This window comes from Mariprofundus sp. NF (genome assembly GCF_013387455.1).
Classification (GTDB): Bacteria; Pseudomonadota; Zetaproteobacteria; order Mariprofundales; family Mariprofundaceae; genus Mariprofundus.
The window spans coordinates 1-115343 of record NZ_VWNC01000002.1; the positions used below are offsets into that span (position 1 = coordinate 1).

The 115343-nt window shown below is 50.9% G+C and carries 116 protein-coding genes, 6 tRNA genes and 1 pseudogene (1 of these 123 running past the window's edge); 53 read left to right on the forward strand and 70 right to left on the reverse strand.

The genetic code is table 11. From position 1 onward, the window contains the following. Positions 1-91 (forward strand): annotated as a pseudogene (locus F3F96_RS12675) (integrase); the annotation flags it as partial. A 46-nt stretch (positions 92-137) separates the two neighbouring features. Here F3F96_RS12675 and F3F96_RS02800 read toward each other — a convergent pair. Both F3F96_RS02800 and F3F96_RS02805 read right to left on the reverse strand, forming a co-directional pair. Further along, positions 138-785, reverse strand: coding sequence for a peroxiredoxin (locus F3F96_RS02800; protein ID WP_176961755.1), 648 nt, complete (start codon positions 783-785; stop codon positions 138-140). A 197-nt stretch (positions 786-982) separates the two neighbouring features. Continuing rightward, positions 983-1957 (reverse strand): cation diffusion facilitator family transporter, encoded by a 975-nt coding sequence (locus F3F96_RS02805; protein ID WP_176961756.1) that lies wholly within the window; start codon positions 1955-1957, stop codon positions 983-985. A 196-nt stretch (positions 1958-2153) separates the two neighbouring features. Here F3F96_RS02805 and gloB point away from each other — a divergent pair, with 196 nt between their 5' ends. Then, complete coding sequence (gene gloB / locus F3F96_RS02810; RefSeq protein ID WP_176961757.1) at positions 2154-2942, forward strand: hydroxyacylglutathione hydrolase; 789 nt, start codon at positions 2154-2156, stop codon at positions 2940-2942. An 11-nt stretch (positions 2943-2953) separates the two neighbouring features. Here the strand turns inward: gloB and F3F96_RS02815 are convergent, their stop codons facing one another. From F3F96_RS02815 to F3F96_RS02840, 6 genes are all read right to left on the reverse strand, one after another. Continuing rightward, a complete protein-coding gene (locus F3F96_RS02815) occupies positions 2954-3376 on the reverse strand; it encodes a PilZ domain-containing protein (RefSeq protein WP_176961758.1) in 423 nt (140 codons plus the stop codon). 26 nt (positions 3377-3402) lie between these two features. Beyond that, positions 3403-3813: a PilZ domain-containing protein gene (locus F3F96_RS02820; protein WP_176961759.1), complete on the reverse strand. Its 411-nt coding sequence runs from the start codon at positions 3811-3813 to the stop codon at positions 3403-3405. A 69-nt stretch (positions 3814-3882) separates the two neighbouring features. After that, a tRNA-Lys gene (locus F3F96_RS02825) sits at positions 3883-3958 on the reverse strand. Between the two features lie 19 nt (positions 3959-3977). After that, a tRNA-His gene (locus F3F96_RS02830) sits at positions 3978-4053 on the reverse strand. Between the two features lie 15 nt (positions 4054-4068). After that, a tRNA-Arg gene (locus tag F3F96_RS02835) sits at positions 4069-4145 on the reverse strand. 45 nt (positions 4146-4190) lie between these two features. Next, positions 4191-4267, reverse strand: a tRNA-Pro gene (locus tag F3F96_RS02840). Between the two features lie 133 nt (positions 4268-4400). Between F3F96_RS02840 and hslV the strand changes: the two genes are divergently transcribed. Continuing rightward, positions 4401-4958 (forward strand): ATP-dependent protease subunit HslV, encoded by a 558-nt coding sequence (gene hslV / locus F3F96_RS02845; protein ID WP_176961760.1) that lies wholly within the window; start codon positions 4401-4403, stop codon positions 4956-4958. Continuing rightward, the gene (gene hslU, locus F3F96_RS02850; RefSeq protein WP_176961761.1) at positions 4955-6298 is read left to right on the forward strand and encodes an ATP-dependent protease ATPase subunit HslU; all 1344 of its coding nucleotides are present in this window, start codon (positions 4955-4957) and stop codon (positions 6296-6298) included. The genes hslV and hslU overlap by 4 nt, the downstream gene beginning before the upstream one ends. A 55-nt stretch (positions 6299-6353) precedes the next feature. On the opposite strand, the gene rnhB is transcribed toward hslU, so the two are convergent. The 9 genes from rnhB to F3F96_RS02895 all read right to left on the reverse strand — a co-directional run bounded on the left by rnhB (position 6354) and on the right by F3F96_RS02895 (position 14994). After that, positions 6354-6929, reverse strand: coding sequence for a ribonuclease HII (gene rnhB, locus F3F96_RS02855; RefSeq protein ID WP_176961762.1), 576 nt, complete (start codon positions 6927-6929; stop codon positions 6354-6356). Positions 6930-7075: 146 nt separating this feature from the next. Continuing rightward, on the reverse strand, positions 7076-9433 hold the full coding sequence (gene pheT, locus F3F96_RS02860) for a phenylalanine--tRNA ligase subunit beta (protein WP_176961763.1): 2358 nt from the start codon (positions 9431-9433) through the stop codon (positions 7076-7078). Continuing rightward, positions 9430-10509 (reverse strand): phenylalanine--tRNA ligase subunit alpha, encoded by a 1080-nt coding sequence (pheS, locus tag F3F96_RS02865; RefSeq protein WP_176961764.1) that lies wholly within the window; start codon positions 10507-10509, stop codon positions 9430-9432. The genes pheT and pheS overlap by 4 nt, the downstream gene beginning before the upstream one ends. A gap of 135 nt (positions 10510-10644) precedes the next feature. Beyond that, complete coding sequence (rplT, locus tag F3F96_RS02870) at positions 10645-11001, reverse strand: 50S ribosomal protein L20 (protein ID WP_176958042.1); 357 nt, start codon at positions 10999-11001, stop codon at positions 10645-10647. Between the two features lie 26 nt (positions 11002-11027). Next, the gene (gene rpmI, locus F3F96_RS02875) at positions 11028-11228 is read right to left on the reverse strand and encodes a 50S ribosomal protein L35 (protein ID WP_176961765.1); all 201 of its coding nucleotides are present in this window, start codon (positions 11226-11228) and stop codon (positions 11028-11030) included. Positions 11229-11294: 66 nt separating this feature from the next. Next, positions 11295-11813, reverse strand: a complete 519-nt coding sequence (gene infC / locus F3F96_RS02880; protein ID WP_370465503.1) for a translation initiation factor IF-3 — start codon at positions 11811-11813, stop codon at positions 11295-11297. Positions 11814-11847: 34 nt separating this feature from the next. Then, positions 11848-13752, reverse strand: a complete 1905-nt coding sequence (gene thrS / locus F3F96_RS02885; RefSeq protein ID WP_176961767.1) for a threonine--tRNA ligase — start codon at positions 13750-13752, stop codon at positions 11848-11850. Positions 13753-13868: 116 nt separating this feature from the next. Further along, positions 13869-13943: transfer RNA gene (locus tag F3F96_RS02890), tRNA-Val, on the reverse strand. A gap of 172 nt (positions 13944-14115) precedes the next feature. Continuing rightward, positions 14116-14994 carry a PHB depolymerase family esterase gene (locus F3F96_RS02895; protein WP_176961768.1) on the reverse strand — a complete coding sequence of 293 codons (879 nt, stop codon included), beginning with the start codon at positions 14992-14994 and terminating at the stop codon, positions 14116-14118. Between the two features lie 255 nt (positions 14995-15249). Between F3F96_RS02895 and F3F96_RS02900 the strand changes: the two genes are divergently transcribed. From F3F96_RS02900 to F3F96_RS12680, 3 genes are all read left to right on the forward strand, one after another. Then, positions 15250-16251 carry an SH3 domain-containing protein gene (locus F3F96_RS02900; protein WP_176961769.1) on the forward strand — a complete coding sequence of 334 codons (1002 nt, stop codon included), beginning with the start codon at positions 15250-15252 and terminating at the stop codon, positions 16249-16251. Between the two features lie 178 nt (positions 16252-16429). After that, positions 16430-16915 (forward strand): hypothetical protein, encoded by a 486-nt coding sequence (locus F3F96_RS02905; RefSeq protein ID WP_176961770.1) that lies wholly within the window; start codon positions 16430-16432, stop codon positions 16913-16915. A 189-nt stretch (positions 16916-17104) separates the two neighbouring features. Continuing rightward, entirely contained in the window at positions 17105-18139 is a 1035-nt protein-coding gene (locus F3F96_RS12680; protein ID WP_176961771.1) for an SH3 domain-containing protein, read from the forward strand. On the opposite strand, the gene F3F96_RS02915 is transcribed toward F3F96_RS12680, so the two are convergent. The 6 genes from F3F96_RS02915 to F3F96_RS02940 all read right to left on the reverse strand — a co-directional run bounded on the left by F3F96_RS02915 (position 18136) and on the right by F3F96_RS02940 (position 23248). Next, positions 18136-18618 (reverse strand): GreA/GreB family elongation factor, encoded by a 483-nt coding sequence (locus F3F96_RS02915; protein ID WP_186338886.1) that lies wholly within the window; start codon positions 18616-18618, stop codon positions 18136-18138. The genes F3F96_RS12680 and F3F96_RS02915 overlap by 4 nt on opposite strands. Before the next feature lie 42 nt (positions 18619-18660). Next, positions 18661-18963, reverse strand: a complete 303-nt coding sequence (locus tag F3F96_RS02920; RefSeq protein WP_176961773.1) for a PilZ domain-containing protein — start codon at positions 18961-18963, stop codon at positions 18661-18663. Between the two features lie 135 nt (positions 18964-19098). Beyond that, positions 19099-21711 carry an aminopeptidase N gene (gene pepN / locus F3F96_RS02925; RefSeq protein WP_206675263.1) on the reverse strand — a complete coding sequence of 871 codons (2613 nt, stop codon included), beginning with the start codon at positions 21709-21711 and terminating at the stop codon, positions 19099-19101. Positions 21712-21825: 114 nt separating this feature from the next. After that, positions 21826-22122, reverse strand: coding sequence for a PilZ domain-containing protein (locus F3F96_RS02930; protein WP_176961775.1), 297 nt, complete (start codon positions 22120-22122; stop codon positions 21826-21828). Positions 22123-22224: 102 nt separating this feature from the next. Next, positions 22225-22572: a PilZ domain-containing protein gene (locus tag F3F96_RS02935; RefSeq protein WP_176961776.1), complete on the reverse strand. Its 348-nt coding sequence runs from the start codon at positions 22570-22572 to the stop codon at positions 22225-22227. 112 nt (positions 22573-22684) lie between these two features. Next, the gene (locus tag F3F96_RS02940) at positions 22685-23248 is read right to left on the reverse strand and encodes a YqiA/YcfP family alpha/beta fold hydrolase (protein ID WP_176961777.1); all 564 of its coding nucleotides are present in this window, start codon (positions 23246-23248) and stop codon (positions 22685-22687) included. Positions 23249-23487: 239 nt separating this feature from the next. Here F3F96_RS02940 and hrpA point away from each other — a divergent pair, with 239 nt between their 5' ends. From hrpA to F3F96_RS02970, 6 genes are all read left to right on the forward strand, one after another. Next, positions 23488-27375 carry an ATP-dependent RNA helicase HrpA gene (hrpA, locus tag F3F96_RS02945; protein ID WP_206675264.1) on the forward strand — a complete coding sequence of 1296 codons (3888 nt, stop codon included), beginning with the start codon at positions 23488-23490 and terminating at the stop codon, positions 27373-27375. 142 nt (positions 27376-27517) lie between these two features. Beyond that, the gene (locus tag F3F96_RS02950) at positions 27518-29242 is read left to right on the forward strand and encodes an NADH-ubiquinone oxidoreductase-F iron-sulfur binding region domain-containing protein (protein ID WP_241697628.1); all 1725 of its coding nucleotides are present in this window, start codon (positions 27518-27520) and stop codon (positions 29240-29242) included. Positions 29243-29354: 112 nt separating this feature from the next. Then, positions 29355-30125, forward strand: coding sequence for a 2Fe-2S iron-sulfur cluster-binding protein (locus tag F3F96_RS02955; protein WP_176961778.1), 771 nt, complete (start codon positions 29355-29357; stop codon positions 30123-30125). Then, positions 30118-30666 carry an NADP oxidoreductase gene (locus tag F3F96_RS02960; RefSeq protein WP_370465488.1) on the forward strand — a complete coding sequence of 183 codons (549 nt, stop codon included), beginning with the start codon at positions 30118-30120 and terminating at the stop codon, positions 30664-30666. The genes F3F96_RS02955 and F3F96_RS02960 overlap by 8 nt, the downstream gene beginning before the upstream one ends. A gap of 138 nt (positions 30667-30804) precedes the next feature. After that, positions 30805-32271 carry a Ni/Fe hydrogenase subunit alpha gene (locus tag F3F96_RS02965; protein WP_176961779.1) on the forward strand — a complete coding sequence of 489 codons (1467 nt, stop codon included), beginning with the start codon at positions 30805-30807 and terminating at the stop codon, positions 32269-32271. Between the two features lie 2 nt (positions 32272-32273). Continuing rightward, positions 32274-32738, forward strand: coding sequence for a hydrogenase maturation protease (locus F3F96_RS02970; RefSeq protein WP_176961780.1), 465 nt, complete (start codon positions 32274-32276; stop codon positions 32736-32738). A 46-nt stretch (positions 32739-32784) separates the two neighbouring features. Here the strand turns inward: F3F96_RS02970 and F3F96_RS02975 are convergent, their stop codons facing one another. Then, positions 32785-34866 (reverse strand): diguanylate cyclase domain-containing protein, encoded by a 2082-nt coding sequence (locus F3F96_RS02975; protein ID WP_176961781.1) that lies wholly within the window; start codon positions 34864-34866, stop codon positions 32785-32787. A gap of 119 nt (positions 34867-34985) precedes the next feature. After that, a complete protein-coding gene (locus F3F96_RS02980) occupies positions 34986-35834 on the reverse strand; it encodes an ion transporter (RefSeq protein WP_176961782.1) in 849 nt (282 codons plus the stop codon). A gap of 245 nt (positions 35835-36079) precedes the next feature. On the opposite strand from F3F96_RS02980, the gene F3F96_RS02985 reads away from it, so the two are divergent. Next, complete coding sequence (locus F3F96_RS02985; protein WP_176961783.1) at positions 36080-36802, forward strand: YebC/PmpR family DNA-binding transcriptional regulator; 723 nt, start codon at positions 36080-36082, stop codon at positions 36800-36802. Between the two features lie 190 nt (positions 36803-36992). Next, positions 36993-37355: a cytochrome c family protein gene (locus F3F96_RS02990; protein ID WP_176961784.1), complete on the forward strand. Its 363-nt coding sequence runs from the start codon at positions 36993-36995 to the stop codon at positions 37353-37355. 78 nt (positions 37356-37433) lie between these two features. Here F3F96_RS02990 and F3F96_RS02995 read toward each other — a convergent pair whose 3' ends face one another. Then, positions 37434-38381, reverse strand: coding sequence for a LysR family transcriptional regulator (locus F3F96_RS02995; RefSeq protein ID WP_176961785.1), 948 nt, complete (start codon positions 38379-38381; stop codon positions 37434-37436). A gap of 42 nt (positions 38382-38423) precedes the next feature. On the opposite strand from F3F96_RS02995, the gene F3F96_RS03000 reads away from it, so the two are divergent. The 4 genes from F3F96_RS03000 to F3F96_RS03015 all read left to right on the forward strand — a co-directional run bounded on the left by F3F96_RS03000 (position 38424) and on the right by F3F96_RS03015 (position 43117). Next, entirely contained in the window at positions 38424-38597 is a 174-nt protein-coding gene (locus F3F96_RS03000) for a hypothetical protein (RefSeq protein ID WP_176961786.1), read from the forward strand. A 39-nt stretch (positions 38598-38636) separates the two neighbouring features. Further along, the gene (locus tag F3F96_RS03005) at positions 38637-38855 is read left to right on the forward strand and encodes a hypothetical protein (RefSeq protein WP_176961787.1); all 219 of its coding nucleotides are present in this window, start codon (positions 38637-38639) and stop codon (positions 38853-38855) included. Positions 38856-38965: 110 nt separating this feature from the next. Further along, on the forward strand, positions 38966-40255 hold the full coding sequence (locus F3F96_RS03010; protein ID WP_206675265.1) for a citrate synthase: 1290 nt from the start codon (positions 38966-38968) through the stop codon (positions 40253-40255). Between the two features lie 150 nt (positions 40256-40405). Beyond that, complete coding sequence (locus F3F96_RS03015; RefSeq protein ID WP_176961789.1) at positions 40406-43117, forward strand: cation-transporting P-type ATPase; 2712 nt, start codon at positions 40406-40408, stop codon at positions 43115-43117. Positions 43118-43158: 41 nt separating this feature from the next. Here the strand turns inward: F3F96_RS03015 and F3F96_RS03020 are convergent, their stop codons facing one another. The 11 genes from F3F96_RS03020 to rsxA all read right to left on the reverse strand — a co-directional run bounded on the left by F3F96_RS03020 (position 43159) and on the right by rsxA (position 51243). Further along, a complete protein-coding gene (locus tag F3F96_RS03020) occupies positions 43159-43998 on the reverse strand; it encodes an alpha/beta hydrolase (protein WP_176961790.1) in 840 nt (279 codons plus the stop codon). Between the two features lie 50 nt (positions 43999-44048). Then, positions 44049-44981 (reverse strand): methionyl-tRNA formyltransferase, encoded by a 933-nt coding sequence (gene fmt / locus F3F96_RS03025; RefSeq protein ID WP_176961791.1) that lies wholly within the window; start codon positions 44979-44981, stop codon positions 44049-44051. Between the two features lie 155 nt (positions 44982-45136). Beyond that, positions 45137-45676, reverse strand: a complete 540-nt coding sequence (gene def / locus F3F96_RS03030) for a peptide deformylase (RefSeq protein ID WP_176961792.1) — start codon at positions 45674-45676, stop codon at positions 45137-45139. Beyond that, positions 45673-46011, reverse strand: a complete 339-nt coding sequence (locus F3F96_RS03035) for a phenylpyruvate tautomerase MIF-related protein (protein WP_176961793.1) — start codon at positions 46009-46011, stop codon at positions 45673-45675. Before F3F96_RS03035 ends, def begins: the two co-directional genes overlap by 4 nt. Beyond that, positions 46011-46196, reverse strand: a complete 186-nt coding sequence (locus F3F96_RS03040; protein WP_176961794.1) for a hypothetical protein — start codon at positions 46194-46196, stop codon at positions 46011-46013. Before F3F96_RS03040 ends, F3F96_RS03035 begins: the two co-directional genes overlap by 1 nt. Beyond that, positions 46193-46837: an electron transport complex subunit RsxE gene (gene rsxE, locus F3F96_RS03045; protein WP_176961795.1), complete on the reverse strand. Its 645-nt coding sequence runs from the start codon at positions 46835-46837 to the stop codon at positions 46193-46195. The genes F3F96_RS03040 and rsxE overlap by 4 nt, the downstream gene beginning before the upstream one ends. Next, a complete protein-coding gene (locus F3F96_RS03050; RefSeq protein WP_176961796.1) occupies positions 46830-47471 on the reverse strand; it encodes an RnfABCDGE type electron transport complex subunit G in 642 nt (213 codons plus the stop codon). The genes rsxE and F3F96_RS03050 overlap by 8 nt, the downstream gene beginning before the upstream one ends. Next, positions 47468-48535 (reverse strand): RnfABCDGE type electron transport complex subunit D, encoded by a 1068-nt coding sequence (locus tag F3F96_RS03055; RefSeq protein WP_176961797.1) that lies wholly within the window; start codon positions 48533-48535, stop codon positions 47468-47470. Before F3F96_RS03055 ends, F3F96_RS03050 begins: the two co-directional genes overlap by 4 nt. After that, the gene (gene rsxC, locus F3F96_RS03060) at positions 48535-50082 is read right to left on the reverse strand and encodes an electron transport complex subunit RsxC (protein ID WP_176961798.1); all 1548 of its coding nucleotides are present in this window, start codon (positions 50080-50082) and stop codon (positions 48535-48537) included. Before rsxC ends, F3F96_RS03055 begins: the two co-directional genes overlap by 1 nt. Further along, positions 50066-50650, reverse strand: a complete 585-nt coding sequence (gene rsxB / locus F3F96_RS03065; protein WP_176961799.1) for an electron transport complex subunit RsxB — start codon at positions 50648-50650, stop codon at positions 50066-50068. The genes rsxC and rsxB overlap by 17 nt, the downstream gene beginning before the upstream one ends. Before the next feature lie 11 nt (positions 50651-50661). Continuing rightward, the gene (gene rsxA, locus F3F96_RS03070) at positions 50662-51243 is read right to left on the reverse strand and encodes an electron transport complex subunit RsxA (RefSeq protein WP_176958002.1); all 582 of its coding nucleotides are present in this window, start codon (positions 51241-51243) and stop codon (positions 50662-50664) included. Positions 51244-51462: 219 nt separating this feature from the next. On the opposite strand from rsxA, the gene F3F96_RS03075 reads away from it, so the two are divergent. From F3F96_RS03075 to F3F96_RS03085, 3 genes are all read left to right on the forward strand, one after another. Further along, positions 51463-51954: an EF-hand domain-containing protein gene (locus F3F96_RS03075; RefSeq protein WP_176961800.1), complete on the forward strand. Its 492-nt coding sequence runs from the start codon at positions 51463-51465 to the stop codon at positions 51952-51954. Positions 51955-52041: 87 nt separating this feature from the next. After that, a complete protein-coding gene (locus F3F96_RS03080) occupies positions 52042-53055 on the forward strand; it encodes a DUF3616 domain-containing protein (protein WP_176961801.1) in 1014 nt (337 codons plus the stop codon). 16 nt (positions 53056-53071) lie between these two features. Continuing rightward, positions 53072-53335 (forward strand): YbeD family protein, encoded by a 264-nt coding sequence (locus tag F3F96_RS03085; protein WP_176961802.1) that lies wholly within the window; start codon positions 53072-53074, stop codon positions 53333-53335. Here the strand turns inward: F3F96_RS03085 and F3F96_RS03090 are convergent. Further along, positions 53319-53927 (reverse strand): shikimate kinase, encoded by a 609-nt coding sequence (locus F3F96_RS03090; protein WP_176961803.1) that lies wholly within the window; start codon positions 53925-53927, stop codon positions 53319-53321. The genes F3F96_RS03085 and F3F96_RS03090 overlap by 17 nt on opposite strands. A gap of 165 nt (positions 53928-54092) precedes the next feature. Between F3F96_RS03090 and F3F96_RS03095 the strand changes: the two genes are divergently transcribed. After that, positions 54093-55256, forward strand: a complete 1164-nt coding sequence (locus F3F96_RS03095) for a PilT/PilU family type 4a pilus ATPase (RefSeq protein WP_176961804.1) — start codon at positions 54093-54095, stop codon at positions 55254-55256. Positions 55257-55636: 380 nt separating this feature from the next. Here F3F96_RS03095 and F3F96_RS03100 read toward each other — a convergent pair whose 3' ends face one another. From F3F96_RS03100 to thiC, 6 genes are all read right to left on the reverse strand, one after another. Beyond that, positions 55637-57490: a diguanylate cyclase gene (locus F3F96_RS03100; protein ID WP_176961805.1), complete on the reverse strand. Its 1854-nt coding sequence runs from the start codon at positions 57488-57490 to the stop codon at positions 55637-55639. 132 nt (positions 57491-57622) lie between these two features. Further along, positions 57623-58165, reverse strand: a complete 543-nt coding sequence (locus F3F96_RS03105) for an ATP/GTP-binding protein (RefSeq protein ID WP_176961806.1) — start codon at positions 58163-58165, stop codon at positions 57623-57625. Between the two features lie 60 nt (positions 58166-58225). After that, a complete protein-coding gene (locus F3F96_RS03110; RefSeq protein ID WP_176961807.1) occupies positions 58226-60817 on the reverse strand; it encodes a DUF748 domain-containing protein in 2592 nt (863 codons plus the stop codon). A gap of 15 nt (positions 60818-60832) precedes the next feature. Beyond that, a complete protein-coding gene (gene tsaE / locus F3F96_RS03115; protein ID WP_176962181.1) occupies positions 60833-61306 on the reverse strand; it encodes a tRNA (adenosine(37)-N6)-threonylcarbamoyltransferase complex ATPase subunit type 1 TsaE in 474 nt (157 codons plus the stop codon). Then, positions 61275-61739 (reverse strand): CBS domain-containing protein, encoded by a 465-nt coding sequence (locus F3F96_RS03120; RefSeq protein WP_176961808.1) that lies wholly within the window; start codon positions 61737-61739, stop codon positions 61275-61277. Before F3F96_RS03120 ends, tsaE begins: the two co-directional genes overlap by 32 nt. Positions 61740-62114: 375 nt before the next feature. Then, complete coding sequence (gene thiC / locus F3F96_RS03125) at positions 62115-63980, reverse strand: phosphomethylpyrimidine synthase ThiC (protein WP_176961809.1); 1866 nt, start codon at positions 63978-63980, stop codon at positions 62115-62117. 135 nt (positions 63981-64115) lie between these two features. Here thiC and F3F96_RS03130 point away from each other — a divergent pair, with 135 nt between their 5' ends. Together F3F96_RS03130 and F3F96_RS03135 are read left to right on the forward strand one after the other, a co-directional pair. Further along, positions 64116-65072, forward strand: coding sequence for a folate-binding protein YgfZ (locus F3F96_RS03130; RefSeq protein ID WP_176961810.1), 957 nt, complete (start codon positions 64116-64118; stop codon positions 65070-65072). Next, entirely contained in the window at positions 65065-65337 is a 273-nt protein-coding gene (locus tag F3F96_RS03135) for a DUF4936 family protein (RefSeq protein WP_176961811.1), read from the forward strand. The genes F3F96_RS03130 and F3F96_RS03135 overlap by 8 nt, the downstream gene beginning before the upstream one ends. A gap of 53 nt (positions 65338-65390) precedes the next feature. Here F3F96_RS03135 and F3F96_RS03140 read toward each other — a convergent pair whose 3' ends face one another. Next, positions 65391-67886 carry a diguanylate cyclase gene (locus F3F96_RS03140; protein ID WP_176961812.1) on the reverse strand — a complete coding sequence of 832 codons (2496 nt, stop codon included), beginning with the start codon at positions 67884-67886 and terminating at the stop codon, positions 65391-65393. Positions 67887-68290: 404 nt separating this feature from the next. Between F3F96_RS03140 and dapE the strand changes: the two genes are divergently transcribed. The 4 genes from dapE to F3F96_RS03160 all read left to right on the forward strand — a co-directional run bounded on the left by dapE (position 68291) and on the right by F3F96_RS03160 (position 70653). After that, on the forward strand, positions 68291-69415 hold the full coding sequence (gene dapE, locus F3F96_RS03145; RefSeq protein WP_176961813.1) for a succinyl-diaminopimelate desuccinylase: 1125 nt from the start codon (positions 68291-68293) through the stop codon (positions 69413-69415). A 3-nt stretch (positions 69416-69418) separates the two neighbouring features. Continuing rightward, entirely contained in the window at positions 69419-69793 is a 375-nt protein-coding gene (gene queF / locus F3F96_RS03150) for a preQ(1) synthase (protein ID WP_176961814.1), read from the forward strand. After that, positions 69790-70506 (forward strand): diaminopimelate epimerase, encoded by a 717-nt coding sequence (locus F3F96_RS03155; RefSeq protein WP_176961815.1) that lies wholly within the window; start codon positions 69790-69792, stop codon positions 70504-70506. The genes queF and F3F96_RS03155 overlap by 4 nt, the downstream gene beginning before the upstream one ends. Positions 70507-70577: 71 nt before the next feature. Next, positions 70578-70653, forward strand: a tRNA-Phe gene (locus F3F96_RS03160). A gap of 43 nt (positions 70654-70696) precedes the next feature. Here the strand turns inward: F3F96_RS03160 and F3F96_RS03165 are convergent. After that, on the reverse strand, positions 70697-73336 hold the full coding sequence (locus tag F3F96_RS03165; RefSeq protein ID WP_176961816.1) for a CHASE domain-containing protein: 2640 nt from the start codon (positions 73334-73336) through the stop codon (positions 70697-70699). A gap of 256 nt (positions 73337-73592) precedes the next feature. After that, positions 73593-74180, reverse strand: coding sequence for an outer membrane beta-barrel protein (locus tag F3F96_RS03170; RefSeq protein ID WP_370465504.1), 588 nt, complete (start codon positions 74178-74180; stop codon positions 73593-73595). 180 nt (positions 74181-74360) lie between these two features. On the opposite strand from F3F96_RS03170, the gene F3F96_RS03175 reads away from it, so the two are divergent. After that, on the forward strand, positions 74361-75365 hold the full coding sequence (locus tag F3F96_RS03175) for a methyltransferase (protein ID WP_176961818.1): 1005 nt from the start codon (positions 74361-74363) through the stop codon (positions 75363-75365). Then, a complete protein-coding gene (locus tag F3F96_RS03180; RefSeq protein WP_176961819.1) occupies positions 75362-76111 on the forward strand; it encodes a pseudouridine synthase in 750 nt (249 codons plus the stop codon). The genes F3F96_RS03175 and F3F96_RS03180 overlap by 4 nt, the downstream gene beginning before the upstream one ends. Here F3F96_RS03180 and F3F96_RS03185 read toward each other — a convergent pair whose 3' ends face one another. The 3 genes from F3F96_RS03185 to F3F96_RS03195 all read right to left on the reverse strand — a co-directional run bounded on the left by F3F96_RS03185 (position 76112) and on the right by F3F96_RS03195 (position 78489). Beyond that, positions 76112-76360, reverse strand: coding sequence for a hypothetical protein (locus F3F96_RS03185; RefSeq protein WP_176961820.1), 249 nt, complete (start codon positions 76358-76360; stop codon positions 76112-76114). A 163-nt stretch (positions 76361-76523) separates the two neighbouring features. After that, entirely contained in the window at positions 76524-77387 is an 864-nt protein-coding gene (locus F3F96_RS03190) for an adenylate/guanylate cyclase domain-containing protein (protein WP_176961821.1), read from the reverse strand. Positions 77388-77556: 169 nt separating this feature from the next. Further along, positions 77557-78489, reverse strand: coding sequence for a polyprenyl synthetase family protein (locus tag F3F96_RS03195; RefSeq protein WP_241697631.1), 933 nt, complete (start codon positions 78487-78489; stop codon positions 77557-77559). A 62-nt stretch (positions 78490-78551) separates the two neighbouring features. Between F3F96_RS03195 and F3F96_RS03200 the strand changes: the two genes are divergently transcribed. The 5 genes from F3F96_RS03200 to F3F96_RS12610 all read left to right on the forward strand — a co-directional run bounded on the left by F3F96_RS03200 (position 78552) and on the right by F3F96_RS12610 (position 83526). Next, positions 78552-79169, forward strand: a complete 618-nt coding sequence (locus F3F96_RS03200) for a nucleoside triphosphate pyrophosphatase (protein WP_370465489.1) — start codon at positions 78552-78554, stop codon at positions 79167-79169. After that, the gene (gene rng / locus F3F96_RS03205) at positions 79166-80692 is read left to right on the forward strand and encodes a ribonuclease G (protein ID WP_176961822.1); all 1527 of its coding nucleotides are present in this window, start codon (positions 79166-79168) and stop codon (positions 80690-80692) included. The genes F3F96_RS03200 and rng overlap by 4 nt, the downstream gene beginning before the upstream one ends. A gap of 19 nt (positions 80693-80711) precedes the next feature. Further along, positions 80712-81893: a radical SAM family heme chaperone HemW gene (gene hemW, locus F3F96_RS03210; RefSeq protein WP_176961823.1), complete on the forward strand. Its 1182-nt coding sequence runs from the start codon at positions 80712-80714 to the stop codon at positions 81891-81893. A 411-nt stretch (positions 81894-82304) separates the two neighbouring features. Next, positions 82305-82820, forward strand: a complete 516-nt coding sequence (locus tag F3F96_RS03215; protein WP_176961824.1) for a B-box zinc finger protein — start codon at positions 82305-82307, stop codon at positions 82818-82820. Next, positions 82813-83526, forward strand: a complete 714-nt coding sequence (locus F3F96_RS12610) for a prepilin-type N-terminal cleavage/methylation domain-containing protein (RefSeq protein WP_176961825.1) — start codon at positions 82813-82815, stop codon at positions 83524-83526. The genes F3F96_RS03215 and F3F96_RS12610 overlap by 8 nt, the downstream gene beginning before the upstream one ends. Before the next feature lie 307 nt (positions 83527-83833). Here the strand turns inward: F3F96_RS12610 and pilQ are convergent, their stop codons facing one another. The 12 genes from pilQ to F3F96_RS03280 all read right to left on the reverse strand — a co-directional run bounded on the left by pilQ (position 83834) and on the right by F3F96_RS03280 (position 94154). Next, on the reverse strand, positions 83834-86281 hold the full coding sequence (gene pilQ, locus F3F96_RS03225; RefSeq protein WP_241697632.1) for a type IV pilus secretin family protein: 2448 nt from the start codon (positions 86279-86281) through the stop codon (positions 83834-83836). 26 nt (positions 86282-86307) lie between these two features. Continuing rightward, a complete protein-coding gene (locus F3F96_RS03230) occupies positions 86308-86922 on the reverse strand; it encodes a type 4a pilus biogenesis protein PilO (RefSeq protein WP_176961826.1) in 615 nt (204 codons plus the stop codon). Beyond that, entirely contained in the window at positions 86922-87515 is a 594-nt protein-coding gene (locus tag F3F96_RS03235; RefSeq protein ID WP_176961827.1) for a PilN domain-containing protein, read from the reverse strand. The genes F3F96_RS03230 and F3F96_RS03235 overlap by 1 nt, the downstream gene beginning before the upstream one ends. Then, on the reverse strand, positions 87512-88594 hold the full coding sequence (gene pilM, locus F3F96_RS03240; protein WP_176961828.1) for a type IV pilus assembly protein PilM: 1083 nt from the start codon (positions 88592-88594) through the stop codon (positions 87512-87514). The genes F3F96_RS03235 and pilM overlap by 4 nt, the downstream gene beginning before the upstream one ends. Before the next feature lie 191 nt (positions 88595-88785). Continuing rightward, positions 88786-89604 carry a hypothetical protein gene (locus tag F3F96_RS03245; protein ID WP_176961829.1) on the reverse strand — a complete coding sequence of 273 codons (819 nt, stop codon included), beginning with the start codon at positions 89602-89604 and terminating at the stop codon, positions 88786-88788. A 99-nt stretch (positions 89605-89703) separates the two neighbouring features. After that, on the reverse strand, positions 89704-90078 hold the full coding sequence (locus F3F96_RS03250) for a hypothetical protein (RefSeq protein WP_176961830.1): 375 nt from the start codon (positions 90076-90078) through the stop codon (positions 89704-89706). A 76-nt stretch (positions 90079-90154) separates the two neighbouring features. Continuing rightward, on the reverse strand, positions 90155-90775 hold the full coding sequence (locus F3F96_RS03255; RefSeq protein ID WP_176961831.1) for a hypothetical protein: 621 nt from the start codon (positions 90773-90775) through the stop codon (positions 90155-90157). Positions 90776-91006: 231 nt separating this feature from the next. After that, entirely contained in the window at positions 91007-91474 is a 468-nt protein-coding gene (locus F3F96_RS03260) for a hypothetical protein (protein WP_176961832.1), read from the reverse strand. 113 nt (positions 91475-91587) lie between these two features. Further along, positions 91588-92496 carry a hypothetical protein gene (locus F3F96_RS03265; RefSeq protein WP_206675266.1) on the reverse strand — a complete coding sequence of 303 codons (909 nt, stop codon included), beginning with the start codon at positions 92494-92496 and terminating at the stop codon, positions 91588-91590. A gap of 76 nt (positions 92497-92572) precedes the next feature. Next, a complete protein-coding gene (locus F3F96_RS03270) occupies positions 92573-93130 on the reverse strand; it encodes a PilW family protein (RefSeq protein WP_176961834.1) in 558 nt (185 codons plus the stop codon). Next, positions 93127-93636 carry a prepilin-type N-terminal cleavage/methylation domain-containing protein gene (locus F3F96_RS03275; RefSeq protein WP_176961835.1) on the reverse strand — a complete coding sequence of 170 codons (510 nt, stop codon included), beginning with the start codon at positions 93634-93636 and terminating at the stop codon, positions 93127-93129. The genes F3F96_RS03270 and F3F96_RS03275 overlap by 4 nt, the downstream gene beginning before the upstream one ends. An 11-nt stretch (positions 93637-93647) precedes the next feature. Continuing rightward, positions 93648-94154 carry a GspH/FimT family pseudopilin gene (locus tag F3F96_RS03280; protein WP_241697633.1) on the reverse strand — a complete coding sequence of 169 codons (507 nt, stop codon included), beginning with the start codon at positions 94152-94154 and terminating at the stop codon, positions 93648-93650. Positions 94155-94194: 40 nt separating this feature from the next. On the opposite strand from F3F96_RS03280, the gene F3F96_RS03285 reads away from it, so the two are divergent. Next, positions 94195-96546 carry a penicillin-binding protein 1A gene (locus F3F96_RS03285; protein ID WP_241697634.1) on the forward strand — a complete coding sequence of 784 codons (2352 nt, stop codon included), beginning with the start codon at positions 94195-94197 and terminating at the stop codon, positions 96544-96546. 71 nt (positions 96547-96617) lie between these two features. On the opposite strand, the gene F3F96_RS03290 is transcribed toward F3F96_RS03285, so the two are convergent. Both F3F96_RS03290 and cimA read right to left on the reverse strand, forming a co-directional pair. Continuing rightward, the gene (locus tag F3F96_RS03290) at positions 96618-96950 is read right to left on the reverse strand and encodes a 4a-hydroxytetrahydrobiopterin dehydratase (RefSeq protein ID WP_370465490.1); all 333 of its coding nucleotides are present in this window, start codon (positions 96948-96950) and stop codon (positions 96618-96620) included. Further along, positions 96941-98554, reverse strand: coding sequence for a citramalate synthase (gene cimA / locus F3F96_RS03295; RefSeq protein ID WP_176961837.1), 1614 nt, complete (start codon positions 98552-98554; stop codon positions 96941-96943). The genes F3F96_RS03290 and cimA overlap by 10 nt, the downstream gene beginning before the upstream one ends. Before the next feature lie 135 nt (positions 98555-98689). On the opposite strand from cimA, the gene F3F96_RS03300 reads away from it, so the two are divergent. Beyond that, positions 98690-99709 carry a zinc-dependent alcohol dehydrogenase family protein gene (locus F3F96_RS03300; RefSeq protein ID WP_176961838.1) on the forward strand — a complete coding sequence of 340 codons (1020 nt, stop codon included), beginning with the start codon at positions 98690-98692 and terminating at the stop codon, positions 99707-99709. After that, complete coding sequence (locus F3F96_RS03305; RefSeq protein ID WP_176961839.1) at positions 99702-100061, forward strand: hypothetical protein; 360 nt, start codon at positions 99702-99704, stop codon at positions 100059-100061. The genes F3F96_RS03300 and F3F96_RS03305 overlap by 8 nt, the downstream gene beginning before the upstream one ends. Here the strand turns inward: F3F96_RS03305 and F3F96_RS03310 are convergent. From F3F96_RS03310 to F3F96_RS03325, 4 genes are all read right to left on the reverse strand, one after another. Continuing rightward, complete coding sequence (locus tag F3F96_RS03310) at positions 100058-100573, reverse strand: ATP synthase F0 subunit B (protein WP_176961840.1); 516 nt, start codon at positions 100571-100573, stop codon at positions 100058-100060. The genes F3F96_RS03305 and F3F96_RS03310 overlap by 4 nt on opposite strands. 85 nt (positions 100574-100658) lie before the next feature. Further along, positions 100659-100886 carry an ATP synthase F0 subunit C gene (gene atpE, locus F3F96_RS03315; RefSeq protein ID WP_176961841.1) on the reverse strand — a complete coding sequence of 76 codons (228 nt, stop codon included), beginning with the start codon at positions 100884-100886 and terminating at the stop codon, positions 100659-100661. A 48-nt stretch (positions 100887-100934) separates the two neighbouring features. Next, on the reverse strand, positions 100935-101660 hold the full coding sequence (locus F3F96_RS03320) for a F0F1 ATP synthase subunit A (RefSeq protein ID WP_206675267.1): 726 nt from the start codon (positions 101658-101660) through the stop codon (positions 100935-100937). A gap of 7 nt (positions 101661-101667) precedes the next feature. Beyond that, positions 101668-101910: an AtpZ/AtpI family protein gene (locus tag F3F96_RS03325; protein WP_176961843.1), complete on the reverse strand. Its 243-nt coding sequence runs from the start codon at positions 101908-101910 to the stop codon at positions 101668-101670. 191 nt (positions 101911-102101) lie between these two features. Between F3F96_RS03325 and F3F96_RS03330 the strand changes: the two genes are divergently transcribed. Next, positions 102102-103718: a glutamate synthase-related protein gene (locus F3F96_RS03330; protein ID WP_176961844.1), complete on the forward strand. Its 1617-nt coding sequence runs from the start codon at positions 102102-102104 to the stop codon at positions 103716-103718. Between the two features lie 22 nt (positions 103719-103740). After that, positions 103741-104244 carry a peptide-methionine (S)-S-oxide reductase MsrA gene (gene msrA, locus F3F96_RS03335; RefSeq protein WP_176961845.1) on the forward strand — a complete coding sequence of 168 codons (504 nt, stop codon included), beginning with the start codon at positions 103741-103743 and terminating at the stop codon, positions 104242-104244. A gap of 29 nt (positions 104245-104273) precedes the next feature. Here msrA and F3F96_RS03340 read toward each other — a convergent pair whose 3' ends face one another. Further along, the gene (locus tag F3F96_RS03340; protein ID WP_176961846.1) at positions 104274-105152 is read right to left on the reverse strand and encodes a LysR family transcriptional regulator; all 879 of its coding nucleotides are present in this window, start codon (positions 105150-105152) and stop codon (positions 104274-104276) included. 118 nt (positions 105153-105270) lie between these two features. Here F3F96_RS03340 and F3F96_RS03345 point away from each other — a divergent pair, with 118 nt between their 5' ends. The 7 genes from F3F96_RS03345 (at position 105271) to F3F96_RS03375 (ending at position 110653) form a co-directional block, all read left to right on the forward strand. Beyond that, a complete protein-coding gene (locus F3F96_RS03345; protein ID WP_370465491.1) occupies positions 105271-105819 on the forward strand; it encodes a cytochrome b in 549 nt (182 codons plus the stop codon). Between the two features lie 15 nt (positions 105820-105834). Next, the gene (locus F3F96_RS03350; RefSeq protein ID WP_176961848.1) at positions 105835-106419 is read left to right on the forward strand and encodes a YceI family protein; all 585 of its coding nucleotides are present in this window, start codon (positions 105835-105837) and stop codon (positions 106417-106419) included. Positions 106420-106620: 201 nt separating this feature from the next. Next, positions 106621-107235, forward strand: a complete 615-nt coding sequence (locus F3F96_RS03355; protein WP_176961849.1) for a nitroreductase family protein — start codon at positions 106621-106623, stop codon at positions 107233-107235. Further along, positions 107232-108305 carry an alkene reductase gene (locus tag F3F96_RS03360; RefSeq protein ID WP_176961850.1) on the forward strand — a complete coding sequence of 358 codons (1074 nt, stop codon included), beginning with the start codon at positions 107232-107234 and terminating at the stop codon, positions 108303-108305. The genes F3F96_RS03355 and F3F96_RS03360 overlap by 4 nt, the downstream gene beginning before the upstream one ends. Next, positions 108305-109261 (forward strand): glutathione S-transferase family protein, encoded by a 957-nt coding sequence (locus F3F96_RS03365; protein ID WP_176961851.1) that lies wholly within the window; start codon positions 108305-108307, stop codon positions 109259-109261. Before F3F96_RS03360 ends, F3F96_RS03365 begins: the two co-directional genes overlap by 1 nt. Beyond that, positions 109258-109977, forward strand: a complete 720-nt coding sequence (locus F3F96_RS03370) for a pirin family protein (protein WP_176961852.1) — start codon at positions 109258-109260, stop codon at positions 109975-109977. The genes F3F96_RS03365 and F3F96_RS03370 overlap by 4 nt, the downstream gene beginning before the upstream one ends. Before the next feature lie 37 nt (positions 109978-110014). Then, entirely contained in the window at positions 110015-110653 is a 639-nt protein-coding gene (locus F3F96_RS03375) for a CDGSH iron-sulfur domain-containing protein (RefSeq protein WP_176961853.1), read from the forward strand. A 6-nt stretch (positions 110654-110659) separates the two neighbouring features. Here F3F96_RS03375 and F3F96_RS03380 read toward each other — a convergent pair whose 3' ends face one another. Next, the gene (locus F3F96_RS03380) at positions 110660-112774 is read right to left on the reverse strand and encodes a PAS domain-containing sensor histidine kinase (RefSeq protein ID WP_241697636.1); all 2115 of its coding nucleotides are present in this window, start codon (positions 112772-112774) and stop codon (positions 110660-110662) included. 118 nt (positions 112775-112892) lie between these two features. Here F3F96_RS03380 and F3F96_RS03385 point away from each other — a divergent pair, with 118 nt between their 5' ends. The 5 genes from F3F96_RS03385 to F3F96_RS03405 form a co-directional block, all read left to right on the forward strand. After that, positions 112893-113120, forward strand: coding sequence for a zinc ribbon domain-containing protein (locus tag F3F96_RS03385; protein WP_176961854.1), 228 nt, complete (start codon positions 112893-112895; stop codon positions 113118-113120). A gap of 37 nt (positions 113121-113157) precedes the next feature. Continuing rightward, positions 113158-113634, forward strand: a complete 477-nt coding sequence (locus F3F96_RS03390) for an FKBP-type peptidyl-prolyl cis-trans isomerase (RefSeq protein ID WP_176961855.1) — start codon at positions 113158-113160, stop codon at positions 113632-113634. A 104-nt stretch (positions 113635-113738) separates the two neighbouring features. Then, positions 113739-114314, forward strand: a complete 576-nt coding sequence (locus F3F96_RS03395; protein ID WP_241697637.1) for a nucleoside deaminase — start codon at positions 113739-113741, stop codon at positions 114312-114314. Continuing rightward, positions 114298-115059, forward strand: coding sequence for an outer membrane protein OmpK (locus F3F96_RS03400; protein ID WP_176961857.1), 762 nt, complete (start codon positions 114298-114300; stop codon positions 115057-115059). Before F3F96_RS03395 ends, F3F96_RS03400 begins: the two co-directional genes overlap by 17 nt. After that, a protein-coding gene (locus tag F3F96_RS03405) for an ABC transporter substrate-binding protein (RefSeq protein ID WP_176961858.1) crosses the window boundary here: on the forward strand, positions 115047-115343 show its 5' portion. 3198 nt of this gene lie beyond the right edge of the window; 297 of the gene's 3495 nt are visible here — the first part of the coding sequence; its start codon is at positions 115047-115049; its stop codon lies beyond the right edge, outside the window. The genes F3F96_RS03400 and F3F96_RS03405 overlap by 13 nt, the downstream gene beginning before the upstream one ends.

Below are 115343 nucleotides of genomic sequence, written 5' to 3' on the forward strand. Positions count from 1 at the left end.
ATATAATCGACTCAGGCCGCACCTCAGCCTGGGAATGAAAACACCCGAAGAGGTGCATAAAAAAGCCGACTGCCATTGGCAGCCGGCTTGAATAAAAAAACGTCAACGTATTTTAGGACGAGACAATCATAGCTGAATCAGAGCTTATCAGACTCGGAAGCCAGGTAAGATGCGACACCATCCGCATCAGGAACCATGCCTTTATCACCTTTGTTCCAACCGGCAGGACAAACTTCGCCATGCTCTTCAGTGAACTGCAGTGCATCAATCATACGCAGCATCTCATCAACGTTGCGACCCAGTGGCAGGTTGTTCACAACCTGATGCTGAACAACACCGGACTTATCGATCAGGAATGAACCGCGCAGAGCGATGTTACCGCCCAGCAGATGAACCAGATCACCATCTTCATCAACAACGCTGTCGTTATCGATCAAAACATCGAAATCAGCAGCGATAGTCTTGGTCAGATCAGCAACCAGCGGATATGCCACAGGGCCAATACCACCCTCGTTGACCGGGGTGTTACGCCATGCAGCGTGAGAGAAGTGAGAATCAACAGAGCAGCCGATGACCTGTACGCCACGCGCTTCAAATTCAGCAATGCGGTGATCAAATGCGATCAGCTCGGATGGACATACAAAGGTGAAGTCCAGTGGGTAAAAGAAGAGAACCACATATTTTCCTTCATAATCAGACAGGGAAAAGTTTTCGTTGATCGAACCGTCTGCCATTACAGCAGCGGCGGTAAATTCAGGGGCCTGCTGGCCAACCAGTACACTCATGTTGCATTCCTCCGGGAATTGTTGGGATTAAAGTCTAGAGATGCAATGTTAGTCAATTTGACGACACAGCACCACCCTACTCATTTTCTGGGATAATTGGCTTCACTCTCGTTCACACTATCGCGCCGATTGAAGCAGCACCCGTTGCTTGCATTGTTTCTCACTATCGCGCCGATTAAAAACAACGCCCGTTGCTTTTAATCGGCTTGCTCGGCTTGCTTTTTAGGGATTGTGAACTCAATAAAGATATGGCGAGTCTCAGGGGCGATGCGGCTGACATCCTCCTCCAGTGACCGGCGGATCTCGTCAAGCTTGCGCATAAAGCGAATGGCCTGCTTAATCTCATCTTCGCTCATGCTGGAGAAGATCGCCTCTTCACGCAGTTCGATCTCGGCCATCAACAAGGTATCATCCGGAGAGAGCACAATACTGTTAACCCGCTGAATATCCTGCACCTTGTCATCTGCCTGCCAGAGTTTGGTGGCGACATCGTTGACCTCATCATCGGAGCGATTAAGCAGGAATTTACGATTGGTAGCAGCCAGAAACCAGGCCAGACCACCCATCAACAGGCCGATGCAGATCGCTGCGATGCCATCAAAGATGGCGGAACCGGTATATGCCGCCAGCCCCATGCCGATAGCAGCCACTGCCAGTCCAAATACAGCCACTGCATCTTCAATCAGTACCGCCAGCGTAGTCGGATCACGCGTCTCAACAAAATAGGTACGAAACGATTTTCCAGCCTCTGCTGCCTGACGCCGGAACTCAACAAGTGCGACAAAAAAGGAGTAGCCCTCAACCACAAAGGCGAAACCGATAATCAGAAAGGGAATCCAGGAGAGCTCCGGGGTGTGCTCATCACGCAGCTGCTCAACCGCATGCATGACGGTGTAAACGCAACCGAGAAAGAAGATGGTAACTGCAGAGACCAGATTCCAGAAATAGCGCTCCTGCCCGTAACCGAAATGGTGATTAGTGTCTGCTTCACGCTGGGATCGGCGAAGTCCGAGATAGAGCATGCACTGATTGGCTGTATCAGCCAGTGAATGCACCGCTTCGGCCAGTAGTGCACTGGAGCCGGAAAAGGCAAAACCGATAAACTTGGCAACAGTTACCATACTGTTGCCGGCTATCGCTGTTACCACTGCTTTTGTTGAACCACTCGACATGGAATCTCCCTATAGGACATGCTGATTCATTCAGTACGTCCGTGCAGCCTATGGATGGGCTGCCAAATCAACCAGGCAAATGGTTGATTTGTGAACAAAAGAAAAACGACGCTTTTTCTTTTGTGAGCTGATTTTTGGCAGGAGCCAATAAATCAGCATCTCCCAAACTCAACTGAATCGCGCTAAGCTACTGCACATGTGGTCATACAGGCACCAGAACTTTACCGTACATCAACTTCCTGCGCTCAAGGATAACTATATCTATCTGATTGATCTGCACAATTCAGAGATCCTGATTGCTGTTGATCCGGCTGAAGCGGTGAGTATCTCCAATTTTTGCACCGAGCGTGATGTCAGACTCACCCATATTATCAACACCCATCACCACTGGGACCATACCGATGGCAACAAAGCACTGAAAGAGAAGTTCAATGCCCAGGTGATCGGAGCAGCGGATGATGCTCATCGCATTCCAGCCATCGATATAACCGTTTCAGAACATACGCCACCGGCTATAGACGGATTAAATATCAGCGTATTGGAGCTACCAGGCCATACCAGCGGCCACGTCGCTTATCTGATTGATGATGCTCTGTTCTGCGGTGATGTTCTGTTCGGGGCGGGTTGCGGCAGACTCTTTGAAGGCACTCCATCGCAGATGTGGGATAGCCTGAACAAACTGGCCAAGCTTGATGGTAAAACAAAAGTCTACTGCGCCCATGAGTACACACTGCCAAATCTGCGTTTTGCCCGCACGGTTGATCCTGACAATGACGCGTTGGATCAGCGCATCCATCGCGACACTCAAACCCGCATGGATAAAAAACCGACCATCCCATCAACCATCGCCATGGAGATGGCCACCAATCCGTTTCTCAGGCCTTTGGATGAAAAGTTCCGCAACCACTATACCGGGCAAGCTAAGGTCGAAAATGATGGCTTAACTATTTTCACTGATTTGAGACAAAGAAAAGACAGGCACTAAAACAGGGGGATTTATTTACCCCGAATCACCTTGTCCTGTCTCATTATAACGCTATTAAGAAGATTGGAGTTGGCGATATTGTGGTCAAAATTCACGCCTATACCCTCATGGGTGTGACGCGATATCTGGCCATACAGACTCACTGCATCAGGTACGGACATAAAAGAGATCAGCAGATGCAGATGTTCGCCCAGCTCAAACGGCTCAGTGGTCTCAATAAATATGCCGGTAGAGCTGATATTCTTTGCCCTGCCCTGATGCGTTCCATGCTCTGAGGTGAAACCGAGCAGCTCAACAAAATGCCAGCGCCTCGCGTTCCTCACCTCTTTTTTCCATGACCCGACAAGGATCAATAGCTCCTCCTGCAGTTCAGGCGGAAGATCTTCAGCAATCTGAGTGATCAGTTTAACGGTATTGGGATCTGCATAACTCAATGGAGATGACCGATGCCAGTCGCTGCTTATCTGGAGCGCAGAATCAGCGCGTGGTTGGCAATGATAGAATCCATCTCACTCACCTGTGACTGACTTCGTTCGTCAAACCGAACCCCGATACCGTTCGGTGTCTTGCGCACCACTGAACCACATAGACGCAACGGATTGGGAGCCGAGATGAAGGTCAACATCATTTTAACCTTGTCACCTATCTCAAAATCATCTGTTGTCTCGATAAACAGGCCTGTCGAACTAACATCAATAGCATGGCCTAAATAGCTGCCACTACCCGATGAAATACTAAGCGTCTCGGAATAGGGCTCACGCGTTGCCTGCCTACCATCGCCAGACCAACTGGCGATCAGTTCGAGTATCTGTTTGCGTTGCAATGCAGGCAACTCTTCGGCTATTTCGGAAATTTTCTCAATGGCATCCATATCGGGACAGTGTAGACAGGGCTAAGCAATAAAAAAAGCACCTGTGTTGCCACAGGTGCTTCCTTGATATGGTGGGCCGTGCTGGGCTCGAACCAGCGGCCCGCTGATTAAGAGTCAGCTGCTCTACCAACTGAGCTAACGGCCCATATCAATATCAAGCAAAATGGGGTGGACGACGGGATTCGAACCCGCGACCACCGGCATCACAAGCCGGGGCTCTACCAACTGAGCTACATCCACCATAATGTTTGCAGGTGGCGCGCCTGGCAGGGCTCGAACCTGCAGCCTACAGCTTAGAAGGCTGTTGCTCTATCCAATTGAGCTACAGGCGCTCGCCAGATCGCGTCCAATCACTTGATTATACATCGAGGAAGGAATGGTCGGGATAGAGTGATTCGAACACTCGACCCTCTGCTCCCAAAGCAGATGCGCTACCAGGCTGCGCTATATCCCGATTTATTCCTCATCTCGAAGGCGGCGGACGATAGTAATCTAATTTGCATTCGTCAACACTTGAATCACAGCTGACTACACTTCTGATCACCGCTAGGGTTGCCTATCTGTTTTTATTACATGTGAGGTACGCTATGGGCAAGATTGATATGCGTGGAACAACGATCTGCTGTATCCGGAAAAATGGTGAAGTTGCTATTGGTGGTGATGGTCAGGTCACCCTTGGTGATACCGTCGTAAAACATGGTGGCCGCAAAGTGCGCACCATTCGTGATGGTGCGATTCTTACCGGCTTTGCCGGCTCAACTGCCGATGCAATGAATCTCTTTGAACGCTTTGAAGCCAAGCTTGATGAACATGGCGGCTCACTGATGCGTGCGGCTGTATCACTGGCCAAGGAGTGGCGCACCGACAAATACCTGCGCCAGCTGGAGGCGATGATGATTGTTGCTGACCGTGACAATACCCTGCTGATCTCGGGCAATGGCGATGTGCTGGAGCCGGATGATGGTGTTGCCGCTATCGGTTCGGGTGGCGCTTATGCCAAGGCTGCTGCTACTGCACTGGTCAATCACAGCGATCTCTCGGCCCGTGATGCCATACGCGAGGCGATGAATATCGCTGCCAACATCTGTATCTACACCAATAACAACATCACTATCGAATCCATCGACAAAGAGGCTGAAGCATGAGCTACTCCATGACACCGCGTGAGATTATTTCTGAGCTTGATCGCTATATTGTTGGCCAGGATGATGCCAAACGTGCCGTTGCCATTGCCCTGCGCAATCGCTGGCGCCGCCAGCAGGTGGCCTCGCCGATGCGTGAAGAGATCACGCCAAAGAATATTCTCATGATTGGCCCCACAGGTGTCGGTAAAACCGAGATTGCGCGCCGGCTGGCAAGATTGGCCAATGCCCCCTTTATTAAAGTGGAAGCGACCAAATTTACCGAGGTGGGTTATGTCGGTCGTGATGTTGAAACCATCATCCGTGACCTGGTAGACACAGCCATCAAAATCGTACGTGAAGAGCATCTGAAACGGGTGCAGACCAAAGCGGAGAAGATGGCCGAAGATCGCCTGCTCGATATTCTTATCCCCCACCCTGTTGCTCCCCATGGCCCGCACAGCAGCGAGCCCAACAATGCCAGTAGCGAATCGCGCGAGAAGATGCGCCATAAACTGCGTTTGGGAGAACTGGACAAACGACAGGTTGAGATCGATGTTGAGTCGCAGCAGGAAGCACCGATGATGCAACTCTTCTCAGGTCAGGGCACCGAAGCGATGGATCTCAAAGAGATGCTTGGCGGCATGATGGGTGGCCAGAAAAAGAGTAAACGCATGAGTGTCGCCGATGCCATGAAGGTGATTCAGCAGCAGGAGGCTGATCGTCTGCTGGATATGGAGAGCATCAAAGAGGAGGCGATCCTGCGCGCTGAGAATGATGGCATCGTCTTTCTCGATGAGATGGATAAGATCACCCAGCGCAGTGGTGCCGCATCAGGCGGTGAGGTCTCCCGCGAAGGGGTACAGCGCGATCTGCTGCCACTGGTGGAGGGCACCACGGTCAACACCCGTTATGGCCACCTGAAAACCGATCATATTCTGTTTATTGCATCCGGTGCCTTCCATCTGGCCAAACCTTCCGATCTGATTCCCGAGCTGCAGGGTCGCTTCCCGATCCGCGTTAATCTCACTGCGCTTGGTGAAGAGGAGTTCCGCCGTATTCTGGTTGAACCTGAAGCCTCGCTGACACGCCAATATGCCGCCCTGCTCAATGCCGAGAATGTCGACATCCATTTCACCGATGATGGTATCGCTGAGATTGCCCGCATCGCCGTGCAGGTGAATGAGAAGACTGAGAATATCGGGGCCCGCCGCCTGCATACACTGCTGGAGAGGGTGCTGGAGAACATCAGTTTTGAAGCGTCTGATCGCAGCGGTGACAGTATCGAAGTGGATGCACCGTTCGTAGTGGAAGAGCTCGGCGAAATCAGCGCTGACGAAGATCTATCACGTTATATATTGTAAGACGTGAAGGGTGAATTGTTAGGTGTGAGGGGTCTTTTGCCTTACACCTCTCCCCTTACCCCTCTCGCCTGACCTCTAACAACCTGGCTACTGGCGCGAAGGATTTGCGGTGCACCGGCGATGGCCCGAGCTCTCTGAGTGCATCCATATGCACTTTGGTTCCATACCCTTTATGTTTAGAGAAGCCGTAACCCGGATAGAGATAATCCAGCTGCTGCATCAGACGATCCCGAACCACCTTGGCGATAATCGAGGCTGCTGCAATCTCCTGCACCAGATCATCGCCACCGATAATCGCTTCGGCAGGCACCCTCAAATCAGGCACACGATTACCATCTACCAGAACTTTTGAGGGAACAACGCTTAAACCATCCACCGAACGGCGCATGGAGAGCATGGTGGCATGTAGAATATTGAGCTGATCAATCTCATCGATGGAGGCCATGGTCACCGAATAGGCCACAGCATGCTTTCTGATATGGTGGTAAAGACGCAGACGCTTCTTCTCGGCCACCCGCTTGGAGTCGCGGTACTGACCCAGATAGGGATCATCAGGCGAAAGTATCACCGCCGCCGTCACCACGGGACCGGCCAGTGGCCCACGACCTACTTCATCAACCCCTGCCAGCATTATTATTTAGACACAGATCAACGCAGATGAACACTGATAATTAGAGACTGTCAAACCATCATAATGATGAGCCGGACTAAAGCCACTGAGAATGTCGAAAGCGCTAATATATCTGTGTAAATCTGCGTTGATCTGCGTCAAAAAATTCAACCCCTGAGAGAAGCGCCGAACTTCTTATCCATCGCCGCAATAATCGCCTTGGAAGCAGCATCGGAATCCTGCTGTGTCAGCGTGCGTTTGGGATCCTGCAGTGCAAAACGAATACCAAGACTCACCTTACCCTCCGGCACCCCTTTGCCTGCATAGAGATCAAAGATACCTGCCTCAGTCAGCAGCTTGCCGCCAGCACTGCGTACTGCATTGAGAATGGCATCAGATGATGAGTTTTTATCAAACAGGAACACCAGATCACGCTCTACACCGGGGAATTCCGGCAGTGGCTGGAATTTCGCTTTTTTACCTTCAGGCAACAGATCCAGATTGATATCAGCCACAAAGACCGGCGTATCAATATCAAACGAATCGGCAATATCACCATCAATTTTTCCGATACGTCCAGCTTGTGCACGACCCACCATAATCTTCGCACTCTGACCAGACTGCAGCCCGGCAATCGAATCATCAGCGATGAAGCGACCTGTCAGACCACGCTTTGCCAGCCACGATTCAACTGCAGCTTTAAGATCAAAGAAATCAGCCTTGCGTGTCTGCGCATGCCACTGATCCTGACCAACATCACCGCTCATCAACCAGGCCAATACATTATTTTCATCATGACCGCTCTCTGTTTTGGCATACAAACGCCCCTGCTCTGCCAGAGCCACACCCGACTGCTGGCGGTTCAGGTTGTGCTTTGCCACATTGAGAAGGCCCGGCCAGGCGCTTCGACGCATCACACTCATGGCATCGGAGATCGGATTTTGCAGTGCGATATCCAGTCCATCATCTTCAACAAACAGACGCTGCTCACCATCAGAGATAAAGGCGTAGGTCACCACCTGTAAAAAACCATCGGCGACCGCATCATGAACAGAGCGATCCACTTTGGCAGGAGCCGTGGTCGCCAGTGCAGGCAGGATCTCAGGAATCGCATCAAAACCGATCACTCGCGCATACTCTTCAGAGATATCCTCAGGAATCGTCACATCATGACGGAACGGTGGCACATCTACATCCAGCCTGTCTCCGTCTCTGCGAACCCCGAACGCCATACGCTCCAGCACAGCATCCACCGATTCAGGGATATCAATACCAAGACGCGATGATATACGCGCCACCGAACAGCTGACTGAACGATTGGCATTAATCGCTGCGGCATCACCACAAACAGTCATCTCACCAACGGCACCACCGAAGAGCTCGGTAATCAGCGCGGTAGCCTTCTGCATAGCAGTCTCAACCATCAGAGGATCCACACCACGCTCAAAACGCATCGACGCCTCACTAACCATCGCATAGGTACGACGTGTTTCACTCACCCGTGCAGGACGGAAAAACGCTGATTCCAGCACAATATTGGTTGTGGATTCCGTTACACCGGACGGTTCAGAGCCCATAATACCAGCCAGAGCAATCACATCAGTTTCATCACACACCACCAGATCACCGGCGTGCAGTTTGAGTTCACGCCCATCCAGTGCGGCGAAATCCTCACCAGCCTCAGCCGAACGGATACAGATATCACCATTGAGCCTGTCGGCATCAAAGGCGTGCATCGGCTGCCCGAAATCGAGCATCACATAATTAAGTACATCGACAATGCCATTAACCGGACGCATACCAGCCAGAATCAAGCCGCTCTGCATCCAGGCCGGAGAATCGGCCAGCTTCACACCTTCAATACGGCGAGCCATATATACAGGGCAATCACCCTCTGCAGTAACAGTTACTTTTGCAGCAGGAATTGCAGTTTCCACTTCAGCAACATGGCTGATCACATCCGCCAGAGGAAGCCCTGCATCGGCAGCCAGATCACGGGCGATACCGCGAACATTCATGCAGTCGCCACGATTAGGGGTGATCGAGAGGTCAAACACAGCCTCTTCAAGCCCCAGATACTCCCCCACTTCAGCCCCTACTGGTGCATCAGCAGGTAGAATCAAGAGACCTGCAGATTCGTCCGCCAGACCGAGTTCGGTTTCAGAGCAGCACATACCACAACTGGTTTCACCGCGGATTTTACCTTTTTTGATGGTCAGTCCGTTAGGCAGGGTTGTGCCGAGTGTGGCAACCGGGATCTTATCCCCTTCACCCATATTGGAGGCACCACAGACGATATCCACCATCTCTGCCTCGCCAATATCCACTTTCAAAAGGCTCAGTTTGTCGGCATCCGGATGTGGCTGCTTGGATGTTATCTGACCAACACGCACGCCCTGCACTGCAGCTCGCGGCTCTTCAACACCCTCAACCTCATGACCCAGACGTACCAGATCATCGGCAATCTCTGCCGGAGTCTTGCTCAGAGCCACCTGCTCTTTTAACCAGGAAAAAGGAATTTTCATGAGCCCATCCTCCGCAAGAAACGCACATCGTTTTCAAAGAACAGCCTCAGATCAGGGATGCCTTTCTTCAACATCACCAGTCGCTCTACGCCCAGCCCGAAAGCAAAACCGGAGAACGCTTCGGCATCGATACCGACCGAACGCAACACATTGGGATGGATCATGCCGCTACCCAGCACCTCAATCCAGCCGCTGCCTTTACATATGCGGCAACCTTTGCCGGCGCAGAACACACAACCGATATCCACTTCTGCTGATGGCTCGGTGAACGGGAAGTAGTGCGGACGCAGACGAATGGAGACCTCTTTCTCGAAATAGGTGGAGAGGAAATGTTTCAATACGCCTTTGAGATGTGCCATGGAGACATCACGATCCACCTTAAACACCTCAACCTGATGAAACATAGGAGAGTGGGTCACATCATAATCGCAGCGGTAAACACGACCCGGAGCCACTACAGCCAATGGTGGCTCATGCCCCTCTTCAAGAAAACGTTTCATAGCACGGATCTGCACCGGTGATGTATGCGTACGCAGCAGCATCGGCTCTGATTGTTCACCCTCGGCAAACTCCTTTACGAAAAAGGTGTCATGCATAGCACGAGCCGGATGTTCCGGTGGAATATTCAACGCATCGAAGTTGTGGAACTCATTCTCAATTTCAGGCCCTTCAGCAACAGCAAAACCCATCTGTGAGAAGATTGCGGTCATCTCATCCAGCCCCTGCTGAACCGGATGCAGCGCGCCGGAGGTTGAACTACGGCCGGGCAGTGTCACATCAATGCGTTCAGCTTCAATACGCTCAGCTTTGGCTTTAACTGCAAGGCTAGCTTCACACCCATCCAGTGCCGCCGCCAGTGCTGTTTTGGTGGCATTCACATGCTGACCGATCACTGGACGCTCTTGAGGTGGCAACTTGCCAACACCCTTAAGCACTTCAGTCAACGCACCCTTTTTACCGAGATAATTTACACGCAGCTGCTGCAACTCGCTCAAACTTGCAGCCAGGGCAAACGACTCCAGCGCCTCAGATTGCAATGACTCCAGCTGAGCTTTCAACGAATCGATTTCGCTCATTCAATTCCCCTTATTCATCAAACATGAGTCCCATACTTCGAGACCATATCAAAAAAACCATCAAAAAAAATGGCAGAGCCTCTACAGCTCTGCCATTCCATCATTCACATTCCGGACGTATCCGGAAAATAATTTTTACTGGATCTGCGCGCGAGCTGTTTCTGCCAGCTTCGCAAAACCATCAGCATCGCGAACTGCGATGTCAGCCAGAACCTTACGATCCAGCTCAATGCCAGCCTTAGAAAGGCCGTGCATGAAACCTGAATAGTTCAGACCATTCTGTTTGGCCGCGGCATTGATACGCACGATCCACAGGCTGCGGAACTCACGTTTCTTAACCTTACGGTCGCGGTACGCATACTGGCGCGCCTTATCAACCGCCTGGGTTGCAACGCGGAAGCAGCTCTTGCGACGACCACGGTAGCCCTTGGCTGCCTTAATTACACTTTTGTGGCGCGCGTGCGCCTGTACACCGGATTTAACGCGAGGCATATATCTCTCCTAACCTAAAACTTTCTTTAACCGCGGCCTGGAACTAAACGTTCCAGTGCCTTCGAATCAGCAGCTGAAACCAGCTCTGTACCACGCATATTGCGCTTACGCTTTGGCGACTTCTTAGTCAGAATATGACTTGAGAAAGCCTTGTTACGCTTCCATTTGCCGCTACCAGTTTTGGTAAAACGTTTGGCTGCGCCGCTGTTTGATTTCATCTTAGGCATTATATTCTTCCTTTTCTTAAACTAAAAAAGCCCCTCCAGGGCTTATATGACCACGGAGAGAAACTCTTATTTTGTTTTGTTCGGTGCGATGATCATGATCATCTGTCGCCCTTCCATGTTTGGCATCTTTTCAGGTTTGCCAAACTCTTCCAGCTGAGCAGCTACGAACTTCATCTGCTCAAGTCCGCGTCCGGTATGTGCCATTTCACGGCCCCTGAATCGCAAACTCACCTTAACCTTGTTACCTTGCGACAAAAACTTCGTCGCATTCTTCATTTTCACTTCCATGTCATGCGCGTCGGTGTTGGCGCCAACCTTCACCTCTTTAATCTGCATTACATGCTGACGTTTCTTGGCAAGATTGGCTTTCTTGCTCTGCTCGTATTTGTATTTACCATAATCCATGATCTTGCAAACTGGCGGATTGCTCTTGGCTGCCATCAGCACAAGGTCCAGCCCTTTCACTTCTGCTCTGCCTACTGCCTCTGCAAGAGAAAGTACGCCCAGCTGCTCACCTGTTGTATCGTCAACGACTCGAACCTCGCGGGCGTCGATGTCCATGTTGATTGGTAAATCCTTTTTAATACAAAGCTCCTAACGTCAAAACTGTTTCTACACTCTAGTCGTGATTAAGCTGCATCTTCTGCATCTCGGAAATCCAGTCATCCAGACTAAACGTTCCCAGATTCTGACCGCTGCGATCACGTACACTCACGGTTTTTTCATCACGTTCCCGATCTCCGGCAACTAGAATGAAGGGTACCCGCTCCAAAGTGTGGGCGCGCACTTTATAGCCGACCTTTTCGTTACGCAAGTCCATATCTACACGAAATCCCGCTTTGACCATATTTTGTGTCACTTCAGCCACATATTCTGCCTGTGAATCGGTGATATTACAGACCACGGCCTGCACCGGTGCCAGCCAGAACGGAAATTTACCTTCATGGTGTTCGATCAGAATTCCGATGAATCGCTCCATCGAACCGAGAATGGCGCGATGCAGCATCACCGGCGTCTGACGTGATGAGTCTTCAGCTACATATTCAGCATCAAGCCTGCCCGGCATGGAGAAATCGACCTGAATCGTACCGCACTGCCAGACACGACCCAGACAGTCCTTTAGAGAAAACTCAATCTTCGGCCCGTAGAACGCGCCCTCACCCTTGTTCTCGCCATACTCGATATTTTTCGACTGTAGCGCCTGATGCAGCGATGCCTCAGCTTTATCCCACTGCTCATCGGTGCCCACACGTTTATCAGGACGATCCGAAAGGAAGATAATCACATCTTCAAAGCCGAAACGTTTGTACACCTCATATGTCAGATCGATAAAGTTGCACACCTCATCCTGAATCTGTGCTTCAGTACAGAAGATATGGGCATCATCCTGAACAAAGTTACGCAGACGCATCAGGCCATGCAGTGTGCCCGATGGCTCATTGCGGTGGCAGGAACCGAACTCAGCCAAACGTAGTGGCAGATCGCGGTAGGAGTGCAGATTCTGATTGAACACCTGAATGTGGCACGGGCAGTTCATCGGTTTGATCGCATATTCACGGTTATCGGTACTGGTGGTGAACATATCATCACGGAACTTGTCCCAATGCCCTGACTTCTCCCACAGCTTGCGATCCACCACTGACGGGGTTTTGATCTCCTGATAACCGTTGTCGCGCATCACACCGCGAATCTCATTCTCCACCTGCTGCCAGATGGTCCAGCCTTTGGGGTGCCAGAAGATCATACCCGGCGCCTCCTCCTGCAGATGGAACAGATCAAGAGCCTTGGCAATCTTACGATGGTCACGCTTCTCCGCCTCTTCCAGACGAACCAGATAATCTTTCAGGTCACCCTTGGATGCCCAGGCTGTGCCATAGATGCGGTGCAACTGCTCATTGTCGGAGTTACCCTCCCAGTATGCGCCGGAGACCTTCATCAGTTTAAAATGTTTGAGGATGCTGGTGTTGGGCACATGCGGGCCACGACAGAGATCCATCCAGTCGCCCTGTTTATACATGCTGACCGTCTCACCAGCCGGAATACGGCCGATCAGTTTAGCCTTATAGATTTCACCTATGCGCTCGAAGTGCTCAATCGCACCATCGCGATCCCACTCTTCGCGGCTGATCGGCAGCTTCTGATTAGAGAGCTGGCGCATCTTCTCTTCGATCTTCTTCAGATCCTCAGGTGTAAAAGCGCGTTCATAGGCAAAGTCGTAGTAGAAACCATCTTCAATCACCGGACCAATGGTCACCTGCGCACCGGGGAACACCTCCTGCACAGCCATCGCCATCAGATGCGAGGTTGAGTGACGGATAATCTCCAGCCCCTCGTCAGACTTCTCGGTAATCAGGGAAACCGTATCGCCATCGTTCAACAGGTGAGAAACATCTACCATATTACCGTTCACGGTTGCCGCAATCGTTGCCCGCGCCAGACCCGGACCGATATCGGCAGCAAGGTCATAAGCGGTTGCGCCCTCTTCCAGGGTACGTGATGAACCGTCAGGTAGTTGAATATTCATGGCGATGGTGTTCCTCCAGCTTGAAAGGCCTGCATCCTAGCGAAGCAGCGCGCATATAAAAGAAAAAGAGGCCAGACTTAAAAGTCCGGCCTCTGAATTACCATTAATCATCAAAATGGTAGGCTCGGGCGGTTTCGAACCGCCGACCCCCACCATGTCAAGGTGGTGCTCTACCCCTGAGCTACGAGCCTATACTGGGTATCCCTCTCACGAGGGCGGCGAATCGTATTGATCCCCCCTCATCCGGTCAAGACGCAACAAGCCTTACCCCAGCATTCCCGATCAGTTTCAGACTTTCACGATGCAACTCCCACGCAAACACCCAAAAGGGGTGTGCCTCTTTTTTCAAAGAAGATTTTTCGATTATTGTTTTTCTAAAAAGAAGTTCCACATTAGATCATTGGCGCTGATATCGCGGGTAGATTTCCCGAGACGCTTCATCTTCACCTGCTTGCCAGGCCAGGTGTGACCGCCACCAGTGATTTTATAGACTGCTACTTTGGTCTTTCTATCGCTACTTTTATAAACATAGCGTGTGACTCGCGTACCATCCCGTTTCAAATTTGGCATATAAGTAATCTCGGATCCGGATGAAATGCCATGCGCTTTTACCCATGCTTGAATGGCCTGTTCAACTGGCATGTAATCCATACCGCTGACCGTGTGTTTACCGGTTCCACCCTGATACGGCACATGCGTATCTTTAGTGCCATGAAAATGAATGACTGGCACAGGCGCTTTGATGCTGCCGGAGAGAATCACCATGGTGCCCGCAACCGTTGCAATCGCGGCAATCTTCTCCGGCATTTCTGCTGCAAACCGGAACGCCATCATCGCACCGTTGGAAATGCCAGTCAGATAAACACGTTTTGGATCAGCGTGAAAAGTTGTAACAGCATAATCGATGATATCCCTGATAAAACCGACATCATCCATATTCTGCTTCACAGCATACCCACAACACAGGCCCGCATTCCACGAGGAAAAACGATTGATACGACCTGTGCCATTGGGATAAATAACCATAAAGTCATTCCGATCTTCTGTTTCATTCAGGCCGGTTAATCGAGCCATGGAGCGACCATTACCGGCCCCGCCATGCAGAGCAATCAACAGCGGTCGAGATTCAACTGTTCCATTTACCGGATGATGGACTAGAAATGTTCGATCTGAATTCAGCGTCACACTGTCCAATGCCCCGCACATCACCATTCCGGGTAGAACACCCAGCATCAGAAACATCGCTAACAACTGCAACCTATTCGCCACCCTCATCTCCTGAACGAGATTACGATTCAGTGAATAGCAACCACCATTATGACTATTCAGTAACCCAAAGCCAAATACAGCATAAATGTGATGCAAATCGCATATTGGCATACAAAACCTTCATACAGTTGGGCTTCCTCGGAAGGGAAGGGAGAACACAGTTATGCCAGATCAATACCACCATATGTTTTGCGCCAAAGGAATCTTCATTCTGGGGGCACAACCAAAATGAAACTCATTTCTATTAAACGACTATCTTTGTGTCTGGTCATTCTCGCTCTCTGTTCATGCGGCGTAACAAAAAAACCTCTGCAACCGGTGCTTGAAAAAAGAGTACAAAACATTGAAATCGCCAAGATTGAGACTGGCAACGTTCTGATGATTCAACAGGTTAACCCTGTCATCCTGGCTATGGGCTCTACAGGCCAACTGCTTGATACTGCGATTGTCGCTCAACGCGCTCATGAGTACAAACAGGCTGCAGGACCGGTAAATCAAATGTGTACCGAGATGTTTGAGAAATCACTACTCAAGGCTTTGGCACGAAAAGGAATTGCAGCAAATTCTTCGGGAAAACGCTACTGGGACTATTATAAAGGAAAACAAAAAGAGCAAAATGGGAACATTGGTGCAATTCTAAGGATTGAGCTGAAGAACGTTGGCTTCTGGTCTAGGAGCATGGTTGATGCTTACAGGCCGTCGATTTTAGTCATGGCAGAGCTGATAGAGCCGGGCAGCCGAAAAGTATTATATAGCGATAGCTTTACACTCGGCATTGATATGACCTCTACGAAGGTAATGATGGCCCTCTATGGCGAGATCAACATGCTTCCAGCTCCACGCAATAGCAAATCCTATAAAAGTTTTGCAAAACTGGTAAAAAACCCTGAACAAAGTCGAAATGCACTGCTAAAAACCGTGTCAGCAGCAGCTCGCCATATGGCAAAGGGACTCAATGGCGAGGGGCGGTTTATCGCCAAAACCTATGCGAAAACCGCAGCTCAAGTGCAAATTGCCACATCAAATGATCTGATTGTGAATGTATATAACGCCAGAACCAGAAAAGCTCCCAGCATCAGAAGTCAAATTCTATATAAAGTGAATAAAGGTCACGTTATGACCCAAATGCAAAAAAAGGGAGAGTGGCTTTATGTTCGCCTGGAAAACGGCAAAAAAGCATGGGCTCATCAATCCATCTTCCTGAAACAAGACGAGACCATTATCAACTAACTTCATCAACAACCCAATGGCACGGAAGGAACCAACAGCAAAAGGAGGCGCTACCCTTTTCTAATTCCCCATCCCGTTTGCCAATTGATTACAACAGGGAATCAGGGATATGTAGCTCCTACCACAATGAATTCCAACGACACTTGCTAAGCAATGCCCGCTTAGAGAGGGTTAGAGCATGAAGAGAGTCGCGGCCATATTCACGCTGATCCTTACTTTTGCTCATACTGCAGAGGCAGAAGCGCTCTATAAGTGCAAAGGCCTCGGCATGTTTGATACCCCCATATGGACAAACACCCCCTGTAAAAGCAAGTCAGATATTCTCGAAACAAGAAATCTTCGGGTCTACCCTCCCGTGCAGAAACCAGAAGAAAAACCTGCAGCAAAAGAGCATGGCAATTTAACTGCCGAGAAGGCTGAGAAGCTGATTCAATCCAAGAAACTCGCTGTCGGCATGAGCAGAAAAGATGTCATCCGCTCATGGGGTAAGCCCGATGAGACAGATACTTTGCTAACTGAAAAAGGAAAAAGTGACATCCTGATTTACCACAGAGGCTCGACAAAATCGCAATATGTTTTGATCGATGAACAGGGGCTGCTGACCAACGTAAAATCGGTAAACCCCAATGCCGCCAAGACAGAAAAGAAGCAGGAAAACAAATAAATTCTGATCTTGCTTTACGCGCCCCATTGAACACCCCCTTACTATTAACCATATCTTAGCTTGTTATCGTCGAGTGCTCCCGTATGGTTCGCGCCGAAAAAATATCCAGAAAACAGGGATCCGGTGCAGTTGATGAGAGTTAAACAGATATCTTTATGCTTGGCCCTGATTGTGCTCTGCTCATGCGGCGTGACAAAAAAACCACTGCAGCCGGTTCTGGAAAAAAGAGTCGTAAGTATTGAGATCGCCAAAGTAGAAACTAATAAATCCCTGATGATTCAACAGGTAAATCCAGTTATTCTTGCCATGGGCTCAACCGGCCTGCTACTTGATACAGGCATGCTTATTTTTCGTGCCAGCAAATACAGAGACTCTGCCGGTCCGGTAAATCAAATGTGTAATGAAACATTTGAAAAATCACTACTTAAAGCTCTGTCACAAAAAGGCATACAGACTAAGAGCTCAAAAAGAGCTTACTGGGATTACTACAGAGGCAAACAGAAACAGCTGACCAAAACTATTGATACTATTCTCAAAGTTGAACTGAGAAATGTGGGCTTCTGGTCCAAGGGGCCTTTAGATCCATATAGACCATCTATTTTTGTGTTGGCTGAATTGATCGAGCCATCAACGAGAAAGGTTTTATACAGTGACCGCTTCACCATGGGTATCGACATCACATCACTGCAGGTGATGAAATACCTCTTCGGCGACATCAATATCCTGCCTGAGTTTCGCGAAGCTAAATCCTACAAAACCTTTTCAAAGCTGATCAACAGCCCAGAACAGAGTCGCGAGGCGCTACTCAAGGTTGTGGAGGCCGCAGCATCTCATCTGGCAAAAGGGCTGAACGGAGAAAAAGAATTCATCACCAACACCTATGCAAAATCTTCTGCCCAGATACTGATGGCAACAACAGATAACATGGTCATTGATGTAGAGCATGCCGCTATGCGAAAATCCCCCAACAGCAAGAGCAGAATCTTGCAAAAGCTTAACAAGGGTAACGTTGTGACCAGAATGCAAAAACAGGGCGAATGGGTTTTTGTTCGCCTGCAAGATCGCAGCACAGCTTGGGCACATCAGTCGATGTTCGTGGATGAGCACGGAATAATCTCAGCTGAAACCAATATCAGCAAAACGACCTCTGAGACTAAAACCTCTCAACCCTCCCCTGCTATGGTACAGGCACACTCTGATGTTCAGGTCTTCGAATCACTCTAATAGATAGCAACAACGTCGTAGCTGCGACTGTTGCCTGCGATGGCGACCTCAAATTCATCACCCACGCATTTACCTGTTAATCTCTGTCCTAGTGGAGATCTGGGTGTAATCACTGTGATGGTCAAATCATCATAGATAACTTTCAGACCACCCGCCTCCGAAGCGAGCCACAACAGCTGTCGATTTCCCTGATCATCATCCAGAGTCACCAGTGATGAGAGAGCTACAGTGGATGAAAACTCAACAGGCGTCAGGCGCTTAAAATATTCGAGCGAACGCTCGATCTCCAGTAGACGGGCCCCTTGCCCCTGCGCTAGGTATGAAGCCTCTAAACCCATTGTCTCATATTTACTTGCCCCCAAGCAATCAGCATGGGTCGCTGTGTCACGGGCAATGGCTACCGCCTGCTCAAGCGAGGTGAGATCAAGGCGAAGCTGACCGATAATCAGGGCGAGTATTTCAGATTTGTCTATGTTCATCACGGCTAAAGCTGCATGCATTCTGAGCTTAGTCCAGCAAAGCTACATACTGATCCCCATCATAAATGCGCCGCTGGACTGATCGCCAGCAGCCTCTTCTGAGACAGGAGAGCACCAGACCACGCGACCATAGATTTGAAAGCCGGCCCTGCCAAAATATTTAAAGCCCAACTGAATCTCCTCACCTTCATCCAGAGGAGAACATACTCGCAAGCCAATACCTGTAAATGAGACATCACGTACACTTTCCACATGCAGGTATTGGCCTGAACCGGGATGGAACAGCTCGCCTTTCGACAGCTCAGGGGCAGAGCTGCGCTCTTCTTTACGTTGTTCAACGCCCATAACTGTCCCCCTATAATCAAAGATGCTTCTAATTGATTATAGGAGAAAAAAAACGATCTGGAGGAGATCCCGACCCTTTTTAAACTATGGGATTAGGTTCCTCTTTAAGTGTAACAGGATAATCCATTGAACAGATCAGCATAGACTTTTACTGACAATCTCATAGACATCCCCGGAGATGCCATCGGCATCAGCAATGCGCTGCAACTGGCTGCGCATCAATTCACTGCGCTTTGGCTCCAAACGTTTCCAGTTCATCAATGCACGTACCATACGTGAGGCAATCTGCGGATTGAGTCGATCCAGTGCCAAAACCTGATCGGCCACAAAGCTATAACCACTGCCATCCAGCGCATGAAAGTTCACAGGATTACGCATGGCAAAACTACCAATCACGGCCCGCACCTTGTTCGGATTGCGCAGATCAAATTTAGGATGAGTCATCAGCAATTTTACAGCTGCAAGACTGTCAGGCAACGATGAAGATGCCTGCAGAGCAAACCATTTGTCCATGACATTAGCATCCTCAGACCACTGTTTCTCAAATGAGGCAAGCGCCTGCAGGCGTTCATCACAATCGCAATGGGCCAGTAGCGCCAGTGCGGCATACTGATCCGTCATATTCTCTGCCTGACAAAACTGCTCATAGGCCATTGCAATCGAAGGTTTATCCTTAAGTGAAACCAGATAACTCAGACAGACATTTTTTAGCTGTCGCTGCTGCATAGCGTGATCGTCCAATCCTGAAGCAGGAGACAAGCGGTGGTAATATATTTCAAAATCCTCACGAAGAGATGATGCGATAAAAGAGAGCAACTGCTCACGCACAGCATGAATACGCCCCGGATCTGCCGGAGCACTCGCCTCAGCAATATCGGACTCTGAAGGCAGCATCAGCGCCTCCGCTTTCAGTGCTGCATCAAGCCCTGCATCTCTAAGCAGATGGCCAAAGGCTGTTGCAACAGACGCCTCTGGTTCGTGACCGGCGAGCATGGCCAACAGTGACTGCATCGCCAGCCTTTGCGCTGCAGCCCAGCGGTTAAAGGCATCGCTGTCATGGGCCATCAAAAAGGCATCATCCTCAGCCGAATAGGGGTAATCGAGTTCAACCGGTGCTGAAAAACCACGCAACAGTGACGGCAGTGGCCTCTTTGCCACATGAATGAAGGTGAAGGATTGGCTTTGTTCAGTTATCAAAAGCGCGCGGCTCTCCCCTTGCGGCTCGCTCTCACCCTCCAGTTGTAACGGTTGCGGCGATCCATCCGGCAGCAGCAGACCAAGTGTGAGTGGAATAAGCAACGGTTTTTTCTCTATCGCTTCCGGTGTTGCAGGAGAGGACTGAGCGCAGTGCATGGTGCAGCACTGCTCCTGTTCATTATATTCCATGCGTACTGAAAGCCGTGGCGTTCCGGCCTGATCATACCAGGTCTGCATTTGGGAAAGATCTCTGCCGTTGGCATCGCCCATAGCCGCAAGGAAATCCTCGGTGCTGACAGCCTGCCCGTCATGGCGTTTAAAATAGAGATCCATACCACGCCGGAACCCATCCACACCCAACAGACTCTGGTAGAGGCGCACCACCTCCGCCCCCTTCTCATAGACCGTCACCGTATAGAAATTATTAATTTCCATATAGGAAGCCGGACGAATCGGATGCGCCATCGGACTGGCATCCTCGGCAAACTGGTGGCTGCGCAGCAGGCGCACATCCTCGATGCGTTTCACCGCATGCGAGTGGTGATCGGCAGTGAACTCCTGATCACGGAATACCGTCAGCCCCTCTTTCAGACTGAGCTGAAACCAATCACGGCAGGTCACTCTGTTACCTGTCCAGTTATGAAAATATTCATGGCCGATCACCGCTTCAATGGCGATATAATCATCATCAGTTGCAGTTTCAGGCGTGGCAAAGACCAGTCGCGAATTGAAGATGTTTAACCCCTTGTTCTCCATCGCCCCCATATTGAAATCATCCACGGCAACGATCATGAACAGATCAAGATCGTACTCCAGACCAAAGCGCTGCTCATCCCATGTCATCGCCCGTTTCAGGGATGCCATAGCGTGGTCACAGTGGTCAACATGGTGAGCCTCTGTATAGATGCGTAAAGCCACATCACGCCCTGAAGCCGTCTGATAACAGTCCTGCACACAGGCCAGATCTCCCGCCACCAGAGCAAACAGGTAACAGGGTTTGGCAAATGGATCAGACCATTCAGCCCAGTGCAGACCACCCGCCAGTTCCCCTGCAGCTGTCGGATTACCATTGGAGAGCAGCACTGGATTTGTCTGCTTATCAGCCACAATGCGAACATCAAAGGGTGCCATTACATCGGGTCGATCCTGATAGAAGGTGATACGGCGAAAACCCTCTGCCTCACACTGGGTGCAGTAGTTGCCACCGGAGCGGTAGAGCCCTTCAAGAGCGCTGTTGGCCTCGGGATTTATGCGGGTGGTAATCTCCAGTTCAAAGATGTCGGGAAGATCACTCAACCGCAAACCCTGCTCACTGAGAAGATAAACCTCTGGCTCCAGTAGCAACCCATCCAGTCGAATCGTGATCAATTGCATGCCAAAACCATCGAGATCCAATGGCAAACAGGTGGCGGCTAAATTATTACGACGATATTTCACCCTGCTCACCACTTCAGTAGCAGAGGGATGCAGCGTAAAATCGAGCGCCACATGATCAACCAGAAATGGGGGTGCTTGATAATCTTTCAGATATACGGTTTGTGGCTGAGTCATGAATACCATCCCTGAATAAGTTCGGGGCAGACTAGAGGCTGTTCAGGCAAAACCCAAACGACATACGCTACTGTTTCAGTGGATTAACAAAAACGGGTGCCAAGAAGGCTTTAACTACAGTCTGACACCCAACATGAATAAAGATGCCTCGTCTTCAGAGAGTTCACTGGCTGCTGGAGCACACCAGATCACCCGGCCATACATCTGAATATGACTTCTACCATATTTAAAACCGAGACGAATTTTTTCGCCCTGCTCCAGAAATGTATCCACCATCAAACCTATACCATCGATGGAAACATCACGCACGCTTTTGACTCTCAGGTACTGACCGGAATTGGGATGGTAGAGCTCTCCCTTAGACAGTTCTCTGGCTGCAAAGCGCTCATCCTTTCGCTGTTCGGCTGACACAATCATCCTCCTGATTCATGAAACGACCTAATGTTGTATCTATTATAGAACAAAAAATGGAAAAATGTGCAAATTCATAAATCAGAATATCGAAAAACTTACTTATCCGGCAGTGATGGCATTGAACAGCGTCACATTCAGCGCTGATTGATCTTCCTGAAGATAGATGCCCACCCGAAAAGCAGCAGACTCATTATCACTCCCGGCTGCCGTGACCGAACTCCAGACCACCGTTCCATGAACCTCAATGGCCGTTGTTCCACGTTGATAACTCAAGCTAATTCGACAGCCATTATCGAGCCTTCTGTCGAGTTGCAGCCCAATACCAAAGGGCGAGATATCCTGCACCTTTAGAATATTTACGGGATGACCATTGCTATAGATGGATAGTTTAGACCCACTCGGAAACTCCAAGGCACGTCTACCATTACTTCGGCGTTCACTGCTCAATTCAAGCCTCCTTCACTTCACCAGCATTCATGCATGCCTTTGTGGAATAGATTCAATCCTATTTTTTGATTATAACAGATATTCTCAATTCTGCTCGCAATTGCAGTAGTTCTTAAGTTAATAGTGACAGAATTTCCGGCATAGCGTCCGGCAGATGATCAAAGCGGTGCGAGCCGCCTGCAAAGAGAGATACCCGAGATTCACTGCCGTAACGGGTGATAGCTTTTCTGTAATCGAGCAGCTCATCACCCTTATCAAGAAGCAGTAGTGATGGCGCCTCGGGTTTACACATCGATTCACTCAAGCCAATGAGTGCTTCGGCATCATCGCGATCCATAACAAAGCTTTCACCCGTCGCATAATTCACATTCTCACCCATAGCTGAATCGATCAGATCACGCACATCAGCCAGTGGATTAATCAGCACAGCAGGCCAACAGTGTTTGCCACCATAACAGGCAGCAAAGAATCCACCCAGCGAGGTGCCAATCAGGCAGACCTTTTGATCCGCAAGCTTGCCGAGGTAGTTATCCAGAAAGGTGATCGCCTGACTTGGATTATTCGGCAGATCGGGAGAGATGAACTCAAACTCACTGCTGGAAAACTGTTCACGCAGCCAGTGGCTTTTACTACTGTTTCCTGAACTGGCAAAACCGTGCAGATAGATCACCTTCATATCGTCTCCCCCTTCATCTTCTTGGCTGAACACTCTGGTGAGCATATCAAAAGAGGCAACAGAGATCTCGGAAAGTGACGGATGCAGAAGGTATAAGAAAGATAAAAGGAAGCCGCCTGCCTGCCCATTGAACTTTTCAGACAGGCGACTGAGATCAGTATAGCAAAGATTCAGCCAAAATGTGAAATTCCAACATCAAGGTGCGCCAAAGCAGCAATCCGATATACTGCCCCGCTCTTATGACTGGTGATTCTCAAACGATAAATGAGCTGTTCGGCAAGCTTGAGCATTGCATGCTTGTGGATCGTCGCGGCCTCTCAAAAAAACTGCATGGACTCTCTCACCGACTGAAACAGAGAAAACCGATTGACCTGTCACTAGCCAAACTAACCAAAGAGATTGAGCGCTCCACGCACTGTTATCAACAACGCCAAAGCAACCAGCCACAACCCACTTATCCGGAAGAGCTGCCTGTCTCAGGCAAACGTCATGAGATTGCTGAACTCATCAGGGCGCATCAGGTAGTGATCATCGCCGGTGAAACCGGTTCGGGAAAAACCACCCAGATCCCGAAAATCTGCCTGGAGTTGGGACGCGGTATCGCAGGCCAGATCGGCCATACCCAGCCACGTCGTATCGCCGCCCGCTCGGTGGCCACCCGAATTGCCCAGGAGCTAGGTGGCAAGGTCGGTGAATGTGTCGGTTATAAGGTGCGCTTCTCTGATCAAACCAAGAAGAGCAGTTACATTAAATTGATGACTGACGGAATCCTGCTGGCCGAGATTCAAGGGGATCCGCTGCTTCTGGCCTATGACACCATCATCATCGATGAGGCGCATGAGCGCAGCCTGAATATCGACTTCCTGCTCGGCTTTCTACAGCAACTATTACCCAAACGGCGCGATCTGAAGGTAATCATCACCTCGGCTACGATCAATACAGAACGCTTCTCCGAATTCTTTCACAAAGCACCGATCATTGAGGTTTCCGGACGCAGTTATCCTGTTGATATTCACTATCGACCCATTGAAGGGGACGAGGATGACCGGGATCGTGACCTGCCACAGGCCATTGTTGATGCGGTGGATGAAGCGGCAATAGTAGATCCGCTGGGTGATATCCTCGTCTTTCTGCCGGGTGAGCGAGAGATACGTGAGGCCACTGAGGCGCTGCATCAGCACGCCATGACCAACACCGAGGTGATTCCCCTGCTCTCCCGCCTCTCACCTGCCGAACAGGACAAGGTTTTTCAAAGCCACAGAGGGCGCCGCATCGTGCTGGCAACCAATGTGGCAGAAACCTCACTGACCGTGCCCGGCATCCGCTTTGTGATCGATTCCGGTCTTGCCCGCATCAGCCGGTACTCTGCGCGCACCAAGGTGCAGAGACTGCCGATTGAGCCTATTTCACAGGCCTCGGCCAACCAGCGCTCTGGTCGCTGTGGCCGTATTGCTGCAGGCATCTGCATCCGCCTCTACTCCGAGGAGAGTTTTAACAATCGTCCCGCCCAGACCGACCCGGAGATTCGTCGCACCAATCTGGCCAGTGTGATCTTGCAGATGAGCAATCTTAACCTGGGTGAACTGAGCAGTTATCCATTTATGGATGCGCCGGAGAAGAAGGCAATTGCTGATGGATATCTGCTACTGGAGGAGTTGCAGGCGGTTGATAACCAGAAGAAACTGACCCCGATTGGCAGAAAGCTTGTACGACTACCGGTCGATCCGCGCATTGGCCGCATGCTTCTGCAGGCTGATAACGAACGCTCACTGCATGAGCTGCTGATTATCGCTTCAGCCCTCTCGGTGCAGGATCCGCGCACCAGACCCATGGACAAACAGCAGCAGGCCGATGAGAAGCACAGGCTGTTTGCCGACCCGACATCCGATCTTCTGAGCTGGTTAAAACTGTGGAACTGGTATCATGAGCAGGCGCGTCACCTCTCCCGTTCAAAACTGCGCAAGCTCTGTCATGATCGTTTTCTCTCATATATCAGACTGCGTGAATGGCACGACCTCCACGGACAGCTGCTGGCCATCGTGCGCGAGATGAAGATGACGCCAAACCGCGAAGCGGCCAAACCCGATGAGATTCATCGTGCCCTGCTGGCCGGACTGTTAAGTCATGTCGGCCTCTATGATCAGGAGAAGCGCAACTATATGGGTTCGCGCAATCTCCGTTTCTCTATCTTCCCAGGCTCATCGCTGTTTAAAAAACCACCGAAATGGGTGCTCTGCGGCGAGCTTGTTGAAACCACCCGCCTTTATGGTCGCTCAGCTGCAGCCATCAATCCGGCATGGCTGGAGGAGCTTGCCCCCCACCTGATCAAAAAGAGTTACAGCGAACCGCACTGGTCGAGCAAGCGAGCCCAGGTTGCCGCCTATGAGAAGGTAAGCCTCTATGGCCTACCCATCATCGGCAGGCGCCTTATCCACTATGGGCCAATTGATCCTGAGATTTCCCGTGAGATGTTTATTCGCCATGCTCTGGTGCAGTTCGAGTATCGCAGCCATGGCAAGTTTTTCAGCCATAATCAGCGTCTTATCAATGAACTCGAGAAACTTGAGGCTAAATCACGACGCCGCGATCTGCTGGCCGAGGAGCAGGTAGCATTCGACTTCTTCGATGCCATCATTCCCGAGAGCGTTTATAGCGGCAAACTGTTCGAGCAGTGGCGTAAACAGGTAGAGCAGAAGAACCCGAAGATTCTCTACCTTGATAAAAAGGATCTACTGCACAGTGATGCCAAAGCCATCAACAGCAATCTTTTCCCCGATTTTTACCGGGATGGGAAACTGAAACTCAAGTATAGCTATCACTTTGATCCGACTCACAAAGCCGATGGTGTGACACTGGTCGTGCCGTTGCCGGTGCTCGGCCAGCTTGATGCTACCCGATTCGAGTGGCTGGTACCGGGTATGCTGGAAGAGAAGCTGACCTTGCTGATCAAAAGCCTGCCCAAAGCAACACGGCGCAACTTCGTACCTGCGCCGCAGTTTGCTCAAGCCGCGATGGAGAGCATGGCCTTCGCTAAGGAAGAGCTTCTGGAATCATTTTCGCAACAGCTTGAACGCATGACCGGCATTAAACCGCATCGGGGTGAGTGGAATATCGAAGCCATGCCATCGCACCTGCGTATGAAATTCAAAGTCACCGGTGAAAGTGGCAAAACTATCGAGATTGGCAGCGACCTCAGAGTGCTGCAAACCAAACATGCAGAAAATAGCCGCCAGAGCCTGCAGGCCATCGATACGGTGCAGAAGCTGGAGCGAGATGGCATTACCCGCTGGGATTTCGGCGATCTGCCGGAGTCGCTGACCACGACACGCCAGCGGCTGCAGCTACAGCTCTTTCCAGCCCTGCAAGATAACGGACAGAGTGTTGCCATCCGGATCTTTGAGAGTCGCCACGAAGCTGCACAGGTGATGCGTAAGGGTTTGAGAAAACTATTGATGTTACATCTGCACCAACAGGTGGAGATGCTCAAAAAGAACACGCCGCAACTGCAAAAGCTGGCACTGCGTTATGCCCTGATCGGTGATCCGGTCACACTCAAAGATGAACTGATTCAGACCGCCTTTGATGAAATCTTCATGGCCGATCCTCTGCCGCGCACAACATCCGAATTTCAGGAGCGGCTGGACAGGGGGCGTCCTCGCATCGTGGCAGAGGCGACCAAACTAGCTGATGCTGTCAGTGCGGCACTTACCAGCCACACTGATCTGCTCACTGCGCTTGATGCGGTACGCTCGCCACAACTGCAGCTCGTTGCCAGTGATATCAGATGCCAGATGGAGAGGCTCGTCTATCCGGGTTTTATCGCTGCGACACCTGGCCACTGGCTTACCCAGCTTCCCCGCTTCATTGAAGCTGCATCTATTCGCCTTGGCAAAGCTGGCCGCAATCTTAAACAGGACAGCCAGAACAATGCGGCCGTCGAACAGCTCTGGGTGCAATATGCTGCCCGTCGTGAGGTGTTACTAAAGCTGCAGGAGAACAAGGAAGCCATCGATGAATTTCGCTGGTTACTTGAAGAGTTGCGTGTATCGTTTTTTGCACAGGAGCTAAAGACATCGACCCCTGTTTCACTCAAAAAAATGGAGTCACTCTGGCAGGCTCTGCGCTAGAAAAAACCACGCATTTCAGTTGGTCACCACCATCTGACTCAAAGTGATACGGCAGGTCAGCTTCTGCTTCCCAGCTGCATTGAAAGGTCGTAGAATGCCTTCACTCCGTACCTGTTACTTCATATCCAATGCGATGACTTATATGACCCCATACCCCCCCGAACATCTGCTGCACGTCCTGCACGAGCATCAGCAACAGTTCCTCTATATCTCTGATCAGGCCATCTGTGAGATTGCGTCCCGCCTGAAACTGCCACGTGCTCAAGTGGAGGCTGTCACCGAATTCTACGCCTTCTTTCACCGTGCACCGCGCGGGCGCTTTGATATTCTATTCAGTAACTGCACCAGCTGTGGTGATCAGAAACTGATGCAACAGCTATGCGACAGACTTGAGGTTAGCGTTGACCAGACACGTAGTGATGGCCTGATCTCCATCGGCCAAACCTCCTGCATCGGCATGTGTGATCATGGCGCTTCCGCACTGGTCAATGGTCTTACCATTACATCGCTCTCTGAACAGATTATTGAAGAGATGGCCAGCCTGATCGAATCAGAGACTCCTGTTTCAGCATGGCCAACCAGCTGGTTCCAGATCGGCAACAACATCCGCAAAGAGGGGCTACTGTTAACCGAATCGCTTGAAGCCGGCGCGGCCCTGAAAGCTATAGCCGGGCGCAGCAGTGATGAGATCCTCAATGAAATCACCGCTTCAGGTCTGAAAGGACGTGGCGGAGCAGGCTTCTCCACCGGCCTGAAATGGAAACTCTGCCGTGATGCAGATAGTGATCTCCGTTATGTTGTCTGCAATGCCGATGAGGGCGAACCGGGCACATTTAAAGATCGCATCCTGCTCAACAGCCATGCCGACACCCTTTTTGAAGGCATGACCATCTGTGGACAGGTCATCGGAGCAACACAGGGTTATCTCTATCTGCGCGGCGAATACCGTTATATGCTGGATGCGCTGCAGGCCACACTGCAGAGCAGGCATGAAGCTGGCCTGTTGGGCAGCAATATTCTTGGCTCCGGTTTTGATTTCGACATCTCCATTGTGGTGGGTGCAGGTGCCTATATCTGCGGTGAAGAGTCTGCGCTGATCGAATCAATTGAAGAGAAACCGGGCATTCCACGCATTCGGCCACCATTCCCGGTCACAAGCGGCCTGTGGGGTAAACCGACCGTCGTCAATAACGTAGAGACCTTGGTTGCAGCTGCCAGAATCGCACTGCATGGGCACCAGTGGTTTGAAACCAGTGGCACCTGGCAATCCAAGGGCAGTAAACTGCTCTCGGTTTCAGGTGACTGCGCGCGCCCCGGCATCTACGAATATCCATTCGGCACTACCGTTCAGCAGATTCTCGATGATGCAGGCGCAGAAAATGTACAGGCCGTGCAGGTCGGTGGCCCGGCTGGCCGTCTGATCGGAGAAGATCACTTCTCGAATCACATCGCCTTTGAGGATATCGCTACCGGTGGCTCGTTTATGATCTTTGATAAGTCACACGACCTGTTAGAGGTGATTAGTAATTTCACCCATTTCTTTGCCCATGAAAGCTGTGGTTTCTGTACCCCGTGCCGGGTTGGCACAAGACTGCTGAAAAATGGTCTGGATAAAATTTGCAGTGGACATGGTACTGCCCATGATCTCGATGAGTTGCAGCGCACTGCCGCACTTGTATCCCGCCGCTCACACTGCGGCCTCGGCATGACTGCACCCAATCCGGTTCGTGACGGCATAAAATCATTCCCTCAGCTATTTGAAGCGAAACTACTACACAAAGAGATGGAACCGGAATTCAACCTTGACGCTTCGCTGGAAGAGGCCAGATCCCTCACAAACCGTGACGATGCGGAGGCTCACTTATGAACAGAACCTTGAACCACGAAGTACACGAAGCTCACGAAGAATGGAATAATCATTCATTCCCTGAACTTCTTCGTGCTCTTCGTGTCCTCTGTGGTAAATCGGGTAAAACAAAATGACTACAATCAAAATCGATGGCATCGAAGTTCCCTTTAAAGAGGGACAGACGATTATGGATGCAGCCCTTGCCGCTGATATCTATATCCCCCACCTCTGCCACAAACCCGGCCTCTCTCCGCATGGTAGCTGCAAACTATGCACAGTGGATGTGAATGGCCGTGCCGTCTCCTCATGTACCATGCCTGCAGAAGAAGGACAGGAGATTGAAAACAATACAGCAGCTCTCAATGAGACGCGGAAAACCATCACCCAGATGCTGTTTATTGAAGGCAATCACCTCTGCCCGTCATGTGAGAAAACCGGCGACTGCACACTGCAGGCGATCGGTTATCACCTGGGCATGCTTGATGGTCACTTTCCACAGTTTTACCCCCGTCGCGAGGTGGATGCCTCACATGGCTCACTGGTGCTTGATCGTGATCGCTGCATCGTCTGTGAACTCTGCGTGCGCGCCAGCCGCGAGTGTGATGGCAAGGATGTTTTTGCCATCTCAGGCCGTGGCAGCAATCGCCATCTGATCGTTAATTCACCAACCGGAAGGCTGGCCGATTCCGATATTGAACTTGATGATATGGCTGCCCATATCTGCCCGGTCGGCGCCATTCTGATCAAAGATCACGGTTATGAGGTGCCGATTGGTCGGCGCACCTTCGATCTGCATTCGGTCGCCGAAACTGATCTGGACGAGCTCATTCTGAAAAAGACGACCCATCACGATGAAGCAGATGAATCTGCTGAAAAAGAGGGAGGTGTTTACGGTGTCTGATTCATCACCAAAGGTACGCGTTGCCACCACCTCGCTGGCCGGCTGCTTCGGCTGCCATATGTCTTTCCTCGATATGGATGAACGCATTGTCGGATTGCTGGAACATGTTGAATTCAGCCGCTCTCCCATCAACGATATCAAACATTGCGAACCGTGTGATATCGGTCTGATTGAGGGGGCACTCTGTAATGCCGATAATGTGCATGTGCTTAAAGAGTTTCGTGACAACTGCAAGATCATCATCGCCGTAGGCGCCTGTGCCATCAATGGCGGTGTACCTGCCATGCGCAACCACTTCACCCTCAAAGAGTGCCTTGAAGAGGCATTCCTTGATGAGATCGGCGTGGATAATCCGCATATTCCCAACGATGTTGAGATCCCCCTGCTTCTGAACAAGGTGCACCCGATCCACGAGGTGGTGAAGGTGGACTACTATCTTCCGGGCTGTCCGCCCTCGGCTGATGCCTTTTTAAAGATTCTGACCGATCTGCTGGAAGGCAGAGAACCAAGCCTGCCCAAAGAGATGCTACATTATGATTAATATATTGAACCACGAAGCACGCGAAGATCACGAAGGATTAAAGAGTAACTACACGATCACTCACGGTTGCGGTCAGAATTCCTTTCGAGTTCTTCGTGACCTTCGTGGTAGATCGGTTTTGACTTTCAGGGAGTTCAGATGAGCGAGAACGAAAATCTCAGACGTGTCGCAGTTGATCCGGTTACCCGCGTTGAAGGGCACGGAAAAATAACCCTGCTGCTGGATGATGCGAATCATGTGCGCGAAGCGCGTTTTCATATCGTTGAGTTCCGTGGCTTTGAAAAGTTCATTCAAGGGCGTCCCTACTGGGAAGTTCCCTACTTTGTGCAGCGCCTGTGCGGCATCTGCCCGGTATCCCACCATCTGGCAGCAGCCAAAGCGGTTGACCAACTGGTTGGTGTGGATGAGCTGACGCCAACGGCAACCAAGCTGCGCAAACTGCTGCATTTCGGTCAGACACTGCAGAGCCATGCCTTGCACTTCTTCCACCTCTCCTCGCCTGATCTGCTATTTGGTTTCGGCAGCAATCTTGAGCATCGCAATATCGTTGGTGTCATTGAAGACTTTCCTGATCTGGCGCTGAAAGGGGTAAGACTGCGTAAATATGGTCAGCAGGTGATTGAGGTTATCTCCGGCAAACGTGTACATGGCGCAGCCACTGTTCCCGGCGGCGTTAACAAAGGACTCACTATTGATGAACGCGACCGCCTGCTTGCTGATATCAATGATGTTCTGATCTGGGCACAGGATGCGGTAGCGCTGAATGAGAAGATTCATACTGAACATCCCGAGAACCACGCTTTTGGTCGTTTGAACAGCAACTACCTGAGTATGGTTGGCGGCAAAGGCGAACTGGAGCTCTATCATGGCGGCCTGCGTGCCAGCCGACCAGATGGCTCGCCAATCTTTGATCAGTTCGACTATCGTGGTTACTACAACATTATCCGCGAAGAGGTACGTTCATGGAGTTACATGAAGTTCCCCTACCTCACCGAACTGGGTCGCGATGACGGCTGGTACCGTGTTGGCCCGCTGGCACGCGTAAACAATTGTGATTTCATCTCTACACCACTGGCTGAAGCAGCACGCAAAAGCTTTGTTGCATTTGGCGGCGGTGGTTACGTGCATGATACACTCGCCTATCACTGGGCCCGTATGATTGAGGTGCTGCACTCGGCTGAATCGATTCATGAGCTGCTGCTTGATCCCGAAATCCTCGGCAGTGATCTGGTGGTGAAAGGTGAGAAACGCGAGGAAGGTATTGGCGTTATTGAAGCACCACGCGGCACCCTTTTCCACCACTACAAGGTCAATGAGGATGGTACGATCAAAAAAGCCAACCTCATCGTCTCCACCACCAGCAATAATCAGGCGATGAACGAATCGGTGCGTTCAGTAGCCAACGAGTATCTGGATGGTAACGAGATTACCGAAGGGCTACTGAATCATCTGGAAGTCGCCATTCGCGCTTATGACCCATGCCTCTCCTGCGCGACACATGCGCTGGGCAAGATGCCACTGGAGATCGAGCTTCAGGACAGTGATGGCAAGGCAGTAGACCGCATCGAAAAAGGTTCAAACGGCAGTATCACCCGTACGCTTTGACCATGCCAAAGATTCTCATATTAGGTTACGGCAACCCCGGCCGAGGCGATGATGCGCTGGGCCCGGAGCTTGTTGAATCTATACAAGCGCTAGGATTAGCTGATATCGAATGCCAGCATGATATGCAGCTACAGGTTGAGTATGTCACCGACCTGCAGGGGCGCGAGCTGATCCTGTTCGCTGATGCCGATGCCTCCTGTCCTGGGCCATTCCACTTCTCTGAGATTTCTGCAGAGAAGGATGACAGCTACACCTCTCACGCCATGACCCCGCATTCCGTTCTGTATGCTTATAATAAGGTATTTGGCACAGATGCACCGCCAGCCTTCCTGCTGCGCATTCGCGGCTACCGGTTTGAACTTGGTGAATCCCTGAGTGAAGAGGCATCAGCCAACCTCGATGCCGCGACATCATTCGCACGAATACTATGCAGCAACCCAATTCTTACAAATTGGCGAAAAGGCTGAACTACGCTAAGGGGCTCACTCTCCTGTATTAACAATCCAGACAGTTTCATGAATCTGGTTTCTGTTTACCATTGAAGAAGCAGTAGCTATTTCGCTCTCTTTTGGCGTGATACATCGCACTGTCTGCATGTTTGAGAAGCGTCTCTCTATCTTCCCCATCCTCAGGATAAATGGCGATCCCTATGCTACATCCTATTTTGCAGTGCTCCCCGCTTAATTCAAACGGCTCCAGCAGGGATTTAAGAATATTATTTGCTACGAGCTCTACGCATCCGGGAGGACGCTTTGTTTCAGTAAGGATGACAGTGAATTCATCGCCTCCCAGACGTGCCACCGTATCGGATTTTCGTACACAGCCCAGCAACCGGTTTGCGGTTTGTCGTAGTAGAAGATCGCCCATATCGTGGCCTAGTGTATCGTTGATCTCCTTAAAATGATCCAGATCGAGAAAGAAAAGAGCAAAACCACTTCGTTGCCGATTTGCCATCGCCAAAATCTGATCCAGCCGATCATAAAACAGTGAGCGATTAGGAAGGCCCGTGAGCATATCGATATGGGCCAGTTGATCGAGTTCCTGCTCAGCCAACTTGCGTTCAATGACGATCGCCAGCGTGTCAGCGACGTTTTTCAGGTATCCTTCTTCCTCCTCATCCCTCTCATGACCCACTTCAACATAGGCATTAAGCACACCGAGCAGCTTGTGTTCTGAGATAATCGGAATGCAGTAGTGTCCATGCGGCTGAATTCCGTCGTACCTTATCTCATGCTGCTCATTGAGGTGATTGAAAAACACGATTTCACGTGTAGCGGCTGCTTTGCCACAGAGGCATTTACCAAACGGCAGCAGGGCACAGGATTGCATCAATGAATCAGGAAGGTTGCGTTGCGCCACCATCTCCAGATTCTCCTCGCCTTGAATAGTTAGAAAAATGGCCCCCTTGTTCTGCATCGAAAACACTGACATCGACAGCACTGCATCTAGCGACTTGAGCAGCACCTCTTTCATGGTCAATGGTGGCAGAGAGATATTCAGCATCTCATCAAGCACTCGCTGAATATTCAGCGCCAACTCGACCCGTTTTACCCGCAATTCATTGGCCTCCTGTAGCTCTCGTCGGGCACTAGTCAACTCCTGCTCAAACCTGCCCAGAACCACCCAAAAAAGGGCAAACAGAGACCAGCTGATCACTGCAGAAAGTGCAAAGAACCAATACATTTCTGCTTTTGAACTCTCCATAATGGCTGTCATATCATGCAGCATCACCAGAGAGGCCACGCCACGACCACCGGCATCATCGATCAGAATAGTCGCAGACCAGTAGTTCTGCCCGTCCATGCCAATATCATCCCTGACTTGATCAGCCCCACCTGATCGACCCCGATCTACACGATTGAGCAACGTAGTGGGAAGCTGATCTAGGCTCTGGGAAACAATCACCGATGAAGAGAGCATCTGCCAGTCAAATGACCGGCCCAACATGCGCATGCCCTCTTCCCAATTACGCTGCACCAGATACTGTTTGTCGATCAGCAGTAGCAACTCAACATTGAACATGTGGTGGGTCTGCTCAATGATGCGATCAATCTCCTGCCCCAGTTCGATATAACCGATCAGTTGCCCTTTCTCGAAAACCGGAAGTACGGAACGCAACGTAAAGGTACCCAGCGGCCCAAGCTCTAGTCCAGAGAAGAGAGAGCCACTTTTCTCAGCGCCCAGTGCTGTAAAGCGGTTAATCACATCGCCATATTTCTCGGGTTTATGCACGCGCAGAATATTTCTTCGCGCTGCATCATGAAAATAGAAGTGGGTGATATTGTCCTGCTTATTCAGGCGCTCATAGAGGGGGGAAGCAAGCACCAGCAACTGTTGACGATCCGCTGATTTCAGGGCTGCAACCAGCTGACTATCGCGCGCAATAAAATCGAGGCTGGTGGCCATCGCATCGCTTTTGCTCTTGAGTGCTGATTGCAGATGACTCTGTAACGATTCGGCCTGTTGCTGCACAGCTTCATGACGTTGACGGGTCTCAACAGTGTTGAGGAAATAGCCAGCAATGGCGAATATGACCCAACCCACAATAAAAAGGGGCAGTAGAATGCGTCTTTTCAGGCTAACCGAACGTGTCACCTATTAAGACCCTCCATAAGAGGCAGGAAAACACCTCATGACTCAATCAGCATAGTGGAATCCTCCATGCATCACAATATTTCCACACAAACTGCGCAACAAGCTTATAGAAGGAGAACCTACTCTGCTCTTGAAGGTTTATGCTGATTGATGCTCTCATCCGGTTTCTCAATACCGCAGAATGAGCAGTAATTACTCTCCCGCTCAATGGAAGCGTGGCAGCTACGGCAGTGAACACGCTCATAAATCCGCGTTGCTTCAAAGATTCGCGATGAGATCAGGCCGGTAACGATGGCAAATAGTACAATGCCGACAATCATGGCCGCTCCGGCAACCATCCGTCCGGCCAGTGTGTGTGTCACATAATCGCCATAACCCACCGTCGACATGGTCACCAGTGACCACCAGACGCCATCAAAGGCGGAATCAAAATTCTCAGGCTCAACCAGATAGATGACGTTACCACCGATCAGGGTCAGCAGAATAATCCCCGAAATGAGCATCACGATAATCATCATGCTTTTACTCAGCGAGCTGAGAAGCACCTGCACATCTCTGGTGTAGCGGATCAGTTTTAGCATACGGAACAGTGATATCGTTCTCACTAAGCGAAGTGCAAAGGTTTCATTTGAGCCGAACAGGAACATTGGAAGGATTGCAGCCAGATCGATAAGTCCGTAAAAACTGAACATATATTTCAGCCGGTTTGGCGCGGAGAATATTCGTATCAGATACTCAACCAGAAATATTGAAGCAAACATATACTCAGCTACTTTGATGGCATCACGGTACTCATCAGGCAGCGCTTTGACTGTAATCAGCATCGAGCAGATCACAGAAACAATAATCAGCGATACCAGCGTCAGATTTACATATTTTGCAACCCTTGAATCTACGTCGTTGAGGTAACCTTCAAGTTTTAGCCGCAGACTTCCAGGATTTGATTGAGAATCACTATGCTTACCCATGCCTAAACCACCCTCCATTGTAGTGAATCTCTTCACTTTCGATAAAGTACCATGAAAAGTCAAAAGATTGAATGGCGTTTACCATGAAAGAAGCAGAAAACTCTCATATGAAAGAATTTTTTTATTTGGAAATCCTTCAGTACCATCTCAAGCCATTCCCGATTAACATATCGCCCGTCATTCGTTGATTCGGTTATCCGAATCCCTCCGAGACTAAAGTAATTAGTGATAAAGAGAGAGTTAATATGGGAAGAGCGTATCAGAACCGTAAGGAATCCATGGCCAAGACTGCGGGCGCCAAAACCAAGGTCTACTCCAAATATGGCAGGGAGATCTATGTCTGCGCCAAAAATGGTGGCGATGATCCCAATGGCAACCTCTCACTGCGTCGTTTGATGGATAATGCCAAGAAAGATCAGGTGCCAAGCCATGTGATTGAACGCGCCCTGGAAAAAGCACGTGGTAGTGGCGGCGAAGATTATGCCACTGCCCGTTATGAGGGATTTGGCCCTGCCGGCTGCATGGTGATTGTCGATTGTCTGACAGACAATGGCACCCGCACATACAATGATGTCCGTGTCTGCTTTAATAAAAATGGTTCCAAGCTTGGCGGCCCGGGCACAGTGGCTCACATGTTTGATCATCAGGCTGTGTTCGTCTTTAAAGGTGATGATGAAGATGAAGTGCTGGAGACACTGATGATGGCAGATATTGATGTCACCGATATCGAAAGCGAAGATGGCATGATCACGGTGCTGGCTCCCCACACCGAATTTTTCAAGATCAAAACAGCCTTGAGCGAAGCGATGCCCGGCATTGAGTTTGAAGTGGATGATATCTCTTATGAGCCGCAAACCACCGTTAGTCTCACTGGTGACGATGTTGAAATATTTGAGCAGCTACTTGATGCGCTGAATGATAATGATGATGTACAGAAGGTTTATCACAACGCCGAATTGGAAGCGTAACCACCTCTGGTTAATATCTACCAGGAAAGGCCTCGGAGATATCCGGGGCCTTTTTTTATACAGTCTGGGACACACTGCCGACCCCATCTAAAATAGGTGTATTTTTTCCGCCTTCCTGACCGATATTGGCAGGGAGTATCCTGACGCGTCGGCGGGGAGGCCCTCCGTCATATTATCTAAGGAGATCAACATGAAAAAAGCACTGTTTGTTGCAGCCGCGGCTGCATTCGTAATGGGTGGTGTAATGACTGCCGAAGCCAGCGCGCTGGGTAAATGTAAGGCATGTCATAACTTCGATACCTCCAAGAAAGTCGGTCCTGGCCTGAAAGGCGTAGCAGGCGGCCCACAAGGTAGCGTTGATGGTTTCAGCTATGGTTCATATCTGGAGTCTCAGAAAGCTGCCGGCGCAGTATGGGATGATGCATCTCTGGAAGCATGGCTTTGCGAATCTAAAAATGTTGCCAAAGCTGCTGGTGGCAAGTCTAAAATGCCTAACCAGAAAGTATGTGGTGATAAAGCTAAAGCAGCAGTTGCAGAGCTGAAAGCACTGTAATCAACATAATAACGAGTAAGAGACGGCCTGTGTAATTACATGGGCCGTTTTTTTTATATTAAGACACTCTAAACAGAGTTATAGCCGACTCTCCAGGCAACCTTTCATCAGTGCAATCATACTGCTCAGCAAAGCATCCCCCTCCCTGCCTGCAAGCACTACTGCATAGGCAGGCCTGACAATAACGGGTGTACCTACTACCGGGAAAAGATTCCTGTTGGCCATGTGGCTGGCCACCATCGGCTCAGGAAGATAGGCAGCACCACCTGATTTCAGGATCATCTCAAGCGCTACCTTACCAACACTGGTATGCAGAAATGCCGGGATTGCCGTGCCAAAATGCTGCTGCATGGCGACAGCGAACGACTCTCCCCAATCCACATCGATAAATCGCGTCGATAGTGCCTCTTCCGCACTGATATCTTGCCTGTTGGAGACCATAATCAATGGAACTGGCCCCAGCTCCTCGACATACAGTCGTGGCAGCGCAGGCGCATCAAACATCACCGCAACATCAAGAGAACCATCCAGCAGCGAAGGCATCAGCGAGTTAGCAGTGTGCAGTTCAGCGCGAATCGTCATGGCCGGATCTGCCTGACTGGCTCCGATCATCCAATCGGTCAGGAAAATATTCCAGAGGGTATCGGTCGCGCCAGTCACGATGGATGCACTTGTACGCTCCGGCAGTCTTACCTCCTGACAGGCAACCACCCATGATGCCATAAGGTTTTCGGCATGGGAGAGAAAGCGTACACCGGCCGTGGTCAGAGAGACCTGATGTTTACTGCGTTCAAAGAGCTTTGCACCAAGCCTCTCCTCAAGAAGTTTAATGCGGGCACTCACCGCCGATTGGGTAAGGAAAAGCTGCTCGGCCGCTTTTCGGAAATGGCGGGTTTTTGCTACCTGCAGAAATGTTCGAATCAGATCGACATCCATAAGCACCTGTCCTTGATCACCGTGATCAAGATTATTTGATTTACTACCACCCCTGCAACTGAAGATCATCACCCCCGCAACAAACCTCATATGATGAGAGATATCCTGGGTAACACGAACAGAGGAGGTCACATGAGAACTAAAAAAGGCCGTATAGACAACAGAAAAGATATGCATAACCAGCCCAAAGAGAACAAACAGAGAAGAACAAGCAGCGAGAGTGATGATTTCGATAGCTGGGAGAGCTGGGATAGTGATGACTTCAGTGACATTACAGAGCACTTCTCACAGTCGATCGACAGATAAGAATCACTTTCATAGCTATCAATAGCACAAGGAGACCCAATGAAAAGAATAGCGCTCACCACATTGATGATTGCAGTAATGGCACTGGCACTTCAGCCGCTGATGGCCAATGCCGAAGAGGCCTACGAGTATGCTGAAGAGACATATATCGAAGAGCCTGCTACTGATACCGGTGAGAGTGAAGAGGCCGTTGAAGATAGTGGTGAAGAGGAGTCTTCTGCCGACCAGGAGAGTTACGAAGAGAATCAGCCTCATTAAGGTGAAAACCTTCGTTGATGGAAGCTGCCGGATATTGAAAGAGACAACGCCTCTCGAAATTTGGAAAATCCGGCAGCTTCCATCTTTTTCTCAACATGTTACGATCAAGCATGCCTGAACACGACGTCACATTCAGTATCGATGGTAACCCCGTCTCTGGCCAACTTCCGCTCCTGCAGGGAAGCGAAGGGCCCGCGGCTATTGATATTCGCCCCCTCTATCAGCAGCACGGCCTGCTAACATTCGATCCCGGCTTTAAATCCACTGCATCGTGTAAAAGCGCAATCACCTACATCGATGGTGATCAGGGCATCTTGCGCTATCGCGGCTACCCTATTGAAGAGATTGCTCACACCTGCAGCTTTACCGAGGTCACCCACCTGTTGATGCATGGTGAACTTCCCGATAGTTCTCAGCTGGCTGCCTTCAACGATACCATCCATGATCACAACCTGCTGCATGAACAGGTGATCAGTTTTTATCGCGGTTTTCGCCGTGATGCACACCCTATGGCGGTGATGGTCGGCGTGGTTGGTGCGCTCTCAGCCTTTTATCAGGATCTGCAGGACTACAGTAAACCTGAACAGCAGATGAAGGCGGCTATCCGCCTGTTTGCCAAGATGCCTGCCATAGCAGCCGCCTCCTACACCTACAGCATCGGTCGCCCGGCCCGTTATCCGGATAACCGTCTCGATTATGCGGGCAACCTGCTGCAGATGATGTTCGGCAAACCCAATGAACCCTATGAAGTAGATCCTGTGATTGCCAAAGCGCTTGATCTTATTCTTATCCTGCACGCTGACCACGAGCAGAACGCTTCGACATCCACCGTGCGCATGGCCGCCTCATCCGGTGCCAACCCCTTTGCTTGCGTTGCATCAGGCATTGCCACCCTTTGGGGCCCTGCACATGGTGGCGCCAATGAAGCAGTGCTGAATATGCTTGAGGAGATCGGCTCAATAGAGAATATCCCTAACGCCATCAGACGCGCCAAGGATCGCAATGATCCCTTCCGCCTGATGGGTTTTGGTCATCGGGTCTATAAAAACTATGACCCCCGCTCCGCCATTATCCGCGATATGACCAGATCGGTTCTCAAACACCTGAATATGGAAGATGAGCCGCTACTGGCCATCGCACTGGAGCTGGAACGTGTTGCCCTGAGTGATGAGTACTTTATTGAGAAGAGGCTCTACCCCAATGTCGACTTCTATTCCGGCATCATGCTCAGTGCCATGGGCTTTCCGCGCCGCATGTTCACTGCCCTGTTTGCCGTAGCCCGTACCTCCGGCTGGGTCAGTCACTGGCTGGAGTTGAAGAACGATACAACCCACGGCATTGACCGTCCGCGCCAACTCTACACCGGCCATATCCTGCGCCATATCAACAACACAAAATAGTGATTTCAGGCTTTTCAGCCGCTCTGTTTATCTCATCACTCTGCTTTTCTGGCAGCGCTGCTGATAGACAAGCTCCACTTCTAATGCGAAACTAAAAATATGCCTCTGCATCTTTTTTATTGATGGTAAATGCATGAAAGGAGAATCCGGATGCCTGAAGAGAACCTCGATACAAGCCCACTCTGGCACCATCATGAGAGTGATGCCGTCTTTAAACAGCTGGAGAGCAGTGCAGAGGGCTTAAGCAGTGCGCAGGTAGAGCAGCGCCTTGAACAGCATGGCCCCAACCGTCTCAAACCACAGGAGAAGCAGAGCCCGCTCACTCGCTTTCTTCTACAGTTTCATAATGTGCTGATCTATGTACTGATCGGTGCAGGCATCATCACCTCACTGCTTGGCCACTGGGTGGATAGCGGTGTGATCTTCGGCGTGGTGATTATCAATGCTATCATCGGTTACATTCAGGAGGGCAAGGCGGAGAAGGCACTGGATGCGATTCGCAATATGCTCTCTCAAAAAGCGATGGTAAAACGTGATGGCCGTTTTATCAGCCTCAGTGCTGAGGAGCTGGTTCCCGGCGATATCGTATCCCTGCAGTCCGGTGACAAGGTGCCTGCTGACCTGCGCCTGTTTAAATTGCGTGATCTGCGTATTGAAGAGGCGATGCTCACCGGTGAATCACTGCCAGCTGAGAAGAGCACACCAGCAGTTGCTGACAACGCCAGTATTGGTGATCGTAAAAACCTCGCCTACTCCGGCACGCTGGTCACCTATGGGCAGGGACAGGGCATTGTTGTGGCAACCGGTGATGCCACCGAGATTGGCCGCATCAGCGGTATGCTTCGCCATGTACAGACCCTGACCACGCCACTGCTCAAACAGATGGGCGTGTTCGGTCAGTGGTTAACCATCGGTATCACTGTCATTGCAGCCCTCACCTTCGGCTATGGGGTACTGTTTCAAGGCTTCACGGCTGCCGAGATGTTTCTTGCTGCTGTTGGACTTGCCGTAGCAGGCATACCGGAAGGACTGCCAGCGATCATGACCATCACGCTGGCCATTGGCGTGCAGCGCATGGCGCGAAAAAACGCCATTATTCGCCGTCTTCCGGCAGTCGAGACACTCGGCTCAGTCACAGTAATCTGCTCAGATAAGACCGGTACGCTGACCCGCAATGAGATGACGGTCACCAGCGTCACCACCGCCACTGGCATCGTCGAGGTGACTGGTAGCGGATACGACCCGCACGGCGTGTTCATTAAGGATGGTGAGCAGATTACGCTTGAGCATCATCCGCAACTGCGCGAAATGGCTCAGGCAGCCCTGCTCTGCAATGATGCCAGCATCAGTGAAAGCGCAGGCGTATGGAAGATGCAGGGGGATCCCACCGAAGGTGCGCTGGTCACCCTGGCCATGAAAGCAGGCCTGCCACAGCAGCAGCTGCAGGCAGAGTTTCCACGCATCGACACCATTCCGTTTGAATCAGAACACCGCTTCATGGCTACCCTGCATCATGATCACAGTGGCCATGGCTTTATCTATATCAAGGGAGCCCCGGAACGGGTACTGGATATGTGCCACCTGCAACGGCAGGACGGCGAAGATCGACCGCTAAACCGGGCACACTGGGAAGCCTGCATGAACTCTGTTGCCGGTCGCGGCCAGCGCTTGCTGGCTATCGCCTTTCGCACCACGTCGGCTGAACAGGGGAGTCTCTCCTTCAGTGATGTGAATGCCGAGCTTACCCTGCTCGGCATGGTCGGCATCATCGATCCGCCTCGTGATGAGGCCACAGCGGCAGTCAAAACCTGTCAGGATGCCGGTATCCGGGTTAAAATGATTACCGGCGACCATGCCATCACCGCCCGTGCTATCGCCGCGCAGATGGGTATTGGCGACGGTTCTTCGGTGGTTACCGGTGCTGATATAAGTCGCTACAGCAGTGATGAACTGCAGCAGGTTGCCCAGAGCACCAGCGTCTTTGCCCGCGTCTCTCCCGAACAGAAACTACAACTGGTTACAGCCCTGCAGGCCAATGGTGAAGTAGTCGCCATGACCGGCGATGGTGTTAACGATGCACCGGCACTTAAACGCGCTGATGTGGGTGTTGCCATGGGCATCAACGGTACCGAGGTGGCCAAGGAGGCTGCCGAGATGGTGCTCACCGACGATAATTTCGCCTCCATCGCCCGCGCTGTTGAAGAGGGGCGCACGGTTTACGACAACTTGAGAAAATCGATCATGTTTATCCTGCCTACCAATGGTGGCGAGGCGTTCATTATTATTGCCGCCATTGCCATGGGCACTGTACTGCCGATTACTGCAGCCCAGATCCTCTGGGTGAACATGATTACCGCCGTCACGCTGGCACTTACACTGGCTTTTGAACCATCAGAGCAGAATGTGATGCAACGCCCACCTCGTGATCCATCCGAACCGATCCTCTCTGGCTTTCTCATCTGGCGTATCACCTTTGTCTCGCTGATTATTGTCACTGGCACTTTTGGCCTGTTTCTCTGGGAGCAGGCACAAGGAAGCAGCCTTGAGGTGGCACGCAGTGTGGCGGTAAACACGCTGGTGATGTTTGAGATCTTCTATCTGTTCAGCGCCCGTTATCTGCTGGCTGCATCACTGACACGCGAGGGCATTTTCGGTAATCGCTATGTGCTATACGCCATCGGCCTTCTGATCATTTTTCAACTGCTGCTCACCTATGCGCCGCCGATGCAACTGATGTTCGGCACCGCCGATATGAGTGCTGCTGCATGGCTAAGGGTCGTGGCTGTTGCCAGCTCAGTACTGTTTCTGGTGGAGATCGAGAAGTGGCTGCTGCGCAGATGGCGCAAAAGTGACAACGCATAGAGAGTGAGCTATCAAACAGGCTGCTGAGGTTCAGGAGCAGATTAGAACGTCACACGATCATCCTGACTTCTCTCCAGCATCCGGATCCAGTCACGCCAGGCAGCGCTATAAGCCATGAATGAGTAGTGATCGAAGTCGTTATGGCCACCAGCAAGAAGAGTATTGGATTTGGGTTCATTTGCTGCATTAAATATCTGTTCACCCATCCACGATGGCGCAATCGTGTCATCGCGAGCAGCAATCACCAGTAGCGGCAGATGAACATCTTTGACCATGAGCTCGGTATCAAACTGACTTCTTGCCAGCCAGCGCAGTGGCATCCACGGATAGTGGTAAGCCGCCATATCAGCCATAGAGGTGAACGGGGTCTCCAGCACAAGTCCGGCCGCATTCACCTCACTGGCAAGTTTTGCTGCCACCGCCGCGCCAAGGCTGCGGCCAACAATAATCACCTCTTCCGGCCTCTTGCCCAGACGAATTGTGAGATCAGACCAGGCAGCACGAGCATCTTCATACAAGCCCTCTTCGCCGGGCTCGCCTTCACTCTTGCCATAACCGCGATAATCGAAGGCATAGACGGAAAAACCCATCGACTGCCACTGCCGATAGAGCGCCAGCCGGTGACTGATATTGCCCGCATTACCGTGAAAGTGGAGCAGCGTGAAACGTGACAGAAGAACAGGCATATACCAGCCATGCAGGGTGATACCATCGGAGGTGGAGATGAGCAGTTCCTCAAACGGCATGGCGGAATTAGCTGGTGTTGTGTTTATCTCCCGGTTCGGGAAATAGATAAACTGATCTTCAAACAGCACCATATAGCCCGAGACAACGGCGAAACTCAAGGCGATGATCAGCAGCAGTCGTTTGATGATAAACATATATACAGCATAGCCTAAAAGAGCCGTTCTGGCATCAGATGCCACCCTGTTTATGGGAGAGCGTCACCTGCTTGCAATTGCGCACCACGCAGAAAATCAGCTGCAGCCATAACCTTTTTACCCTCAGGCTGTAGCTCAGTAACACGGTAGATTGAACCATCGCCACAGGCGATATCGAGCCCTTCTGATATAGCAACAATCTGACCTGTTGAGATGTGATGTGAATCTGTCATCACCTGACCGGCAATCAGCTTCAGCCATTTGCCCGAGACCAGCGTGCGCACACCCGGACGCGGTGAAAAACAGCGCACCAGCCGGTCAATCTCGGCGGCCGGTTTTGACCACTCGATAATGCGCTCTTCATTGGTGATCTTCTTTGCGTAGGTGATCCCCTCTTCAGGCTGCGGTTCAGGCTGCAATCCGGCTGCAATTTTTGGCAATGTTTCAACAAGCAACTCAGCACCCATTGGCGAGAGTGTAAACCAGAGCTCTGAGCCGGTTGTTACACTGGTAATCGGCAGTATCTTGCAGGCATAGATACCACCTGTATCCAGCCCCTCCTCCATCTGCATGATGCAGACACCGGTCTCGGCATCACCGGCCAGAAGCGAGCGCTCAATCGGTGCAGCACCACGCCAGCGCGGCAGTAGAGAGGCATGCACATTAACCGGAGCAATGGCCGGCGCATCCAGCCACGCTTTGGGCAGGATCATGCCGAAGGCAACCACCACCAGAACATCACACTGCTTGCGCTTCAGCCACGCCAGCGCCTCTTCATTGTCGCGCAGCTTTTCAGGGGTAATGAGATCAATACCGGCATCGATAGCCGCCTGTTTAACCGCTGAAGGGGTCAACTTCATGCCACGTCCGGACTTTCGATCGGGCTGGGAAACCACGCCGACCACCTCGATACCGTCGGTATCGATTAACGCCTGTAGACAGGGAACGGAAAAACCGGGGGTTCCGGCAAATACTACGCGCATCTCAACTCCAGTTTATTCAATTCACCACAGAGGTCACAGAGGGCCGCTCTTACGCGTCCATGCGTTCGCGTCATAGGGGCTTCCTGCCCGGCAACGCAAAGGAATAACAGCAATCAGTATATTCTCTCTCTTCGTGCCCTTCGTGCCCTTCGTGGTTAAGATTTGTATAACTTCTTCATCTTCTTGGTGATCATCGCACGTTTGAGCGGGCTCAGGTAATCGATGAAAAGTTTGCCAATCAGATGATCGAACTCATGCTGCAAGGCAACGGCTTCAAAACCGTCGAAATCCTTCTCATGGGTATCACCCTCCATATCCTGCCAGCGCAGTCGCACTGCGGCCGGACGTGAGACATCACCATAAACCTCAGGCACAGAGAGACATCCCTCTTCCCAGGTCTCCATCTCATCGGACTTCCAGGTGAATTCAGGGTTGATCCACACCTTCAGATTACGGCTGCCTATCGGCTCACCATCATGACGCACCTCTTCCTTGCGCCATTCGGTATCAGTCACGGCAATCTGTAGTGCCACACCGATCTGCGTGGCGGCCAGGCCAACGCCCGGAGCATCATACATCGTATCAGCCATATCCTGGATGGTCTGCTTCACCTCATCAGAGAGGGGGAAGGCAACAGGTTTGGCGATCTCACGCAGTCGATCATCGGGATGAATAAGGATTTCACGAAGACTCAAAACGTACCTCCATTCCAGCCGAACATATCACGCTGTGGCGCCTCAAATTCGATATAGATGCGAGAGATATCAATCTCCAGTTCATGATGAATCAATGTCGATATTTTGTGTGAAACGTGCGCTGTATCAGCAGGTGAAAGTCCCAGACTTTTCAGCTCCACAAATGCCAGCGGTTGATCCGAACCGGCAAAGACCATCGGACGCTGATCTGAGAGTTCAACCATCACATAGGATTCCGGTTTGCCCAGGGCCAGTGCTGTACCAAGAGAACAACGCGCCAGAAAATCAGCATGGTTCTCCACCGCGACGTTGGTGTGTATGTGCAGGTAAGGCATCAGCCCTCGTCCTTTTTAGCGGCCTCTTCGGCCTGTTGTTGAGCCAACCACTCCAGATTCCTTCTTGCCTGCTCTTCGCGCTCCTGGTTTTTACCGTGGCGCATACGTGCAGTAGCGACATAGGCCAGCCACCAGAGAAATGCGCCAACTACCACAACAATTAACCAGAACTCCAAACTACTCACGATCCCGCCTCCACTGCTGCCACCACTTGCTCTGCCGCATCGGCACGCTGTTTCAGCTTACGATTTATCAGATTCACACCGGCCAGAATAAAGCCCAGCGCAATAAAAGCTCCCGGCGGAAGAATAAACATCAACACATCCGGATAGGATTCTCCGAACAGGACAAAGCCGAACAGCTCACCCTGCCCCAACAACTCACGCACACCACCAAGCACTACCAGTGCAAAGGTGAAGCCGGCACTGACAGCAAGCGCATCCACCACGGAATCAGAGACTGAATTTTTACTGGCAAACGCCTCGGCACGGCCAAGAATCGCGCAGTTCACCACGATCAGCGGAATAAACAAGCCAAGAACCAAGTACATCTCATGCATCCATGCATTCATCGCCATACCAACCACGGTCACAAATGCGGCAATAATCGTGATATAGGCTGGGATACGAACATTTTTAGGGATCACATCACGGACAAGTGAGACCACCAGATTGGAGCCCAGCAGCACCAGCATGGTTGCCGCCCCCATCCAGAGACCGTTCTCTGCAGATGTGGTTACACCCAGCAGCGGACACATACCGAGCAGCTGGGCAAAAATGGTATTGTTATGCCAGAACCCGTCGTAAAAAACTTCCGATTTAGTCAATCTTCATCTCCAGCTTCATCTCATGCTCCGAGGCGTGTTTGCCGCTGTTCTGCTGCTCGACAGCATTGAGAATAACCTGCCGCTGGCTGTTGTAAAATGCCAGCGCACCCTTCACCGCTTTTACTACCGCACGCGGCGTGATCGTGGCACCGGTAAACTGATCAAAATCACCACCATCTTTTTTCACCTGCCAGCTGCTTCCCTCCAGCATGCGGCCACTGAAGTTCTGTAACCAGTCGCTGTTTTTGACAATGCCATCACCAAGGCCTGGCGTCTCTCTATGCTCGGTCACCCGAATCGCATGGATCACACCGTCGGGTTTCAAACCAACAAGTATACGGATTGAACCTGAATACCCATCCGGAGCAATCACCTCCCAGGCAAAACCGCGCACATTACCCAACCCGTCCTTAGCCGGATAGATATCCACAGAAGCAACATGAAAACTATCGGCCTGAGCATCGTTAGCATGCTTGGGAAGCACCTGCGTCAACGCTTTGTGAAGTGCCTCTTTCTGGGCTCTGGCAATCGGTTCACGGGTCAGGATATCGGTCACCCCGAGAATCGCCGCAGCCAGCACTGCGACCACAACAATGGCCAGCACCATACGCATCTGATCACGATCAAATATCATGACTCATCCTTGATGCCGTGGCCATATACACGTGGCCTGAAGTAGTGGTCGATCAACGGTACCGCACAGTTCATCAGCAGCACGGCAAACATCGCACCCTCAGGATAGCCGCCAAAGCTGCGGATACTCCAGGTCAGCACGCCGCAACCGATACCGAAAACAATCTGCCCCATCGGTGTAACCGGTGAGGAGACCGGATCGGTCGCCATAAAAAAGGCGCAGAGGATCAGACCACCGGCAAAGAGGTGAAACAGCGGCGGTGTAAACTGCTCGGGATTGATCGCATTAAACAGACCTGCCAACAGCAGCACTGTGGCGATATAGGAGAAGGGGATATGCCAGGTGATGGTGTGGCGTGCGAGCAGGAATATACCGCCGATCAGCAGTGCCAACGCACTGGTTTCACCGATACTTCCCGCCTCAAAACCGAGGAAAGCGTTGAGATAACTGTAGTCATAGGCCTTTAGCGCTTCAACCACAGGTACACCCAGCGTCGCTTCTGTTTTCACATACCCCAGTGGCGAGGCCATGGAGATCGCATCAAAACCAAGCTTCAGTGAGTCAGGCCCGGCCAGGAAAAAGTTCAGACAGAGTGAGAAGTCATAAAGATTGAGAGCCGGTTCTGCTGCCGACATCGGCACAATCCATGTGGTCATATGCAGCGGGAATGAGATCAACAGAATAATGCGGGCTGAGAGTGCCGGATTGAAAATATTGTACCCCAGACCACCATAGATCTGTTTACCCAGTACAATGGCAAACACAGAGGCGAGCACCGCCATCCACCACGGCACCGCCGCAGGCAGGGTGAGTGCGAGAAACAGACCGGTCAGTGCTGCAGAATTATCAAGCAACGCAGTGAGTGGACGCTGCATCCATTTCAGACAGAGCGCTTCAGTCACCAGTGCCGTCACCATACAGGTGACAATCAGCAGCAGCGCCAACCAGCCGAAGAGATAAACACTGACCATTGTGGCAGGCAGCAGCGCCAGTATCACGGTCAGCATCACCATGCGAATCGAATCACCGCCATGGGCATGCGGTGGACTAAGCATCACCGGCATCAGCTCTTCTCCTGTGCAGCATCGGGTGCCGCCGTTTCGCTTTTCTCAACCGGCTTGGCCGGCGCATGATCGCGGCGCACGCGTGAGCGACGTGCCGCCTTCTCAGCCTTTTCCGCCTCAATACGCTTGTCACGTGCCTCGGAGCGTTTGCGCGATGCCTCGGCAAACACCTGTTCACGTCGCTGCTGGGCAATCTGTCCCTTGCCGTAACGGAAGTAGTGAACCAGAGGAATATTGGCCGGGCAGACATAGGAGCAGCTACCGCACTCAATGCAGTCGAAAAGCTGATAGTTCTCCGCCCTGTCAAACTGATCGCTACGGCAGGCATCAGCCAGCAGATTGGGCACCAGATGCACCGGGCACGCCTCACTGCAGTGACCACAGCGGATACAGGGCTGCTCTTCAGTGTGGGCCAGCATCATCGTCTCCGTGCGCATGGCCAGTAGTCCGGTGGTCGATTTAACCACCGGCACATCCGCACTCTTCAGTCGCTCACCCATCATCGGGCCACCATGCAGAAGATGCAGACCGGTAAGATCATCCAGACCACGACTTGCAAACAGGCTACGCACCGGCGTACCGAGCCGTACAGAGAGCGTAGCCGGATTTTCAACGGCATCTCCGCTCACCGTCACCAGTCGCTCAGTCAATGGTCTGGCCTGCACAACCGCCTCAAACAGCGCCTTGCTGGTGCCGACATTCTGACACAACACACCGACATGCATCGGCAACCGTCCTGCTTCCACCTCTTTACCGGTCAGTGAATAGATCAGCTGCTTTTCGCTGCCCTGCGGATAGCGGGTCGGAAGCACAACAACATGTACATCCTGCATATCGGTTGCTTGAGCCAATGCTCTACGCATCGATTCTGCGGCATCGGGTTTATTATCTTCAATGGCAATAATGCCCGATTTTGCACCGACCATATGCATGATTATGGCCATGCCGGTCAGGATATCCTGCGGTTTCTCAAGCATCAGGCGATGATCATTGGTCAACCACGGTTCGCACTCGATACCATTAAGAATCACCGTCTCAATCGGGAATCGTTTATCCTGAACCAGCTTGATAAAGGTCGGGAAAACCGCACCACCAAGGCCAGCCAGGCCGCACATACGCGCCCGCTCCCGCAACATTGCCGGATTAAGTTCGCGCCAGTTGGTCAGTGGTTCAAGGCTGTTGTCTGACGCATCATCACCATCAGACTCAATAAAGATACATGGCAGCCCCATACCCGATGGGTGCGGAATGGCATGCTCCTCAATTCTGACCACGCGACCTGAGGTTGGCGCGTGCACAGGTACGGAGAGATAACCTTCGGATTTGGCAATCTTCTGCCCGCGCAGCACCCGATCCCCCACCTTCACCAGCGGGCTGCAGGCCTCACCGATATGCTGTTTCATCGGCAGGATATGGACAGGTGCAATGGCCGCCACCTCAATGGGAAGTGCAGCGGTCACCTTATTCATCTCAGGATGCACACCACCGGCAAAGCTGTGTTGCAGTATCCCCAAACGCTGGGCAAGTTTTCTAAGCATGGCCGGCATGGGTTTCCCTCCGATCATGTCCCAACCGGGCACGCTGGGTATCCGGCAGAGGCCAGGCCCAGTGTTCAATCAGTTCAGGTTTCATCAGCATATCGATGCAATCCACCGGGCAGGGCTCAATGCAGAGTGTGCAGCCGGTGCAGTGATCGGTAATCACGGTGTGATACTGTTTGGGGGCCCCGATAATCGCATCAACCGGGCAAGCCTTGATGCAGAGTGTGCAACCGATGCACTCATCCTCACGCACAAAGGCGATCATCGGTGCCGTCGCCTCCGCCTCGAGATCTTTAGGCTCCACGCCCATAAGATCGGCAATCGCCAGCATGGTACGTTCACCACCTGGTACGCAGTGGTTCACATCCGCAGCACCACCTGAAACCGCTTCGGCATAGGGTTTGCAGCCGGGAAAACCGCACTGGCCGCACTGGGTCTGAGGCAGCAGGTTATCAATCTTCTCCACCATCGGGTCGCCCTCAACATGAAACACCTTCTGTGCCACAGCCAGAACGATACCGGCAACAAGTGCGAAGGCGCCGAGTGAGAGCAATGCATACAACAACTGAGTCATCGAATAGGGCCTTAGATCTTCACGAGGCCGGAGAAGCCCATAAATGCCAGACTCATCATGCCTGCAGTAATCAGCGCCAGCGGTGAACCTTTAAACAGTTCAGGTACCGGTGCGATCTCAATGCGTTCGCGAATGCCGGAGAAGAGGATCAGCACCAGTGCAAAACCAAGGGCTGCACCAAAGCCGTAGAGTGCGGAGGTGAGAAAGGTCTGCTCCTGCTGCACGTTAAGAATAGCCACGCCAAGTACCGCGCAGTTGGTGGTAATCAGCGGCAGGAAAATACCCAGACCCTGATAGAGAACAGGGCTGGTTTTATGGATCATCATCTCAATAAACTGCACCAGTGACGCAATAATCAGGATAAAGAAGATGGTCTGCAGATATTCGAGATCCAGCGGTACCAGCAGATACTCCTGCACCAGCCATGAAGCGGTGGATGCCAGTGTCATCACAAACATCACGGCAAAGGACATGCCCACAGCCGTTTCAACTTTGCCTGAGGTACCAAGAAACGGGCAGATACCAAGAAATTTGGTCAGCACATAGTTATTCACCAGTACAGCAGAGAGCAGGATAAGTGCGATTTCGGTCATGGCGCGGGAGTATAGGGTGATGAACAAGCTGCGTACACCGCATAAAACCCACACTTTTACCGTTTTTTCTTCACTTCAACCCTCTATTCAGCTGATATGACTCCTGCCACCTCGATTATCCCCCTGTTTAGAGGCAGCAAAACTTTCATTGAACATTCATCTTACTGCTTCTATCGTCGCCTCTGATTTTTATCACCACATGATTCTGGAGGATTCACAATGAAGCGTTTTCTGATCTCAATGTTTGCAGCCGCAGCACTTTCACTACCCACGGCTGCACTGGCTGGTCACGGCCACCATGGCGGCGGCAATCAGGCTGACTGCCCGCTCGGTGCCCATAAATGCGACAGCAAGGCGGCCTGCCCGCTCGGCCATAAAGATTGCGACAACCATAAAAACTGCCCGCTTGGTAAACATGATTGTGGTAAAGCCACCAGCATGGACAGCGACAAGGATGGTAAAGTTTCACTCAAAGAGTTCACCGCCTCCCACGCAGCAGGCATGGAAGCAAAATTCAAACATATGGATGCCAATGGCGATGGTTTTTTGACTGAAGCAGACAGTGAAGCGCGCAAAACCAAACGCATGGATGATTTCTTTGCCGCTGCCGATACCGACAAGGATGGCAAGTTGAGCAAAGCTGAGTATGCAGCTGCAAAAAAAGCACGTTATGGCAAAAAGAAAGCGTGTAAATTCTCCGACAAAAAATAAAGGCTCCGATTAACATCAAGGCTGCCGATCCTTTGGGTCGGTGGCCTTTTTCTTGCCTGCCAGAACTCGGCCATTAAGCTACTAACCATGAAATCCCATTTCTGGCTCCTCGCCCTGTTTCTGTTTGCCTCTCCATCCATCGCCGCAGAGACAATCACCCTGCATGGAGCCATCCATGCTGATCGCGACATCAGCGCTGTTGCCTTTTTTGACAATATGCTGGTGATCGGTGGCGATGAGGCAGTCGGAAAAAAGAATAACGAGAACTACATTCAACTGCTTGAAAAACAGGGCAATAACTATCGGGTCAGCAGCGACATTCTTATCTACAGCGGCAATAAAAAAAATGGCCGCGAACTCGATATCGAGGGCATCGCCGTCGATGATCGCCATATCTATATCACTGGCTCGCATGCACTGGCCAGAAAACGGGTGAAACTCGACAACAGCTATGAAAAAAACCTGCAGCGGCTGCAGAGCATCAAACCGGAACCGGGTCGCAAACAACTGTTCAGAGTGACGCTGGATCAGTCATATATCGTTGTCCAACGCCAACAGATATCACTGGCAAAACTCATTAAGAACGATCCTCTGCTCGCCCCTTTTGCCAGCATCCCATCCAAAGAGAACGGCATCGATATCGAAGGGATCGCAGTAAAAGATGGCCTGATCTATCTTGGCTTTCGCGGCCCTGTGCTGCGCGATGGTTTTGCACCTGTGATGCGCTTTGATTTCGATCAGCCCGAATCCAGCTACCAGCTTCTCTTTCTCAATCTTGAGGGGCGCGGCATCCGTGATATGGCAGCTGTCTCCACCGGATTTCTGATGCTTACAGGCCCTGTTGGCGATGAACCCCGCTCCTACCGGATCTACCACTGGGACGGTCGCGACTGCATACCCGGCACAGATAAAAAACAGCAGGGTAAAGTGACACTGCTGGCTGAGGTTGATCCACCTGCCGGAGGAAAAGCAGAGGGGATTGCTGTTATCAACGAAACAGCAGAGCTGTATCACGTGATCGCTCTGTTTGACGGCATCAGTGGTGGAGCCCCCCGTCGCTACACAATCTCCAGACCTGAGTTAGACTCCGGCCGCAAATGAACCGACCGGAGCGATAATGAGTGAAGAGACACTGCTGGAGTTCCCCTGCCAGTTCCCGATCAAGATAATGGGTGACAATAGCGCTGACTTTGAAAATGAGATTGTCGTGATTGTTCGCAAGCATGTTCCGCAACTTGGCGAAGCGGCTGTCAAATCAAAGCCGAGCAGAACTGGGAAATACCTCTCGGTTACCGTCACCTTTACCGCAGAAAGCAAGGTCCAACTGGATAATCTTTACCGGGAGGTGAATAGCCACCCGCAGGTCAAAATGGTTCTATAACATCCAGGGGGTTATAAGTTCCCTTGTCAGCAGAGAGGGCGTCGCCATGCTGCTCATACTGCCACGATCTTAGATACTCAAGAACAGCCTTCAGAGAAGCGGCTTTATTCAACTTGCCGCGATGTAAAATGTAATCGGCACACTGCGTATAATAGGGGTAACGAATCTCGGCCAGTTGCTGCAAAGTCGTTAATGCATCACGACCAACAATCAGTGGACGGTTTTTATCGCCTTGAATTCGGTTAGCGAGAAACTCAAGGGAGGACTTCAACCAGATCACCGGTGCATGCGCCTCCATCAGTGCCCTGTTCTCCGCACGCATCACAGCGCCGCCACCGGTTGAGAGAACCACAGGTTTACCAATCACCTCGGCCAATGCTTCACTCTCCAGATCGCGAAACCCCTCCTCGCCCTGCTCAGCAAAGATTTCGGGAATCGTTTTACCCGCCTTCTCAACGATATAATGATCCAGATCAACCAGCTTCAGACCAAGCTCTTTAGACAAAAGCTTTCCGATACTGGTTTTTCCACAACCCATCAGTCCGATGAGAACCGGATACACCTCTGACTGTATTTTAACCGAATCAACCATTTCCATTCCTTTCGCAACTGATCTTTATGCTGCTATGATGCCAAAATAAAAGCCGACAATGCGAGTGCAATCGTATCAGGCATCACAAACAGATAAAATGATCCAGTTTATGGTACGTGATTTGCTTCTGTCGGTGAGATAGAGATGCAACAGAGGAGTAACGACATGGCCGATGAAATTTCCCTTCGCCAACTGCTGAAGGTCATGGTGGATAAAGACGCCTCCGATCTCTACCTGATGGCCGGTGCCCCACCGGGTTACCGCATCAATGGCACCATCCTCAGACTTGGTGATACCGAGATGAATCCTGTTACGGTTGAGCGACTGGCAAGTGAGCTGATGACTGAAAAGCAGAAGGCCGATTTCGCCTCCAGCATGGAGATGAACCTCTCCTCTGCACATGCGGGTCTGGGCCGGTTTCGTGTCAATATCTATCGCCAGCGTGGCTCAGTTGGCATGGTGATTCGTCAAATCACCACCGATATCCCCAGTCTTGGCGACCTCAAGCTTCCCGAAGTATTCAAGGATATCTCGATGACCAAACGCGGACTGGTGCTGATGGTCGGTGCGACAGGTTCGGGCAAATCGACCTCCCTTGCGGCTATGGTGGATTGGCGCAACACCAATCAGGCTGGACATATCATCACCATCGAAGATCCGGTGGAGTTCATGCATCCCCACAAAAAATGTTTCGTCACCCAGCGTGAAGTCGGCTCTGATACCGTCTCATTTCAGGCTGCACTGAAAAATACACTGCGTCAGGCACCCGACGTTATTCTGCTTGGTGAGATTCGTGAACGTGACACCATGGAGCATGCCATCGCCTTTGCCGAAACCGGCCATCTGGCTATGGCCACGCTGCACGCCAACAACTCCAATCAGGCGCTGGAACGCATTATCAACTTCTTCCCTGAAGAGCAGCATCAGCAGGTGTATATGAATCTGGCCATGAACCTGCGCTCGATTTTATCCCAGCGTCTGGTTAAAACTGTGGATGGTGGCCGGGTAGCCGCCATTGAGATTCTGATTAACACCCCGCGCATTGCCGACCTGATTCTCAAAGGTGATATCAGTGCGATTAAAGAGGCGATGGAGAGTGGTGAGCAGCACGGCATGCGCACCTTTGATCAGGCCCTCTTCCAGCTCTGGAAAGATGAAAAAATCACCGAGGTTGAAGCACTGAGAAATGCCGATTCAGCCAACAACCTGCGTCTGAAGATGAAGATGCAGAGCATTGATGACGCCAACGATGGTGATGGTAAAACAGGTGTCGATGAGATTTTGCAGAATCGCTCAGATGACGATGATGGTATCGAGTTGTCAATCTAAGGATTCTCTGAAAAAGTCAGAGCATCCGTTCAGGCTACGGACGGCCTGCCAATATCATGCATGGTAAATGCTTGATATTGTAAGCAAAGACAAAACCACGCTTTTGCCTTTGCGCGCTAAAAAACTACATGGCCGTAGTTTTATAGCGTTTCCCTAACAGTAACAACAGAGGCGATTTACTTAGAGCTTTCGTAACTATTCAGTGGCTACATTCAGATCCACGAATGGTTCCAGCCACCTTATCTGCGCAGTGACGCATCCCCTCACAGTGACAATTGAGCACGAATTAAATACAGATAACCAGAACTACCACGCTTATTCGTGTGCATTCGTGGTTCGATTTTCTGTTTTTTAGCAGTGCTAAATAGTCACGAACTCTCTTACTCCTCTGAAGTCATGCCCTCCTGATAACGAATCACCTGATTGCGGCCCGTGTCTTTAGCCTGATACAAGGCCACATCAGCAAGTTTCGCGCACTCCCAGAAGTCATCGTTATCATTCGGGTAGATGGCATAACCCAGCGACATGGTTTTGGTCAGCGGCCCTTTCGGTGTTTTGAATGAGTGCTCCTCCATCGCCTTGCGAATACGTTCACCGGAGAGCATGCCGCCCTCCTCATCCGCATCAATCAGCAATGCAAGAAACTCTTCGCCTCCGAATCGAATCAACAGGTCGGCTTCGCGAAGCGTTTTTCTCATGACTTCACATGCGCCCTTCAACACATCATCACCCACATCATGACCATATGTGTCATTCACATGTTTAAAGTGGTCCAGGTCGCACATCAGGATACCAATCGTACTGTTTCGACGCAGAACGCCGGAAGTAACTGTCTCAAGGTGCTCTTCCAGAAAACGGCGGTTATAGAGGTTGGTCATCGGATCACGCAACGATGATTCCCGCAGCGACTTCATAAGCCGCTTGGTCTCAATAACAGGTGCAGCCTCATCCATAAACGATTGCAGCACTGGCAGCTCAGACATCACCATAGCTTTCTCTTCTTCAGAATAGACAACCTGTAGCACACCACCAACCGATCCGGAGAGCATCATAGGCAGACAGAGATGATATAAGCCATTCTCAGTATCTCGCCCTGCAAACGATGGGCATATATTTTCGGCATCATGTGAATTGGTGATCATCGCTGTCCGTTTAGCCCGACAAAAATCACAGTTCAGAATCACATCCTTCTTACACCACAGATCCATACCTTCAGGCAACCCGCCGGTAAACACTGCATTCAGACGATTTCTGGAGTTAGAGACCTCATAAAATGAGTAGCGACTGAAGTGTAACTGCTGCTCCAGAAGCTGCTGGAATCGGGAGTAGACATCTTCAAGGGTGCGATCATTCTCAATGATCTGCTTAAACTGTGAAACCATCGCCATGGTGTGAACTACCGACACCGTGGTGTGCAGCAAGTTTTCACGCTCAGCGATCTGACGATGCCCGGTCAACGTATCGAGATCCTTGGTGATCGAACCGATACTGTTATCCAGCACCTCCATAAAATGGTTGGTACGCTCGGCAATTTCGCCAATCTCATCACTACTGCGTTTGACCATACGGCCTGAGAAGTCTCCCTCCTCAGCCAGTGACACCGTGTGATTCAGCTCCTCGGTAGCATGCTCCATAGGATTGAGAAAACGCCTGAGAGCAAAGGCAAGACCACCGGCAAAGAGCAGGAACAACAGTGAAATACCAACCGTATCCCTGATCGCCTCATAGAATTGCTGGGTAACATCCATCTCCAGACTAACCACACCAATCACATCACCCTCGTTGCCAACATGGCATGCCAAACAGTTCATTTCGTTATCCTTGATGGCAATATAGGGGATAGAGTAGGTGTATCGTACGCGATCTCCGGAGATCAATTCAGACTGCTCCTCACCGGTAGCAAGCACCCTCTTCTCCATCTCGGTAACCTGGGTGCGCACACTCATATCAATCTCGTATTGATCGATCACACTTTTGGCTGGCACAACAACACCACCCACCAGACCGGGAATATTCTTCAGGTTTTTGATGTAGGGGTCTTTGTGCTCGGCCTGGCCCTCAGTCATCTCATGGGTAACCGTAAGCCGGATCATCTCAGCACCCATCTGCGCCTGACGCTGCAAGGCATTAAGGCTATAGCGGTGATAAGAGATGATGGAGGTGGCAGCAAATACGGCTACAACAAGAAGACTACTGATGATAATGAGAAGCTGACTCTTATGGCGAAGTTTCATATACCCTCCTGTGCAGCTTGCCCGTATCTCTACTCAGCCATCTGCATTAATAGGAATCTAACATATTCTATGCCAATAAATGGTTTATTTTGTTTTTCTCTGCATGTATCCGACAAAAGGGCGTCATAATAATCAGATGATCGGCTCGCACACTTCCAGCTTCTGGCTCTCTATAAATGCAATCAGCGTAGCTTTCGCAGCGTTTGTATCTCTCGGATCACAGGCCACAACATGGTTGGAATCGATCCCCATTGTCGCCGCAATATCGGCAGGAGAGAGCGCAGCTTCCAGATCAGATTTGGTGACTAAAATAAGCTCCGGGATATTGATACGCTCTCCGAAGTGATCGTAGATATAGCTGACCTCTTCGATTGATTCAGGGTCGGAGCCATCAACCAGAAATAGAATCGCATGCGCACCCACAGCAAGTATCTCCCACATAAAATCGAACCGGCGCTGGCCGGGCGTGCCGTAGAGATGCAGCTCCATACCTTCTGAGGGATAACAGATGCCATGATCCATCGCTACGGTGGTCAGATCTTTCATGCCTGCGACATCATCAGTTGCACTCTCATTGGTGCAGACCACCGGCACATCACTGAGCGTGCGGATCAGCGTTGTTTTTCCCGCATTCACCGGCCCGGTCACCACTACTTTCACAACCCTGTTTACCACAGCACCTCCCAAAACAGAGCTACCCTTCGGCTGCCCCTCACCCAGTGAGAGAAATTAGACTTAATCGAGGATCAAATCCACCCTTGGCATAGATTTTAGCTTGGCATCATCGATTTTGGTGCGGCAGCCAAACAGTCGCTCAGTTGTTATGCCATGTGCTTTAAGTGCATCCATCACCACATCAGCACGTGTCTCTGCAAGCAGCAACAGCTCCTCATCGCTTCTGGCCGTGGCTGGTTCTACCTTAACAGCAGCATCAGCTGCTGGCGGTTTCGCCACCGGCTCACCCTCAATGCGTGTGGCAACACCACAGACTTGAACACGGAACTGCTCGCTCTTTTTCAATAGCCCGGCAATTTTGGAGATATAGTCTGTCATCTCAGGATTCAGTGATACTCCAAGCTCAGTAAAACCAATCGGTGTCAGCTTCGGCTTGGCCGCCTCCCTGATCAGATCACTGGCCAGATCAGCGGCAAGAATGATGCTGCCGTAGGGTTGCAATGCCAGTGTAGCGTAGGTCATCGCCCCGGCACTTAAGGAGGACATCAGCGCCTTATTAATAATGGCATTAAGATTGATGTTCGGGTCATCAAGATTACCGCTGATCGGCACCTCCATCTCAATATCACCACGATCATCGCGCAACATATCCAACGCCATGCCAACCGGCATGCCGATACTCTGCTCCGCCTTGCCCGGCTGATCAGAGTCACCCAGCTCCAGCTTACGGATCAGCAGCTTGTTATTGGCACTGATGATGTTCTTATCAATGTTGACTGCAGTGTTCAGATTAAACTGCCCGGTCTGAATCGATTTGCCGAAATCCGATTCAATGAATCCGCTCAAACCCGGCATCTCGAAGTTCTTCACGGTCACCATGAGCTCAGTTTTCAGTTTTTTGGCATGCGGTCGAATCTTACCCTTGGCGCTCATCTCTCCGTACTTGCCGATGCCCATCTGCATATCAAGTATGCCGTCACGTTTGCCGGAGAGATCCAGTGGCGCAAAGCGGAACTTTTTGACGCTCATTTTCGTATCAAGTGGTGGTGAGAGTGACTCATCGCGATAGGCAACTTTACTGCCCGCACTGATAATCAACTCATCAACTATGACAACCGGATCTTTTGGCTTCTCTGCCTTTGCTGCCGTTTTAACCGGCTCTTTTTTGTTTGGCTTCCCGGCCTCTGCTTTCGGCTTGCTCGCCAGTTCATCCAAGACAACAAACTTGCCACTCTTCTGCTTAATCAGCGTGGTATCCAGATCGTTAAACTGCAGTTTTTTCAGGTGATAGATGCCATTGGTATCCAGCGTTGCACTACTGGCAACAATCGCACCGATTGAACCCATCGACTTCTTGCCTGATGCAGGCAGTTTAACCTTGTTCAGCGCGAGTGAGTCAAAGCTCCCCTTCTCAGCACTTGTCATGGCAAAATTCTTCAGGGATACCCCATCAATAGCAGCAAGAAGTTGCTTGCCCTGCTGCTGTTTGAGATCAAAGCCCTGCATGGCCAGTGATTGCAGGTTCACTGTTTTGCCCGGTTCCATTTTCAAGTCGGCAAGTTCAAGGCGATTCAGGCGCATGCGGTCATCGCCACCACTCATACCATCAGCCTGCAAGGCTTTGAGAATCAGGGAGGCAACCTTGATCTGACCCTTTAGATCCGCATCAATTTTCTGCACATCAATGGCGGCAAACTGCAAACTACCTGCACCGGTAAGTTGTGGCTGCACGCTCACATTGGTGATGTTAACCGATTCAAGTTTATGGCTGTTGATGCCAGCCATCTGCAGGTTATTCACTGCAAGCGACTCCACGGCAGCCAGCGGCTGACCATCTGGCTGAGCAAGCTTGAGACCGGCAAGTTTAACCACGGTATCCTCACTCTTCAGTGAAGCTGCAATGTCCTCTGCGCCCATGGAAAAGAGTAGTTTTGCTGTCAAATCCAGAGTCTCGTTATTCACCCGGTAACCAAAACCGCTGAAACTTGTTTCACCCACTTTCAGCGCTGTCTCCAATGTCTGCTCACTGCCCATCAGATTGGAGAGATTAAGTTGCAGGGAATCGACTGGAAGCTTGAGCTGCATATCCTGGCCATTCACATCAACCAGCAGCCGATTGATCTGGAGATCATCCACCACCGCCAGCCATTGTGCATCTTCTGACTCAACCGCGACTGCCTCACCCTTTGCGGGCTCTACAGCCGGCTCAAGTTTAATGTCGGCCAACTGCCACTGTTGCTGCGCATCCTGATGCAGATTCAGGTTTACACTGTCGAGTTCCAGAGAACGCACATGAACAATCTTCTTGAACAGTGGCAACCAATCAACATTCACTGCCAGACGCTCGATATTCAGACCGTCACCGGCCTTTAACCCCTGCAGTACAAACTCGCCGGAGAAGAGATTGAGATCAACATTCTCTATCTCAGCCTGCGGCACACCATGCTCCTGCAGCCACTTCTCTGCCGAATATTCGATGGCCAGTGGCAGCAGTGAAATCACCAGCAGGAGTAACACGACGAAACCTGCCAGAATAGCGATTTTCCAATTCAATCTGGAAGAGTAAGCCACTTTGGTTGTGGATTCTGTTGCACCTTCTGTTACACCATCGGTTGTGGCTTCTGTTGTATCTTCTGAGCGTTCTTCAGCCATCTGATGACTCCCGTTTTATTTTAATCCAGCCTGTTCAATGTCAATGGTCCTGAGATCAGGATTATGAGCATCGGGCCAAAGGTATACCTTAATCGCATCGTTCGAGATCATATGAGGGGCGCGATCCGGCCATTCAATCAGTGCAATCCAGGGTGGCTGCAGATAGTCGCGCACACCCAGCATCTCAATCTCATCAGGATCATCAAGCCGGTACCAGTCCATATGCGTCACACGACAATCTTTTCCGTCATACTCCTGAATAATGGCAAAGGTGGGGCTGGGAAGTGCGGCATCGGTGACTCCGAGTGCACGCATCACTGCTCGCGAGAAAAAACTTTTACCCGCACCAAGCTCACCGTAGAGCGCCACCACATCTCCCGGTTTAAGGGTGGCGGCAAAACGCTGCGCTAAGGCCGCTGTTTCCGCTTCACTATGACAGACTGTTTTCAAGAGCGTGTTATTTAGCGCCAACCAGAGCTTTGATGACATCATGTTTACAGATCATGCCAACCACCGAGTCACCATCGAGTACAGGCAGATGATGTACATGTTTATCCCCCATCACCGAGGCGATCTCATTGAGGTCTGAATCGACAGTCACTGTGGTGACATCGGTCTGAACCAGGTCTTCAGCACGCATCGCCTGCATACGTGTCAACTCCTCTTCAAATTTCGCCTCACCCATCGGAATTATCATATCAAACAGGGCAACGGCGGTAGGCACATGCAGATTCTTCTGCTGGTCAATCAGGTCATTCTCGGTAATCACACCCAGCAGTCGCTGATCATCATCGACAACCAGGATACCGCTCAGATCTTCAACAGCAAAACGCCGGGCAATCTCATCCACCATGGTGCTCAGATGGCAGTATGGTGGATTGGTATTCATGATGTCGCGGGCAAGAATTTTTGAATAAGGCATAAGAATCCTCCTGATACCTTCATTATAGACCAGATCGGGGTGATGATACACTCGCAATGCATGGTACACAGCGATCATAGCCTTCCATAGGCATCAGGCAAGCTGCCCCGTTTGAACGCTCTACAACAAGTGCAATCATTCCATCGGCATGAGAAATAACGCTACCTTACAACTGTGCCTCAGGTGTTCTCAGTCAAAGCGCAGTGAGCGCAGTTTTCTGCATGCATACAGGCGAATTACAACTCAAATTGCGGATAAGCCACAACCTGTAGCTGTATCCCAGATGCGCTCAGCCAAGGCATGAGAAGCGACGTTTAGTACAACTAAATGAGCGCCGAACAACGCTGGATGAGCGTATTTGGGGTGCAGCAGCAATCAGGCTTTGTGGTAGATCTTGGAACCGGTCTTTAGAAACTCTTCGGACTGCTCATGCATACCCGACTCAATCGCTTCACGTGTCTCCATACCGTGCTCTTTGGCATAGTCGCGCACATCCTGCGAGATTTTCATCGAGCAGAATTTTGGACCACACATCGAGCAGAAGTGAGCCACCTTGCCACTCTCTTTGGGCATGGTTTCATCATGGTAGGCGCGTGCGGTATCAGGATCGAGCGAGAGGTTGAACTGATCCTCCCAGCGGAATTCAAAACGCGCCTTGGAGAGCGCATCATCGCGCTGCTGTGCACCGGGATGGCCCTTGGCCAGATCTGCAGCGTGGGCTGCAATCTTGTAGGTGATCACACCGGCTTTCACATCGTCGCGATTAGGCAGACCAAGATGCTCTTTGGGTGTTACGTAGCAGAGCATGGCACAGCCATACCAGCCAATCTGGGCGGCTCCGATACCGGAGGTAATATGATCATAACCCGGTGCAATATCGGTAGTCAGGGGGCCAAGCGTATAGAATGGCGCTTCATCACAATGTTTCAGCTGCTCATCCATATTCGCTTTGATCATATGCATCGGCACATGTCCCGGGCCTTCAATCATCACCTGCACATCATGCTTCCAGGCGATCTTGGTCAGCTCACCGAGTGTTCTGAGTTCTCCGAACTGCGCTTCATCATTGGCATCAGCAATCGAGCCAGGACGCAGACCATCTCCGAGTGAGAAGGAGACATCATATTTTTTCATGATTTCGCAGATATCTTCGAAATGGGTGTAGAGGAAATTCTCTTTATGATGGGCAAGGCACCACTTGGCCATAATCGAACCACCACGCGATACGATACCGGCCAGACGTTTGGCAGTCAGTGGCACATAACGCAGCAGTACGCCAGAGTGGATAGTGAAGTAATCAACACCCTGCTCGGCCTGCTCAATCAGCGTATCGCGGAAGATCTCCCAGGTCAGGTTTTCGGCAATGCCATCCACCTTCTCCAGCGCCTGATAGATCGGCACGGTTCCGATCGGCACGGCTGCATTGCGGATGATCCACTCGCGTGTCTCATGAATATTTTTGCCGGTGGAGAGATCCATAATGGTATCCGAGCCCCAACGAGTCGCCCAGGTCATCTTCTCAACCTCTTCTTCAATGGAGGATCCCAGTGCAGAGTTACCGATGTTGCCGTTGATTTTCACCAGGAAGTTACGGCCGATAATCATCGGCTCCACTTCAGGATGGTTGATATTGGCAGGGATAATGGCACGACCTCGGGCAATCTCATCACGCACAAATTCAGGCGTAATCACATGTGGAATAGCTGCGCCCCAGCTCTGACCCGGATGCTGCTTGGTAATCTCACGTAGATGTTCACGGCGCTGATTCTCACGAATCGCCACATACTCCATCTCAGGCGTGATGATGCCCTGACGCGCATAATGCATTTGCGAGACATTCTTGCCCGCTTTGGCTGCGCGTGGTTTACGCAGGTGGGTAAAACGCAGGCTATCGAGTTTCTCATTGTCACGGCGCTCACGCCCGTAATCAGAACTAAGGCCGCCCAACTCTTCGGTATCGTCACGTTCGGCAATCCATGCCGCACGAATCGCAGGCACACCCTTCTTCAGATCAATCTCAATTTCAGGGTCGGTGTAGGGGCCGGATGTATCGTAAATCAGAATCGGATGATTCTCTTCAATACCGTCACTGGTCTGGGTTGGCGAGAGGGTAACCTCACGCATCGGCACGCGAATATCAGGTCTGGAACCCTCTATATAAACCTTGCGGGAGTTGGGGAACGGCTGCTCTGCATCATAGTTGTTCTCCACGATATCCGTGCTGTTTGCCTGCTTTGTCATTCTTCCTCCAGAAACCCGACCACACTCAGCGGGGCCGGAACTATAACGGACTCGCATCGTAGGGCATAGCCACTATACAGAAAACCATTGCAAGAGTGAGGATGGACTTTTGCCGAGAACTGCTAGAATAGCCCCATGACAATGAATATCCCCCGTTTATCCGCATCCACTGCCGACAGACTGCTGCAGGGTTTTGTAACCGCCTCACGCAGCCGCTGGGCAGTTCTAAAAGCCTCCGGCCCTACCCTGCGCGACTATCTGCAAGGCCAGATCACACAGGATATTAAAAAACTCACACCCGAATCCGGTATTCACGCCTGCCTGCTCTCACCCCAAGGCAAAGCAGTCAGTGAGCTCTATATTTTTGAGGGATTTAATAGCGAACTGATTCTTCTTACCCCCACCTCCCATGCCGTGAGCACCGTAGAACGCCTTCGCCGTTTTGCGCTCGGCCACCAGCTGCGCATCGGTGTGGTTGATAGCCTGGCCATCTGTTCCACACAGGGGGCCAATGCCGCAGAAATCCTGAGCAGTTTCGATCTGTCAGAACCAGCCGATCAATGGCTGGCAAGTAGCCGAAGCAGCTTAGATGACACTATTGCAGTGGTGATGCCCGAGCGTCCGCGTGGTTTCTGGATTATCAGCAGCAGAGAGAACATCGATAAAATCCTCAGCCAGCATCAACAGATGGACGAAGATGAGTTTGAGGCGATGCGCATTATTCGCGGCTTCCCCGATTTCGGCAGAGAGTGGGATGAGTCGGTGCATCCGCTCAATGCCAATCTGATCGAGTTTGATGGCGTATCTTTTGATAAAGGGTGTTATGTCGGCCAGGAGATTACCGCCCGCATGAACTGGCGCGGCGGCATCAAGAAAAAGCTCTATCGCGTCGCCATTGAAGGGGAACCGGCAACACTGCCCTGCCCTGTTCTGACCACCGCAAAGATCGGCGAACTCAAATCAGCCGCCATTGATCATGAGAACAACTTTGTCGGTATTGCACTACTGCCGATTGAAATCGCCGAATCAGATACCGCACTTTCACTTGATGATGGTAGTGTGGTGAAAATCCTGGAGGCCTGTCATGCCTGACACCCAATCCGCATTTATCTGGTACCACACCGACAATCTCAATATGGCCGAGATGAAAGCGTGGCTGGCGCTGGTCAAAGAGCAGACCGGTGCCAAATGTAAACTCTATGTACGCCGCAAAGAGGGTAAAACCACCTTCATGGAGACCTATGCCAATGTCTCCGAAGCCACCACCATTGCCATTGAAGGCTTGGCTGCCGCCCATCCACTATTTGAAGGCATCGACCGTCGCGCCGAAAGCTTCCTGAGAATCGACAAGCTCTAAGCTTTCAACACCTCAAACGGTTCAAGCTCGTGACTACTCACCATCCAAATCACCTATATCAGATATGAATCCGGCCCGGGAGTGGCTTTATCCTGCACTGCAATAACTCCTTCATCGCTTACAATCCTGTTCCTGCCTGATTCCTTGGCCTGATAGAGATGCTTATCAGCCAGCGCAATCAACTGATCACTGCTCTCCTCGCCTCCGGGATGTGCTGTAGCAATTCCGAGACTCAAGGTTACCTGTCCGGAAACCGGTGAAGCAGCATGCAGTATTTTTTCCTCCAACAGATGGTTCATAATCTTTCTGGCGATTGGAATGCTCCCCTCCAGCGCAGTATCCGGAAGAATGCAGACAAACTCTTCTCCGCCATAACGAGCCACCATATCTGTTGGGCGCTGCAGACTCTTCCTGATCACGTTTGCCACCTTAATCAGGCAGTCATCACCAGCCTGATGACCATAGTGATCGTTATACAGCTTGAAATGATCAATATCGATCATAAACAGTGATATCGGTGTTTTGTAACGTTCTGCCCTGCGCCACTCCTGCTCCAGATATTCATCAAAGCGCCGTCTGTTGGGGATTTGTAACAGTCCATCCATGCTCGCCAGATTCTCCAGCGCCTGCTCTGCGGCTCGCCGCGCCACCTGCTCCTGACGGGCAACAACGATCTGGCTACAGGCAGCAATCAATGGTTCCATATAATCGAGTAGAGCCTGATCAAAGCCCCCTTTGCGATTGGCTAAACCGATCTCGCCTACAATCCGACCACCGGAATAGATTGGCATGCCAAGAAATGCATCAATAGATGGATGTCCGTCCGGCAGTCCACCATGTCTTGGGTCATGGCGTGGATCATCACTGATTACTGCTTTGCCACTGGTTATCACCTTGCCTAAAAGATTGTCGAGTTTCCGGAACTCAAAGCCTCTCTTGCGAATGGCATCATAAAGATCCTGTGTCTTTTTATCCCAGGAGAGATCAGTTATGGCATAGATCTTAAGATAAGGTTTCGTATCCGGATCAATAAGGACCTCACCGATAAAGCCATACTCACTCTCGCTCAGGGCTATGATATCATCCAAGAGATCACTGTAGAGCGCAAATGGTTCACTATAGGAGATAAATCTCGATTCCATGCGCTCAATGGTTTCAATAATCAGACTGCTACGTAGCAGTGCCTCCTCGCTACGCTTGCGTTCTGTAATATCCTGAACTGTACCGATGGAGCGAACAGGCGCGCCTTGATCGTCATACAGGGTCTCGCCATGCTCATGCACCCATTTCAACGATCCATCCTGCATCAGCAGACGATGTTCGATCTCATAGGGTGTTCTGTTCTCTACTGAATCCCTGTAGACCCTGTTTACCTTTTCACGATCATCTGGATGTATGGTGGCCAGAAACGCCTCGTATGAAGCTTCAAACCCCTCCGGATCGATTGCAAAGATTCTAAAGATTTCCGGGCTCCAGAATAGTTTGTTATTGCTCAGATCCAGATCCCAGTTTCCGACATGGGAGATACGTTGCGCTTTATTCAAGCTCTCTTCACTGTTAAGCAGCGCTATTTCATCCTGCCTGCGCCGAAGCTTGGCTTTTGCCAGCAGCCATGAGCCAACCGCCAGTAGTGAGATAAACAGGATTGAAAGTTGTAGCAGATAATCTGCAAGGCGCTCTGATTTAGCCAGGAGTTCCGATTCTGGGATTTGGGATACAATTTTCCATTTGTATAACTCAGACCCGATGCGTTTGCTGCTTGGCATAAATGCTTCGGCTGATCCGGTGCTGGACTTCCACCCTTCCCTCAAGGGGTAGACCGTGTCGAAGGTGTACACCCCTTTTTCGCTCTGAAACTGACCCGCATCAGAAGCCATAATCTGCTTCCAAGCTTGTGGATAGAGCCGTGCAAATGTTTGATCTTTTTTTTCAGGGTACATAAATCCCCACTCATTCTCAGGGGATGCACCATGAAGCCAGAAACCTTCAGCGTTTAGCAGGTGGCTGTGATCAGGATTATCTGAGTGGCTGCGAGCAAAACGATCGAGAAGATTATCACCAAGATAATTGAGCATAATCATACCATGCAAATTCCCTTCACCATCAAATACAGGTGTGCCAAAACGGATCATTGGCTTGAGTGGCTGTTCGATTTTACCATGTTCGACATTCAAGTCGAAGGGGGAGATGAACACCTCACCACGAGCCAGGCTGATGCTATCCTGAAAGTAATAACGCTCCCTCTTATTCTGCAATTTATCATCTGCCACAACAGTGGGATTGCCACCATTATAATTGATGCGCACTCGCTCCATACCGGCTTTATCGATAAAGCGGACCTGATCATAGACCCTTTTCTTACTTGAAAATTCCAGATAATGTCTGGAGAGGTGCTGCCAATCCTGCGCTCCAACGACATCATGAAACTCTGCCTGGTGGGCTAAAAACAGAAGGTCAGAGACAACATGGCTAAAGTCGCGGGTGATGGTCTCTTTTTGCAGCTCTATCAATCCGGATTCATGCTCCTTCATGAGCTGTTGTTCGGACAAGTTTTCACTGCTGTAGAATGTCCACATAACCAGAGCGACAATCAACGTTGAGGGCAGGAAAAGAGCACAGAAATAACGCAGCATTTAGTATTGATGCCTACAGTAGAAATTTGACCCGCTTATTCTCTTTTTTCTCATCGCTATTACCTCGTAAAAGACGATAGGTGAACAGATCATAGTCTTGTGTCTATGGACTATAGATTAAATCTGTAGGCAATGCATTTCTTTTGCTAGTGAGTAAAAGCCTGCAAGTGACGACTTTTGATTGAAAAAAGTATCCAAACTCCCCTCTTAAAATTGAACTCATCGCACTGCTCTTTCAGAAAGATCGGGCGAAACCGACCTGGTTCTTCACCAACAGATAAGGAGTACCACCAGCAGCGGGTTTTGATTAGGGTTCCCGCATGTCTGAAATAGCTACGAATATTGCCGTTAAACTGATCCAGCGCGAATCGGTTACGCCTGATGATGGCGGTTGCCAGAACTACATTAAAACACTGCTGGCTCCGCTCGGCTTTGTGCGCACCTCTGTGGATGCAGGCGGCGTGACCAACAGCATCTACACCCGTCAGGGCGAGCTTAAAGGTACGCTGGCATTTGCCGGGCATACCGATGTGGTGCCAACCGGCCCTGTTGAGAAGTGGGAACATGCACCATTCTCCGGTGAGATTATTGATGGCACCCTGCATGGTCGTGGCGCACAGGATATGAAGGGGGCGGTGGCCTGCTGGATTGCTGCTGTTGGCAAGCTCTGCGCTGAGTACACCCCTCTGCCAACCATTCAGCTGTTGATCACCTCCGATGAGGAGGGTGAATCAATTGATGGCACCATCCGCATGATGGAATATATGCAGGCAAACGATTTACTGCCCGATGCATGTATTGTCGGTGAGCCATCTTGTTCGCAAAAGGTGGGCGATACGATCCGTCGTGGCCGTCGTGGCGTGGTACAGATCAAAATCACCTTCCACGGCAAACAGGGACACTCCGCCTACCCGCAGGATGCTGATAATGCCATTCACCATGCAGCACCAGCTCTGGCGCGCATTGCCGATATTGATTGGGGAGAAGCGGCTGTTGGATTCCCGCCAACCAGCTGCCAGATTACCAATGTGAACGGTGGCACCGGTGCGACCAATGTGATTCCCGGTTTTTGTGAAGCACTGATCGATATCCGCTATAACCCGGCCAACAATTTTGATGGCATCAAAGCCACCATTGAAGCGGCCTGCGCTAATTGTGATGTGACCTTTGAATTTGATCATTCAGCCACGGCATTTTCGACTGCCGATGGCCCGTTCCTCGATCTGGTTTGTAGCAGTATTAAAAACGTAACTGGCATCGATACGCTGCGCGATACCGGCGGAGGCACATCCGATGGCCGTTTTCTTGCTGCTGCAGGTGTACCTGTCGTGGAGCTTGGCACAACCAACAGTTCGATTCATCAGATTGGCGAGCAGGTTGCGGTGAGTGAGCTTGCAACGCTGACTGAGATTTACAGCGATATTATAGAAAATTTTGAGGTTTAAGAGATGAGTGAAAAACTTGGCGCTGTCATCAACAAGCCAACCCGCTACTTGGAGACATTTGAGAATCCGAATCCTGAGCGCGACTACCATATCCGCATCGATTCGCCGGAGTTCACCTGCCTCTGCCCGAAAACAGGCCAGCCGGATTTTGCTGAGATCAAACTCGACTACATTCCGGATAACCTCTGTGTAGAGCTGAAATCACTGAAACTCTACTACTGGAGCTTCCGCGATGAGGGCCACTTCCACGAGAAGGTGACCAATATGATCGCCAATGATCTGATCAAGCTGCTTGATCCACGTCAGATCAAAGTGACCGCCGTATTTAATGTGCGCGGTGGTGTCTATACCACGATTGAAGTCGAACATAGCAAATGAGCGCCAACCTCCCCTTCACCAAAATGCAGGCACAGGGCAACGACTTTATCGTGCTCAACGGCCTGAGTTGCGAGATTCCAGAACTCTCCGAGGAGTTTGTACGTAGGATTACCGAACGCCGTTTCGGCATCGGCTGTGACCAGCTTCTGGTTCTGCAGGCCAGTGATCATGCAGATGCAGCTATTCGTATCTTTAACAATGATGGCACTGAGGCCGCCAACTGCGGCAATGGCCTGCGCTGTGTCGGTGAACTACTGATCAATGAGTCTGGCAAAGAGAGCGTCTCCATTGCACTCGCAGATCGCACTGTTAGCGCATCACGCGGTGAGAGTGGTATTCGCGTTGAGATGGGGCCGGCAACGGTTACCGATCAGACAGAGGCGCATGTTGATATCGAAATCGGTAATGAACATCGTGTATTCTTTGAAGCGATTGAAGCCTTCCCAACTGATCGCAATGTTGAGATTGTTACCGGCCAGATCGCCGATCATGTCTACATCGATATTATTGAACGCGGTGCAGGCCACACACCGGCATGCGGTAGTGGCGCCTGTGCGACTGCGGCAGCAATCTGGACCACTGAGGGTGAAACACGCCCGCTGAAGATTGAAATGCCCGGTGGTGAGGTGATTGTTTCAGGCTCTATCGACAACATCATGCTCGAAGGCGAAGTCACTAAAACGTTTGAGGGTCTATTTTCTATCGCTGACTAAAACAGGTGCAATTGATGCTTGCATCCGCGCGTCTTTGAACCATAATCCGCCCCGTTCCGAAAGGGGCACTTGGGCAGGTAGCTCAGTCGGTAGAGCAGTGGACTGAAAATCCACGTGTCGGGGGTTCGATTCCCTCCCTGCCCACCACATGAAAAGGAGTTGCGATTTTCGCAGCTCCTTTTTTATTGCATCATGTTTTATTGCCGTTGATCAAGCTGCGCAGCAACTGGCTTAACTCACCCACATCGTAAGGCTTTGCCAACAGCCTGCTGTTTGCCACAGAACCATCAACCAGTCCGGTCTTCTCTTCGCTGTAACCGGACACAAAAATAACGGGCAGATCACCGCCCAGCGTCCGGATATGGCGTACCGCTTCAATGCCGCTCATCTTCGGCATCACAACATCTGAAATGATAATATCAAGCCGTTCACGGTTGGCATTAAACAGCTCAACAGCCTGCTCCCCATCTACCGCTTCAATCACCTGATAACCCAGTTCACTCAAAACCTCTGCCGATGATTGTCTCATATCATGGTGATCATCCACCAGAAGGATTGTCTCCCCCTCCCCTTTCGCCACATCATCAATCAGCTCATCGCCTTGCGGCACTCCGGTCTCACTGCAGATGGGCAGGTAAATTTTAAACTCACACCCCTCGCCCTGTTTGCTCGACACCTCAATCACACCACCGTGATTGTGAATCGCGCCGTAAGCCATCGAGAGACCAAGACCAGTACCTTTGCCCACCTCTTTGGTAGTAAAGAATGGTTCAAAGATATTCTCCAGAATCCTGGCCGGAATGCCGTAGCCGTTATCCCTGATCACCAACAGCGCAAAGACATCACCCTCAAGCTCGGGATGGCGTATACGTAAAAATTCATCTGCCGGAGATAACTGCAGAGAACAGCTGATCAGGGGGCGCTCTACCTGAGAGACAGCATCGTAGGCATTATTCAGAAGATTCAGTATCACCTGTTCCAGCAGTGAAATATCACCGGCTACTGCAAGGTTCTGATCACTTATCTCACTCCTTATTTCAACATCTTCAGCAAAACCTCTTCTGGCCAGCATCACCGTCTCTTCAACCAGCTCATTCATCGAGAAGGTCGTCACAGTGACCGTATCCTTACGGGCAAAGGTCAACAGCTTCTTGATCATATCCGCAGCTCTGCCACCCATCTTTTCAACAGCCTTAAGCTTATCGAGCACCACTTCGTTATCCTGAGCTGCCCTTCTGGCCAGATAGACATTGCCCTGAATCGCCGCCAGCGTGTTATTGAAATCATGTGCGATACCACCAACCAGGGTACCGATCGCCTCCATCTTCTGGGCATGGCGCAACTGATCTTCAAGGCCTCTCTGCTCAGTAATATCCTGAACCGTGCCTATCATGCGAACCGCTTTATCACCCTCAAAAATTGCGCCGCCCTCTTCGTGTACAAAACGTTCACTGCCATCAGGAAGAACAATTCTGTGCTCGATACTGTAGGGAAGCCGCTTCTCGACCGCACCCATGGTTGCCTGATTCACCAGATCACGATCATCAGGATGCACTGCAGCAATAAAGGCATCATAGGAGGCCCCGAACTGCTGCGGCTGTAGCCCGAAGATGCGGTAGATCTCATCCGACCAAGCCAGATGATTGGACGCAATATCCCAGTGCCAGTTGCCCACTTTTGCCATGCGCTGGGCCTCTCTGAGCATCTTCTCACTATGCTGCAGCGCCTGTTGCGATGCGATGGCAACATTGGCTAATTGCCGCTGCTCTTCGCCATGCCTGACTGCCGAGAAGAGCAGAAAGCAGAGCCCTCCTGTCAGCAACAGACCAAAACCGATCACAAGGTATGGCATCAACTGCTTCTGAGCCTCAAAAAAAGCAGGCGCCGGGGTGGCAATGATCTCCCATGTTTTGCCTGCCACCTTGATCTGCTTGGCATAAACTAAAGGCGTGCCAAGCAGGAGTTGTCGGTCACGGGTTGCAGGTGACTCACCATCTCTGGTGCGGGATGCATAAGAAGCCAGATGCTCAGGCGTATCTGCATTAGAGATATCAAAGATATCGAGATCAAGACCTGCCGGTTCAAAATCGGCTGCACTTCTGGCAAGGATTTCGTAGGGCCTGAAAACACCTGCCACGAAACCCTGCAGCTGCTGATCGGAACCATCTGCCGAGGAGCCCTTGAGTACCGGGACAAATATGACAATGGCTGCCTGATCTTTGCTTACTTCGAAAACACCCATAGCAGTGGCGCTTGGTTTGAGCTTTCTGCGTGAAACCTCCAAGGCTGGAGCCTGCACCGGATCCGAGGCCAGATCATAACCCAGAATTTCTATGGCTGAGTTTGCAGGCTCGCGATAGCGAACCGGGAAATACTCCTCCCTGTCTGATGCACGCACCATCCTGCCATCGACCTTCTCTCTGATTTCAACGCCAGCGATGCCCGTCCCCAGCAGGGGCCGCTCAAAACCGGTACGATTTGCATGGCTGATACGGGGAATCCACTGATAACTCAGTCCGACTTCGCTACCTTCGATCAGATGAGAAACAAAGTGGCGGAACTCTTCGGGAGAGACATAGTCAGATGACTCATAGAATATCGCCAGGGAGTGCAACTCTTCCACCTTATAATCCAAACGTGTTTGCAACGAGGTTATCCTGTCCACAGATGCTGCTACAAAAGTCCGCTGCTGCCGCTCAGCCGCCCATTGCGAAGCTGTAACATATAAGATCAACGTCACCACAACACCCACGACAGCCGCAACCATGACAGGCAGCAGATGAGGGCGTCGTCTATCTTCGGGTGAAATATTTTCGATTATTTGATCCACGGTTTCCTCATTGCACCGTCATATATAGTTCGCATCCATCAAAATCGGCAAACCGGGGTAACATTAGAAAGAAAGAAGCATGCCATAAGCATATGTACTTCCACTTAAACAACTTAGGGTTATTGGCACCCATAAAAAAAAAGGAGCCGAGAAAACCTCAGCTCCTTTTTTTATCGACTAAATAGTCGGGTTCAGATCTCTGATTTCCTACGCATCAGCTGGATAAAAAAACCTGCTAATCATCAGATCACCAACATCAAAAGGATTTATTTACGATGACACTAATGCCTCTCATTGAAGCCTGTGATCCAGGGCCACTGGCATGCTGAACTGCACTCAAATACTCAATCCACTCAATGGCCAAAGACCCTGTGAGGCGAAACTGGTACTCCAGCCCAAGGCCGTAAGTGACTCCCGTTTTCCAGGGTACGTGGTTAATACCGCCACTACTTTTGATCGCCTCATACTTGACTGCAGTACCACCAAAAATACCATATACCTTAAGCTGATCCGATACTGGAAACTGTGGCTTGAGAAGGTATGAGAAGAAAGCATCAGCTCTAACCTTTAAAGATTCTGGAGGTATATTGGCAGGAAAACTCGCACTACCACCTCCTGTCAAACCACCACGAAGCTCAGCTCCTATATATTTTTTATATTGAACTCCGGCGTTAAGGAAAGTACCCCAAGTTGATTGATTCATGCCAATATTACTCGTTGCTCTGTTTTCGGTATACTTCAGATGAAACAACCCGGTACCAAGCCCGATATAGGGTTTTAAATCATTTGCAGAGGCGACAGAGATGCAGCCCAGAAAACACACCATCAGAAGACTAAACCACACTTTTTTCAATGCCTTTCCCCCTCACTTCCGATCTACTGCCCCAGCAGTCGTGCATAGTTATAAATAGCACGACCAATTTTGACAAGCTAAACCTATCAAAAACAGCTGATGCACGACACTTTTTGCCGCAACAGTGCAACCGGCATAGACATCGCCTGATGCACTTTCTACATTGCCCCTATGTCGGCAATCGAACTGCTTTATAGAAATATCCGGGACACCTCGACAAAAAACGTCCTGGTTCTCAATGCCCAAGCGCATCCACTGCTCAATGATATCTGCAAAGAAGCGGCCAGCTGCCTGCTGCAACAGAGCTTTAAACCATCGTGCAATGCACTAAGCAGTTCGGGGTTAAGGTGGGTAACTACCATTTCTACAGATCAACATTTTGACCTGATTCTGATTCACCCTGCAAAAAACAGGCAGCAGACCCTCTCCTGGATGGCATATGCCATGCAGCGACTGGTGGACGATGGGAAAATCGTTATGGCCTGTGCCAACAACCACGGGGCCAAAGGTTATGAGACTGCCCTGAAAAATCTGGCTGGCACCACTACCTCATCCTCTAAATCCAAATGCCGCATCTTTTCTGCCATAAAATCAGCTGCCTTCAGTAGTGAACTGGCAGTGCAGTGGCTGGGTAATGGAAAACCCCAGGGTGTCGCATCGCATGGACTGATCTCCCGACCGGGCCTGTTCAGCTGGGATAGAGCCGACCCCGGCTCACAACTGCTTCTTTCACAACTGCCCGAACTCTCCGGTTCAGGCATGGATCTCTGCTCCGGTTACGGTCTGCTAAGCGAGAGGATTCTGCACAGCTCGGAGCGGGTGAACGCTATCCATCTCGTTGAAGCCGAGCAGCTGGCTCTCGATTGTGCTGCTGAAAACTGTGAAGCATGGTCTGCAAAGGTTAGCCTTCACTGGCTGGATGCTGCAGCTGAACCGTTGCCCGGCAATATGGATTGGGTTGTTTGTAATCCGCCCTTTCATACGGGGCAGGAACGCGATATTGAACTGGGCCGGAAAATCATCATCAACGGCTGCCGTGCTCTGAAGCCGGGTGGAGAGATCTATCTGGTAGCCAATCGCAAGCTGCCTTATGAGTCTGTACTGCAATCAAACCTGAAAAAAATTCAAACGCTGATCGAAGCTGAAGGGTTCAAGATCATTCGAGGAGTACGATGAATAACGTAAAAGCTGAACGGCTGGATAAACTACTCTCCAATCTCGGCTACGGTGCCAGAAAAGATGTGCGCTTCTGGATTAAGGAGGGATGGATCACGATAGATGGAAAACCGGCCACCTCCCCTGCTCAGAAGGTGCTGGCAGATCAGGTGCTACTCGATGAAAAACCACTGGATCATCCGCACGGGTTGACCATTATCTATCATAAGCCGCTGGGCACAGTCTGCTCTCGCAAGGAGAATGGCCGCCTGATCTATGCCGATTTTCCGGATCGCTGGATCGATCGCAAACCGCCACTCTCGGGTGTTGGCAGACTTGATAAAGAGACATCGGGACTATTGATTGTAACGGATGACGGCAACCTCAATCACCAACTGACCAGCCCTAAAAAACATATCTCCAAAACCTATGCTGTAACACTGGATCGACCACTGCAGGGCAATGAGGCAGAACTCTTTGCTGCCGGAACGCTGCTTCTGGAGGGTGATGAGAGACCATGCCTGCCGGCAGAGATGAGTCTGCAGGGTGAAAAGGAGGTTACACTGGTGTTGCATGAGGGGCGTTATCATCAGGTACGCCGCATGTTTTCAGCAGTTGGTAATCACGTCACCGGACTTACCCGAACTCATATCGGAGCGCTATCACTCGATAGCTGCGACCTTGGCGAGGGTGACTACAAAGTCACCACCCCGGAGGCACTGATGAAACTTGTTTTAGCGGATTCCGGGAGTCAGTCAGACGCCTGATCAGTCGTTGTAAGAGATGCGTCGCAGGTATGCGTCATCATCAAACTTTTGTTGGCGCACATATGGTTTGATATACCTCTGCTTATAACTTGAGCGATTACTGCTTAGCATGGTGACTTTAGTAGCCCCATCCATGAAACTGGCCAGAAAAGTTGATTCACCTGACTTGGTTGCTGCATTGAAATCCTGCGCTGTAGCAGTTCCCGTTAGTAGTAACAATGATGATAGCAATAGCGTAACAGCTTTCATATTGACCTCCTTTCTCACTCTTGCACAGAGCTTGTCTGGTTATCTTATTGAAACAGTTACTACGGAAATGTGACTCCGATCATTAAAACAAAAAAAGCCCCGCAGCAGTGCTGCGGGGCTAAAGGTAAAACAGATTGATTCAAAAACCCTGTGGTTATTCAGATTACTGGAATATCTTTTTCATGCGACTACTCATACTCGATTCCAGCCCCATCTGCTTGGGTGAAACCTCATACAGGGTGCTTACACCAACTCCTTTAAGCGTCATGTTTTTCGGTGCTCCAATCAAAATATCACCAGAATAGTCACGCAGTTTGGTGTGAATCAGACCATAAACGATCTCATCAATAAGAATCTGGTTACGCAGGGCCTGGGACTCAATACGCGCCCCTTTATCCATAGCGTGGCCAATAAAATCCTGCTCTTTACCAGGAATCTCCTTCACATAACCACAGGTGATACCGATACGGAAATTCAGCGGGCCAACGATCTTCTTCAATTTCTTGCGTTCACTGGAGAGAGAATTTTTGATCAACATCGATGCCATTACCGCATCAATAGCCCGCTCAAACACGATCAAAACGCCATCGCCCAGTTTTTTCACGACCTGCCCGCTGTAACGTTCTACCGCACGCTCACAGATATCGCAGAAGAGCCTATTGCGCATATAACCTTTGGTGTGGCCCATGGATCGTTTGTATTCGGTTGAGCTCTCCAGATCGGTAAACATGATGCATTTATAGTGATCCTGAGTGGTCGCAATGGCGTGCGCCACCTCTTCAATAATCACATCCAGATCCAGAGGTTTGGCATTGACCCGGCTGGCAGGTTTGGAGGCGGCAAGCCTTGGAACCACTGCCAGATCGCCGGAGGAGACAACCAGGTCGACAGCATTCGCTTTATCCGAAGTTTTTCGGCTCACCGCAGGTTTGCGATTGGTTGCAGATGCACGACTGGCGCTGGATTTCGGAATAGTAAGCACCTTCACTTCACTACTGCTTTTCTCTGCTTTTCTCACTGCACTCATATCAAGCCTCCGGCAAAACTATGCTGGTCGCAATGCTTGAGGTGATAGCCATTTGAATCTGTGACCTAAATCGCAAAAGCTCAGGTGAGCCTACAATAAGGGCATTAATAGTTAGTGTAACTATTGAATATTAAAAGAAAGATCTGGAGAAAGGAGTGTTCCTTCAGATTTAATAAGGTCGGTGCGCAGAGAAATCGGCAAGCTCGGCAAGCAGGCCTCTTATCTCATCATTACTATTTTCAGGCAGCTGTTTCTTGGCTCGTGCTGCATAATCTCTGGCACGCTGCATCGCATACTCTGCGCCATTCTGAGCCGCCACACGTTCACGCACCCACTCACGGTCGCCATCTTCATAACAGCCGCGTTCTGCCACCTCTTCTACCCGCTGAGCCAGCTCACTATCCCGCTGCATGGCATGAATCAGCGGCAGGGTAATTTTACCCTCTTCCAGATCATGACCAACAGGTTTGCCCGCCTCTTCAGCTTCAGCCAGATAGTCGAGTGCATCATCCATCAGCTGGAAAGCAACACCGAGGCACATACCATAATCAGCCAGATCAGCCACAACCTCAGGGCTTTGACCTGAAACATGCGCACCCACTTCACTGGCAGCCTTGAACAGCACCGCCGTTTTACGCTCAATCACTTCAAGGCATTCAGCCTCTGTCATGCCGAGATGGAAGGTGCGGGAGAGCTGTAACACTTCACCCTCAGCAAGTGCATTGGTCACGTCACTCATCAGCTTGAGCATCGCCATATCACCATCAGCCACCATCATCTGGAAAGCTCTGGAGAAGAGGTAGTCACCGACCAGAACGCTGGCCTGATTACCCCATACGCCATTGGCAGAGGGGGAACCACGACGCTGATCGGATGAATCAACGACATCATCGTGCAGCAGTGATGCCGTATGAATAAACTCAATCACCACCGAGAGTGGAATATGACTATCGCCTTTGTAGTTAAAGAGTCGGGCGATCAGCAGGCAGAGCAGCGGGCGCAAGCGCTTGCCACCACTATTCACAATATAGTGGCCGATAGCCGGAATCATCATGATATCGGATTGCAGATTCTCATGGATACAGGCGTTCACCCGTTCCATGTCCATCCTGCACAGCTCCGTTGCACGCTCCAGCGGGGAAATCGTTGCATTAGTCACGGGTTGTGCATCGTAAACGCGATGTTCGTGCCGTCAAGCTTAAGGCAGGTTATGCTTGGCAGATGGAAGTTATTCTCGCATCCCGATCACCCCGTCGCCTCTATCTGCTGCAAGCTGCCGGGCTTGCTGTTGAAGTGCGCCCCTCACACATCGATGAAACACCACTTGCTCATGAAACTGTCGCCGATACCGTTCAACGCCTGTGCAGAGAGAAGGCTCTGGCCTGCCAGACAGATGGTGATATCCCGGTGATTGCTGCCGATACACTGGTTGCCATTCATGGTGAAGCGCTGGGGCAACCAACTGATCTGAAACATGCCAAACAGATGCTCACACAACTCTCCGGCCATACCCATCAGGTGCTGACCGCCGTATGCGTGCGTCTGGGAGATCAGATCCAGAGTGATTGCATTCAGACCAGCGTAAGATTCAGAGAGATCAACAGCGACGAGATTGATACCTATCTGGCCCATAATGATATTCTCGATAAAGCTGGCAGTTATGCCATTCAAGGCGGCGCAGCCTCCTTTATTCAGGCCATTGACGGACCACTGGACAATGTGATCGGTTTGCCGGTCTCCACAACCTTGCATATGATCGCTCAAATGAAGGATAAATTATGAGTATCGAACTACTGGTTAATGTCGCCCCGTTTGAAACACGGATTGCCCGCATTGAGAACAATCTGGCTGAAGAGATCTATATTGAACGCGAAAGCGAGCGCGGCCTGAAGGGCAATATCTACAAAGGTCGCGTGCAGCGGGTTCTGCCGGGTATTCAGGCAGCATTTGTGGATATCGGCATGGAGAAGGCCGGCTTCCTCTATGCCGGAGACATCGCCACGGCAAAACAGGATAGTGTTGAATTATCCGATGATATTGAAAACGGGGATGAGTCAGAGCCTGACAACGAAACCCCTGAGACGCATTACTCTCGCCGCTCTGCACCACCTATCGCCAATCTGATTAAAGATGGGCAGGAGTTGATGGTACAGGTATCACGCGAACCCATCGCATCAAAAGGACCACGGCTGACAACCCAGGTCGGTCTGGCCGGGCGTTATCTGGTCTATCTACCACATCTCGATCATATCGGTATCGCTCGCCGCCTTGAAGATCAGGTAGAGCGCGAACGGCTGCTTACTATCGGCAAAACCATCAGCCCTGAGCAGGGTGGTGTGATTATTCGTACTGTGGCAGAGGGGCGTGACGAAGATGAGATGCGTCAGGATCTGGATTTTCTGCTTCGTCTCTGGGCCGATATCGAAAAACGGTCAAAGAGCTCAGGGCTGGGCAAAATCATCCATAAAGAGCTGAACCTCTATCTGCGTGTTATGCGCGATTATGTCGATAGCGATGTCGAGAAAATTCATATCGACTCGAAAGAGGCATACGAGAGCATGAAAAAGTTCGCCCGCCGCTTTATGCCCGAGGTTGCCAAAAAGCTCTACTACTACCCGGGTGATCGTCCCATCTTCGACGTCTACGGCGTTGAAGAGGCGATCGAACGTGCCCTGCAACGGCGCGTACCTTTGAAATCCGGTGGTTATCTCATCATCGACCAGACCGAAGCGCTGATCGCCATTGATGTCAATTCAGGCTCCTTTGTCGGCTCCCGTAATATGGAGGAGACCGGCTTTAAAACCAATCTTGAGGCGGCGCATGAGATTGTGCACCAGCTAAGGTTGCGCAACCTTGGTGGCATTGTTGTTGTCGATTTTATTGATATGCAGGAAGATGAGAACAAGCAGCGTCTGATGGAGATACTGGAGGAGGCCCTTAAGCGCGATAAGGCCAAGACCCATGTGGTGCAATTCTCCGATCTCGGTCTTGTCGAGATGACCCGTAAACGCACACGCGAATCCCTCGGCCGTATTCTGCTTAATGAGTGCAACCACTGCCACGGTGTCGGCAGCGCTAAAAGTCCGACCACAATCTGTTACCAGCTGTTTCGTGAGGTGGTTGCCGAAGCCCGCGCCTACCCTTGTGAAAAGCTGATGGTCATTGCCCATCCGACTATTATTGATCTGATGCTTGGCGAAGAGAGTAAAGCCGTTGAACAGCTCGAAGCGTTTCTGCGTAAGGAGATCAGGCTGGAGAGTAATGAACAGTTTGCGCCGGATCACTACGAAATAGTCCTGCAGTAAAGCGGCTCTCACTCACCCTATGGCCGGAATAGTCCGTTCACCACTACTGCTCTATGTGCATATCCCCTTCTGCGCCCATAAATGCCACTACTGTGATTTCAATTCGCACCAGCGCCCTGCTCCCGACTGGCAGGGCTATCAACAGGCACTAATCGCTGAACTTGAACATTGGGCTGAAACTCCGATGTTTGCAGGCCGGAAACTGTCATCGATATTTATTGGTGGTGGCACCCCGTCACTGGCACCTCCTGAACTGATCGATGCCGTCATTGAGCAGGCAAATAAGCTATATGGATTTGAAGAGAATATAGAGATCAGCCTCGAGGCCAATCCGGGCAGTGTCGATGCCGGACATTTCGCTGCCTACCGTCAGGCAGGCATCAATCGCCTCTCTATGGGTGTGCAGAGCCTTGATGACCGGGAACTTAAGTGGCTGGAACGTATTCATGACAGCAGCGAGGCACTTAACGCTTTTGACATCGCCAGAGATGCCGGTTTCGATAATATTAATCTCGACCTCATCTATGGCCTTCCGAATCAACCACTGGATCAGTGGCTGCAGAGCCTGCAAACCGCCATCGCGCTTGGCACAGAACACCTCTCCTGCTACCAGCTAACCATTGAACCGCACACCAAACTGGCAACCACCCACGCCATCAACCCCATCAATGTACCGGATGATGATCTGGCCATTGCCATGTTCACAGAGACACGCAATCAACTGCAATCGGCTGGATTAGAAGCCTATGAGATATCCAACTTTGCCAAACCGGGACTGAAATGCCGCCATAACGACGGCTACTGGAAATATCATGACTATATTGGCATTGGTGCCGGAGCAGTCGGAAAATGGGATGACTGGATCTCCGAAAACTCCGGTGGCGTCACCCGCTACTGCAACATTCGCACCCCTGAGTCCTATATCAAGGCAGCGTTAAAAAGTGGTGAGGCGATCAACAGCCGAGAATCACTGACTAAACAGCAGGCTGCAGCCGAAGCGATATGGGTTGGCCTCAGACGCAGCAACGGCATCAACCGAGACGCATTCAGAGACCGCTTCGGTCACGATCTATGGGCCCTGTTTTCCGATGAATTCAGCCCTTGGTTGAACCTGGGCAAGCTTGAATTAAATAATGAGCAGCTCTCGCTGAGCAGCTCAGGCTTACTGCTGGCGGATGAGATATCCGCCAGCGTATTATAATCCCATCAGCATCAGAAGGAGAAAGCCGCAGCCAAAGCACGCTGTTTCCTGAGCTGCTGGATGATTATGTAGCTGAGGACAATCCAGTTCGGGTGATTGTGCAAATAGTTGTGTGTTGTGTCCCCCTGAATTCTTGGCGATGGTCTCAAGGGGTGGATGTGACTTTGCTGGAAGCACTTGCGGCGTTGCTCTTTTTACACTCTCTGCATCTGTGGGTGAACTGAATGAATCATCGGTGGCGAGTGTTGAAAGATTTTTGCTTTAACAAGAGCGATTCCTGACCCGTCCCAAACTGTCATATGAGTTTGTAGTGTATTTTGGCTGGAAGCAGAAGCATCTGATAAGGTTGAACGCAGCTTTTAAGGTCGCCAAACCTTTGTACTTGAAGGTGTTTTTCTCTATGGTTTGTATATGAAAGAAAAAAGTGCCGCAGAAAGCAAACGTTGCCCCCTGGTTCTTAAAAAGAAAGACGGCTCAACCACGAATATCTACTGCGACGATCACCTTGAGAGTCGCTCCACATTTAAATGTCTGAAATGCGGCCACTTCTTCTGCGAAGAGTGCGTGGGTGGAGAGGACCACGACAAAACTTACTGTGTTAGCTGCAAGAGCTTCTATGTGCAGGATGAGAAAAAACGCCAAGCACAAATGAAGAAAGCAACTGATGCCGTGTCATCATCAAAAAAAGTTGAACTTACGCTTTCCGCATTGGGGTTTAGTTTGATTATTGCTCTGGGTTATTATGTATATGTAAATAGCCCAGCCCCCGTCGTTCAGAGAAGCAATTTGAGCCCAGAAGAAGCGAAAATGGTGCAGGCCGCCAATCGTCTGGTAACTGAGACCGGCCTTTTGGTTCAACAGGAAATCCTTGAGTCCAAACGTCTATTGGAAGAGCCGCTGGATGCCGCAAGAGTTAGTGATGAATAACAGGGAAGATGGATTCACGCTAATCGAGGTAGTCATTGCCACGGCAATTATTGGCATACTTTCAGCTACGGCTATACCTGCCTATCGTATTTATGCACAGAATAGCGAGATGACGGTAGCAGAAGTCAATCTTCGCAACGGGCTTAAATATTTTGCTGCAGGATTGGAGTACCACCCTGCTACTGGAGCGCTTAGCGAATTGGTTTCACAGGGTTACCTACCAAACATTCCCAATGATCCATGGACATCGAAAAGCCCAGCGGTTACCAGTACCGAAGAGGTTGTTGACTGGTTTTACTCAAATGACGGGCAAGAATTGGTACTCTATGCCTTCAGTGGAAGGGGAACAGAAATCAGGATGCCTAGCCTTGGCAATACAGCGCCTGGAACAGCTGGAGCTGGAGGTGCTGGAAACGATGGGGCTGGAGCCCTTACTCCAGCGCAAACAGCCATGCAGGATCAAATAGATGCTGCCCAAGCTATACTGGATGCTGCAAACAAAGAGATGGCACATCTGCAGAATCTATTGGCTTTTCACCAAGCGGCTCGTGAGGCCGCTATAGCAGCGGGCCACAAAGGAAAAAAGAAGCAGGCGAAAATAGACAACGTGCTAAAGAGAATTGATGAATTCAAGAAAACCTTCAGTAGTGCACAGGCAGCAGTCACTTCCCTTCAGGCTCAATATGATGGACTACCACCGCCATAAGAACTTCTAACGTAACTGAGCTGAATTGTTGCCCTGCTTCTTATTAGTATCAGGTAGAGTCATGTAAAAAGTCGCGCTAAATTCCATCTGTTTTTCGAGGTCATCATGTTTAAAATAGCTCTGATACTCATTGGGTTCTACCCCATTTCGAAGTCTGGGTTATAACAGGATAGGTTTACCCGAAAAACGGATAAACCACCCGATCAAAGCCAATCAGGCGATGATCGGGGGATAAAAAGCAAGTTTGCCAAAATTCTCGCTCGAAATATGGGCGGTGGAATATAATATGGGGTTGTTCAGAGCATCCTTAGATCTTCTCATCACTGATAATAGTCGGTGTAATGAAGATCAACAATTCATTGCGGTTATCCGATTTCTGTTTGCGCTTAAAGAGATGACCAACAAACGGTATCTCCATAAGACCAGGTACTCCGCTAATCGTATCTGATGTTGTCTGGGAGTAGATGCCACCCAGTACTACCGTTTCGCCATTACGCACCAGCAGCTTGGTTACCACCTGCTTTTTGTCGATGGATGGAGCTCCGCCAGGCAGTGGATTATCAATAGGTGTATCCTTATTCACCACCAACTGCATGATAATACGTTTATCAGCGGTAATCTGAGGCGTCACCTTCAAAGCAAGCTTGGCACTCACCAGCGTTGTTGTAATAGTCGTCACACCACCGGTGAAGGTCGATGACTGGAACGGAATCTGACGGTCCTGCTCAATCAACGCTTCCTGCAGGTTGCTTGTGAATACACGCGGACTGGAAACCACCTTGATATCACCAATCTGTTCGGCAGCCGAAAGTTCTAGGTTCAGATTCAGATTTCCACCAATTTTACCAAGCGTGTAACCAATGGCACCACCTGCTCCTGCTCCTACCGCGGCAGCCAAATCTACCACATTACCTCCACCTACTCCGCCGGTGAGATTCTGTGTATATTGGGTGGTATTTCTTGTCGCGTTCCCACCCCAGCGGATACCCAAATCTCGAGCGAAAGAGTCAGTTGCCTCAACAATACGTGCTTCGATCAATACCTGCTGGGTAGGTTTATCGATCACTGCGACCAGGCGTTTGATATTATTCAATCGCTCACGTGTATCAGTGATAATCATCGTGTTACTACGCTCATCCAGCAGAATGGAACCACGACTGGAGAGAAGCTTCAGTTCACCGTCACCGGTAGAGCTACTGGTGGATTCCTTATTGGTCACATCTCCGCCAGTAACCTCACTCTTAACTGAGCCGCCCTGCAGAATAGTTTTCATATCATTGACCGATGCGTAACCAAGCGTAATAAATTCGGTATCCAGTGGCGCAACCTCTTCAGCACTCGCCCTGGCCGCTTTTCTGGAATCGGAATCCGCCTTCAGCACATCCAGCGGGGCAATGCGGATCACGTTACCGCTCTGCTCTTTACCAAGGCCACGAGCCTGCAGAATCAGATCCAGAGCCTGATCCCAGGGCACATCGACAAGGCGCATAGTGAGCACACCAGATACATCATCTGACATGATAATGTTAAAATCGCTCATCTCTGCAATCAGCTGCAACGCATTGCGGATATCAATATCTTTATAGCTGAAACTAACCTTCTGACCGGAATAGACCTTCTCATCTCTGACGGCAGCCTCATCGCTCTCAGAGACAGCAACCATATCCTGCGGTTTCATGGTAACAGTAAGCACATTGCCACTCTGATAGGAGGAGACCACTGCCTTCTGACGCAAGCGGGCTACAATACGAACATCTTTGTTCATGCCATAGCTGTCGATCTGTTTTACAGGTCCGGGGAAAGCACTCAAATCCTGCGAACGCTCTTGGCCCGAGGCCAGAGTAGCATTCTTCAGATCCAGGATGATTTTACCGTCCTCTTCCTGCAGGTTGATAATCGGGTTGGTCTCATTGGTGCGAACAACCAGATGCGCAACTCTATCATCGGGTTGAAAATCAACAGAATCGACAGTCAAACCTACAACGCTCTTCTTCGGTTCAATATTACCAAAACGAATCACCATACTATTGGCATCGGCATCGATCTGGTGGTTGGTACCTGCCCCTGTCCTTAGTGACAACACCAGACGCAAACGCCCCTCAGCTGAACCAATGGTAACATCATTCAGACGAAGCGCTGTATAGGTGTAATACTCCTTAGGTAGCTTAGATGAGCCTCCCCAGAAATCCAGCACCAGTGTCTTACCATCGTTAGTCACCAGTGCATTGTGATTGGCGTCCATATGTTCACCACGCAGAACCAGCTCGGTTACACTGCCTCTGTCGCTAACAGAGATATCCTGCAGCTCAGCACCTTCACTCTGAGCCCCGGCTTTCATTTCTGAGGTAAAAGAGATCAGCAGGTCATTACCCTTCTCAGCAATCTCGTATTTGGCACCTTTGGCAAGCGCGATTTCGATACGTACGCCACTACTATCCTGCTGGGGAACGACAGCTGTGACCGCACCATCACCGGCAACCTCAGAGACGCCTTTAGCCATAGAGGCGTTGGGAAAGTTCAGTACAAGCCGGGTTGGGCCTTCAAGATTAAACACCTGATATTCTGCTGCTTCGTCCATAGCAATATTCAGACGCTGACCGGCTCGATCTGAAAGCAGATGCAAACCGTTAATGGTTGCCGCTTCAACTTGAGCACCATTCACACTGAGCAGCAGTGCCAGAGCCACAATACCCACTATTTTTCTGGGCAGCTGCAACAGCCTGCTTTCAGCCCAATGCTTCATGATAAACCCCATAACCTGTCTCCCGGCCAAAATACGCATTATCTGCGCCGGCCCTTACTATCGCTGTCGGCTTTCGCTTCAACAAACCTGTAGGTAACCGCCTGCCCTTTTACATTCAATTCGTTATCTTTCGCCTCAGACAAAGTAAGCCCTTTGATATCCACAATACGTGGCATCTCGCCCACCCGTTTCAAAAATGTCAGCAACTGACGGAAACTGCCTGTCACATCCAGATCAACAGGCACCTCGGCATAGATCTGCCGGGCCACTTCCCTGCCTGGTCTAAACTGTTTGAACTCAAGGCCGGAATCTTTTCCTGCCCACGACACATTTTCCAGAAGATCCGGAATCTGTGACTTCTTGGGCAGCATATTCAGAGCCACCTTCAACTGCTTCTCAAGCTTGGCGTACTCTTTCTGTTTACGTGGCAGGTCATGCGCCAGACGCTGATTTTTGACCAGACGCATTTTCTGCATCGCAACCTGAGACTCCTGCTGGGTAATCTCCTCCTGCAGAGGAATCCAACCCAGATAAACATAAGCTCCGGTGATCACTGCAAATGTCACAACCAGCGTCAATAGCTTCTGCCATGCAGGCAGTGGCAGAATCGGGCGCAGCCCTTCGTAGAGGGACTCTTTCAGGGAATCAAACATCAGCCCTTACCCCCCTTGTTAGCCGCAGCACTCGCCTTCTTTCGGTCCGGAAGCTCATCAATGCGACTCATATTCAGGCTGAACGTTCTTACCGGCAGGCCATCAACTGTAATACGACTGATCACCAGTAGTTGAATATTCGAAAACAGCGGAGATTGGTCCAACTTGCGCATAAAGTTGGCAACTGCTTTATTGCTTTCACCAAGGCCAGAGAGTTCAATGGTATCTCCACCATCTTTCACCGACTTGATCCATACGTTGTCGGGAATCACCTTGGCAATCTCATGCAACGTTTTCAGAGAGCGGAAACGCCCCTCCTGCAACCTGTCGACAATATCAAGCTTGCGTTCCACATCACCACGCAGATTAGCAAGATTCTCAATTTTACCGATCTTCTTCTTCAGTTCAGCATTCTGTTGCTGCACACGAATCGTCTCCTCTTTGAGGTCGGAGAGCTGCATAGAAGCTGTGGTATGGGCGCCCATAGCAAGCAATACCGCGATAACAACCACGGCAAAGAAGATACTCAGATGATGAACAATCTGCTGCTGGCGTCTGGCATCGCGGTAGGGAATAAGGTTAATGCGAATCATGAATCGAAGCTCCGCATCGCAAGCCCGACAGGCACCATAAGCATAGGACCAATTCGCCTGATATGCTGTTCATCAAACTTTCGAGCCGGGATCTTGATACTATCAAATGGGTTTAGAATGGCCGTATCAATACCCAGTCGCTGCTCAAGTTCGGTAGCAATATTGGGGATCAGTGCACAGCCACCGGAGAGCAGAAGCTTACGCACAGGAAATTCAGCCCTGCTGGCAGAATAGAAATCAAGTGAACGCACCAACTCAGAGGTTAGCCCCATATAAAAACGCTCCAGAGCCTCTGGATGAACACTATCAAAATCATCTGTCTTCAACTGCTCGGCAGCCTGATAACTGATGTCATGCTCTTTCTGAATCTCTTCAGTCAGATTCTGACCGCCATAAAACTGATCACGCACAAATGCCATCTGGCCATTAATCAACACATTGATATTCATCATATTGGCGCCGATATTAATCAAAGCATGAACATCAGCATCCTCATCTGCCAACAGCTGCTCTCCACCCTTGGGAAGGGTATGCTGATCGGTCACCTCTGCACCATTTTCAAGAGCAAAGACAGCGCAATCCACACATTTAGCCGTTAACCCGGCCTCGGCAAGCACCATCTGATAATCTTCGACAACTTCACGTTTGCAGGCTGCCAGCACCACATCCATATGCTCCGGATCATCAGCTGTCATGCCCTGAATGAAAAAGTCGAGGAATACATCATCGATATCATAGGGAACATGCTGATCGGCCTCGTACTGGATCTGCGCCTCCAGCTCAAATTCGCTCACTGTCGGAATGGTGATAGTTTTGATAATCACGGCATTACCTGAAACTGCTAAAGCGACGTTTTTAGTCGATGCTTTGGCGGCATTAACTGCCTCAACCAGTGCCTGTGTAACTGCAGCGGAGTCAATGATGGTATTTTCAACGATCGCATCGCGAGGTAGGGGAATCGTTGCCAGAGAGACAAGCTCAAAACCTGAGCGCGAACGAGACAACTCAACCAGTTTGATCCCGGTCGAACTGATATCCACACCCATGATCCCTTCAGATCTGCTCGAAAAAAAGGACACTTACCCTCCATAGCTTAAGCTTTACTGGCACATACTCGTGCAAAGTACCTTATTATAAGCAATAAAGTCAAGTCAGTTCACAGTAAAGTGAGTCAACTTAACAGTCACAAATCATAGCAAAGATCACGCCATTACGTCAGCTTTTAAACAGCATTCAGCCCCTTGGCTGTCAAATGCATGGTTTCACCCCTTTATGCGCTACCCAACGAATCAGAAGAGGCCAACTGAAGTGTGGTTGAATCGTCATGGACCCGGCCGACCTGAGCCACAAAAACAGCAAGAAACAGACTGATCCCCACCATCTCAAGAAACTCCTCCAGAGACTTGGCAAAGTGATCAACCGTGTAATCCTCAAGCATATAGGCCTCTTTGAGCCAACTATACAGATTCAAGGCATGCTCTTTTGGCATACCTTCAATGAAATCAAGCACAACAGCAACGGCAAGACAGGAGAATGCTGCTATCACCATCAATAGCGGCCGCCCCACGCCCAGCACCCGCCAGAGAAAATAGAGCATATAGAGCCCAACCGCCGCAAAAAAAGGCAACAAAAACTGCCACTCATAACTGGGAAACATCTCCAGCCACTGCGAAAGGATGCCAACATCCCCGCCATTTCCTGATTCAGCAACGATCTCTTCAAACATGGTACCCAACCGCTCATGAATCAATGCCCCGTCATCGGCTGACATATAGGAAAAAAACAGTGCCAGCACCAACCAGCCTCTGCGCTGAAGAGCTGTAGCACCATCAACAGTGCAACTAAGCCAGTAGAGGAGCCACAACACCAGTGCCGCCACCAGTGTTTGCGAAGTCATAAACCAGCCGGCCAGCCCATCTTCCCGGGCAATATTAAAAATCCGATGGATCGATCTGTATTCAATCACTTCGGCATAATTAATCACGATATCAAGCAGCACGAGTAGCAACTCAATCGCGACGAGAAAAACCAGAACATGCCAGCTTAAGCGATCTGTATTCAGCACCAGTTGGCGTGATTCACTTGCCATCAATATCTCCTTCATCCGTTCAGGCCATCATGCCAGAAAAGGGCATCTCACAAAAATGGCGCCCATCTATCAGGCGCCATTCGCATCATAATTTAAACACTACTGCCCATAAATAGTTCGCTGCGAATTACCCCTTGCAGGTTTCACACTATCAGGCGGTTCCACGACAGGACAAGCGCCCAGAAGATCACCATGGGCAAGGTGAGCCGCAACAGCCCCCTCAGCAACAGAGAGGGTCTGCAGATTTTCCGGACTGCCCGGAGGGGCATGGCACAAGGTTACTTTATTATCATCTGACGACTCGCTGTCTTCTGACCCCTTCTCACGTTTTTTATCTGCGTTTGACCTACTATCTTCTAAGTTATCTTTTTTCGAATATGCTGCCGACACATCATCAGAAAAAACACCTGCCTGAGCGCCAAAAGCAAACATCAACATGACTGAAAAAACAGTGACCAATAGATTATGCTTCATATCTCACTCCATGAATAAAAACGGCGCCTCTCCTCATGCAAGGAAAGGCGCCGTTGATCTGCTTATCAATAGAGCCTTACTGGCCCATAACTTCGCGATGCGATGATGAAGATGATGGAGAAACCGAACCACCGGTACCGCCTGGTGTACCATCAGCACAAACACATGAACTCACGCCTGGAGGGCACACACAACTTGGAGCGCCACCGCCCGCATCAGGATCAACACATTCACCCATGGAGTCGCCATGCGCCATATGTGCAGCTACAGCTGATTCACCAACAGAGAGCGTCTGCATATTCTCAGGGTTACCTGGAGGGTAGTGACAGATGGTCTCTTTATCCTCTTTATCTTTAGAACCACTGTCCTCTTTGGACTTGCTGTCTTTAGAACCACTGTCTTTGGACTTACTGTCTTTGGACTTACTGTCTTTGGACTTACTGTCTTTGGACTTACTGTCTTTGGACTTACTGTCTTTGGACTTACTGTCTTTGGACTTACTGTCTTTGGACTTGCTGTCTTTGGACTTGCTGTCTTTAGACTTGCTGTCTTTAGACTTGGACTTGCTATCCGACTTGGACTTACTGTCCGATTTCGCATCTGCAGATGGAACATCAAAACTAAACGTTCCTGTCTCACTACTGAACGCAAACGTCAGCAGTGCTGCAAAGAAAATAACCAATACACTGTTTTTCATATCCTTCTCCTCTCAATCTCTAAATGGCTACTCCGCCATTGGACACACTATCAATCCGATAACTGCCCAATAATGCGACGCAGATCACATTTTCAACTTTTTTCCTGAAACATCACAGGCGTAACTTTCACTACTATCAGAGTAAATATCGGTCAAATTCGGAACAACTTAAATAATAAAAGCCGACATCCCATAGAGATGCCGGCTTGGAATTTAGAGTTCCTCTACGGATTAATATGCGCGGTGGTGCGTTGGGCCTGCTGCAGTAGGGCTAAGCACCGAACCAGTTCCGGGAAGACCATCAGCACATGTACATGCTGAAATACCTGGAGGGCACTCACAACTACCAGTCGATGCGACCGCATCGTCATCGTCACTACTGGCCTGTGAAGTGCTGTCGTCATCGCCACTGCTAATATCAAAAGTTTCATCGTCATCATCACTCTTGGACTTTGACTTATCGTCATCATCACTCTTGGACTTTGACTTATCGTCATCATCACTCTTGGACTTTGACTTATCGTCATCATCACTCTTGGACTTTGACTTATCGTCATCATCGCTCTTGGATTTTGACTTGCTGTCATCATCGCCGGCAGCTGCAACTGGGATATCAAACGTCACAGTTCCACTCTGAACACTAAATCCAGTCAGCATGAAGAGCGCAGCAAATGCACTATATAGAATTGTCTTTTTCATAAACCTGTCACCTCGAAAAAAAGCGATTATCTCTGTTTTTGTTCTGCCGTCAAATTTAACCACAATCAAATTGCGGCAGAATGACGCAACCACACTTTCAGCAAGAATAAGATTTAATAGATAATCGCACGAATCAGATGGGTTGGTGCACCATTCACGTAACCGATGGCATAAGCTGCCACCCTGTATGGTGGATCCCACGCACCAGCGACAACCTGGCCATCGAGCCAGAGTCCTGAATTGGCATCACAGGCCCTCGAATTAGCAGTCGATGGCGATCCATCACACGGGCAGCCTGCACCAAGTGCTGTGCAAGCATCCACTGCCGATTCAGTTGCCCCCGGTTGTAGTGGAAATATTTCAATATCTGAATCAATTTCAGTTTTATCAGCTGCCGTAAGCCAGACAATAGCGCCATTATTGGGGATATCTTCACCAACAATCGGACCAACGGTGGTAGTGGTCGGACTCCGGTGTGGCAGCTGTGGTATCGATGCTGTAATTGTGCCATTGTCAGCGATCTCCAGCTTGATATAACGCGGCAAAAGCGTACTGATATTAAACATCGTGGGCTGTGCTGCAATGAGCCTGTTATCTGTGGGGGCCAGCTGCACATTAATGCAATTGGGATAGGTTAGAGCCACCCCTGCTCCGGGATCAGGTTCAGAGTTGAAACAGATGGCGCGATTTGCCAAAGGGGTGTTGTCAAAATAGACAACCTGGCCAGCCAAGCCTGCTGCAGCTGTATCACTGATTGCTGTTGGCCCGGGATCGGAGAGGTAAGCATTCATCTCACTCATATCACCGGCAGTGTCGGCTGCAGGAGGTGTTGGGTCACCAAATGCTGCATGCCTGTAACTTCCAGCTGTATACGGAAAGTTGTCAAAATCTGCATCATTATGAAATGCCCAGTTGATATAGTTAATCGCCGTTTCCGCATAATAGTAGGCTTCAGTTGAGCTCTGCGCAGAAGAGCTGGTCTGCGTTGCTGTGCGGCCGGTAAAGAACATTGCCAAAGACATGAGTGTCAGCAGACTCAACATGATCAGGGAAGTAATGAGAACAAAGCCCTTCTGATGATTCACTGTGGAGATCATATTAGTTCCTCGGCCATGTATTGAACTGCAGGCTCAACTCTCTGGTCTGTTTGTTCTCATTAAGATACTCGGCAACCAGTGTCACAACCCAGATCCCGGTGGCACTGGAAGCGGTTAGTCCGGTTGCACTCATGTCCCGGATCAGTTCCTGACAACCACCGGCGATATTCGGCTGATCCCAGCAGATATAGGGCGTTGGCTTGCCTCCTCCAACATTGGCAGCATTCATACGGAAAGCGCCGTTGGTTGCGTCCACCGTGTCACAGGTACCCAGAGCAACCACGCTATCCAGTGGTTGATAGATAATCTGATTGTTCGTGCCATCCCAGCAGATATCCTGACCACCCCTCAGCTCCGCCTGCATCAGATGGGATACAAGATAGAGATCAGCCATGCGCTCCCCCCTTGAGGTTACGGCTCGCGAAGCATCGTTCATGGAAACAAACATCATGGTTAAACCGGCCAGTATGATCAGCCCCATCGCCATGCCGATCATCATCTCAATCAGGGTAAATCCTGCTTCATCAGACAAGGTCATATCCACGCGATCACTTATCATGGCATCTTCGTCATATGGGTAAGGAATACGGATCGTGAGTTGCCCTTATTCAACCACGACACGGTCACCACCTTTGTCCACGGGGTAATAGTACCAACCATATCCCTTACACCCACAGCACCATTATTGTTAATACCTGCAAAGCTATTGTTTGGAAGTGACGGCAAGGGTGCCTGAGCAACGGATCTGTTTACTACTATGGTGTAGCTTATGCCAATACCTGCATCCGGCGTACAGCTAACGGTTACCGGATACCCTGCCGGGTCGGCTCCCAGAGTAGTCAACCCACAAGTGCCGACGGCAATACTTGGTGGCCGATCATTCGCGTCATTCTGCCAGAACTCCAGAACCTGCTCAGCCAGATGTACCGCTGTCAGTCGCTCCCGTGAAACCTGGCCGCTACCCATAATGGAGATACCGAAGCCACCGAGTGCCAGCACGCCAACTGAGACAATGACCAGCGCCACCAAGATCTCAATCAGTGTAAAACCTCGCTCAGAATGCATGCTATTCAATATCATTGGAAGTATGCCCTGCCGACTATATTAATAGTAATTTGATTGCTCTGAGCACCAGCCTGAAGAGTCATATTACCAAAATTCACGGTTCCCCGACTGTTAAATGTCCGATCAGTCGGAACCGCTGTAAAAGCCGCGGAGCCAAACTGAGTTAAATCCATCTGAAGGTTCCGGCAGGTGCCACAAGCGCCAGTGTCGTAGGTGTAAGCCGTGGTTGAGGTGAAATCAATTGTCACACTCCTGTTCTCCGCGATAGCGGTCACCCGCGCCTGTTTCAGATGGGACATCAATGTTTGAGTTGCACTGCGAACTGCCTGCCTGTCTCGCCATTCGGAAAAGGCGGGGATCGCAATCGTGCTCATCACGCCAATAATGACAACGACAATCATCACTTCGATCAGCGTGAAACCGCGCTGTTTTGACGAGCAAGAGAGAGGCGTAAAAACTCCGGCTTGCCTGAGCCGTGTGCTTCCGCTTGAATTCGGGTCAATGCGCATCCTATCCATTATCGCGAAAATCCTTATCTCCTTGAGCCTGCTAGCTGTGATGGGCATCACAATAGGTTATCTTCTCTTCTCCAGCAACCTGCCTAAACTTACCGCACTCTCCGACTACCAGCCACCACTGGTATCCCGTGTTTATAACAGTGACGGTGAACTGATCGCCGAATATGCCGACGAACACCGTATCCTGACGCCATTTAATCAGATTCCGAAGATGCTCACTCAGGCATTCCTTGCCGCTGAAGACCAGCAGTTTTACGAACATCCCGGCATCAATCCTGCCCGCATCCTCTCCGCGGCACTGGCTAATTTGCGTGCAGGCCACACTGTGCAGGGCGGCTCAACCATTACCCAGCAGGTGGCAAAAAACTTCCTGCTCACCTCAGAGCGCTCCTACACCCGCAAAATCCGTGAAGCGATCCTCGCCTATCGTATTGAAAAATCGTTCTCCAAAGATGATATCCTCTACCTCTATCTGAATCAGATCTATCTCGGACGCGGCTCTTATGGTGTCGCATCTGCTGCATGGCGCTACTTTCACAAACCGCTGAATGAATTGACACTGGCTGAGTGTGCCACCATTGCCGGTATGCCGAAATCTCCGGGTAGATATGCACCGCACATCAATCCTGAAAAAGCGACGCAACGACGCAATACTGTGTTGCACCTGATGCAGAACAGCGGCTTTGCCAGCCAGATCGAAGTTGAAATGGCAACGCGCGAGCCGATGATCGTTACTGATCTGGAAGCGCCAAAACTCAATGACGCTTATGCCGATCTGGTCGTGCGTCAGCTGACTGAACGTTTCGGATTGAAAACCCTGCGCAGGCAGGGGCTGACGATTATCGTACCGTTTGATCCGATAGCACAGAATGCAGCCATCCGCGCAGTGCGTCACGGTGTGCTCGATATCGAACAGCGCCAACACTACCGCTACCCGGTCAACCACCCTTCCGAAACCTGGATGGCACTGCTGGAGAGTTGGAAGAAAGTCCGCGAGGGCAAACCTGTTGCTCCGGCCACAGATGAGATCATTCCGGCACTGGTAACCAAGGTAGCGCGCAATGGTGATTTGACTGTTAATGATGGCAGAAACCTTTGGAAGCTAAGTAAACCTGGCTGGGGCTGGAAGCCGATTTCTGAATACAAAAAAGAGGGTGCAACTGAAGAGCAACTGGCTGAACTGCAAAAACACCCCCGCAGATGGATCAAGGGCGATGAGATCCGATTGCAGGGGACAGCCAAGCAAGGCGTTCGTCTTGCGCAGGAGCCATCGATTGAATCCTCCCTCTACGCCATCGACATGGAACGCGGCACGGTGCTGGCACGTGTTGGCGGTTATGATTACCAGACAGCCGGCTTTGATCGCGTGCATCAGGCGATGCGCCAGCCGGGCAGTGCATTCAAACCGCTCCTCTACACCTCAGCCCTGACCAGCGGCTCAACCCCTGCCACCATTGTCATGGATACACCTGTGGTGTTCGACAGCAGTACCAGTGATGATTTCTGGCGTCCTGAAAACTATAAAGACAAGTTTGCCGGCCCTGTTCCACTGCGCAATGCACTGGAGCATTCGCGCAATCTCGCCTCGATCAAGGTGTTGCAGAATGTCGGTATCAGACGTTTTCTTAATGATCTCGAACTCTACCCGCTGGAGCGAAAGTTCCCGCCCCAGCTGGCACTGGCACTCGGTGCAACCGAGGTCTCCCTTGAAGCTCTCACCAACTCCTACACCGTCATGGCCGATCAGGGTCAGAAGTGGACACCCGTCTCCATTCAGCAGGTGCAGGATCGCACCGGCAATACCCTGCACCGATCTGTGTCAGGCAATCGCTGTCAGGTCTGCCATGTTGATCCGGTTATGTCGGCCAGCGACAGCATGCGCCCTGCCCAGCGCGTACTCGATCCTGTTGATAGTTTCCTGATCACCAACATCATGAAAGGTGTTGTCGAACGCGGCACAGGCCGCCGTGCCCGCGCCCTCAACCGTCCGGCCGCAGGCAAAACCGGCACCACCAACAAACAGGTTGATGCCTGGTTTATGGGTTATACACCACAGGTACTTACCGGCGTCTGGTCAGGACGCGATACACCAACGCCGATGGGCCGTAGTGAAACCGGCGCCAGAGCCGCCCTGCCAACATGGTTGGAATCGATGCAGGCCTTCCACAAAGGGCGTCCCGTCGTGGACTTCACGCCACCTGAAGGTATTGAGTGGGTTGTCATTGATGATAAAACCGGACTACTGCCCGGCCCTGATAGTGAAGAGGTGTTTCTGGAAGCCTTCCGTAGCGGCACTGCGCCAACTGAAGAGACACCTGCGTTAGAGGGGAGTGATGCAGATCAGAATCAGCCGCCCAAAGAGGATACCGGTTTCTTCGGTCTGGGCCTCTAACCCCTCACCCCTCACACTCCAGGCAATTCACCAGCAAGTAACGGCAATCCCGTTGCGCGATAGCTCTTAAATTAAATCCGATTCACCTTCGCTGCCATGATAAAATCATTCTCATGCAGACCGCCGATTTTATGGGTGTAAAAGGTGATCGTGCAATACCCCCAACCATAAGCAATGTCAGGGTGATGTCCCTCTTCCTCTGAGACTTCGCCAACCGTAACTGCAAACAGCTGCGCATCGACAAAACTTTTAAATGTGAAGGAGCGGCGCAACTGCCTGGCATCATCAGAGAGCTGCCAGCCGGGAACATCGATCAGCAACTGCTCGGCCGCTTCTCTGCCCATAGGGGCTATGCCACCCTGACAGGGGACGCAGCGCTTATCCTGCAGTTGGCTCAAGCGCACGTCTCATCAGGCGGCGGCACCTGATCAATCACCAGTTTGTACTCAATGGCATCATTAAGCGCCCGGTAGGCCGCTTCCAGCACATCGGTAGAGACACCAACGGTACTCCACTTACGATGGCCATCACTCGATTCGATCAACACACGCACCATCGCCCCGGTAGCCTGCCGGGTCGAAAGTACGCGCACCTTAAAGTCACTTAACTGCATGGAGCAGAGCCCCGGATAGGCATCAACCAGTGCTGCCCTCAGCGCTTTATCCATGGCATTGACCGGGCCGTTACCAAGAGCTGCTGCATGCACCAGTTTGCCACCCACACGCACCTGCACGGTAGCCTCCGCCTCAGGCACGTCATGGTGTCCCCGTTTCTCGTCATAAACACGAAAACGCACCAGCTCGAAATGGCGCTTAAAGCGACCCATCGCACGGCGCAGCAGCAACTGAAATGAGGCATCGGCACCCTCAAAGGCGTAACCGGCCGCCTCCAACTCTTTAATGCGTTTCACCGCTTCGGCCACGCCGGGATCATCGGCCGCAAGCCCCGCCTCCGGCTCAAGCATCTGCATTTTACTCAGGATATTACTGCGTCCGGCCTGATCGGAGACCAATACACGCTGCTCATTGCCCACCACTCCCGGATCAATATGTTCATAGAGACTGCTCTGCTTGCGGATCGCCGAGACATGGATGCCACCCTTGTGGGCAAAGGCATTCTGGCCAATAAACGGTTGATGTTTCCATGGTAGACGATTGGCCATCTCATTAACAAAACTGGAGAGCGAAAAAAGCTGTTTCAGTTCATCATCGGAGACATCACAATCGATATTCAGTTTAAGTTTCAAAATGGGAATCACCGAAATCAGGTTAGTATTGCCACAGCGTTCGCCAATACCGTTAATGGTTCCCTGCACCTGTCTGGCCCCCGCCTGCACAGCAGCAATCGCATTGGATACGCCCAGCTCACTGTCGTTATGGGCGTGGATACCAACAGTGGTATCGGGGAAACGGGCCACAACCTCTCTCACGACATCAAAAACACGAGATGAGACTGAGCCGCCATTGGTATCACAGAGAACCAGAGCATCCGCTCCACCATCGGCAGCAGCCTGCAGTACCTGCATGGCGTATTCCGGATTGGCTGCATAACCGTCGAAGAAGTGTTCAGCATCAAACATTACCACGCCGAGGTGCTGTTTCAGGTAGGCAACGGAGCCTGAAACCAGCTCCAGATTCTCCTGCAGTGAAATGCCGAGCGCTTTTGTGGCATGGATATCCCAACTTTTACCGAAGATACAGGCTGCATCAGCACCCGATGCCACAAGATTATTCAACCCGCGATCTTTTTCTGCAGCATGACCGGGACGCGCTGTCGAACCGAATGCCACCAGTGAACTGTTGGGCCAGTCTCGCTTCCGCATCTGTTCAAAGAAGAGATCATCCTTGGGACTGGCACCGGGCCAGCCGCCTTCAATCCAGTCCATGCCGAATTCGGCAAGACGATTGGCAATGCGCATCTTATCCTCAACGGAAAAAGAGATGCCCGCAGTCTGGGCGCCGTCGCGAAGTGTAGTGTCGAAGAGTTCAACCTGCTGAGTAGCTTTCATGTAGAGTGCCTTTGCCTGCAATGGAGGAGCGCGCAATTTTAGACCTGCTGCGATCAAATGTCAGTGGCTTTCCATATTCAATGAACTATGCTGGAATTTGTACATCACAGATCACCACCGGAGAGGAGAGAAATCATGCGGGCAGTGTTAATGCAGGAAGCGGGCAATGCGGATCAATTGCTGGTAGGCGAAGCTGAAAAACCGGCATGCGCTGCCAATGAGATCCTGGTCCAGATCGTGGCTGCCGGCATTAATCCGGTCGACACCAAAGTACGCAGCAATGGCCTCTTCATTGCCGAAGGGCTGCCTGCCATTCTCGGCTGTGATGGTGCCGGCATCGTTGAAGCGGTGGGTGCCGATGTGACCCGCTTTGAACCGGGTGACCCGGTCTACTACTGCTATGGAGGCCTTGGTCAGAAGGCGGGCAACTACGCCGAATATATTGCTGTTCCCGAAACCTATGCAGCGATGAAACCTGACTGCCTCGACTTTATCGATGCCGCCGCTGCACCACTGGTGCTGATCACCGCATGGGAAGCACTCTTTGATCGCGCCCGCATCAACTCAGGCCAGAAGGTGTTCATTCATGCCGGTGCTGGTGGCGTTGGTCATGTCGCCATCCAGCTGGCCAAACTGGCTGGCTGTCAGGTCGCAACCACGGTCAGCTCCGATGAGAAAGCCGATCTGGTCAAACAGCTCGGTGCAGATCTGGCGATCAACTACCGCAGCGAAAATGTCAGCGAAGCGCTGCTGGCCTGGACAGACAATGTAGGCGTGGATGTCGCATTTGATACCGTGGGTGGCGATGCCTTCAACCAGCTTGTTGCTGCCACCAGAGTCTATGGCGATATCGTCACCATCCTGCAGGTGCCTGCTGATACCGACTGGAAAACCATTCGTCTGCGCAACATTCGTGTCTCTCAGGAGCTGATGCTCACCCCGATGCTGCTCGGTCTGGATGAAGCGGCAGAACATCACAGTGATATCCTTGAGCAGTGCGGCCAGTTCTTTGATCAGCAGCAGCTCTCAATCTTTGTCTCCGAGACCTTGCCTCTGGAGCTGGCAGCTGATGCGCACCGCTTGGTTGAAGCAGGTGGCATGAGCGGTAAAGTGGTACTGGAAATTCAGCAGATGGATGGTGAAACAGATGAGTAATCAGGCAGAAATCGTAGATGACCCGGCCATCGCATCGGCCAAACGCAGTGCAACCATTGTCTATGCACTACAAGCCGTGGCTTTTCTACTGGCTGTCACCTTCATCGCGGCAGCCGTGGTAAATTATGTTAAAAAGAGTGATGTTGAAAACACATGGGTGGCATCCCATTTCCGCTGGCAGATCAGAACCTTCTGGTTTGGCGCGCTATGGGTGGTCTTTGGCATTATCACCCTGATTATGGGCATCGGTTATTTTATTCTGATGGGTACCGCTGTCTGGGTGATCTATCGCATCGCCAAAGGCTGGCTGGCACTGATGGATAACAAACCGATGTACCTGGACGAGAGTTAATCTGCTTTTTTAGACGACGGCTTCTCTAACTCTTCAATCGCCTCTTCCAGGGCGATCTGTGCTTCCCGGTTATCGATGCGCTGATGAATCACCTTCTCAGCCGCATCAATAACAAGATCGGCTGACTGGGCACGGATATCGCTGATCGCCTTCAGACGTGCCGCCTCGGCCTCATCGTGAAAGTCGCGTGTTTTACGCTCCATCTCCTCTTTCCACTCATCCATCAACTGCCCGCGCCGCTCAACAATCCGCTTCTCTGACTCATCAAACAGCTTTTTCGCCTCGTCATCGATATGGGAGAGCTTCTCTGCGTAATCGAGTTTAATCTCCTCAACCTCTTCGCGCTGTTGACGCGCATCTTCGATCTCAGCCTTAATCAGGTTGGTGCGCTGCTGAAGATTCGCGGCGATGCGCGGCAGTATCCAGCGGCCCAGCACAACATAGAGCACAACAAAAGAGATGATCGTCCAGAAAATCTGTGAAGAGAAAAATGTAGTATCAAATTGTGGCATGAAGCTTCCTGTTTAAAAAAATAGTGCGACAGTTGAATCTGTCGCCCAATAGTGAGGGAGAGCAACTAGCGAGTCAAAACCAGCGCTAACTTTGTCCCATAATGATAAAGGCAATAACCAGCGCATAGAGCGCAATGGTTTCAACCAGAGCAAAACCGATCCATGCATATTTTGCCAATGTTGGTTCAGCTTCAGGTTGCCTGGCAACCGCTTCGATCATCTTACTGAAGATCATGCCGATGCCAATGGCAGCTCCGGCCATGCCCAGGGCAGCTAAACCCATACCAATTGGAACCATTGCTGCTACATCCATCTCTTCCTCCTATTGCATTGAGACTCTATTGTTAGATTAGAGTATAACTCAATGATCCACCAGTGCATCATCAATATAGACACATGAAAGCACAACGAAGATATAGGCCTGAATAAAGGCAATAATCACCTCCAGACCAATCTGAATCACGGTAAAACCAAGCGGCAACCACTGCAGAAACCATGGCGCTGCAAGGCCTAATACTGCTAGCACACCCAGTGCCATATGCCCTGCGGTCATATTGGCAAACAACCTCAAAGCCAACGTGACCGGGCGGGCAAGAAAGGAGAGCATCTCAATGGGCACCATCAACGGCAACATGATTTTCGGCACGCCTTGCGGAGCAAAAGCGTGAAAGAAACCCCAGCCATGGCGATAAAAACGCAACCCCGCAGCATAGAGAAAGATACCCACTGCCAGAGTACCGGTAACCGCCAACTGTGAAGTCGGGGTAAATGCCCCAGGAATCAGGCCAACCAGATTACAGCCGAGGATAAAGGTGAAGAGGGTAAACATCAGCGGGATATACCTCTCGCCTTCACCATGAATATTCAAGCGGGTCTGACGCGCCACAAAACCGTAAAGCAGCTCAGCAATCAGCTGTCCCATGCCGGGCACCAGTTGCGGGCGACGCAGCATCAGATGCAGTCCGACCACAATCACGGTGACTGCCACCCACATATAGACAGCGGTATTGGAGATCGATAGATCTAAAGGCCCGATGTGAAGATCGTGGTAGATGATCACCCTGAAATGCTCAAGTGGCCCGCTCATATCCATATCAGGGCTCTTTAGGCTCGTTCTTCTTCTGCAGATCAACCACCATCAACTGATAGAGATTAATAAAACCAGCAGCTAAGCCAAAGATGGCAAACACGATAAGAAATATCGGACGCGTATCCAGCCAGCGATCAAGAAAAAAACCGATGCCTAAACCGATCATCGTTGAGGCAACGATTTCGGTTCCTACTCTCAATCCCCACTGATGACCGTGGTGATGCTCTTCCTGTTTCAGCTTAGGCATATTTTTTCCTCATCATATATCCCTGTGCGACAGTGCTAGTGTAACACAAACCCGATCAAAACGATAAGTGCCACATCCGTATTACGAGCAATTCTTGTGCCCATATCAGAAGTGGAGGTAGAGAAATATCAACTGATCTGTAATCTATTCTCCGCCCAATCGTCTATTAATGGTGTTGCAAGGAGGGAGTCATGAATAAAATTGCTCTGTTTAAACTTGAAGAGCTAAAAGATCGACAGCCTGAACATGCGCTGGTGGCCAATGTCGATCTCGTGGTGATCCGCTTTGATGATGAGGTGAGTGTACTCTATGGCCGCTGCGCCCATCGTGGTGCCCTGATGAGTGATGGTCATGTCTCCGGTGACAATCTGATCTGCGGCCTGCACAACTGGGACTACCGACTCGATACCGGCATCAGCGAATACAACAACTCGGAAAAGCTGCACAAGTTCGACCACTGGCTTGAGGATGGCCAGATCTGGGTCGATGCTGATGCCATCGCAGCTTGGGAGAAAACCAACCCGCAACCCTTCTATCGCAACAGCTATCAGGGTGACTTTCAGGATACCCATCCGGTTCCCGAAGAGCCGCACGCCTCTTTTATACGTCATCTGGCCAGCTTTGGCCTCTCCAAAACAGGCGGACACGGCCCAAGTGGTGCCATGGGAGTACCACGCAACGAACTGCCGATGTGGGATGATCTGCAGTTTGTTACCGCGCAACTTGCCACGCTGCCCCAGCTCGATGAAGTCGCTGTCTCAACCGAACTGGTCATTGGACCACGCGCCAAACGACCGCTAAAACTGGATATTCCCATCTTTGTCTCAGATATGAGTTTCGGCTCCCTCTCGGAGGAGGCCAAAACCGCACTGGCCAAAGGAGCAGAGCTGGCTGGCACCGGCATCTGTTCCGGTGAAGGCGGTATGTTGCCGGAAGAGCAGCAGGCCAATTCAAAATATTTCTATGAACTGGCCTCAGCCCGCTTCGGTTTCTCGTGGGACAAACTGGAGAAGGTTCAGGCCTTCCATTTCAAAGGTGGACAGGGTGCCAAAACAGGTACTGGTGGTCATCTTCCCGGTGACAAGGTGAAAGGTAAAATCGCCGAGGTACGTCATCTTCCGGAAGGCCAGACTGCCGTCTCCCCTTCCCGCTTCCCCGATTGGGATTCGCTCGATGATATCAAAGCTTTTGCCGATGAAGTGCGCGAACGTACCGGTGGCATTCCGATTGGATATAAACTCTCTGCCCAACACATCGAAAAAGATATTGATGCCGCTTTAGAGATTGGCGTGGATTACATCATCCTCGATGGTCGTGGTGGCGGCACAGGTTCTGCTCCACTGATCTTCCGCGACCACATCTCTGTACCTACATTGCCTGCGATTGCTCGCGCCCGCCGCCATCTCGACACCAAGGTGAATTCAGATGTCACCCTGATTGTCACTGGCGGCTTAAGAACCCCTTCCGACTTTGCCAAAGCGCTTGCTCTCGGCGCAGACGGCATCGCCGTCTCCAATGCCGCGATTCAGGCTATTGGCTGCATCGCCATGCGGGCATGCAACACCAACAACTGCCCGGTTGGCATCGCCACCCAGAAAGAGGAGCTGCGCAAACGCCTGCCAGTAGAGATTGCTGCTGAACGACTGGCTCGATTCTTCATCGCTTCGACTGATCTGATGAAGGTGCTGGCCCGTGCCTGCGGCCATACCTCTTTGAATGACTTCAACATCAACGATCTCACCACATGGAAGCGCGATGTTGCCGACCTCACGGGTGTTCACTTTGGTGGCGATTCGCCTTTAAATTAGATGAATATTGAGTGGAGAAATCATGGAACTTGAACGCGCAATTCTGGCCGGTGGCTGTTTCTGGGGCATGCAGGATCTGATCCGCAAACTGCCGGGCGTTAACTCTACCCGTGTGGGATACAGCGGCGGCAATGTTGCCCATGCCACCTACCGCAATCACGGCACGCATGCAGAAGCAATTGAGATTATCTTCGATCCTGAGGCAATCTCATACCGCAAGCTGCTGGAGTTCTTTTTCCAGATTCACGATCCGACTACGCCGAATCGTCAGGGCAACGACAGGGGTTCATCCTATCGCTCGGCCATCTACTATCTGAATGAGACACAGAAAGAGGTCGCCCTCGACACCATTGCTGATGTCGATGCCAGCGGCTTGTGGCCTGGCAAGGCCATCACTGAAGTCGAACCTGCAGGTGACTTCTGGGAGGCAGAGCCTGAGCATCAGGATTACCTGCTACTCCATCCTGGTGGTTACAGCTGCCACTACCCGCGAGCTGACTGGGTACTGCCAAAACGTCGGCAGTAAAGCTGAACTGAAGCTGTTGACCCAACTTTCTAATACCTACACTTCTGAAGCAGTTGCCAGAGGCGTTCGCCGATGGGGCCCATCGGTTCGTTCGCCCGTCTAAACAAATAAATATCGATCTTTAGGGGATCGAGCTCTTTGCCTGAAAGTGCTAAAAGGCGTCCATCAGCCAGCTCTTCGGCAACCCGGTGCAGCGGCATTCGACCCCAGCCCGCACCGGAGAGAATCATGCGCTTTTTCATATCAAAATCATTCACCAGCCACTGATGCGCCCCCTCCAACACACCTGCGGTCTGTTTAGGTTGATTGCGACTGGTATCACGCACCACCACCTGTACATACTGCTCCAGGTCGGACTTGCTGATAGCCGGATGTCGGATCGCCAAAGGAAAATCGGCAGAGATCACACTGACCATCTCGGTTGAGGTTAGTGGAACCTCCTCAGTATGGGCAATCGGCATGAAACGCTCTGCTATAGCTAAATCAACATCCTTCTCCAGCAGCCGCTCCAGCGTGCCGCCCATATTCTCAATCTGCAGGCTCATGCGTGTGGCGGGTGCCGACTCGGAAACCTCTCTGATCACCGACAACACCTCTTCAACCGGGGCGATAGCACCAAGAGCAATAGATACCTCGGTCTCCTCCCCCTCGGCAAAGTGACGGGCTGTACTGGAGAGATCTTCGCTGCGGGAGAGAATACTTTTGGCTTTGCCGTAGAGTACCTGTCCTTGCGGGGTTAGAGCCGGTCGATAATCTTTGCGGTCAAACAGGGAGATGCAGAGCTCCTGCTCCAGATTCTTGATGGCAATACTGATAGCCGACTGGCTACGAAAAAGAGATTGGGAGGCGGCATGAAAACCACCCTTCTCAACCACAGCACATAAAGCGCGCAACTGTTCCAATGTCATAATGAAAAACTAAACGATTCGATTTATTAATCAAGTCTATCAATTTCTTATGCTTTTTTTAAATCATGTGACTCGCAATAATTCCACCTGTCAAAACAACGAAGGAGGTCAACAAACCGTGTTACGCAACTCATCCACATCATACGGTCTGGTTGCTATCCTTATGCACTGGACAATGGCACTGGTGATATTCGCCATGTTCGCACTCGGCCTCTGGATGGTGGAGCTGAACTATTACGACAACTGGTATCACGATGCTCCCTACATCCATAAAGCTATTGGTATGCTGCTACTGTTTCTGCTTATCTTCCGTTTTGGCTGGCGCTTAACCAATACACGTCCACAGCTAATGGGTGAGGCATGGGAGAAGTTCATCGCCCTGCTTGTGCATCGCAGCCACTACCTGCTGCTCTTTGCCATTACCATCACCGGTTATCTGATTCCAACTGCTGAAGGTGTGGGTATTGATCTGTTCGGATGGTTCACGGTACCTGCCAGCTTCTCATTCACCAAAGAGCAGGCTGATCTGATCGGCCTGATCCATCTCTATGTGGCCTGGGCAGTGATTGGACTGGCTGCAGCCCATGCCGGCGCTGCCCTGAAACATCACTTTATTGACAGAGATAACACCCTGTTACGCATGCTTGGCATCAACAAGAAAAACTAAAAGGAGAACAACCATATGAAAATGAAACACCTGTTAACATCACTGATTCTGGCACTTGGTATTACCACCGCTGCACAGGCCACTGAAAATTATGCATTCGATATCAAAGGCCAACACGCCTTTATCCAGTTTAAAGTTAAACATCTGGGTTACAGCTGGCTGATCGGTAACTTCAACACATTTAATGGATCATACAGCTATGATGAGGCCAATCCGGCCAATAACAGCGTTACGGTCGATATTGACGTGGCAAGTATCGACTCCAACCACGCTGAGCGTGACAAACACCTGCGTAGTGCAGACTTCTTCGATGTCGCCGAATTCCCGAAAGCCACATTCACCAGCACCAGCTTTAAAGACAATGGTGACGGCACAGCAGTGCTGACAGGCAACTTCACCCTGCGCGGTGTCACCAAAGCGATCTCATTTGATGTAAAACAGATCGGTGCCGGTAAGGATCCATGGGGTGGTTTTCGTCGTGGTTTTGAAGGCTCAACCACGCTGCACCTCTCCGACTACAACATGACCAAAGCCGGCATGCTCGGCCCGGTTGCTGAGAATGTGGAACTCTTCTTCTCCATCGAAGGTGTTCGTCAGTAAAGCAGATGCACCGTAAAGAGCGCAAAGGTTCGCAAAGTATATTTTCCGGTATCGGTAAGGTGAAAACATCATGCGTATGCATGCTATCAAAAGCATTCATTGATCCCGCTCGTTCATAGAACATTGCTTTTTCTTTGCGCAACCTTGCGTCCTTTGCGGTGAAAGTTTCAAGAACAGTTTTGAAGAGTAAGGAGTAGTCTGATGAGCCAAAACAGAACAGGTATCGAAAGTGATATCCACCCGATCATTGCAAACCGCTGGAGCCCACGCGCTTTTGATCAGGATCGGGGAGTAGAAACCGAAAAGCTGGCCTCCTGCATAGAAGCAGCACGCTGGTCCTCATCCTGTTTTGGTGATGAGCCGTGGCGTTTTATTGTGGCAGATAAATCGACAGACCCGAATGGCTGGCAGCAGATGCTGACCACACTGGCAGAGAAGAACCAGCTCTGGGCACAACATGCACCCGTGCTGATTCTGGCCTGTGCTGCCAATAACTTCTCACAAAATGGTAAACCCAATCGCTGGGGGCAGTACGATACCGGCCAGGCAATAATGTCACTGGCTCTGCAAGCTACTTCCACGGGCCTGATCACCCACTCAATGGGTGGTTTTGACCCGGCTGCGGCAATAGCCACATTCAACATCCCCGATGATTTCACTGCCATGAGTGTCACGGCAGTCGGTTATCCGGGAGCGATTGAAACGCTGGATGAGAACTTCCGGGCCGCTGAAAGCGTTGAACGCAGTCGCAAACCGATCAGTGAAATCGCATTCACCACATGGAACAGAAGCTGGAACAGTGAGGAGCAGATATGAACAAGGATCTTTTATCGCCAATAGCACTGGCAGGTCATACGCTGAACAACCGCATGGTGATGGCACCACTGACACGCAACAGGGCACCCGGGTCTCTAGCCAATGCGATGATGGTAAAATACTATGCACAGCGGAGCAGCGCCGGACTGATTATCACTGAAGGCACGCAGATCTCAGAGCAGGGGGTCGGCTATCCGGCCACACCGGGCATCTACTCTCAGCAGCAGATCGATGGCTGGAAGCAGGTTACCAATGCCGTACATGAACAAGGCGGTGCTATCTTTGCCCAGCTCTGGCACTGTGGCCGCATCTCCCACCCCAGCTTCCACAATGGTGAACTTCCCGTTGCTGCTTCCGCCATTAAACCGGCTGGCCAAGCGGTCACCTATGAGGGCATGCAAACCTTCGTTGAGCCGCGAGCACTGTTTGCCGAAGAGATTCCCGGCATTATCGAGCAGTACCGCCATGCTGCAGCCTGTGCCAAAGAGGCCGGATTTGATGGTGTGGAGATTCATGCCGCCAACGGCTATCTGATCGATCAGTTTATTCGGGATGGCAGCAACAACCGTAGCGACCAATACGGAGGTTCACTGGAGAATCGAACCCGCCTGCTGCTGCAGATCGTTGCCGCAGTTGGCAGTGAAATCGGTTTCCATAAGGTTGGTGTACGCATCTCTCCGATCAATGCCTTTAACGACATCTCCGACTCCGATCCCCAGAGCACATTTAATCATGTGGCAAGCAGCCTCTCGGGCTTAGGACTGGCCTACCTGCATGTTGTGGAGGTGGATATGACAGGACAATCCGATCCTGAATTTGATATGCAGCAGTTGCGTGATCGCTTTGACGGCCTCTATATCGCCAATGGTGGTTATGACAAAACTCGGGGCAACCAGAGCATTGCCGAGAACCGGGCTGATATGATCGCTTTCGGCGTACCGTTTCTGGCCAATCCGGATCTACCTGAGCGGTTCAGAACCGATGCCGCACTGAATACGCCGGATCAAGCCACCTTCTACGGTGGTGATGAACACGGTTATACAGACTATCCCACACTGGGAGCTGAATAATGGGTATGATGATTGATGGCAGATGGGAAGCCGATGATGGTAAATGGGCCTCAAAGGATGGCAAGTTCCATCGTGCCCCTTCGAAATTCCACTGCCCATCCACCTCAGAGGCAACCGGAGAATATGATCTGAAGGCAGAGACAGATCGCTATCACCTCTATGTTTCGCTGGCCTGTCCGTGGGCGCACAGGGCACTTATATTCAGAAAACTTAAAGGCTTAGAGGAGATCATTCCGGTCACTGTCGTACAGCCGCACATGCTCGATCAGGGCTGGCAGTTTTCAGAACCAGAACCGCTCTACGGTTTTACCCATGCGCATCAGCTCTATGGCAAAGCCGATCCTCACTATACAGGGCGGGTCACCGTGCCGATTCTCTGGGACAGAAAAGAGGAGCGCGTCGTCTGCAATGAATCAGCAGAGATTATCCGCATCTTCAACGCCGCCTTTAATGGACTGACCGGCAATCACGATGACTACTACCCTGAAGCACTGCGCTCAGAGATTGATCTGATCAATGCATTTGTATACCCCGGCATCAATAATGGCGTCTACAAATGTGGCTTTGCCACCAAACAGGAGCCTTATGAAGAGGCGTTCGACAACCTCTTTGCGGCCCTGGACACGATCGAGGTCAGACTGGCGAAACAGCGATATCTGGTTGACAACCAGATCACTGAGGCCGACTGGCGACTGTTCACCACACTGATCCGCTTTGATGCAGTCTATGTCGGTCATTTCAAATGCAATCGCAACCGCATCGCTGATATGCCCAACCTCTCCAACTACCTGCGTGATCTCTATCAGCAGCCGGGTATCGCTGAAACGGTCGATTTTGACCATATCAAAGCGCACTACTACTACTCTCACGAATCAATCAATCCGACGCGCATTGTACCCAAAGGGCCGGCAGATGATTTCACCGCACCGCACGACCGAGCCCGGTTCACGTCATGAGTATCTCTATTCATTCAGCCATCACGGTGCCTGAAGGCGATGGCGTGACGGTGAAACGGTTGATGCCGGTTGGCGGGCTGCGCAATTTCGATCCCTTTGTACTCTGGGATCATTTTGATATCTCAGGTGGCGGTTTCCCCGATCACCCGCATCGCGGGTTTGAGGCGATCACCTATCTGTTTGATGGTGGCATGAACCATGCCGACAACCTGGGTAATGTCGGCACCATTCATGCCGGTGGTGCGCAACGATTCACCGCCGGGCGTGGTTTGGTACATTCAGAGTTTCCCGATGGACGAGCACACGGTATCCAGCTATGGATCAATCTTGCCAAAACACTGAAATCCATTGATCCCGCCTATAGTCAGGTAGAGGCCGATGCGATCCCGGAGGTCACTGAGAACGGGGTAAGCATACGAACTATCGTGGGGGAATCCGGTGCCATCTCCCTGCATACAAATGTCGAGTATCTGGAGATTCGCATGGCTGGCGACTCTGCCATGCAGCGCGCCCTGCCTTCCGGTTTTCGTGGATTCATCTATGCTGTGGAGGGGCAGACCAATATTGATGGCGAATCACTCAACAGTGGTGAGGCAGCCTTTATTGAAGATGCGTCGCAGATTGCCTTGCAAAGCAGTGAGGGTGGGCGCTTGATGTGGTGCTTTGGCAGGCCACACCATGAACCGATCCATCAGCATGGTCCCTTCGTCGACTGATTGTTGACCAACGCTCAGCTGAGCCGAGGAGTTTGATATGAGTGATAAAATCCAGAAGTATGAAGGTAAAGAGATCACCGTCTATTTCGATGCGCCTCGCTGCATCCATGCAGGCAGATGTGTGCATGGACTACCCGATGTATTCAAGGCCAATGCACCGGGGCCATGGATTAATCCTGATGCCGCTGATGCCGACACCCTGGCCAGACTGATTGAGAGCTGCCCTTCCGGAGCCCTTCGTTATGAAAGAAAGAGTGGCAGCAGAGAAACTGCACCAACAACAAACAGCATCACTGTTGAAGCCGATGGACCACTGACAGCTTATGGAGACTTCACCATCAATGGCGAAGCACAACCGGCTCCGCGTGCTACCCTCTGCAGGTGCGGTGTCTCAAAAACCAAACCGTGGTGTGATGGTTCCCACGCCGAAGCCGGATTTTCAGATGCCGGTGATGTACAGCCGTTTAATCCTGATGAAGAACCACAAACAGGCAGTGTGGATATCAAAACCCTGAAAGATGGGCCGCTTTATCTGATTGGCCCGCACAGCATATGTGATAGCGATGGAAAAGTGGCAAGGGTATGTGCTAAAAGTGCGCTGTGCAGATGTGGTGCTTCAAAAAGCAAACCCTATTGCGATGGCAGCCATGCAGCTGTCGGTTTCACTAGTGATTAAGGCCAGCTAACACGCATCAGAAACGGGCACCGGCGAAGCCTTCTCAACCATCTTGCGTAGTGCGTTAAAGGTATAGGGTTTACTGAGGAAATCGTCCGGCTGACACTCGTCGGTGAGTTTCAGTGCACTCTCAGCATCATAACCCGATGACATCGTAACATAGATTGCAGGGTCAATTTCACGCAAAGCATGCAGACACTCCACCCCATCCATCTCAGGCATCGTCACATCCAGCAGCACCCAGTCGATCTCCCGATCATGGGAGAAAATCTCAACAGCCTGCATACCACTCTCAGCGACCACAACATCATGACCAAGTTTCTCAAGCATCCTTCTGGCCACTGTAGCTACAGATTGTTCATCATCCACCACCAGCACGCGCCCCTTGGCGACCGGTTGTGGCTGTGGTTCCGTTTTTTCCATAAGGCTACTGTCACCCTCACAATCACAGGGCAGCCAGACCTCTATTGATGTGCCGACACCGACAGCGCTCTTCACATTCAGGCCCGCAGCATGAGCGCGCAAAATACCGAGGATGGCACTCAGCCCCAACCCTCGACCGGTAAACTTGGTGGTGAAAAACGGGTCGAACATATGCTCAACCACTTCCGGTTCCATACCACAACCACTGTCCTCTACCGTTGCCACGACATAACAGCCCGCTTGCAGCTCAACACCAGAGACCAGATCCTGTTTCACTGCCTTCAGATTATGACAGGAAAGAGAGAGCGAAATCTCACCCCGTTTTTCATCACCTATCGCTTCAGCAGCATTGATCACCAGATTCAGTAGCACCTGACTGATCTGCCCCTTATCGCCCCTGATCAGATATGCAGATCCATCAGAGTGCCTGTGCAACGTGATGTGTTTACCAACCGAAACATCGAGCAGAGATTGCATGCCTCCAACCATATCAAGAAGGTCAAAGGACTCTGTTTTCATCAGCCCTCTGCCGGAGTAGGCCAGCATCTGTTTGCACAGATCGGTAGCCGCATGGGCTGCAGAATCAATACAGTCAAGCGACTCCTGCATCGCCGGGTTTAGACTCTCCTCCATTTTGACCAGCTCGATACTGCCCTGAATGGCGGTCAGCAGATTATTAAAGTCGTGGGCCACGCCGCCAGCCATAATGCCGAGCGACTCCAGTCGCTGTGAATGCTGAACCTGCCTCTCCAGTTCTCGCTGCTCCTCTTCAGATTTCAGTTTATCGGTGATATCAATAGCAAAACCGACGACACCCAGCGGCTCGCCACTGCTATCGGACACCTTCACCTTAATGACATCAAAAACTCTCAGCTCTCCATCCACACAGGCGATCTCATCTCTAAAGAGATAAGGCTCATCTGATTCAAGGCATGCCCTGTCAGACTCCAGTGCTTTTTGTCCGAGCTCATCGGAGAGCAGCGTGCTGTAATCTTCTGCCTGCCTGGCCTGCTGCTCTGAGACCCCGAACCATTGCGCCCAGGCCCTGTTGAGAAACTGAATGCGTCTATTATTGTCCACCATCCAGATGCCTGCCGGTGAATGATCGAGAATCACCTGCAGTCGCTTCTGTTGAGCTTCCAGCAGCCTGTTGCTCTCAGCCAGCCGCTGCTGTTGAAATTCGATCTGCGATTTATAGAGATGTGCCAACACCGAAAATGAGAGCACAACAGCTGCCAGACAATAGATCTGAACCTCTGAGTATGGCAGCACATAGATCGCCAAAGCGCTCAACAACGCTCCGAGAAGAAGCCCCATGATATATATCAGGCACCAGTATTTAGCTCTGTTGGCCGAATAGATGAAGTAGGCAATAAACGGATAACCCGCAACCCAGTAGATGCCCGTACCGTCAAGACTCTCAAAAAGAAACAGCGCAGAGAAAAGCAGAAAGTTCCCCAGCATCAGAATATATTCTATAACAGAAAGCGCTACACCTCTACGAATCTGGAACCAGTTAAACAGCGCCAGGAATACCAGGAAGGCCTCGATAGCAGAGAGTTCAAAACAGCACCGCTCAAGATAGTGAACGCCTATAAAAAGCAGCAGAACCAGCGCAGAAACCAGATGCACCCATGCCAAAACCTTACGTCTGTCATCGAACATCGACGCAAACCCTCTCTCCGTGACAGAACTCATGCATGCTTTATAGACCCGATTCACACCTTAATCAAGGTAGAGAGGCCTGCTCGCAGGATAGAAAAACATCCTTTTCACCGCCCTGTTCAAACATGTAGGGTTGAGGCAAGGAGAGCTTATGCCCATTTATGAATATAGATGCAGTGATTGCCAGCAGAAGTTTGAAACGCTGGTGCGCAATAGCTCTGAAACAGTTGAATGTAAATTCTGCAACAGCAGCAACATTAAAAAGCTGATCTCTGCCCACGCCATCACCTCCGGCTCACCGGAAACAGCCTGTGGAACTGCCCCCTGCTCACCAGCGCCCGCCTGCGGCTCCGGTGGCTGTTGCCCCGGACTTAACTAAATACGACAACCAAAATAAGCATTAAAAGGCCCTGACCATGAAAAAACTATTCGCACTGCTACTCACTCTGCTTCTGATCGGCTGCTCTTCGGAGCCTCCCAAACCGTACAATCATCAGCTGGCTGCAGAAAATGCAGCCAAGGGCACTGCCTTTTTGCAGCATAATGCAACCCAGGATGGTGTCATCACCCTGCCCAGTGGCCTGCAGTATAAGATCCTTAGAGCAGGAACAGGCAAATCCCCTGCACTGAAAGACCATGTCACCGTGCACTATCGCGGCACCACCATTGACGGGCGCGAATTCGATAGCTCATATGGCCGCGACAATCCGATGATCTTCCAAACCAACCGCGTCATCCCCGGCTGGACAGAGGCGCTGCAGCTGATGAAACAGGGTGCTAAATGGCAGCTCTTTATCCCTGAAAATATCGCTTACGGCGCCCGTGGCGCAGGTGATGCCATCGGACCGAGAGAGACACTTATTTTTGAAGTTGAACTACTGCTGGTGCACTGAATCGAATCACAGCAATCAAACCCGGATCAGAGAGGACTGAGAGTCATTAGCTCTTTTCAGCCTGTTGGTACTGATCTTGCTGCTTTAATGTTATGAGTTCACCCATGACAACTATCGCTATCGAGCTGCCCGCCTGGCTCTCCGATTTCATGGCAGGCGATGATAAGATATATGCAGAACCAGAGAGCCGCATGCAGCTGGCCATCAATCTCGCCCGTCAAAATATTGAACAGCAAACCGGCGGCCCGTTTGGCGCTGCAATCTTTGATATGGAGAAGCACTCGCTGCTCGCAGCTGGCGTCAATCTGGTTCTACCCTCCAACTGCTCCATGGCCCATGCCGAGATGGTCGCCATCAGCATCGCCCAGAAAAAACTGGCAACCTTTGATCTGGGTGCAAAAGAGTCCCCCCGCTATGAGCTGGTCACCAGCACTGAACCGTGTGCAATGTGTTTCGGTGCCCTGCCCTGGTCCGGCATCCGCCACCTGAGCTGTGGCGCACGTGATGAGGATGCCCGAGCCATCGGTTTTGATGAGGGACCGAAAATGGCGAACTGGAAAGAGGTGCTGGAGGAGCGCGGCATTAGCGTAGAGACGGACATCTGCAGAGATGAGGCTGCGGCGGTGCTAAAAGCGTATGCCATAAATAGTGGAGCGATCTACAATGGCCGCCGGGCTTAAGCAGATAGTCAGAGCGCTAATATGCTGCTTTTCAGCAGCAATCTGCATACCTGCCGCAGGACACTGCGAGAGTTTCTCAACCACCAACCTGCAACTGCTCTACGGCAGCAACTTTCACGACAACTACTACGGCAACAATACCGCCGATGGTAAAATGACCACCCTCACGCTGGAACATTTCGGCATCTGGAGCTACGGCGACCACTACTTCTTTATCGATCTGAAATCAGGCGACTTTCTCGACTTCGCGGGTAATCCGACCGCAAACCGTTCACGCATCTACAGTGAGTGGGCACCGCGCATCAGTCTATCGGCACTCAACGGCAACAATCTCGGCATTGGTATACTCAAAGACGTTTTCATTGCCGCACAGATCAACCGGGATGGTGAAGGATTCCGGGCTGACATGGGTGGTATCGGCATTGATCTGACCATTCCCGGTTTTAACCTGCTCAGCATCAACGGCTACCTGCGTAAGGATAACCTCAACAAAATGACCTGGCAGAGTACCACTGTCTGGATGGTGCCACTGGGCCCATGGCTCTCGTTTGAAGGGTTTATTGATCTCTACGGCACAGATAGCAACGGCATGGAGATCCACAGCCAGCCGCAACTGCTCTTTAATCCGGGCAAAGCGGCTGATCTGGGCTTTGATAACCTGCTCATTGGGCTGGAGTGGTACTACCACCGCAACCGTTATCTCAACAGCAGTGCGTTACAAGGCATGCTAAAATGGGTATGGTAACAACCATGCCAATGCGTCATACCCTGCTCCTGCTGTGCAGCCTCCTTCTGCTGCCGATCTCCAGCTATGCAGAGGAAGCCATCAGCCTGCAGCTGAAATGGAGACACGCATTCCAGTTTGCCGGTTTCTACATCGCCAAAGAGAAAGGTTTTTACAGTGAGGCAGGGCTGGATGTCACACTGATCGAAGGTGGCCCCGGCAAGAATCCGATAGACCATGTACTGACTGCTCCCGGTCATTACGGGCTTACCGATACCGGCATTGTACTAGCCCGCTCCAACCAA

Bases quoted from the DNA above. Each gene is read 5' to 3' on its own strand.
- F3F96_RS02970 (WP_176961780.1), top strand. From the start codon at position 32,274: ATGCCAAAGATTCTCATATTAGGTTACGGCAACCCCGGCCGAGGCGAT.
- F3F96_RS03340 (WP_176961846.1), bottom strand. From the start codon at position 105,152: ATGACATTGGAACAGTTGCGCGCTTTATGTGCTGTGGTTGAGAAGGGT.
- F3F96_RS03260 (WP_176961832.1), bottom strand. From the start codon at position 91,474: ATGAAAAAGACAATTCTATATAGTGCATTTGCTGCGCTCTTCATGCTG.
- F3F96_RS03230 (WP_176961826.1), bottom strand. From the start codon at position 86,922: ATGTTTGATTCCCTGAAAGAGTCCCTCTACGAAGGGCTGCGCCCGATT.
- F3F96_RS03275 (WP_176961835.1), bottom strand. From the start codon at position 93,636: ATGCATTCTGAGCGAGGTTTTACACTGATTGAGATCTTGGTGGCGCTG.
- dapE (WP_176961813.1), top strand. From the start codon at position 68,291: ATGTCTGAAATAGCTACGAATATTGCCGTTAAACTGATCCAGCGCGAA.
- F3F96_RS03180 (WP_176961819.1), top strand. From the start codon at position 75,362: ATGAATAACGTAAAAGCTGAACGGCTGGATAAACTACTCTCCAATCTC.
- F3F96_RS03320 (WP_206675267.1), bottom strand. From the start codon at position 101,660: ATGAGCGGGCCACTTGAGCATTTCAGGGTGATCATCTACCACGATCTT.
- F3F96_RS03195 (WP_241697631.1), bottom strand. From the start codon at position 78,489: ATGGAACGGGTGAACGCCTGTATCCATGAGAATCTGCAATCCGATATC.
- F3F96_RS02905 (WP_176961770.1), top strand. From the start codon at position 16,430: ATGAAGAGAGTCGCGGCCATATTCACGCTGATCCTTACTTTTGCTCAT.
- F3F96_RS03270 (WP_176961834.1), bottom strand. From the start codon at position 93,130: ATGATAAGTGATCGCGTGGATATGACCTTGTCTGATGAAGCAGGATTT.
- hrpA (WP_206675264.1), top strand. From the start codon at position 23,488: ATGACTGGTGATTCTCAAACGATAAATGAGCTGTTCGGCAAGCTTGAG.
- F3F96_RS02820 (WP_176961759.1), bottom strand. From the start codon at position 3,813: ATGGATGCCATTGAGAAAATTTCCGAAATAGCCGAAGAGTTGCCTGCA.
- F3F96_RS03090 (WP_176961803.1), bottom strand. From the start codon at position 53,927: ATGGTTGATTCGGTTAAAATACAGTCAGAGGTGTATCCGGTTCTCATC.
- F3F96_RS03265 (WP_206675266.1), bottom strand. From the start codon at position 92,496: ATGTCTTTGGCAATGTTCTTTACCGGCCGCACAGCAACGCAGACCAGC.
- F3F96_RS03300 (WP_176961838.1), top strand. From the start codon at position 98,690: ATGCGGGCAGTGTTAATGCAGGAAGCGGGCAATGCGGATCAATTGCTG.
- F3F96_RS03185 (WP_176961820.1), bottom strand. From the start codon at position 76,360: ATGAAAGCTGTTACGCTATTGCTATCATCATTGTTACTACTAACGGGA.
- atpE (WP_176961841.1), bottom strand. From the start codon at position 100,886: ATGGATGTAGCAGCAATGGTTCCAATTGGTATGGGTTTAGCTGCCCTG.
- F3F96_RS02900 (WP_176961769.1), top strand. From the start codon at position 15,250: ATGAAACTCATTTCTATTAAACGACTATCTTTGTGTCTGGTCATTCTC.
- rsxA (WP_176958002.1), bottom strand. From the start codon at position 51,243: ATGACCGAAATCGCACTTATCCTGCTCTCTGCTGTACTGGTGAATAAC.
- F3F96_RS03390 (WP_176961855.1), top strand. From the start codon at position 113,158: ATGAAAAAACTATTCGCACTGCTACTCACTCTGCTTCTGATCGGCTGC.
- F3F96_RS03285 (WP_241697634.1), top strand. From the start codon at position 94,195: ATGGGCATCACAATAGGTTATCTTCTCTTCTCCAGCAACCTGCCTAAA.
- F3F96_RS03395 (WP_241697637.1), top strand. From the start codon at position 113,739: ATGACAACTATCGCTATCGAGCTGCCCGCCTGGCTCTCCGATTTCATG.
- F3F96_RS03135 (WP_176961811.1), top strand. From the start codon at position 65,065: ATGCCTGACACCCAATCCGCATTTATCTGGTACCACACCGACAATCTC.
- hslV (WP_176961760.1), top strand. From the start codon at position 4,401: ATGGGCAAGATTGATATGCGTGGAACAACGATCTGCTGTATCCGGAAA.
- pheS (WP_176961764.1), bottom strand. From the start codon at position 10,509: ATGAGCGAAATCGATTCGTTGAAAGCTCAGCTGGAGTCATTGCAATCT.
- F3F96_RS12610 (WP_176961825.1), top strand. From the start codon at position 82,813: ATGAATAACAGGGAAGATGGATTCACGCTAATCGAGGTAGTCATTGCC.
- rsxB (WP_176961799.1), bottom strand. From the start codon at position 50,650: ATGACTCAGTTGTTGTATGCATTGCTCTCACTCGGCGCCTTCGCACTT.
- F3F96_RS03190 (WP_176961821.1), bottom strand. From the start codon at position 77,387: ATGAGTGCAGTGAGAAAAGCAGAGAAAAGCAGTAGTGAAGTGAAGGTG.
- F3F96_RS02985 (WP_176961783.1), top strand. From the start codon at position 36,080: ATGGGAAGAGCGTATCAGAACCGTAAGGAATCCATGGCCAAGACTGCG.
- rsxC (WP_176961798.1), bottom strand. From the start codon at position 50,082: ATGCCGGCCATGCTTAGAAAACTTGCCCAGCGTTTGGGGATACTGCAA.
- F3F96_RS03400 (WP_176961857.1), top strand. From the start codon at position 114,298: ATGGCCGCCGGGCTTAAGCAGATAGTCAGAGCGCTAATATGCTGCTTT.
- rplT (WP_176958042.1), bottom strand. From the start codon at position 11,001: ATGCCTCGCGTTAAATCCGGTGTACAGGCGCACGCGCGCCACAAAAGT.
- F3F96_RS02915 (WP_186338886.1), bottom strand. From the start codon at position 18,618: ATGAACATAGACAAATCTGAAATACTCGCCCTGATTATCGGTCAGCTT.
- F3F96_RS03100 (WP_176961805.1), bottom strand. From the start codon at position 57,490: ATGAAACTTCGCCATAAGAGTCAGCTTCTCATTATCATCAGTAGTCTT.
- rng (WP_176961822.1), top strand. From the start codon at position 79,166: ATGAGTATCGAACTACTGGTTAATGTCGCCCCGTTTGAAACACGGATT.
- F3F96_RS03175 (WP_176961818.1), top strand. From the start codon at position 74,361: ATGTCGGCAATCGAACTGCTTTATAGAAATATCCGGGACACCTCGACA.
- F3F96_RS03110 (WP_176961807.1), bottom strand. From the start codon at position 60,817: ATGGCTGAAGAACGCTCAGAAGATACAACAGAAGCCACAACCGATGGT.
- F3F96_RS03365 (WP_176961851.1), top strand. From the start codon at position 108,305: ATGGGTATGATGATTGATGGCAGATGGGAAGCCGATGATGGTAAATGG.
- F3F96_RS02940 (WP_176961777.1), bottom strand. From the start codon at position 23,248: ATGAAGGTGATCTATCTGCACGGTTTTGCCAGTTCAGGAAACAGTAGT.
- F3F96_RS03325 (WP_176961843.1), bottom strand. From the start codon at position 101,910: ATGCCTAAGCTGAAACAGGAAGAGCATCACCACGGTCATCAGTGGGGA.
- F3F96_RS02805 (WP_176961756.1), bottom strand. From the start codon at position 1,957: ATGTCGAGTGGTTCAACAAAAGCAGTGGTAACAGCGATAGCCGGCAAC.
- F3F96_RS02995 (WP_176961785.1), bottom strand. From the start codon at position 38,381: ATGAGGTTTGTTGCGGGGGTGATGATCTTCAGTTGCAGGGGTGGTAGT.
- pepN (WP_206675263.1), bottom strand. From the start codon at position 21,711: ATGACTCAGCCACAAACCGTATATCTGAAAGATTATCAAGCACCCCCA.
- tsaE (WP_176962181.1), bottom strand. From the start codon at position 61,306: ATGTCATCAAAGCTCTGGTTGGCGCTAAATAACACGCTCTTGAAAACA.
- F3F96_RS03130 (WP_176961810.1), top strand. From the start codon at position 64,116: ATGACAATGAATATCCCCCGTTTATCCGCATCCACTGCCGACAGACTG.
- thrS (WP_176961767.1), bottom strand. From the start codon at position 13,752: ATGAATATTCAACTACCTGACGGTTCATCACGTACCCTGGAAGAGGGC.
- cimA (WP_176961837.1), bottom strand. From the start codon at position 98,554: ATGAAAGCTACTCAGCAGGTTGAACTCTTCGACACTACACTTCGCGAC.
- F3F96_RS03310 (WP_176961840.1), bottom strand. From the start codon at position 100,573: ATGCCACAATTTGATACTACATTTTTCTCTTCACAGATTTTCTGGACG.
- F3F96_RS03080 (WP_176961801.1), top strand. From the start codon at position 52,042: ATGAAATCCCATTTCTGGCTCCTCGCCCTGTTTCTGTTTGCCTCTCCA.
- fmt (WP_176961791.1), bottom strand. From the start codon at position 44,981: ATGCGCGTAGTATTTGCCGGAACCCCCGGTTTTTCCGTTCCCTGTCTA.
- hslU (WP_176961761.1), top strand. From the start codon at position 4,955: ATGAGCTACTCCATGACACCGCGTGAGATTATTTCTGAGCTTGATCGC.
- F3F96_RS03380 (WP_241697636.1), bottom strand. From the start codon at position 112,774: ATGAGTTCTGTCACGGAGAGAGGGTTTGCGTCGATGTTCGATGACAGA.
- msrA (WP_176961845.1), top strand. From the start codon at position 103,741: ATGGAACTTGAACGCGCAATTCTGGCCGGTGGCTGTTTCTGGGGCATG.
- F3F96_RS02955 (WP_176961778.1), top strand. From the start codon at position 29,355: ATGACTACAATCAAAATCGATGGCATCGAAGTTCCCTTTAAAGAGGGA.
- F3F96_RS02800 (WP_176961755.1), bottom strand. From the start codon at position 785: ATGAGTGTACTGGTTGGCCAGCAGGCCCCTGAATTTACCGCCGCTGCT.
- F3F96_RS03010 (WP_206675265.1), top strand. From the start codon at position 38,966: ATGCCTGAACACGACGTCACATTCAGTATCGATGGTAACCCCGTCTCT.
- F3F96_RS02895 (WP_176961768.1), bottom strand. From the start codon at position 14,994: ATGTTTCTGATGCTGGGTGTTCTACCCGGAATGGTGATGTGCGGGGCA.
- F3F96_RS03250 (WP_176961830.1), bottom strand. From the start codon at position 90,078: ATGAAGCATAATCTATTGGTCACTGTTTTTTCAGTCATGTTGATGTTT.
- F3F96_RS03055 (WP_176961797.1), bottom strand. From the start codon at position 48,535: ATGCCGGTGATGCTTAGTCCACCGCATGCCCATGGCGGTGATTCGATT.
- F3F96_RS02920 (WP_176961773.1), bottom strand. From the start codon at position 18,963: ATGGGCGTTGAACAACGTAAAGAAGAGCGCAGCTCTGCCCCTGAGCTG.
- F3F96_RS02990 (WP_176961784.1), top strand. From the start codon at position 36,993: ATGAAAAAAGCACTGTTTGTTGCAGCCGCGGCTGCATTCGTAATGGGT.
- pheT (WP_176961763.1), bottom strand. From the start codon at position 9,433: ATGAAAATTCCTTTTTCCTGGTTAAAAGAGCAGGTGGCTCTGAGCAAG.
- F3F96_RS03360 (WP_176961850.1), top strand. From the start codon at position 107,232: ATGAACAAGGATCTTTTATCGCCAATAGCACTGGCAGGTCATACGCTG.
- F3F96_RS03305 (WP_176961839.1), top strand. From the start codon at position 99,702: ATGAGTAATCAGGCAGAAATCGTAGATGACCCGGCCATCGCATCGGCC.
- F3F96_RS03120 (WP_176961808.1), bottom strand. From the start codon at position 61,739: ATGCCTTATTCAAAAATTCTTGCCCGCGACATCATGAATACCAATCCA.
- F3F96_RS03155 (WP_176961815.1), top strand. From the start codon at position 69,790: ATGAGCGCCAACCTCCCCTTCACCAAAATGCAGGCACAGGGCAACGAC.
- gloB (WP_176961757.1), top strand. From the start codon at position 2,154: ATGTGGTCATACAGGCACCAGAACTTTACCGTACATCAACTTCCTGCG.
- hemW (WP_176961823.1), top strand. From the start codon at position 80,712: ATGGCCGGAATAGTCCGTTCACCACTACTGCTCTATGTGCATATCCCC.
- queF (WP_176961814.1), top strand. From the start codon at position 69,419: ATGAGTGAAAAACTTGGCGCTGTCATCAACAAGCCAACCCGCTACTTG.
- pilQ (WP_241697632.1), bottom strand. From the start codon at position 86,281: ATGGGGTTTATCATGAAGCATTGGGCTGAAAGCAGGCTGTTGCAGCTG.
- F3F96_RS03375 (WP_176961853.1), top strand. From the start codon at position 110,015: ATGAGTGATAAAATCCAGAAGTATGAAGGTAAAGAGATCACCGTCTAT.
- F3F96_RS03330 (WP_176961844.1), top strand. From the start codon at position 102,102: ATGAATAAAATTGCTCTGTTTAAACTTGAAGAGCTAAAAGATCGACAG.
- F3F96_RS02980 (WP_176961782.1), bottom strand. From the start codon at position 35,834: ATGGGTAAGCATAGTGATTCTCAATCAAATCCTGGAAGTCTGCGGCTA.
- F3F96_RS03215 (WP_176961824.1), top strand. From the start codon at position 82,305: ATGAAAGAAAAAAGTGCCGCAGAAAGCAAACGTTGCCCCCTGGTTCTT.
- F3F96_RS03000 (WP_176961786.1), top strand. From the start codon at position 38,424: ATGAGAACTAAAAAAGGCCGTATAGACAACAGAAAAGATATGCATAAC.
- F3F96_RS03085 (WP_176961802.1), top strand. From the start codon at position 53,072: ATGAGTGAAGAGACACTGCTGGAGTTCCCCTGCCAGTTCCCGATCAAG.
- F3F96_RS03355 (WP_176961849.1), top strand. From the start codon at position 106,621: ATGAGCCAAAACAGAACAGGTATCGAAAGTGATATCCACCCGATCATT.
- F3F96_RS03015 (WP_176961789.1), top strand. From the start codon at position 40,406: ATGCCTGAAGAGAACCTCGATACAAGCCCACTCTGGCACCATCATGAG.
- F3F96_RS03020 (WP_176961790.1), bottom strand. From the start codon at position 43,998: ATGTTTATCATCAAACGACTGCTGCTGATCATCGCCTTGAGTTTCGCC.
- thiC (WP_176961809.1), bottom strand. From the start codon at position 63,980: ATGACAAAGCAGGCAAACAGCACGGATATCGTGGAGAACAACTATGAT.
- F3F96_RS02965 (WP_176961779.1), top strand. From the start codon at position 30,805: ATGAGCGAGAACGAAAATCTCAGACGTGTCGCAGTTGATCCGGTTACC.
- F3F96_RS03005 (WP_176961787.1), top strand. From the start codon at position 38,637: ATGAAAAGAATAGCGCTCACCACATTGATGATTGCAGTAATGGCACTG.
- rpmI (WP_176961765.1), bottom strand. From the start codon at position 11,228: ATGCCTAAGATGAAATCAAACAGCGGCGCAGCCAAACGTTTTACCAAA.
- F3F96_RS03255 (WP_176961831.1), bottom strand. From the start codon at position 90,775: ATGAAAAACAGTGTATTGGTTATTTTCTTTGCAGCACTGCTGACGTTT.
- rnhB (WP_176961762.1), bottom strand. From the start codon at position 6,929: ATGCTGGCAGGGGTTGATGAAGTAGGTCGTGGGCCACTGGCCGGTCCC.
- F3F96_RS03350 (WP_176961848.1), top strand. From the start codon at position 105,835: ATGAAAATGAAACACCTGTTAACATCACTGATTCTGGCACTTGGTATT.
- F3F96_RS03235 (WP_176961827.1), bottom strand. From the start codon at position 87,515: ATGATTCGCATTAACCTTATTCCCTACCGCGATGCCAGACGCCAGCAG.
- F3F96_RS03095 (WP_176961804.1), top strand. From the start codon at position 54,093: ATGGCCGATGAAATTTCCCTTCGCCAACTGCTGAAGGTCATGGTGGAT.
- F3F96_RS03035 (WP_176961793.1), bottom strand. From the start codon at position 46,011: ATGCCTTACCTGCACATACACACCAACGTCGCGGTGGAGAACCATGCT.
- F3F96_RS03050 (WP_176961796.1), bottom strand. From the start codon at position 47,471: ATGATATTTGATCGTGATCAGATGCGTATGGTGCTGGCCATTGTTGTG.
- F3F96_RS03280 (WP_241697633.1), bottom strand. From the start codon at position 94,154: ATGGATAGGATGCGCATTGACCCGAATTCAAGCGGAAGCACACGGCTC.
- F3F96_RS02950 (WP_241697628.1), top strand. From the start codon at position 27,518: ATGACCCCATACCCCCCCGAACATCTGCTGCACGTCCTGCACGAGCAT.
- F3F96_RS03075 (WP_176961800.1), top strand. From the start codon at position 51,463: ATGAAGCGTTTTCTGATCTCAATGTTTGCAGCCGCAGCACTTTCACTA.
- F3F96_RS03385 (WP_176961854.1), top strand. From the start codon at position 112,893: ATGCCCATTTATGAATATAGATGCAGTGATTGCCAGCAGAAGTTTGAA.
- F3F96_RS03370 (WP_176961852.1), top strand. From the start codon at position 109,258: ATGAGTATCTCTATTCATTCAGCCATCACGGTGCCTGAAGGCGATGGC.
- F3F96_RS03245 (WP_176961829.1), bottom strand. From the start codon at position 89,604: ATGGCAAGTGAATCACGCCAACTGGTGCTGAATACAGATCGCTTAAGC.